The sequence below is a fragment of the Microcystis sp. 0824 genome (assembly GCF_003112475.1).
GTDB lineage: Bacteria > Cyanobacteriota > Cyanobacteriia > Cyanobacteriales > Microcystaceae > Microcystis > Microcystis aeruginosa_C.
Window position 1 is genome coordinate 56,426 of record NZ_BDSM01000027.1, and the last position, 91,233, is coordinate 147,658.

A 91,233-nucleotide genomic window follows, 5' to 3' on the forward strand; every position below is an offset into this window, starting at 1 on the left:
CCGTCAAAATAGCGCTGAAAGTCTTGCCCGATCAGCATTTCACGATTCCATAGGCAAAAATTATCAGACAAAATCGAGAAGAGCCGGAGATTTTTCCGGGATCAGTAAACAGTAATCAGTGAAAATAGTCCCCACTTAATACCGCTTACTGCTTACCGTTAACTTAATTATTGGCTATCACCCAATTAACTAGAGTGCGGACGGGAAAACCGGTGGCCCCAGAATTATTAACCCCATTTTCCTTATCGGACCAGACGGGTCCTGCGATATCTAGGTGGAGCCAGGGAGTATTATTAATGAATTGCTTCAAAAATAAAGCGGCTGTAATGGAACCGCCGGGGCGCGGGCCAGTGTTTTTCATATCGGCAATTTGAGACTTCAGCCCCTCGAAATATTTTTCTTCTAGAGGCATTGGCCAGAATTTTTCGCCGGCCAATTTAGCGGACTCTTGGAGTTGAGCAGCGAGACTCTCATCGCTACTCCATAAACCGGCGATATCTTCCCCTAAAGCAACGACACAGGCCCCAGTTAACGTGGCTAGATCCACGATCGCATCTACCTCTAATTTTTCCGCAAAAACCAAGCCATCGGCCAGGGTTAATCGTCCCTCGGCATCGGTGTTATTGACTTCAATGGTTTTGCCATTAGAAGCGGTTAAGATGTCCCCGGGGTGCATAGCGCGACCACTAATCATATTTTCCGTAGCCGGACAGATAAAGTGTACTTCCACTTCTGGCCGTAATTGAGCGATCGCCTTAGCCGCGCCTAGGGTGGCGGCACCACCCCCCATATCCATTTTCATGGTTTCGATGCCACTGCCGGCCCCTTTAATATTCAAACCGCCGGAATCAAAGGTCAAACTTTTACCGACGATTGCTAGTTTACGTTTCGGGGTTCCTTGGGGTTTATAGATTAAATGAATGAATTTCGGGGGAATATCCGATGCTTTTGCCACTCCTAAGAATGCTCCCATACCCAAGCTTTCGCATTCTTCCTGTTCCAGAATATTAAGACTTAATCCGTATTCGGTGGCAATTTGCTCGGCGGTTTCTGCCATGGTTAGGGGGGTGACGGTGTTCGCGGGAGCATTGACTAATTCTCTGGCCAGAATCACCCCGGAACAGATCTGCTCGGCTTTGGCGATCGCCGATGCTTGCTCTCCTAAACCCAATAACTCGACGGTTGCTAATTTGGCCCCTTTTTCCTCTTTAGTGGACTTGAAGCGGGTATCCTGATGATTGGCCAGTAGTAGTCCTTCCGTGATTGCTCCGGCGGTGGCGCACTGATCACCAACTACCGGTAAACTGATGGCCAGAGCTTGGCTTTTTTGTTGTTTGGCCAGACGAGCGATGGCAGCGGCCGCTAGACGCAGGGTTTGCAGGTCGAAATCGGCAGCTTTTCCTAATCCCACCAGGATTAATTTGCGAATCGGACCACCACCACCTAGACGAGTCGCCGCACTGCTGCCTAATTTTCCCTCGAATTCCGTCTCGGAGATGAGATCCTCTAGGGTTCCCCCCAGTTTATTGTTTAATTCTGCCAATTCTCCTGCAATCTCTACGGCTCCTTCTGGTAAACCTAGGGCTAAAGTATCTCCTGTCCAAGTAAGGAGCGAGGTGTCAGTCGATCGAATATCCATTCTTTATCTCGATAATTCTTTGCAAATTGCTTCTATTAATCACTATACTGTAAGCTCTATCAGTTATCATCGATCGCCTATTCAGGTTTATTAAACCCCTTGCATAATTAATTTTTGATGGTTCAAAAACGGCAAAAATAAGGCTTAAACTGCCTAAAATCTGTAAATAGACCCTATTTTTTCGATAATATCTTTAGTCCTTTTTGATTTCAAAAAGTGCCGGTCTTTGCAATGAGCAGCGGGAAGTTTCAAGTGATTTTTCTCTGAAAATTAGGTAATTGACCACGGATCGACTGAGCTTCGCCGAACGTCCTCAAAATTGGCAAAACCCAACACCTCACACCCCACACCCCACACCCCACACCCTGCCCCCACGAAAAACTTTTTCAGCAGCCCCTATCTAAAACCTCAGATAAATTTGACCCATCTTCCGCACTTCTTAACATTCAATTGATAATTTTTACTAATACATTGCTTACAACCCTTTGCCAGTAAGGATTATAGCTACAATGATGGATTTTTATCAAGGTGAAGAATTGTAATTGGTTTTCTCAGAAAAAATCAATTATTGAAAATAGTTCTCAATAGTATTCTCTACAATGACAGTTTTTCGTAAAAACATCTTGGGGAATGTAAAAACATATAAAAATATATGAAGATGTGCGGAATGTCGGATTTGAGATAATCTTGGGTTTTATGGATGGGATGGTTGTCTATTGTCTTTTTTCTCCTCCCCTAGACCGTCTCCCGTCTCCTAATCTAAGGGAAGATTTTTGATTTTTGCAGGAGATATAAGTAGGTAGGCGTTAAAAATTATCAGATGCCCCCCTTATTAAGGGGGATCCCCCGCCTATCGGCACCCCCCTTATCAAGGGGGGCAGGGGGGATCGAACCTAAAATCCATTTTTAATTTAATTATAACCAGCTACTTAATAAATCTATCGATTTTGACCCCTAAAAGCTGACAGCGGACGGCGGAAATCAATTGCGGCAAAAAGCGCAAAAATGATTACAATCGATACAAAATATCAACGACTAGGATTAAATGGCTACTCATATTGTTACTGGTGTCGCGGGTTTTATCGGTTCTAACTTGGCACAAAAGCTTTTAGAACAAGGAGATCAGGTGATCGGGATCGATCAATTTAATGATTATTACGACCCCAGTTTAAAGCGCAAAAATGCCCATATTCTAGCAAAATATCCCGAATTTAAGTTAATTGAAGCGGATATACAAGCCCTCGACTGGAGACAACTGTTGCAAGGAGTAGAAGTATTATTCCATCAGGCAGCCCAAGCAGGAGTCAGAGCAAGCTGGGGTGATGGATTTCGTCAATATACCGAAAGGAATATAAATGCTACTCAAATTATTCTTGAGGCCGCCAGGGAAACCCCTTCTTTACAACGGATGGTTTTTGCTTCCACTTCCTCGGTGTATGGCAATGCGGAAACGATGCCGACTCCGGAAACCCTTTGTCCCCAACCAGTTTCACCCTACGGCATCACCAAATTAGCGGCAGAAAGACTCTGTTGGCTATATCACCAGAATTTTAACGTTCCCGTCACTGCCTTGCGTTATTTCACCGTTTATGGACCGCGGCAACGTCCCGATATGGCTTTCCATAAGTTTTTTCAAGCAGCGATCGCGGGTAAACCGATCGGCATCTACGGAGATGGAAAACAAACCCGCGATTTTACCTTCATTAGCGATGCTGTAGCCGCTAATTTAGCCGCTGCCGTCGTGCCGGAAGCGGTGGGTGAGGTGTTTAATATTGGTGGTGGCAGTCGCGTGGTTTTACTGGATGTCTTGGATACCATGGAAAAAGTCATCGGTAAACCTATTGAGCGATCGCATCAAGGATTGGCCCGGGGAGATGCCCGTCACACCGCCGCCGATGTCACCAAAGCGCGTACTATTCTAGGTTATAACCCCCAAGTCTCTTTAGCCGAAGGATTAACCCAAGAATGGCAGTGGATTCAGGGATTATATTGTTAAGTTAATTAGGGTCTGTTGAAAAAGTTTGTTGGTGGGGGCAGGGTGTGGGGTGTAGGGTGTAGGGTTTTACCCATTTTCAGGCGGTCAATTACCTAATTTTCAGGGAAAAAGTGCCTAAATTTCCCCCCGATCACTCCCATATCCGGTACTTTTTGATTGACAAAAGATCTAAAAGTCTTATCCAACAAGGTTTTTAGCTTTATTCAGCAAGCCCTACATAAGTAGGTAGGCGTTAAAAGTTGTCAGATGCCCCCCTTATCAAGGGTAAATCCCCCCGCCTACCGGCACCCCCCTTATCAAGGGTAAATCCCCCCGCCTACCGGCACCCCCCTTATCAAGGGTAAATCCCCCCGCCTACCGGCACCCCCCTTATCAAGGGGGGCAGGGGGGATCGAACCCAAAATCTATCTTCAATTTAACTATAACCAGCTACTTATGTAATTAATTGTGTCCAGCTACTTAGAAACCATTTTTTTCAATTCTTGGCTCTCTTCCTTGTGGTGAGCAGTAGAGAAAGACTTTTTTTCGATTACCTCGTTTCCAGAGGTTCTAGCTCTTGTGTAACCTATCAGGTAAGGGAGGGAGACGCTGACTTGTCTCATTAAGATCGGCGATCATCTCTAACTTGAATTTTTACCCGTTTTAAAGTGGCGTTGATTTCGTCAAGCATTAGCGGCTCTCGCTTTCAGTCGGAAGATAGTTTGGTTGGCTCTCTGGCTGTTTTGTGCAGTTCTGCATAATTGCGCTTGCTATAACAAAGAGAACAAATCCATAAATACAAAAACTTATTAAATCGAACTTAGGCGGTATTTTTAACCCGCCCGTATCGGTTTCTAGCAATACCCGTTCTTTTCTTTGTTCCCAGAAATATCGCTCAATTTCTAACTTAAATAATTTGTGCAGTGCCAGATAAAGGTGCATACCACCCCAAAGCTCTTTTAAGCTTTTGTTTTCGGGGTCAAAATTTAAAACTTCCCCAACTCTATCAGTTTTAACTATTTTCCCTCGCTCAAGAGTGTTAAAGTCGAGTCCAAAATCAACATAATCCTGTTCTGACTTGCAATGTTCTATTCTCCAAGTCCAGACAAAAAGCTCAAATTGTAGGTTTTTATCCTTGCAAGTGATGGTTTTCTCGCTGCCATCTTCAAAATAAACCGTACATTTAACGTTTTGTCCGTTTCCCTGCGTTAATCCCCCAATGACACCGCCTATTGGCCCAGCTAACAGGGATCCCATTGTATATCCTACCGTTGTCCAACCAATGTTTTTTCTAAATTCCGCCCCTGCTATTTCTATTTTAACAGGAATTCTCGTATCTCGTCTATTTTGTAGGCTAAACATAGTCTAAAACTTAATTGTTAGCTTTATCATCGCTATTTTCGTTTTTTCCGTCTACGATCAAGATCACTGTTTCCGCTTAACTAATTTCTAAGCGCAAGTAGAGAGTTGATAGACTGTATTTGGATTATACAGCGAAAGTCAATATGTTTAGATTACCTCGTTGCAAGGCTCTCCCTTGTAACGCATTTCCAGAGGTTCTAGCTCTTGTGTAACCCCCAAAATCTCCTTCCTTTGCAAGGGAAGATAGGAAGATGGAAAATTAGTTAACCTTTTGACGATTGCTAGATGACTAAAAATAAAAGAGTGCTGATTTTAGGGGGAACGGGGGAAGCGGCGGCATTAGCGGCTAAAATTGCGACAATTCCGGGTATAGATGCCATCGCTTCCTTTGCCGGTCGCACGAGAGAACCGATTACTCTCACAACTCCTTCTCGCCGGGGGGGGTTTGGTGGTGCCACCGGGTTAGCCAATTATCTGCGCCAAGAAAGCATTGATTGTTTAATTGATGCCACCCATCCCTTTGCCGCGCAAATTTCCTTTAATGCCGCTCAAGCCGCCTTGGATTGTGGTATTCCTCGATTAATCTTAAGTCGTCCAGCTTGGGAAAAAGTATCTGGAGATAATTGGATTGAAGTAGAAAACAATCAAGCGGCGGCGAATATTTTACCCGGGTTAGCGCCGCGGATATTCCTCACTATTGGTCGGCAAGAACTGGCAAGTTATGCACATCTAAAAAATATCTGGTTTTTGATGCGGATGATTGACCCTCCAGAAGCAGATGCCATCGTACCGATTGGAAAATTATTGTTGGAACGGGGGCCTTTTTCCTTACAGTCAGAGCGCTCTCTTTTACAAGAATATAAGATTGGGGCGATCGTGAGTAAAAACAGCGGCGGTGATGCCACTTACGCCAAAATTATCGCCGCTAGGGAGTTGGGAATAACCGTGGTCATGGTACAACGTCCACCCGTACCCGAAGGAGAAAAAGTGGCAGATGTTGAAAGTGTCCTGGCATGGTTAGAAAAAATATGGCTCTCTTGATTTTTCTGGGAAAATCATCAGTAAGGTTGGCTGAATAAATGTGAAATATAGACGAGGTAAGGGGTTTAGTGTCTCGTTTGGCGAAGCAGCTGCAAGATTTTCAAGTCCTGTAAGGGCAAAGCATTCGGGCAATAACCTATCGCTGAAACCGTAGATTTTCTATCCGAATGCTTCGCCCCTACTTTTTGCCGCAAACCCTAAGTAGATGTTATTTTTCAGTTCACTGATTACTGAAAAAACTCCCCACCTCCCAATTCATAATTCATAATTTAGAATTTATAATTCCCACTTCCCACCTACTCTGGAGAAATTACACTTTCACCACGTTGCTAAAAGAGATTTTCAGGTAATCATCTTCCATCTTTGCTCCGGAAGGTTTCAGGGCTGCCAAAGCTTGGGGTAAGACTAAATTACGACGGTGATTCCCAATGCGAATATTTAACTCGTCTCCAGTTTTATTTAGCTGTATTTGTTCCTTGGGTATGCCGGGTAAATATAACTCCAAACTGTAATTATTTTCCTGTTGAACTACCCGAATGGTGTTTTCTTGGTAATAAACCTTCGTCGGATCTTCCCCAGCAAAAAGAGTTTCTTTCAGTCTTTCCAAAGCGGGTAAACCACACATTTCTTCCGAGTAGAGAGGAACTTCCTTAACCGGTAAGGGATGAAAATTATCGTAAATTTCCTGTTTATAACCCTGTTGATTTTCTTTCCAACGAGCAAAGAAAGGATCGGTTACTTTGTCGGGAATAATCCGATTGGCAATAATTAAATCGGTGGAAACATTATAGAGACTTAGATAGGCATGGGCGCGTAAAGACTCCTTAATCACCATTTTTTCGGGGTTTGTCACCAAACGTACCGAGGTTTGAGTATTATCGGTCAAAACCTTTTCTAAAGCCTCGATCTGCTCATAAAACTCGTAGGGAGCATCCATAACTTCCTTGTCCGGTAGGGAAAAACCGGCGATCGGTCGAAATAAAGGTTCCACCAGTGGTCGCAATGCCACCGACATTCCCTGTAAAGGTTTGTAAAATCTTCTCATGTACCAACCGCCCACCTCTGGCAAACTCAGCAATCGTAAAGCTGTCCCCGTGGGTGCGGAATCGATAATCAACACATCATAAGTACCCTCATCGTAGTGGCGCTTCATGCGAACTAAGCCGAAAATCTCATCCATTCCGGGTAAAATCGCTAATTCTTCCGCTTGCACTCCATCCAAACCCCTAGCTTGCAATACCTGGGTGATATAACGTTTTACCGCGCCCCAGTTGCCTTCTAATTCCATTAGTGCGTCTAATTCTGCCCCCCAAAGATGGGGACGTACCAAACGAGGATCGTGACCTAATTCGAGATCAAAACTGTCAGCGAGAGAGTGAGCGGGATCGGTGCTGAGAACTAGGGTTTTATAGCCAAGTTCGGCGCATCGGAGTCCTGTAGCGGCGGCGACGGAGGTTTTACCCACGCCTCCTTTACCAGTCATGAGAATTACACGCATGGGGGCTGATTCTAAGAAAATTTACATTACTTATTCTTATTATGACGGGAAAGTTAACAAATTTGGGACAAGAATCAGCATTCTTGGCTATGGAATTCCACTCCCTGACCATCACCCCGGGGAATTAGACTCTGTTCAAAAAATTGCTGACAGCGATTTTCGGCATCAGCGACGAGAACTTTGGCAAAATGACCGTTTTCGAGAACTTCTTGCCTCGGACGTTGTTCGTAGGCATAGATAATCAAAATATCTCCGGGTTGACAGAGCAGAGCCGCCCCACCGTTGGGGCAAATTTCCCCGGTTTGGCCCGGAAAAACGTAGGTGGAAAAGCGCTTACCATTGCTAAGATTGACCACATCCACTTCTTCAAGGGGCAAAATACCGACCCGCTCGATCAATTCTCGATCGATAGTGATACTGCCGACATAATCGACGTTAGCCTCGCTGACGCGCACTCGATGGAGTTTGGCGTGCATTAATCGAATTGTTCCCATGTATTTTTTCCTATTTCCCCCAATTACCTCAATTATTATGCTCTCCCAGTGGGAATGTTTACTAAAAAATCTCGGTCAATGGCAAGGTTCTTTTACCCGTCTGTCTCCCCAAGGCGACTTGATCGAAGATACCCCGACTTTGGTATCTTTGCAAGGCATTAATAATAATCGATCGATTCGTCAATTGGTTCGCCGTCTCTACAGCGATCGAGCGCCGGAAGATTTGATTTTAGAGTATAGTTCTCTCCATCAGGGTATTCTATTTAGCCAGACGGGAGCTTTTTGCCAAGGTTCTTTATATTTTAGTAGTTTTTCCTCACAATTCGGGGCAGAATTTGGGTTAATCTCTGGAGAAAGACGATTAAGAATCGTACAGTTATTTAATGAGCGCTGTGAGTTCGATCGCTTGACTTTAATTCGGGAAAAGTTAGTGGATTCTCAGTCACCAGAAAGAGCGATGTTAACGGTGGAGCAATTACTGGGTCAATGGCGTGGACAAGCGGTGACAACGGGACGGGATTTTTATAATTCTGCTGCCTATTCTACCCATATCTCGATCGAGCGTCAGGGGGATAATTATCTCTCGCAAACTTTGACTTTTGGTGATAATCAAATTACTTCTAGCGCTCGTATTGAGGGACAAAGATTGTTGTTTGAAAATAGTCCGCTGCCGATGCAAATTCTGCTACTGCCCGATGGAGCTTCCTGTAATACACCTCTGAAAATCACTGCCGGTCATCCTTTTGTTTTAGAGCTGGGTTGGTTACTTTCTCCTACTCAAAGACAGCGCTTAATTCGTTCTTATGATCAGAAGGGAGAATGGACAGGTATTACTCTGGTGACGGAGGAAAAAGAAAGCTATTAGCCGTCAGCCATCAGCTAGATTGATAATAAAAAGGAAATTGACAATTACACTCAAAAATATAGCGTTTCTCCTAAAGATGAATTATAACTGGATTTGGTATCTTCTCCTTGCTCGGAGACTTCCCAAAACAACAACTTTGTACTTCACCAATAAGATAACTGCTCTCAGAAGCTGAATGCCAAGGACTAATTTATATAACAAAAACTTATCAAAATCTGAATATACTTGAGAAGATTTAAATTTACATTCCTTCATCTTTACTTTTCTTAAAAAATAATTGAGAAAAATTCCTATTTGTCAACGAGATTGCAATAGTTACAGCCTGCTGCTAGGATTTAAGAATCGGGTTACTCTGTGCATTTTTAGGCCTTGTACCTTAAAACCCTTACCATGTCTAGGATTACTAATTCGTCTCCAGGAAAAACTTGCCAATTGCTCCTTTGACGAAAAAGATCTTTTGCCAAAAATATGTGTACTTATGTTAAAACGAAAAAGTTTTTTTGACAAAATAGACCAGATGTGCTGCGACAAAAGATCCAGATTAGCTACTGGGGATGGGAAACTGTTAACTATCTAGGGTTTGCGGCAAAAAGTTGGTTGGTGGGGGCGGGGGTGTGGTGCGAACCACAGAGACAGGAAGGACACAAAGATTGATCGCTTCTATATAAGTAGCTGGTTTTAATTAAATTGAAGATAGATTTTGGGTTCGATCCCCCCTGCCCCCCTTGATAAGGGGGGATCGGCACCCCCTTAATCCCTCCTGAATAAGAGGGCATCTGACAATTTTTAACACCTACCTACTTAAGTTAAACTGATCACACCAAGAATAAGAGAGCCAATTTACCCCCGATCGATCCAATCCCTGGCACTTTTTGGAAACCAAAAAGCCTAAAAATCTGATCCAACAAGGTTTTTAGATTTACGCAGCTGGACTTACCTTTTATTTGTCAGATTGATTGGAGCTGCCTAGGTTTTGAGCGGTCGATCGAAGGACGAATATCTTTAACCAAAAAGTAAATCATGGAGGATTTCTAAACGCTGGTCATCTTCACGAACAATAGCACCATAATAATTTTTTTTATTCTCTAGCCAGAGTAATTCAAACTCGATCGCCTTTTGGAAAGCTAAACTAAAATTATCCAAAGCTTGGGGACAATCAAAGATAACTTTGCGCGTCTCGAAGCGGTCAAAATGTCCTTGGCAGAACATTTTGAAAAACGGTAAAGAATCTAGTGACACCCCACCCCCAATAGCCACAGTCAAACCGGCAGCCTTAGCCTTTTTTGCCAAAGGTAAAGCCAGATCTAAAACTTGCTCGCTATTGACATCCCGGCGAGTTAATCCCAAAGAACAGGCTAAATCCATCCGTCCGATGACGATACCATCGAGAGATTTTATCTCTGGAATCGCCAACATTTCCTGAAAATTCTCACAGGCAGTAATCGTTTCAATATTAACCAATAACTCCACATCTTCCATCCCTTGGTCAGCTAAAACCCTCCTAGCTGCCCGCAGATATTTTTGTAAAGCGTAGGCTGTTTCTACCATGGGAGCAATTAAGCGATCGACTCCTAAATTAACCGCATCAAAGATATCTCTGATCGCTTCGCAACCAGCAATTTTCAGATTAAAATCTACCCCCGCTTTCAGACTAATTTCTTTCAACCGCATCGCTTCCGTCAGTCGGGTTCCTTCCGTCTCGAATTCTGCTTTTACCCCTGAAACATGGTGATCTTCCCTGAGTTCTCTTAACAGTTCCACCATTTTTTTTTCTAAGGAATTCATGATTTTAATCGTTTAAAATTGGTAACTGCTAGATGAGCCTTGTTGATTAGATCTCTTGCATAATTAATTTTTGAGGGTTCAAAAACGGCAAAAATAAGGATTAAATTGCCTAAAATCTGTAAATATACCATTTAGTTAATTATTATTCATTCTTAATTCTCCTGACTCCTGACTCCTGACTCCTAACCCTAACAACAATTTTTAGTTTTCACAAGAGGTCTATTATAGCCGATCTGCCAAAAGCTGATGGCTGAGGACTAAGAGACCATAAAAATACTCTAAACAAGGGGACAAGAGCGACAAAATACCGGCATAATGAACAAGGCCGTCTGATTTTTTTCTGGCCACATCCTTTCTATACTACATTCGTAATATAAGTAATTCTCTAGTTAGACTATGCGAACTCACTACTGTGGCGACCTTAGCGCGATCGAAATTGAAAAAAGTGTCACCCTCTTCGGTTGGGTCGATCGTCGTCGCGATCACGGTGGCGTTATTTTTATTGATCTGCGGGATCGCAGTGGTATTGTCCAGATCGTCAGCGATCCCCAACGAACCCCCGCTTCCTATCCCATTGCTGAAACCGTCAGAAACGAGTATGTCCTCAAGGTGACGGGAACAGTCAGTCAAAGGCCTACCGAATCCCTTAACCCGCGCATTGCCACCGGAGAAATCGAAATTTACGCCACTAGCATCGAGATTCTCAACGGGGTTACTAAACAACTGCCTTTTGTCGTCTCTAGTTCCGAAAGTGAATCGGTCCGGGAAGATGTGCGCTTGCGATACCGCTATCTAGACCTACGCCGGGAGCGTATGAGTCAGAATTTACAACTACGTCACCAAGTTGTCAAAGAAATGCGCCGTTTTCTCGAAGATGAACAGCATTTTATCGAAGTGGAAACGCCGATTTTAACTCGATCGACTCCCGAAGGAGCGCGGGATTATCTGGTTCCTTCCAGGGTCAGCCCGGGCCAATGGTACGCTTTACCCCAATCACCGCAATTATTTAAGCAATTATTAATGGTGTCGGGAATGGATCGCTACTATCAAATCGCCCGCTGTTTCCGCGATGAAGATCTGCGCGCTGATCGTCAACCAGAATTTACTCAGTTGGATATGGAGATGAGTTTTCTCTCCTTAAGCGAGATTTTAGCCCTGAATGAGGCTTTGATCGCTCATATCTTCAAAAAAGTCAAAAATATCGATATAAGCCTGCCCCTGCCCCGTTTAACCTATGCTGAGGCTATGGATCGCTATGGGGTCGATCGCCCTGATACCCGTTTTGGCTTGGAATTGGTCAATGTGGCGGAGATTTTTGCCGATTCGGGATTTAAGGTGTTTTCAGGTGCGATCGCTAGTGGTGGGACGGTGAAAGTTTTACCGATTCCCAACGGTAACGAGGCGATTTCCAACGTCAGAATCAAACCGGGTGGGGATTTATTCAAAGAAGCCACCGATGCGGGGGCGAAGGGAATTGCCTACATCCGCGTGCGCGAAGACTACGATTTTGATACCATTGGTGCGATTAAAGATAACCTGACAGAGGCACAAAAACAGGCTTTAATCGAGAAGACTGGCGCAAAACCGGGGCATCTGCTCTTATTTGGGGCAGGAGATACCGATACAGTCAATAAATCCCTATCCCGCCTACGCTTAGTTTTAGGGGAACAATTGGGATTAATTGATCCCGAGAAAATTAACCTCCTCTGGGTGACGGATTTCCCGATGTTTGAATACAACGCCGAGGAAAAACGCCTAGAAGCATTGCATCACCCCTTTACTGCCCCTAATCCCGAAGATTTAGACGATCTAGCCCATGCTCGCGCCCTCGCCTACGATATGATTTTTAATGGTATTGAAATCGGTGGCGGCAGTTTGCGGATCTATCAACGGGAAGTACAGGAAAAAGTCTTCGCCACCATCGGTCTATCCCCAGAGGAAGCCTATAATAAATTCGGCTTTTTGTTAGAAGCTTTTGAATACGGAACCCCTCCCCACGGTGGCATCGCCTACGGTTTAGATCGCTTGGTGATGTTGTTAGCAGGGGAAGAATCAATTCGCGATGTGATTGCTTTCCCGAAAACCCAGCAAGCTAGTTGTTTACTCACTTCTGCACCTTCAACAGTGGCAGCGAAGCAATTAAAGGAATTATCCGTTGCTTCTACCTACAAACCGCCATCCTAAGATTAGGGTGGGCATTGCCCACCTAATTTTTGCAAGTCTGTTGACACCATGCTCTTAAATTCTTTTCTGCCCTGACTTCATCCTCTTTAGCAGTGGCTAAAAATTCCTAGAGTTTAGTTTTGGGAACTAGGGGAAAAGTGCAGGGTAAGCGCATCTTAACAATCCTTGACAATTGTTAAGCAAAAATCGACCAAATGGGTCGAGTTCGCCCCTACAAAATCGACCCGCCTAAGGGCGGGAAAGAAAAGAAAAAAGAAAAAATAGGGAATGAGGGTAAAAGGGGAAAAAGGCAAAAGGGTTAGAGAGTTCTCCCGAAAACGCAGGCTACCCGAAAACCGTAATTGTTGATGCGGTTGACGCGGCGGAAGTAGTAGTCGTAGCGAATCGCGGAACGGCAGTAAGTAGGATTGTAGCCCCAGGAACCGCCCCGCAGAGGAGAACGATTATTATTACCATTTTCTATCCAGACACTGCCATCCGTCGGCGCACCGTCATAGTTATCGTGCCAAGTATCGGCGCACCACTCCCGGACATTGCCGTGCATATCGTACAGTCCAAAGGCGTTTGGGGGAAATTGTCCCACGGGAGTTGTTTCGTTTCGATATTCTCCGTTCGGTTCATCGGCGTAGGTATTACTGGCATTGTAGTTAGCCAATTCCCCCGTAATGGTTTCCCCAAAGTAAAACGGGGTGGTGGTTCCAGCACGACAAGCGTATTCCCATTCCGCTTCACTCGGTAGTCGGTATTCCCGAACCGTTAGTTTTGATAATCTCGCACAGAACTCGATCGCATCGTACCAGTTGACTTGTTCCACGGGACGGCGATCGCTATCGGGACGGTCTTTAAAATAGGCTGGGTTGAAATCAAGGTCTTGTTTAACTTTTAAATCCGTGCGAGAGGCGATCGCTTTCCACTGGGCCTGGGTGATGGGGTATTTACCCATAAAGAAGGGTGGGACAGTTACTTCATGTTGTGGTCTTTCCCTTCTAAATCCTTCCCAATTAAATTTTTTAACCAGTCTTTCGATTTCCTCATCTTCTGTTCCCATCAGGAAAGTTCCCCCCGGAATGGCGACCATTTCTAAGGTGATGCCTTTGCCCAGATCTTCCCTGAAATATTGGGACTGTTTCGACTCTTTTCTAATTTGCTCACCCTTCGCATTTACTCCCACCACCTCAAAGTTAAATACTGATAACAGTTGTTTTGGCTCTTCCGGTTCAGGATTGAACTGATGGGTAATTGCTCTTTCTAGTTGCTCAAATCCGTCTTCTTCCCAATAATCAAGCCGGTGAATATCTCGCAGATTCAAGCTAACTTCTGCAAGTCGCAGATCAGGAATTTCGCATTCTTCTAACCTCATGGGAATAAAAAAAATTGTCCCCGGTAGCATCTCTCCCAAGGTATCAAGTGCAATCCTCAACTCCCGTTGGATGTATCCCTGTTTATTAGCCGATTTCGCTGACAGACAGGCGAGAAAAATCTGACTAGCTTTAATCGCTTTCGGAATTTCATCTCGCCAAATTTGCCCCGGAATCAGGTCTTTTTTATCCAACCAAGGTTTATATCCCGCTTGCTTAAGGCGCTCATGCAGTGCCAAAACTGCTGGTTTGTCCTCACTGGCATGGGCCAAGAAAATTTGGATCTCTGACTTTTTCATAACTTTTTCTTATGACCACAAGTAGGGGAGAGCCAGATTAACTGGCAGAAAATCTCTAAATAAACCATTTAATTAATTATTACTCATTCTTAATTCTCCTGTCTCCTGACTCCTGACGACCGGCTCCTAACCCCACCAACAAACTTTTTCAGCAAACCCTAGTTAATTATTTTTAGCTAGTTGACTGACAACCCATGCTCTTAAATTCTTTTCTGCTTTAACTTCATCCTCTTTAGCAGTGGCTAAAAATTCATAGAGTTTAGTTTTCGGAACTAGGGGAAAAGTGGGACTAAATTCTTCTTCCTGATAAACCCCCTTTTCTAACCGATAAATGCGCCAGATTTGTCCATTAAAACGCCATAATTCCGGCACTCCTAAACGGGCATAAAGTGCTAATTTATTAATATCCGTGTGGGTTATATCCACTTCCACCACTAAATCTGGGGGCGGATCTTCAGTTAAATTAATTTTTTTTCCTAGCACTTTAGCTTGATTTTGAATATAGTAAGCATTATCCGGTTCTGCTCCTCGTTCTAAATCTTCCCTAGCTAGAGTTGTGGAACCCATACTTTTAATTTTTAAACCCAATTCTACCACCAAAATCCGAATAAATAATCCGATTAATTCTCGATAAAACTCGTGTTCTTCTAGGGGCATAGTAATCTCTAAAGTACCACGATCATAAAATAAATGGGCGCGATTATTTTCCCCTAGGGCCTGTAAAATTTGCCGATAGGATAACCAACTGAGATGATTAAAAACTACCCGTTTTTCGCCCCTAATTTGCTCAGTATTTAACTCCAGAGGAATCGTCACCATAATTACCTCAACTTTCAGCTAGTTGACTAACAACCCATGCTCTTAAATTCTTTTCTGCCCTGACTTCATCCTCTTTAGCAGTGGCTAAAAATTCATAGAGTTTAGTTTTGGGAACTAGGGGAAAAGTGGGACTAAATTCTTCTTCCTGATAAACCCCCTTTTCTAACCGATAAATGCGCCAGATTTGTCCATTAAAACGCCATAATTCCGGCACTCCCAAACGGGCATAAAGTGCTAATTTATTAATATCCGTGTGGGTAATATCCACTTCCACCACTAAATCTGGCGGCGGATCTTCAGTTAAATTAATTCTTTTTCCTAGCACTTTAGCTTGATTTTGAATATAGTAAGCATTATCGGGTTCTGCCCCTCGTTCTAAATCTTCCCTAGCTAGAGTTGTGGAACCCATACTTTTAATTTTTAAACCCAATTCGGACACCAAAAAATAGATAAAACGTCCAATTAATTCTCGATAAAACTCGTGTTCTTCTAGGGGCATAGTAATTTCTAAAGTGCCACGATCATAAAATAAATGGGCGCGATTATTTTCCCCTAGGGCCTGTAAAATTTGCCGATAGGATAACCAACTGAGATGATAAAAAGTAACCCGTTTTTCGCCCCTAATTTGCTCAGTATTTAACTCCAGAGGAACTGTCACCATAACTGCCCCGAAAAGCGAAATTTATGCCCAAAAAAGGGGGTTGATTCACCCCCTGACCATCTTAATTAAACCAGTGCTGGAACCTGGGGCCAACGCCCAATCGTCTTACCAATGACCGCTAACTCCCGCGTTAACTGGTCGAACCTGTCGGGGGTCAAGGATTGCGGCCCATCGGATAGGGCCTTGGCTGGGTTAGGATGTACCTCGATCATCAAGGAATCGGCCCCAGCTGCCAGGGAAGCCATGGCCATGGTCGGTACATATTCCCATTTACCTGTACCGTGGCTAGGATCGATCATGATCGGCAGGTGGGTTAAAGTTCTTAAAACGGGAATACAGGATAAATCTAGGGTATTGCGAGTATATTTACTGTCAAAGGTGCGGATACCGCGTTCGCAGAGAATGACATTGCTATTTCCTGCCGCGAGGATATATTCTGCCGCCATCAACCAATCTTCAATAGTGGCCGCCATGCCGCGCTTGAGTAGGACTGGTTTCGGTTGCGCCCCAACTTTTTTCAGGAGGGAAAAATTCTGCATATTGCGGGCCCCCACTTGTACCACGTCGGCTATTTCGACAATCTTATCGAGATCCGCCGCGTCCATTACTTCCGTGATAATACCCAGACCACTGGCATCTCTAGCCGCCGCTAGTAATTCCAAAGCGCTTTCCCCGTGACCTTGGAAAGCATAGGGAGAAGTGCGGGGTTTGTAGGCACCACCGCGGAGGAATTGCGCTCCGGCTGCCGCCACTCGTTTGGCAGTTTCCACGATCATCGCCTCATTTTCCACCGAACAGGGGCCGGCGACAATGCTAACGGTATGATTTCTGCCGATGGGGATAACACCGTTAGGAGTGGGGACTAAAACCTCGCTGTATTCGCCGTGACGGTATTCTAAAGAGGCGCGTTTGAAGGGTTGTTCGACTCGCAGGACGGTTTCGATCCAAGGGCTTAATTCTTGGATTTGTAGGGGGTCTAATTCCCTCGTTTCTCCGACTAAACCGATGACGACTTTATGCTTACCGACGATTTTCTCGGGACTTAATCCCCATGCCTCGAATTCGGCACCGACGCGCTCGATTTCAATTTCCGGGGAACCAACTTTCATGACAACAATCATGGCATTAACCTTTTATTGTTTCCTTTAATCTCTATTGTTGACGATTTCTAGAGGTTATCTATTTTTCTTCCATTTCTTTTTTGCCGGACCGCCACGCGGCGATCGTTCTGCCAAAATTAGCTTGAAATTCTTGCCATCCTAGCCAATCCCCCACCCGATCCTCATCCCAAGAAGCGGAGAAGATGCCATAACTCAGACCGATGAAACCTAGACCAAATAGGCTTAAACTGACGAGCATGGCGACGTAGGAAGGGATTTCGAGAAGATCGTGGCTAATAATCCAGTAGAAGCCAAAAAAGGAAGTTATCCCCAATGCTGTCGGAATGCCACAAAATACTGCCATGCGTTTGGCCATCCGTTGACTGACCACTTGGGGAATTGCCTTTAAGCTGGTTTCCTCGGAGCGATTTTTTATCGGCGGTGGCACGGGACTAGGGGCAATTTTCGGGGTTTTTCGCTTATTTTGGCGCGGCTCAAAGGGGAGACGCTGTTTTTTCTCCGTCGATTTCGATTCAGAGGCCATGGTAGGGATGCAAAGGGGGTAAGCTTAACGGCGAATTCCGAGACGACCAATCAGGGTTTGATAACGTTGTTGATCTTTCTTCTGAATATAGGTTAACAGTCCCCGACGACGACCGATCATCTGGAGTAATCCCCGGCGGGAAGCGTGGTCTTTTGGGTTAGCTTTCAGGTGTTCGGTCAGTTGGTTGATTCTCTCGGTTAAGAAAGCTACCTGTAACTCCGATGATCCTGTATCGGTTTCGTGGGACTGATATTGGCTGATTAGTTCTTGTTTCTTGGTCTGGGTTAAGGCCATAGGACTCGTGATCTCTGCTTAAACACTGCAATCTATCATAGTATCACGTTTCCGGTCGATCCGTAAACATTGTTCGGGAGACAGGAGATAGGGTGATAGGGTGATAGGGTGATAAGACAGCTTCCCCACTTCCCCACTTCCCTATCTACCCCACTTCATAATTCATAATTCATAATTCCCATTTCCCCATTGCCGCAAATCATGGCAAAATCTTAGACATAGCGTCTAACTTACCCTGAAGATTCCATGCTGTTAAAATCCACGACCCGTCATATTCGCATTTATACGGCTGAAGTAAAAAATAATCAATTGATCGAGAGTAACAATGTTTTGACTCTTGATGTGGATCCCGATAATGAATTTAATTGGGAAGAAGTGGCTCTCAATAAGGTTTATAGTAAGTTTGATGAATTGGTAGAGTCCTACAATGGGGAAGAACTGAGCGAATATAATCTCCGTCGCATCGGTTCAGATCTGGAACATTTTATCCGTTCTCTCCTGCAAAAAGGCGAAATTAGCTATAATCTCAATGCCAGAGTGCAGAACTATAGTATGGGTTTACCGAAATTAGGGTGAACGATCCCGCGTCAGTCCCCACCCGGACACCTAGGGGGTGGGGAATTTGCATCGCGGCAATGAGGAATTTCACGAATTGGGGCGAGGGAACAATTGCCTGTCACTCTTGTGGTTTTAAGCTGTACTGAATTTAAACTGCTTAAAAAAGTCACAACCATTAGGATAATCAGGAATTTAAACCCTTTCAAGTCAGCAATATCTTTAACTAGGATTGCATAACTATCTTCGACTTTTTCCATTCGTTTATCGAGACCTGCGACTTTTTCAGTCAGAGTTTTAATCTCTCCCTTTATTTCTGTGGTTTCCACTTTTAAATCATTAACATCTTGTTGGAGAGTGCAAGTTTTTGATTAACATCTCTTTGGAAAGTGTCGATTTTACTCTCGATGCTTGTCAGGACGGATTCAAGGGAGTAGGTAAAGGTTTCACCAGTTTGAGTCATCGGTTAAAATCCTGAGCTACAAAGTGAAATCGCCTAAAACTGACTGAAAGTGTTGGCTAATTTATCAGCAATTCCCTCGATCCAAATTTCATCTTGTTTAGTATAACTGCGCGGTGCATTTGCCGCCAAAATTAACACCCCTTCCTTACCGATGGGTTGACAGATTAAGCCTTGGGTGTTTTCTGGCAAATAGTCAAACTCGATTTTAGCGGGATATAAATTTAAATTAACTAAATAAACTGCTTTACCAGTTTCTAAAACTCTTTTGATAATATTACTAACTTTAACTTCAGAATTCTGGCTTAAGATACCGCGACGTAATAAAACTTCTCCCCGATAATAAACGATCAGAGATTTTGTCACGGTGTTAGTTAAAAGTAAATGGGAAGCCCAAGCAAGCTCAATTTTAACCGGTTCTGGCAAATCTGGGGCAAATTCCAGGCCTTCGCGCCCGATTAATTCCACAGCATCTGGTAAGCGGGGTTGAACTCTTTGCCAGATTAAACCCACCAAAATTAAAACCCCACTCAAAATCACTCCCATCACATCGGAACGCGCTTGCGATGGGGTTAAATCGGCAGTGGCAAAACGATTAAACATTAACACCGTACCCCCGACGATGCCGGCGAACAGGGGTAACAGTCTTAAAATACGATTGGGATCAGCTGGTGCCATAGCTGAGAACTATTCCTCGTCTGGTTCTAGAATCCGTTGAAAAAGATAGCCTGTACCTCTAGCGGTGAGAATTAACTCAGGATTGCTGGGATCATCCTCTAATTTGGCTCGTAAACGGGAAATATGCACATCTACCACCCGCGTATCCACATGACGTTCGGGGGTATAACCCCAAACTTCCTGAAGGATTTCCGAGCGGGAAAAAGCTTCTCCCGAGCGACTGACCAATAATTCCAGTAAACTAAATTCCATACCAGTCAGACGGATGCGTTCATCCCCCTTATAAACTTGGCGTTTATTGGTATCGATTTTAATGGAACCGATATGAATCACACCAGAACTGGGAATCCCCGGAGCGCCATTTTTCTCCACCCGACGCAACACCGAACGAATCCGCGCCTCGAGTTCTTTGGGAGAAAAGGGTTTAACCACATAGTCATCGGCACCCAATTCTAGTCCAGTAATTCGATCGGCCACATCCCCCAAAGCCGTTAACATAATGATAGGAATATCCGATTCTTTGCGGAGTTCCTGACAGACACCGTAACCGTCTAATTTCGGCATCATCACATCCAAAACCACTAAATCGGGTTCGGCGGTGCGGAAGGTTTCTAAAGCTTCCTCGCCGTCGGCGGCGGTGACGACTTCATAACCAATCATCGACAAACGAGTCTCTAAGATACGACGGATGCTGGCTTCATCATCAACAACGAGAATTTTTTCCTTCTGGTTCTCCAACTGAATTAACACTCCTTAGTTAAATAGTGTGATGAATTTTAAAGTTAAATAACGAGCGTTCCTGTTTATAGAATATCCTTTTGCCGTTATCATTAAGCCTAAATTTCCTATTTTATTTCTTTTATGGCAATTATCAATAACTTTAGGGTCTTGCTTCCCCTATATCATACTTAATTAAATTTGACAAGAGAATTGATCCCCAAACCGCTTTTCTTCAACTTTTCTTAAAAAACATGGCGAAATCGCGAACAATATATATCTGTAGCGCTTGTGGGGCGGAATCTCCCCAATGGTTGGGAAAATGCCCCAGTTGTGACACCTACGGGACGCTAGAAGAACAAGTGATGGCTGGTGGCAATAATCCGGCGGTAAATCGCCCAGGATGGCAAAATAGTCGCCCAAATAACGGCAAAGGGCAACGCAACCCCCAACCGCGCATCTCGGTTCGCTTCTCGGAAATTACCCAGTATGAACAGGAACGTTTTCCCTCCGGTTACGGGGAATTCGATCGCGTTCTCGGTGGTGGCATTGTTCCCGGTTCTCTTGTACTAATTGGCGGCGATCCGGGTATCGGCAAATCGACGCTTTTACTGCAAGTTACCAACCAACTCGCCCAAAGATTACCGCGCATCCTCTACGTTTCCGCCGAAGAATCGGGACAACAGATTAAACTGCGGGCTGCCCGTTTGGGGGTGGGAGTGGTTCCCGTGGAGTCGGAAAATAACGGCAATGGCAAGGAGAAAAAAGCCTCTGAATCAACCGCAGAACTCGATAATCATCTCTACGTTTTGCCAGAAACCGATTTAGAGGAAATTTTGCGGGAATTAGAATCTTTACGCCCACAGGTGGCGGTAATTGACAGTATTCAAACTCTTTATTTTGGGGCGTTAACTTCCGCACCGGGATCCGTCGCCCAAGTTCGCGAATGTACCTCCGCCTTGATGCAGGTGGCAAAACGGGAGAATATTACTTTATTAATTGTCGGTCATGTGACTAAAGAAGGGGCGATCGCTGGTCCGCGAGTTTTGGAACATTTGGTCGATACGGTGTTATATTTTGAAGGCGATCGCTATGCCTCCCATCGTCTCTTAAGATCCGTGAAAAACCGTTTTGGGGCCACCCATGAGATCGGTATTTTCGAGATGGTGGATCACGGTTTGGTGGAAGTGGAAAACCCCTCGGAATTGTTTTTAGGTAATCGCGATGAATTTTCCCCCGGTACGGCGACGGTGGTAGCCTGTGAAGGTACACGCCCGATTGTGGTGGAGTTACAGGCATTGGTTAGCCCTACCAGCTATGCTTCCCCCCGAAGATCGACCACGGGCATAGAATACAACCGATTACAGCAAATTCTCGCCGTTTTAGAAAAGCGCGTCGGCATTCCTTTATCGAAATTAGATGCCTATGTTGCCTCCGCAGGAGGGTTGGGAGTGGAAGAACCGGCGGCGGATCTGGGAGTTGCGATCGCTATTGTCGCCAGTTTTCGCGATCGAGTCGTGGATCCGCGCACAGTCTTAATCGGGGAAGTGGGATTAGGCGGACAAGTGCGCTTAGTGTCGCAAATGGAACTAAGATTAAAAGAAGCGGCGAAATTGGGCTTTAAACGGGCAATTGTCCCCAGAGGTCAAGTTTATCCCGAAGATGTGGGCTTAGAAATTGTTCCAGTCGGCAAGGTAATCGAGGCAATTGTCGCCGCAATTCCCCCCCAGCAGCGTTTTGGGGAAGATATGGAAGACGAGGAAGGGGAAGGGCAAGAATAACGGTACAATGCTAAAAAAGATTAAATTACTTGGGAGATTTTCACCATGTCTGTGTTAGCTGTTGCTGCTTTAGCGGGTTATCTGATCGTTTTTACCGGAATTGCCCTCGGTCTCTTTTTCGGTCTGCGCTCCGCTAAAATTATCTAGTATATAAACAGTAAAAAAGCTCTAGTGATCGATTTAACCGGTCACTATTGCCTATTGTAGGGGAGATAAAAAATGACTGTTATTCCCGACTTAAAAACTCTCTACGAAATTGATGATTCTCTCTGGTTAGAAGAAACTATCGAACTGCTCAAGGCTAAAAATTTTGAAGCGCTAGACTTAGAAAACTTGATCGAGGAGTTAGAAGACTTGGGGAACGAAAAAAGGTTTCGTGTTGCTAGTTTTTTACAGCAAATTATTAGACATTGTTTATTATTACAATTTTGGACAAGGGAAAGAGAATATAACCAAGCTCATTGGCAAGCAGAACTGGTAAATTTTCAAGATCAATTAAATACCTACCTAACGGCAAGTTTACGGAAATATTTAGAACAAGAATTTGATAATATTTATCAGAAGGCAATCCGTTATGTGAGAAAAAAGACCAACAATCAAGTTAACTTTCCCGATACTTGTCCCTACAGTTTAGAAGAACTTCTCGATCCTAATTGGCTACCACCTTACGAATAAAGAAGATAAAAAATGACTGTTATTCCCGACTTAAAAACTCTCTACGAAATTGATGATTCTCTCTGGTTATCAGAAACTATAGAACTGCTCAAGGCTAAAAATTTTGACGCTTTAGATTTAGACAATTTAATCGAGGAGTTAGAAGACTTGGGAAACGAAAAAAAGTTTCGTGTTGCTAGTTTATTAGAGCAAATTATTAGACATTTCTTACTCCTACAGTTCTGGACAGAAGAAAGAGCATATAATCAGGATCACTGGGAGTTAGAAATAGTCAACTTTCAAATTCAGCTAAAAAGACGTTTAACCACTAATCTCTGTAATTATTTACAAAATGAATTAACTAACATTTATGAAGATGCAGTTTTCTTTGTGCGGAAAAAGACAAAAAATAAAGTTACTTTCCCCGATAGTTGTCCCTACAGTTTAGAAGAACTTCTCGATCCTAATTGCCTGCCATCTTATCATCAAAGAGATAAAAAATGACTGTTATTCTCAACTTAAAAACTCTCTACGAAATTGATGATTACCTCTGGTTAGAAGAAACTATAGAACTTTTGAAGAATAAAAGATATGAAGCTTTAGATTTAGAAAACTTAATCGAGGAGTTAGAAGATTTAGGAAGCGAGAAAAAGTTTCGTGTTGCCAGTTTATTAGAGCAAATTATCAGACATTGTTTAGTCCTACAATTTTGGGAAGATGAAAGAACATATAATCGTAGTCATTGGCGCTCAGAAATTGTCAATTTCAAAAACCAGATCGACACTTATTTAACTACTAATCTCCGCAATTATCTCACTCAAGAATTACCTCGTATTTACCAGAAAGCCTTAAATTATGTTAGAGAAAAAACCGATGATCAAGTTAGTTTTCCTTGGAAATGTCCCTACAGTTTAGAAAATCTCCTTGATCTCGATTGGTTTCCTCCAGAAAATGAATAAAGGAAAAAACGAAATGCTGAACAAGTTTCTACGTTGGCTGATTATTGGGGGAACCTTATTTTTTGTTCTCAGTAACCTTAAAAATAACTGGGATAACGTCACCTCAGTTAGAATTGAAAATCATGGCTGGTTATTTCTTTTCTTGGCACTTGTAACCACCGTTATCGCTCAAATTTGGGCAGGATGGGTGTGGACATGGATACTCAAAAGCTATCAACAACCGATTAAAACCTCCACAGGAATTGGCATCTATATGATTACCAATTTAGGAAAATATCTACCCGGTAATATCGGTCACTTTTATGCTCGCATCGTGGCAATTAATAAAGCAGGAAGTGATTGGGGAACCGCTAGTTTAAGCGTTTTATTAGAACTTTTATTACTGGTGTGTGCAGCCTTAGCTATAGCAGTAATTGCTAGTGGTTTAGGTTGGATGAAATCTAGCTCAAGTCTAGGGATACAGATATTAGTTTTAGGATTAATTTTAATCGGCATTCATCCCAAATTTTTAAATTATCCTCTGAAAATCCTCAGCCAAAAGAAAAAGATTGCTCAAGAACCTGTTTATCTAACTAAATATCCTCTCGTCCCTCTCTTGGGTGAAACTGGATTTTTATTGTGGCGCGGTGCGGGTTTTATTTTAGCTTGGATGGTGTTAAAAATGATTACCCCCGCTCAGATTTTACCCTTCTTAGGGACTTTTAGTTTTGCTTGGTTATTGGGTTTAGTTGTCCCGGGAGCGCCGGGGGGATTAGGAGTTTTTGAAGCCACAGCAATCGCACTTTTAGACACAGAGAAATTTCCCGCCGCTAACGTACTTGTCACCGTTGCTATCTATCGTTTAATTAGCATTCTCTCCGAAGTCATCGCCGCTGGAATCGGGACAAAATTAGTTAAAGATAAAGCCAAGTTTTTTGGTTAGCTTAAGGATATTATAGCGTTTCCTGTTCGCAAGAGGTACATTATCGATGTTGAAAAGCTTAATCAGCAAGGGTTAAACTGTGCCACACAGGTGTGAGAACAGCTATATACTAAATCTGGTTATTAAAAACTGATTATCTATTGCTCCTTTTGCCTATTGTCAAGAGTGCCTATTGCCTCTCCTGATATGTAGCCTATACTCAACGGATTTAGTATTAGTCGGGTGTATTAGCCCAATGTAACGCACCCAGAAGAAAAGTTTTGATCATTGTTAAGCCAAGATAATTTTTTCAACTCCTAAAATCTATCTCCTCACTCCTAAATTCTGATGTAACATAGGATCAATAATCAGCAAAAATATAGATACTCCCACCTAGAGAGGCCGAAAAAATGACGATTGCCAAAAGCGACGAAACTGCCACCTCTCCGGCACCGATAGAAGAAGATTTCGAGGACTTCTGGGAACCCACCCCACCCCCCACAGACTTAATTTTTGATGATGGTGAACCCTTGGAAAGCAACCGACACCGCATTGCCATGAATGTCTTGATTCGCTCCCTACAGCAGGGTTACGGCGAACGAGACGACTTCTACACCGGTGGCAATATGTTTATTTATTTCAGCCGCGAACAGGCGAAAAATCGCGATTTTCGCGGGCCCGATTTCTTCGCCGTCCTCAATGTTGATGGCAAGAGAGAGCGACAGGGTTGGGTAATTTGGGAAGAAGAGGGACGTTATCCCGACGTTATCGTGGAATTAACCTCTCCTAGTACCGCCAAGACCGATAAAGTGCGAAAAAAAGCCATTTATGAGGGAACCTTCCGCACGCCAGATTATTTCATCTACGATCCTTTCGATGGCAATTCTTTACAAGGATGGCATTTAGGGGCCGACCAACGCTACCATTCTTTAGAACGAAACGAGCGCGGCTGGTTATGGTGCGAAACTTTAGGCTATTGGTTGGGAACTTGGGAGGGTACTATTGACCGAGAAATGGCAATTTGGGCCAGATTTTATGACCCGGAAGGCAATTTAATCCCCTTACCAGAAGAAGCAGCACAGGAGCAAGCGGCTGCGGCACAGGAGCAATTAAATGCTACTCAGCAAGCTCTGGAAGCGGAAAGACAGCGTTCTCAACAGTTGGCGGCTCGTTTGCGAGAAATGGGGATAGAGCTATAGTATAGCTGTATTTGTTTAGGTGAGGAGGTAAACTACTGGTGTTCCTGCTCGCTCAAAGTCGGTTAATTTCTCCTTTCACGGTTGAGGGAGCCTGCAATCCCAGTCTATTTGAAATCTAGCTCGACACCTGTTTGCTGCTGTGATTACCTTTTGGCCGGTGGGTAATTATTGATTAGAGTTTTCTTTTATTCTTCCTTAAACAGTAAACAGTAAACAGTGAACTGAAAACTCAAATCTGATAACTGATACCTGTCTCGGAGTCTCAACTAGGAAATTTATTTGGCACGACTACTTATACTTATATTACTTATATGTCTAATCTATCTTTGGGCGCACAACCTCCTCTAGAATTTATACACCCTGACCTTAATCCCTTGCTTTTAAAGGGATGTCAAATCTTTTTACCTCTCTGGTTACAAACTCAAACCAACTTAAGAGAAATTTCCGCCGCCAATCTAGAAACTTTAATCAAATTTTATCAAAAAAGTCAAGAGAAAAAAGTCCGTTTACTGCTTGCTTTTCGTCATCCCAGTATTAACGATCCCTACTGTATGGCCTATCTTTTGTGGAAATTAGTACCCAAAAAAGCCCAAGAGTTAGGAATAAAATTAAACAAGCCAATTCACGCTCATTTTATGTATGATCGAGGGATTCCTTTATGGGCGGGAGAAAGGGTAGGATGGTTATATTCTAAGTTAGGTGGCACACCAATTCAACGGGGAAAAGCCGATTTAATCGGATTGCGTTCGGCTCGTCGTTTATTATTAGAAGGAGATTATCCTTTGGCCGCCGCTCCGGAAGGGGCAACTAACGGACATAATGAGCTTGTCAGTGCGATTGAACCGGGTATTTCTCAATTGGCTTTTTGGGGTGTAGATGATGTCAAAAAAGCTAAACAACAGCAAGAAGTAATTATTTTACCCATTGGTATTCAGTATTTTTATATGACTCCAGTGTGGCAAGAAATCGAGCAAATTTTAACTAATTTAGAAACCGATAGCGGTTTAGAATCAATCCCGAATTCATCCCTAGAAGAAAAGGTTTTATACGAGCGTCTTTTTCGTTTAGGAGAAAGATTATTATCCTTAATGGAGGATTTTTATCGAGATTTCTACTATCAATCTTTGCCGGTAGTGCCTGCCAATGGTGATGATCCAAATGAAACCCTAGCCAAACGTTTAGCCAATTTATTAGATGTGGCCCTACAAACCGCAGAAAAGTATTTTAATATTTCTCCTAATGGTAATGTGATCGATCGCTGTCGTCGTTTGGAACAAGCAGGATGGGAACGCATTTATCGGGAAGAATTAAAACCCACTCATTCTATTTCTCCCCTTGAATTAGGATTAGCTTATCGCCTGGCCGATGAAGCTAATTTAAAAATGTGGCACATGAGAATTGTCGAAAGTTTCGTGTCAGTAACTGGTTATTATGTCAAGGAAAAACCCACCGTAGAAAGATTCGCCGAGACAATTTTATTACTCTGGGATTTAGTGATAAGAATTAAGGGAGGTAATCCCTTTTTTCGTCCCCAAATTGGTCAACAAAAAGCGATAATAACTATCGGTCAACCTATTTCCGTATCCGAGCGCTATGCTGATTATAAAAGCGATCGACGCTCGGCCGTAGCACAATTAACCCAAGATTTACAAACCAGTTTAGAAAGTTTAATTATTCATCAGTAGATAATTAGGTTTTGCTGAAAAAGTCTCTTGGTGGAGTCAGTTATCAGTTATCAGTTATCAGTTCACTGAGAAAACTCCCCACTTCCCCCCGCAACGGCTCGACTGAGCTTCACCGAACGTCCGAATGTCCGAACATCGCGCACGAAGTGGTCTCCCCATTTCCCACTCCCCAATTCATAATTTATAATTCCCAATTCATAATTTATAATTCATAATTCATAATTTATAATTTATAATTCCCACACCCCACTTCCCGACGCAAAACTTTTTCACCTAGCTCTAGTATAGGAGATAGTACGGGAATCTGGAAAAACTCAGTACCGAAAACCCTACCCCGGTCAGAGAATCTTTTATCTATCCTAAAAGTGTAGAGATAAACCAACATCTCTAGCGTTAAGAAAACTTCGGAGGTGACTTATATGGCACTTATACGTTGGGAACCTTTCAGAGAAGTAGAAGGCCTACAAAAAGAAATGAATCGCTTGTTTGACCGTCTTGTGCCGACTCATTTGGGTGATGGTGAAAAAATGGGGTTATCCTTCATCCCAGCGGCGGAAATGACCGAAACGCCAGAGGCAGTTCAGCTTAAACTGGAAATACCTGGTATGGAAGCCAAAGACCTCAACGTGGAAGTAACAGCCGATAGTCTGACCATTAATGGTGAAAGAAAATCGGAAATTAAAACCGAAGAAGAAGGATTTACCCGCACTGAGTTCCGTTATGGTAAATTCCATCGAGTTATTCCTCTACCGGTTCAGGTTGATAATACTAACGTGACCGCTGAATACAAAGATGGTATTCTCAATCTCACCCTCCCGAAAGCGGAAGAAGAGAAAAATAAAGTGGTGAAAGTGTCCATCAGTCCTGCCATTGCTCAATGATGTAGCACTCATTGTCTGGTCTTGAGCGAAAGAGTTGACCTAGTCTGATTAAACCAAAGCGGGAGTATTAAATCATACTTCCGCTTTTAGCTTCCTAACCTTTTAATTTAAAACTTCTAACACTGCTTGGGGTGATAATTTATCTTTAAACCAGATAACCTGAGCGGGTAGATTTTGGAATTTAACTCCAGCTTTTTCGAGATTTAACCGTTCCGATACGGCTAAAATTAGATTATTTGCTTGGGCCGATTTAACCTGTAAAAATTTCTTTTGTAGGTATTCTGGTCGCCAATAACCAACAATTTCTAGGAGAAAAACGCGACCATCGGGATGCACTAAACGGAAATCGGGAATCATCACTCCTCCGGGTAAAGGCACTAAATCCACTTCCCTTTCTAACTGCCATTCAGTTTTTAACTGTAACCAACGTTTAGCGAAAGATTCCTCTAACATACTATCGTAGGGTTTACCCGGGGAATAGTGGGACACCAGACCACAGTTATCCTCTAAATTGAACTGTTGTTTTTTAATAGTTCCTGTGTAGGAATCTTTGTACTGTAATTGTGCCTTCAGATTCCAGTGAGTGACATGGAGTAAGGCAGGAATTAATTTAGCGATTTCAATGCCATAACGACTATTAGCTTTAAATAAACTGGTGGGACCATCGATAGTAATAGTAAATCCCGTGTCGGCATCCCCTTCGATATAAGTCATTAAACGAAATAGTTTTAGATAGCGAAAGAGATATTTATATTCCCCCGGATCGTTGCGGTGGACGTTGATAATTAAATAACTGGCCCGATAAAAAATACCTTGAATTTGCGAGAGGTTAAAACGATGAATTAAGTTTTCGGGGGTGGGAGAATCAAATTGAGTGAGAATTTTATTCTCTGCTAAATCAGCATAGAGTCCTTTTTCTAGAGCTACTGGAAAAATTTCTTGATTTAATTCTTGGCTGAGTTGCTGGGCAATTTTCTCCAGAATTAGCGATCGATTTTGGGGAATAGGAACAAAGTTAGCCGCTTGTTCAAAAACTCTTTTTCTTAATTCCTGCGGTTCTAAGGGACTAATAATCTCAAAGGTGGCAAAATGATTGGTTAATAGGTGAGCAAATCCCCGTTTAATTTTATAATCGGGACTGTCTCCCTCCAAGATTAGGAGTTTTTGGCTTAATTCCCCCTTAGTTGCACCGATACTTTCCTGAAAACAGCTGATTTGTTCTTGAGCGATCGCCAGATAATCGCCAGCGAGGGGTAAGCGTTTGGGAATAATTGTCTCGCCATTTTGACGGGAAATCAATAAATCGGTCGGTAACATGGCAAGCTAGAGAAGAATAGTCAGATGGGGAGAGGTGGGACGACAGGGAAAGGTCGAAACCCCAAAAATCCCCCACTTCTAACTATTTTGGTCGAGATAACGCTCTAAATCCTCGATCACACGGGTTAATTCTGCTTCTGTGGTTAAGCGTAGGCGATCATCACGAACCGTTAACAAAACTTTAGCCGAAAAAGGATTCGGATAAATATTGGGATTACAAAACACTTCCAGAAACACATCACCAGTGTGTTGATATTCCATCGGTTTTTGGGGTTGGGGTTTACCCCCACTAGAGGCATTACTGGCGATCGCTTTTAGGCGATCGAGTAAAATGTTAATTTCCCTTTGCAAATCCAGAGCAGCACTGGGACTGAAACGAAAAGTAACGGAACCTTGCAAGAGATTAAGAGTTAAAGGAATCATCGAAAAAATCAGGTTAAGAGAAAGCCTGAAGTTAATTATATTAATTTGGGGAAATTTGGGGAAATTGGGTTTTGGGGGATTGTTCAGTCATCAGTAATCAGTAAACAGTAAACAGTCATCGGTGAGGTTCTTCGTTACTAGGTTCGGTTTGAGCGGGTGATCGCTAAATGTCTCTCCCTATAATGGTTTCATCCCTTATCACCCCTTCCATTGCAGAACAGGAACCGAAGGGCCATCAGTGAACTGAAAACTCACCACTGCTCACTGCTCACTGCTCACTGAAGTTACCGACGCGGAACCAGATTAATCCGGCCTTCGTCCATTTCATCCATGAGTAACTCGAGGGCCTCATAATCCACATCGGAAACGTAGCCAAGACGAGCGAGGAGTTCATTAATTCCGTTTTCGATTTCTGGTGTGATTTGACGATAATATAGGGCTTGTTCCACTAATTGGCGGATAGTCGGCTGGGTATCCACAATTTTCTTACTCTAGTTCGATAAATCTAGTTTCCGTATCCTGCTTTACTTTATTTCAGCAAAAATCCCGGTAGAATGCTGGGTCATCATCAGTGATTCGGGATTAGAGCTTAAACCTAGCGACTTTCCCCTGATGTTCCCCCTAGTAAGCCTTGATAACTGTTCCTCTCTAGCGCCTGGATTATAAGGTTAACCTAAAAGTGGTTCCTTCCCACAGGGTAAAGATTAAAAAAAGATTAATCTTTTCAGGAGAGAGAAAATCTATCAAGAGCGGGGTTGCAAAATCAGAAAGTTAGGACATAATAGCGTTATCTGATTTCCAGTTAAAAGGTTCATTTATGAATTTCAAAGCCAAGCCATGAAAAGTCCTGTAAAAGTCCCAGAAATAGCTCTATTTGAGCCAAGTGGCTATATTACCGCCGCTAACGTCCTAGAATTTCAAGAGCAGCTCACCAATCTGGTTAACCAGAGTAGCTCTGTCACTTTTCTCGTGGATATGAGTAGGGTGGAATTCCTTGACAGTGCTGGATTAATGGCTTTAGTTACCGCCTTTCGTCTGGCTCAAAGTCAAGAAAAATCCCTCAATATCTGTTCTATTCCACCTTCAGTCAAGATTATCTTTGAATTAACCCAACTGGACCGGGTTCTCTCGATTTTCCCTAGCCGTGCGGACTTTGATGCTGTCATCACCCTCCCCCAAGCGGCGTAAGCAGACAAAATAGCGTTTCTCGCCGCAATTTCTCGGCTACAATCTCAATTCTACCAGTAAATCACCTCTTGACTGGGCAGATTCCCATTTGTACAACCGACTCCTCAGGACAACAATTTTTCTCAAGGAGAGCCATTATACTGTTGAGATGGCTCTCCTCCTTTTGGGATATTATTTCTGGGGGCAAACTACCCTACACTTGTTCGGAGCAGCTCACAAAAAACTGTCTATTAAGAAATTCCATGACTTTAGTGATGACAGAGGGGAAGGGGGCCAAGATGGTAGATAGGTAATAAGTAGTAATTTCCTAGAATCCATGACAGTCAACAATCTCCAGTATGCTTATTTTCCCGGTTGTGTCGCCCAAGGTGCCTGTCGGGAACTATATTTATCCACGGCAGCCCTGACGGAAGCTTTGGGGATTAATTTAGTCGAACTCAAAAAAGCTGCCTGTTGTGGTTCGGGAACTTATAAGGAAGATTCGCAACTGTTGGAAGATGCCGTCAATGCGCGCAATATTGCCCTAGCGGAAGCCCTCAATTTACCCCTGTTGACTCACTGTAGCACCTGTCAAGGGGTGATCGGTCATGTGGATGAGCGCTTGAAGGAAGCAAAGCATAATAATCCCAATTATGTTGAGGAAGTTAATAATTATTTACAGAAAGAACATTGTTCCCCCTACCAAGGTACGACGACGGTTAAGCACCTACTCTGGGCAATTGTGGGCGATTATGGCTTAGATAATCTGGCGGCCAAGGTGGTTCGTCCCTTATCAGGCTTAAATTGTGCCGGTTTTTATGGTTGTTATCTCCTGCGGGCCCAGGATACTCTCCCCTACGATAATCCTTTTCAGCCGGAATCTCTAGAAAATGTCTTTCGGACCGTGGGGGCGAATCCGGTTTATTATCAAGGACGCACTCAATGCTGTGGTTGGCCCCTGTCCAGTTATGCCACCACCCAATCGTTCCAAATGGCAGGAAAACACATTTTAGAGGCGATGGCAGTGGGGGCCGATTGTTTAGTCACCCCTTGTCCTTTATGCCATCTTAATCTTGATTCCCGACAACCGGAAGTGGCAAAAGTGATTGGTCGAAGTTTAGGTTTACCCGTGTTACATTTTTCCCAATTGGTCGCTTTAGCGGTGGGAGTGAGTCCCGATCGTTTAGGATTAGATCGACACATCGTTTCGACCAAATCCCTCTTAAAGAAATTGGGGTTTTAGAACTCAATCAGGAGTGTTAGCAATGGATTGGTTAAAAAGAATTTTTGGCTTAGATAAACCGGCCAATGCCGCTAGTGCGATCGCAGGTAAAGCCGCTGCTGCCGGTATTCCCCCCGAAAGAGTCGGATTAGACGGAAAATACGACGAAAGCGGCCTAGCTAAACGAGTAGTTTTAGCTTTTGACGAGACACCAGATTTAGCTGATGAAGACAAATTATGGGTCGCTCAAACTGGTGGTAAAGTTGTACTAAAAGGCAAGGTTTCCAATCAGGCGAATTTAAATAAAATGGTAGCCATTGCCAGTAAAGTCCATGGGGCAACCAGCGTCGATACCAGTCAAGTAACTATTGGGTGAAGTCGAACGGCTGTTAACCTCTTGTAAAAATCAAAAATTGTTGTTAGGGTTAGGAGTCAGTAGCCAGTAGTCAGTAGTCAGGAGAATTAAGAATGAATAATAATCAGTTAAATGGTCTATTTACAGATTTTATGCGATTTAATCCTTATTTTTGACGTTTTTGAACCCTCAAAAGTTAATTATGCAAGAGGTTTAATATTCCCCTGGAAAATTAACCACTAAAACCCAGAGGGTTTTTGGCAGGGTGGATAACTCCAAGACTGGCAATCACCCCCAGCCGGCTGCGGTAAAATGGGAGGGATAGATAAAACTCAGGAGAAAAGACCCCAGTGCCGTACAACCCCGCAGAAATCGAACAGAAATGGCAGAAGATTTGGCAGCAAATGGGATTGGACAAAACCCCAGACAACGCCGATAAACCGAAATTTTACGCCCTCTCCATGTTCCCCTATCCATCGGGCAACCTGCACATGGGTCACGTTCGCAACTATACTATCACCGATGTGATTGCCCGTCTGAAAAGAATGCAGGGTTATCGCGTGCTGCATCCCATGGGGTGGGATGCTTTCGGATTACCGGCAGAAAATGCCGCCATTGAAAGGGGAGTTCCTCCGGCAAAATGGACAGACCAAAATATTGCCCAGATGAAACGGCAATTACAACAGTTAGGATTATCTATCGATTGGGAAAGAGAAGTTGCCACCTGTTCCCCGGAATATTATCGTTGGACCCAATGGCTATTTTTACAGTTTTTTGAATCAGGATTAGCCTACCAAAAAGAAGCGGCAGTGAATTGGGATCCTATCGATCAAACTGTGTTGGCAAATGAACAGGTAGATAGTGAAGGAAAATCTTGGCGATCGGGTGCTAAAGTAGAAAGAAAATTACTCCGTCAATGGTTCCTAAAAATCACCGATTATGCCGAACAATTACTGACTGATTTAGATAAACTTACCGGTTGGCCAGAACGGGTTAAAACCATGCAGGCCAACTGGATTGGTAAATCGGTAGGTGCTTATTTAGAATTTCCTCTTGTTAACTCCACAGAAAAAATTGCCGTTTTTACCACTCGTCCCGATACGGTTTATGGAGTCACTTATGTGGTACTTGCTCCCGAACATCCCTTAACTTTACAAGTTACCACTCCCGAACAAAAATCGGCCGTAGAAACTTTTATTCAAGAGATAGCCAGCGAAAGCGAATTAGAAAGAACCGCCGAAGATAAACCCAAACGCGGTATTAAAACCGGAGGACTGGCAATTAATCCTTTTACCGGTGAAGAAATTCCGATTTTAATTGCTGATTATGTCCTCTACGAATACGGGACAGGGGCAGTGATGGGAGTCCCGGCTCACGATAGTCGCGATTTTAAATTTGCTCGGGAAAATAACCTGCCAATTAAGATAGTTATTACTCCAGAAAGTGGCGAAATTGAGTTAAAAGAGGCCTATACAGAAGCGGGAATTATGATTAATTCCGCTCAATTTAATGGTCTGCATTCTACAGCAGGAAAAACCGCTATTATTGATTATGCCACTGCCCAAGGTTACGGCAAAGCTAGAATACAATATCGTCTCCGGGATTGGTTAATTTCCCGTCAAAGATATTGGGGTTGTCCAATTCCAGTTATCCACTGTCCTAACTGTGGAACCGTGCCAGTACCTATCGATAATTTACCGGTTACTTTACCGGAAAATGTCGAATTTAGCGGTCGAGGTGCTTCTCCTTTAGCCAAATTAGAAGACTGGGTAAATGTGGATTGTCCTCGCTGTGGCACTCCCGCAAAACGGGAAACCGACACCATGGATACTTTCATCGATTCTAGTTGGTATTTCCTCCGTTATACCGATGCTAAAAATGAAGATATACCCTTTCAATTTGAGAAGGTTAATGATTGGATGCCCGTGGATCAATACGTCGGAGGAATCGAACACGCTATCCTACATTTACTCTATTCTCGTTTCTTTACCAAAGTTTTAAGAGACCGAGGTTTAGTTAATGTCGATGAACCTTTTAACCGTCTATTAACCCAGGGAATGGTACAGGGATTAACCTACAAAAATCCCGAAACTGGCAAATATGTCCCCGCAGAAAATGTTATCTACAAAGAGGATAAATATTACGATAAAGACACGGGAGAAGTTCTTTCTTTCTTCTTTGAAAAAATGTCTAAGTCGAAATATAACGGCGTTGATCCTCTGAAAGTCTTGGAAAAATATGGGGCCGATACTGCCCGAATGTTTATACTTTTTACCGCACCCCCAGAAAAAGATTTACAGTGGGAAGATGCGGGGGTAGAAGGACAATTTCGCTTTCTTAATCGGGTGTGGCGTTTAGTCAGCGAATATATTGAAAATAAACCCAAGCAAGTCAAAAAAATAGAAACTTTCTCGAAAACTGACAAGGATTTAAGACGGGCAATTCACACCGCTATTAAAGAAATCTCCGAGGATTTAGAAGGAGATTATCAATTTAATACCGCCATTTCCGAATTGATGAAACTCAGTAACGCTTTAGGGGATAATAAGTGTTTTGCATCCCCCATTTATCGGGAAGGAATCGAAACCCTATTAATCTTACTTTCCCTCTTTGCTCCCCATCTTAGCGAAGAATTATGGCAAGCTTTAGGCCATAGCCAATCAATTCACCTGCAACCCTGGCCAAAAGTTGATCCTACTGCCCTCATTGTGGACGAGATTACCCTTGTCATCCAAATTTTGGGAAAAACCAGAGGCACGATACAAGTTCCCGCTAGTGCCGATAAAAACACCCTAGAAACCCTCGCCCTGGAATCAGAAATCGCCCAACGTTATTTAGAGGGCAAAGAAATCAAAAAAGTGATTGTTGTCCCAGGCAAATTAGTTAATTTTGTCGTGGTTTAAATGACAGTAATTATCACAATGGTAGGGAATTAAGAACCTTTTCAGTTATCACAGAAAACGGGTTTTTCGGAGAAACCCGTTTTCTGCTCATGCACTCATGCAAAAAGGGGAATAAATAATCAGTCTTTAATAACCAGATTTAGTAGAGAGCATCTCACTTGTGCAATGATTATTAATGCTTATAGCCGTCAAAAACTAGAAAATCTTCAACTTGATCACAAAGAGAAATGAGATTATAATAGTTATGACTTACGATTCAGAATATATCTCGATATTGAAGGTTTAATATGAAAGAATTAAAATCTTTAAATAACAACAGATTAAGCTGGTTTGAATCAGGTAAATCAATAGAATATATTACCAAATACTTAGAAGGCGCTAATCAAAAAATTCGCATTGCCACAGGCTTTTTTACGATTAAAGGTTGGAATTTAGTTCGGGGTTATACTACAGGAAAACAAACCTATATTTTGGTAGGTTTAGATGATCCAGGAGAGCAAAGGGCAAGGATGGCATTAATTCAAGAAATAATGAGAGATGTGCGTATAGGATTAGACAGAGATAGAAGAAAATCAGTTCTTGATATTATAGAAAAAATACAATCAAATCAGTTTGGAATTGTAGATGCCAGAGCCAAAGATCATCATAATAAACTTTACATCTGTGATGAAAAAGCGGCAATTCAAACTTCGTCAAATTTAACTGGTAAAGGATTAAGAGAACAAGTTGAAGGTGGTAATATTATCACTGATAAAACAGAGGTTCTTGCATTAGTTAAAGAATTTGATGATTATTTTGCTGAGGCTAAAGATTTAACTCAAGAACTATTAGAAATTTTACTAAAATGGTTACAGTTTGCTGCACCTTGGGACATTTATCTCAAAACTATGTTGGTTTTAGAAAATATCCAGCCTCCCAAAACTAGATATTCTAAAAAGCCACTTTCCTACCAAATTGACATGATTGCCCAAACTTTACGACAGATCAAAAACTTTGATGGCTCAATGCTGGTTGCTTCAACTGGACTAGGCAAAACTGTTGTAGCGGTTCATGTAGCTCTTCATTTACGAGATGAAGATTTAATTGATAATATCATGGTTATTGGACCTAAAGCCGCCCGCAGCAATTGGCAAAAAGAAATGCGGGAAGCGGGATTACCCTGTGATTATTTTGTGCGACAAACTTTTGATAAAAAAGATGCTAAACAAGATCATGCTTTGGAATTATTTGAAGAGATTTTAGAAGATATTAAAAATCAGCGTTGGTTATTAATTATTGATGAAAGTCAAGAATTTAGAAATCGATTTAAACAAGATTTATTTAATATTACTAAAAAACCAAAAGAAAGATTAGCTTTTATCAAACTTAGAGAATTAGTAAAAAAGGGTAATCTTAAAGTTTTACTTTTAACTGGTTCACCTTATGCTAAAGATATTGAAAATATCAATAATCAACTTTATCTACTTCCTCACACTTGCGAAAGTAAACCTCAAGAATTTGACTATTTCTTGGAAAATTTCCCAGAACATAATCATTTATTTACAGAAGAAAAAAAAGATATTAATGCTTGGTGTATCAACGATATAGATGAATTTATTAATCTTTCTGTGGCTAGTCAATTAACAACTCCTCACGTTGCTAAATATTATGGTCAAAAGCAAGAATCGGAAACCTATATTAATTTTGGTGAAGAAAGACGTTATGTGCCAAATATAATTCTTCATAGCATTAATTTTTCTCTGATTCTTCAAGATGAATTGACTGAAGCAATAGTCAAAGGTTACTTTAACCTTAAATCTAAAAATATCATGTTTAAAGATTTATATAATCGTTCAGTTAAAATTGCATGGGCAAGTTCGCCCCTCTCACTTCAAGGAGTTTTAGAAAGGATTGCTGATACTCCAGGTGGGGAGAATAGCTATCAGTTTGAGAAACTTGAATTTATGGTTTCTCGTGAAGATAGAGAAAATTTTTTAAGACCTATTATTACTGAACTTAAACGAATCAATCAGAACCTTAATCAGAATCTTGATCTAAAAGTTAAAATTTTGTCTGCTCTTATCAAAGAACAGGTATTAGAAAACCAGCAAAAAGTAATTATTTTTTGTGAAAGAAGAGCTACAGTTGTTTATCTTTCTCAGCACTTTAAAAAGAATTTTCCCTCTTTAAAAATTGCATATACTATCGAGCAAAGCGAAGATGAAAAAAAATATCAGATGAAAGATAGTAGAGAGATTGAACAATTAATTAAACAATTCGCTCCTTATTCTAATAAAATAACTGAGAAATTTACCGAAAATTATGACATTTTTATTTCAACTGATGCCCATGGTGTTGGTGTCAATATGCAAGATGCTTCAGTAGTCATTAATTATGATATTGATTGGACTCCGATCGCACCAGTTCAAAGAGCGGGAAGAATTTTACGTTTCTGGCATTTACCTCGCATCGTTCACATTTATACTTTTGTGCCAACACTAAGCGCAAAGAATAGTAACACTGCACTAAATTATGATTTAGTGGAAATTCAAAAACGATGGAAAAATTTAATGTCTCGTCATCAAGAATCAAAAAAAGTAATTGATTTACCTGTTTTAACTATTGCGGAAACTCAAGAAATTAATATTTCTGAAATGGCATCTCAAGTGACGATTGAATCTGGGGAAATCAATCTTAATGCTTTAGCAGATTTAGACATTTCTCCTTATTATCAACATACAGCAAAACTTCAACTTAATCGTGATTATGCAAAAACTTTATCTGATGATTTAATTAGTGCTAAAATATATTCAGAAAAACATCCCTTACTTTATCTATTAGTTTTACATAAGCAAAATTATCACGGCATTTTTTATAATCCTATTACTAAACAATTAGCTGAACCTGATATTGTTAAAATTTTAGATAAAATTGCCTGTGAAGAAAGTACGCCAGCCGCTAATGTTGACCATGATTTTATTGAAAATTTAAGTGATATTTGTCTTCAGTATTGGTGTCAAAAAAATAAAGTTTTAGCCGATGATGTTGAGCGAATTTGTGCATTATATTTAAAGCCTGAAAACGAAGATGATGATCTAAAATTACTTTTAAATTCAATCAATACTCAATAAGAATAAAATGCTCATCCCCGACTACATCGACAATAAAACCCAAAACCCAAAACCCAATTTGTCGATTTTGAATGAACGGCATATCCCTCTTCTGATTGCTTGAGATTGACTTGATATTGCATATTTTTAAGATCATCCCGTCCTTAATAAAAATTTGGGCAAGACTATTATTAGTATAACATCACCTAAGCATTGCGCTACTGCTACCATTACCTGTACCAACCCCTCATCCAGCAATTCCTGATTTTTCTGCACAATGCGGGGTTCATCGCCATCATTGCAGGATAATAGCTGATTAATCAGGTTTAGGTATGTTTGGGTGCGTTGTTCATTCATGGTGTGGTAGATGGGGAATTGATGGGTAGGGGCGAAGCATTCGGATAAGAAATTTATGGTTTCAGCGATATGTTATTGTCCGAATGCTTCTCCCGTACAGGGATTTTCTGCAATTTGAGGAATCACTGTTGCACAAGGCGGTTCAAAATTCATTATCTTAATTATGATTGAGGAAAAGGGAGAATAATATAGCGAATCACTGTTCCTATTAAAGCTGTTCCCAAGATGCCGATTAACGTCCAAATCTGGGCTTTCTGAGAGCCTTTTAATTCTTTTGTATCTTCTTTTACCCCTTCAATATCTTTTTCTAAACTATCGACTTTTTCCTCTAATCTTGCCTGTACTATTTTAATATCCATAACATCTTTTTGTAGATTATCCAACTTCTGATTAATTGAACCTAAAATTTCTTTGAGATCCTGTTCTATAGTAACTGACATCTGATGATTCTCCTAATAATGATATTGATCAGTATTGTTATCTATCTTGTCTTAATTGCTTGCCCAACCGAAGCGCCTCATTTTCCCTTGCTGCCTTCCCTCATTGTTGCCCTCCCCCTCCCATTATCTCCACTAATTTATGAGCCGATAATTCCTGATTAAGCCAATCCTTTCTCAGCCAACCATTGAGGATTATATAAACGAGATTGATAACGGGCCCCACCATCACAAAGAACAGTAACTATGGTGTGGCCTGGCCCCATTTGTTTAGCTAAAGCCACGGCAGCAGCGACATTAATACCCACAGAACCCCCCATAAATAAACCATCTTTTTGTAATAGTTGATAAACAACTTTAATGGCAGTGGGATCATCAATTTGAATGGCATCATCTATGGGTGCGCCTTCCATATTAGCGGTAATACGACTATTACCAATCCCTTCAGTAATTGAACTACCTTCCAGGGTAATTGTCCCGGTTTTCACATAACTATATAAACCGCTACCCATCGGATCCGCCACCACACAACGCACCTGCGGATTTTGGTCTTTTAAAAACATCGCCACCCCCGCGTAGGTTCCCCCGGTTCCCGTGGCAGCCACCCAAGCATCAATTTTACCGTCGGTTTGTTCCCAGATTTCCCGGCCGGTGGTTTCGTAGTGAGCGCGACGATTAGCCAGATTATCGAATTGATTGGCCCAGATAGCATTTTCCATCTCACTGGCCAATCTCCCCGATAATTTAACGTAATTATTGGCATCTCGGTAGGGAACCGCGGGAACAGTACGCACTTGGGCGCCAAGGGTTCTTAAGAGGTCGATTTTCTCTTGGGATTGGGTATCGGGAATGATAATCAGGCATTTATAACCCTTAGCATTGCAGATATGGGCCAAACCGATGCCAGTATTGCCGGCGGTTCCTTCGACAACGGTTCCCCCCGGTTGCAGAGTACCGGCTTTTTCCGCTTCTTGAATAATATATAAAGCGGCCCGATCCTTGACCGAACCACCGGGGTTAAGAAATTCGGCCTTACCGAGAATCTCGCAGCCGGTTTCCTCGCTAAAACTATTGAGACGAATTAGGGGAGTATTACCCACCGCATCGACGAAACCATTTTTAATATCCATAATCTGTTATTTTTCGTGCTGTTCGTAAGCTGAGACGATTTTTTGTACTAAGGGATGACGCACCACATCGGCCCGGGATAGGTAACAAAAAGCGATCCCTTCTACTGATTTTAGGATTTTTTGAGCGGCAATTAACCCCGATTCCTGTTGTTGCGGTAAATCGGTTTGAGTGACATCTCCAGTTACTACCATGCGCGAACCGAATCCCAAGCGCGTTAAGACCATTTTTAACTGTGCTGGGGTGGTATTTTGGGCCTCATCAACAATAACAAAAGCATTAGCTAGGGTTCGTCCCCGCATATAAGCTAAGGGAGCGATTTCGATTTTACCCCGTTCCATCAGGTCGGGAATTTTGGCCGCTTCGATAAATTCGTATAAAGCATCGTAGAGGGGACGCAAAAAAGGATCGACTTTTTGCTGTAAATCCCCCGGGAGAAAGCCTAATTTTTCCCCCGCTTCCACGGCCGGCCGGGTGAGGATAATCCGTTCTACTTTATCTTCTAATAGAGCTTGTACGGCCAAAACGGCGGCTAAAAAGGTTTTCCCCGTGCCGGCAGGTCCAATACAAAAGGTGATATCGTGACTTTGAATCGCTTGAATATATTGACGCTGACGGAAGGTTTTTGCCCGAATTAGCTCCCCGCGACGGGTACGAGCGAGAATATCCTGCTGTAGTTCTTTATACTCGCTAGAACGCCCCGTATCGAGGGCATGGATAGCGGTCATAATATCGGCTTCGGCGATCAACTTGGCCTCTTGCCATAAAATACTTAAGGAGCGCACAATCGCTGTGGCACGCTCCACCGGGGTTGGTTGTCCCGCAATCCGCAATTCCATGCCTCTGAGGACTAAATTCGCCCCAGTTTGCCTGGCTATCAATTTGAGGTTAGCTTCTTGATGACCCGCTAAAGCGATCGCACTTTCTGAACTGGGGAATTGAATCGTTTGCCAAGTTTCCGTCATGCTTGGGGCTAAATTATCCTTTGGCTGTTTCTACCACTTTAGCAAAAGCGACGGGATCGAGGATGGCTAATTGGGCCAACATTTTCCGATTCAGGAGGATATTAGCTTTCTTTAATTGTCCGGTCAGTTGGCTGTAACTGATGCCCTGTTGACGGGCAGCGGCGTTAATGCGGGTAATCCAAAGACGACGAAAATCGCGTTTACGTTTGCGACGGTCTCTATAGGCATTCCGCAAGGCCTTCATTACCTGTTGGTTAGCTGTACGGAATAAGCGCGAGTGAGAACCGCGAAAACCTTTGGCTAATTTGAGAATTTTTTTACGTCGCTTGCGGGCGACATTCCCCCGTTTTACTCTAGACATGATAATCCTTTAGACGATTTTTCTGGAAAATTTACAAATAGGGCAACATTAAGCGCACTTCCTTCTCGTCGCGCTCGTGTACCAGGGTAATCTGGGACAAACGACGGCGCTTGCGTTCGGCACTTTTATGATCGAGTAGGTGATTTTTGAAGGCTTTGCGACGTTTGATTTTTTTGCCGCTTCCCGTGGCCTCGAATCGTTTGGCCGCCGCCTTTCGCGTTTTTAGCTTGGGCATAAACTCCGTTTTATTAAATCGACACAATCACTAATACTATCACAAATAGAGGACTTTGGGCAAGAAGTGGCCCAAAGATTCCAGGCTTATCCCGACTTTGGCCAGGTCTGTGCTTGGGAATTAAATCAATCGGGAATTTTTCCCTTCCTCTTGATCGAATCGCTAAGATCTAGATAAAGTCTCGCGTTAACACGCATCTGGAGAAGTTATGGCTAAAACCCTACTAGAACAATTACGGAAATTTACAGTGGTTGTTGCCGATACCGGCGATATCCAAGCGATCGAAGCTTTTACCCCTCAAGATACCACCACTAACCCCTCCCTGATCACGGCTGCGGCCCAAATGCCCCAATATCAGCCGATTGTCGATCAAACCCTGCAAGCGGCCAGAAAAGAATTGGGAAAGCAGGCCAACCCAGAAGATGTGGCCACATTAGCTTTTGATCGCCTGGCCATCGGTTTTGGCCTACAAATCCTGCAAATCGTCCCTGGCCGCGTCTCCACCGAAGTAGATGCTCGTCTTTCCTACGATACCCAAGCTACCATCGACAAGGCCCGTTATCTCATTTCCCAGTATGAACAAGCAGGTATCTCTAGAGAAAGAGTCTTAATTAAAATTGCCTCGACTTGGGAAGGGATTAAAGCCGCAGAAGTCCTCGAAAAAGAGGGAATTCACTGTAATTTAACCCTATTATTCGGTTTTCATCAGGCGATCGCCTGTGCGGAAGCGGGAGTAACCTTAATTTCTCCCTTTGTCGGTCGGATTCTCGATTGGTATAAAAAAGAAACCGGTAAAGACTACGTTGGCGCTGAAGATCCCGGAGTCCAATCCGTTACCCAGATCTATAACTACTATAAAAAGTTTGGTTATAAAACCGAAGTTATGGGGGCAAGTTTCCGCAATATCGGTGAAATTTGCGAGTTAGCCGGTTGTGATCTTTTAACCATTTCCCCGAAACTTCTGGAACAGTTGCAAGGGACAGAAGCCGATTTACCCCGTAAGCTCGATCCAGACCAGGCCGCAACCCTTGATATTGTCAAAATTGCCATGGATCAAGCCACTTTTGAGAAAATGCACGCCGAAGATGCCATGGCTTCCGAAAAACTAACCGAAGGTATTCAAGGTTTTACCAAAGCTTTAGAATTATTAGAACAATTGCTGATTCAACGTTTAACCCAGTTGGAAGGTCAGTCAACCCTAGAACACGCCGCCGAAGATATTTTCCGAGTCTATGATCATGATGGGGATGGTTTCATCACCCGGGAAGAATGGGCGGGAACCGATGCGGTATTCGATGCGATCGATATTAACCATGATGGGAAAATTTCTCCCGATGAGATCGCTGTCGGTTTAGGTGCAGCTTTTCGTTTAGTGGAAGCATAGAATTAGTCGTGAGTTGAACTAACCGGCATCAGTCCCCACCCGCACTCACCCACCGGTGGGGAAAATGCAGGGAGTGGGGAGTTTTTTGTTGTGAACAGTCAACAGTAACCAGCAATCAGTAAACAGTAATCAGTGGGGTGTGGGGAAGTGGAGCATTTGGCTGAAATTTCCCTAAACCCCTAAACCCCTATCACCCTATCACCCTATCTCCTGTCTCCTGTCTCCTGCCTCCTGATTAAGCTGTCTCTTGGGCAGCGGCTAATTCCGCCAGTTTTCCCTGTTGGTCCTTGGCGATACAGGATTGGATCACCTCTTCGATGTCGCCGTCTAAAATGCGATCTAGGGAAAAATTCTGATTTAAGCGATGATCGGTGAGACGATTATCCTTATAGTTATAGGTGCGAATTTTTTCCGAACGGGAACCGGTTCCCACCTGAGAGCGCCGCATGGAACTAACCGCTTCCTGTTGTTCCTGTAACTTCATATCGTACAATTTCGCCCGGAGAATCTGCATAGCTCGTTCCCGGTTTTGCAATTGCGAGCGCTCCTCGGTGCAAAAAACCCGGATTCCCGTGGGTTTATGGATTAAATCGACCGCAGTTTCCACTTTATTGACATTTTGACCGCCTGCTCCCCCAGATCTAGCCGTGGTTAACTCAATATCCTTGGGATCGATATGCACTTCCACATCGTCCACTTCTGGCATAATTGCCACGGTAGCGGTGGAAGTGTGGACGCGACCACTGGCTTCCGTCAGAGGAACCCGCTGCACCCGATGGACTCCCGCCTCAAATTTCAGCTTACTATAGACGTTATCGCCTTTAATCTCTAAGATTGCCTCTTTAAATCCTCCCATATCCGCCGGAGATTCACTCAAAAGGCTAACTTTCCATTTTTGAGTTTCGGCATATTTTGAGTACAAACGCACTAAATCTCCCGCCCAAATACTGGCCTCATCTCCCCCGGTCCCAGCGCGAATTTCCAGCATGATATTCTTTTCATCAAGGGGATCCCGGGGCAGCAGCAGAATGGTTAATTGGTCTTCCAAAGAGGCGATTTTTGCCTCTAATTCTGCCACTTCTAGGGCGGCCATGTCGCGTAATTCGGGATCGCTGGCGGATTCTTTGAAGATTTGTTTCGCCCCGATTAAATCCTCTTGACTTTTTTGCCAAATTTCGTAGGTGTTGACCGTTTCCTCTAGGGAAGCGCGGGATTTGGCCAGACGATGCAATTCACCCGGATTACTGGTGACATCGGGATCCGCTAGACGACGGGTTAATTCTTTGTAGGTCTGTTCTACAGATTGCAGTTTGTTTAGTAAATAACTTTCAGCCATAATCGATAGCCATAAATAGGGTTAAACGGGGTTAATTGGAAGATAACCCGCAAATTCACTGGATTAGAAGCGTCTGACAGATAATAGAGACGCAATCCTTTTAATTGTCTTAATTTTCTTTGTCTGGGGTTCTTCAAGCTAGGAAAAATCCCGCTCAACTGCTGACAGTCAGTCAGTTTTGCTAATACTTAGAAATATTTTTAGGCCAGCAAGCGGCAAGGGAAGACATTTTTTTTCTTAACCAGATTATTCCTATATCTGAAACTATCATTTTTTTGCCGTTTTGAGCAAGTAATCTTAAATCCTGTTTAAAAGCAAGGAGTGGGGTGTAGGAATTATAAATTATGAATTATGAAGTGAGAAGTGGGAAGAATAAATAAAAATAATCTCCTGACCCCTGACTACTGACCCCTGACTACTGACTCCGAACCTTCTTAAAACTGATCACTGAATACTAAACCTGCTGGAAAGGGGTACAAAAAATGCTAGGATGGCGACAGCACAGAGAAAAGTGAAAGAAAGGAATATAGCTTTACATGGAAGAGTTTGACAAGTCAATATCCTTTGATGGCAGGGATATTCGACTAAAAATAGGGCTTTTAGCCCCCCAAGCTGGCGGGAGTGTTCTGATCCAATCGGGAGAAACGGCGGTTTTAGTGACAGCAACCACAGCCAAAGCCAGAGAAGGAGTAGATTTCCTGCCCTTAACCGTTGACTATGAAGAAAGATTATATGCCGCCGGGCGCATACCGGGAGGATTTTTGCGTCGTGAAGGTCGTCCCCCGGAAAAAGCAATTCTGACTGGTCGTTTGATCGATCGCCCCCTGCGCCCCCTATTCCCCAATTGGATGCGGGATGATATTCAGGTGGTCGCTACGACCCTCTCAATGGATGAGGAAGTCCCCCCGGATGTTTTGGCCGTTACCGGAGCCTCCGTGGCGGTTCTGTTGGCGGGGATTCCCTTCCAAGGACCGATGGCAGCGGTGCGCGTCGGTTTACTGGGGGATGAATTTATCATCAATCCCACCTACAAGGAAATCCATAACGGAGAATTGGATCTAGTGGTGGCCGGTAGTCCGGAAGGGGTGGTGATGATCGAAGCGGGAGCCAATCAGTTACCGGAACGGGATATTATTGAGGCGATCGATTTTGGTTATGAAGCAGTGCGCGACCTGATCACCGCTCAACGGGAATTGATCGATCAGTTGGGTATTCCCCTCGTCACCCGAGAAGCACCAGCAGTAAACGAAACCGTGCATAATTTCCTGAGAGAACAAGCTAAAGAGGAAATTAAACAGATTCTCTGTCAGTTTACCCTCAGCAAAACCGAACGGGATGAGAAATTAGAGGCGATCGAAAATCGGATCAAGGAAACTATAACCGCTCTCCCCGACGAAGATCCCTTAAAAGCTCCAACGCTGGAAGAGCCGAAGTTAATCGGTAATCTCTTTAAGGATCTGACCAAAAAACTGATGCGCGCCCAAATTATTGAGGATGGGGTGCGGGTTGATGGTCGCAAACTGGACGAAGTACGCCCGATTTCTTGCCGGGTGGGAGTTTTACCCCGTCGGGTTCACGGTAGCGGTTTGTTTAATCGCGGTTTAACCCAAGTGCTTTCGATCGCCACCCTTGGCACCCCCGGTGATGCTCAGGATTTGGGCGACGATCTCCATCCCGAAGACGAAAAACGCTATCTTCATCACTACAATTTCCCACCCTTTTCCGTCGGTGAAACCCGTCCGATGCGTTCTCCCGGCCGTCGAGAAATCGGTCACGGTGCTTTAGCGGAAAGGGCGATCGTGCCTGTCCTCCCCCCCCAGGAGGAATTTCCCTATGTGCTGCGGGTGGTGTCGGAAGTCCTCTCTTCTAATGGTTCCACCTCCATGGGTTCCGTGTGTGGTTCTACCCTGGCGCTGATGGATGCCGGTGTTCCCCTGAAAAAACCCGTTAGCGGTGCGGCCATGGGTTTAATTAAAGAAGGGGAAGAAGTGCGGATTTTGACCGATATCCAAGGTATCGAGGATTTTCTGGGAGATATGGACTTTAAGGTGGCTGGCACTGATTCCGGCATCACCGCTCTCCAGATGGATATGAAAATCCCCGGTTTAACCATGGAAGTGGTGGCCAAGGCGATCGAACAAGCTTTACCGGCCCGCAAACATATCCTCGAGAAGATGTTAGCGACCCTAGAAAAACCCCGCGCGGAATTATCTCCCCACGCACCCCGGTTATTGACGATCAAGATCGATCCAGATCTAATCGGGTTAGTAATCGGGCCGGGTGGTAAGACGGTGAAAGGGATTACTGAACAGACCGGCACGAAAATCGATATCGATGACGATGGTACTGTGACTATTTCCTCCACCGATGGGGAACAGGCCGAAAAAGCTAAACGACTGATCTACAATATGACCCGCAAACTCAATGAGGGTGAGGTTTATCTCGGTCGCGTGACTCGCATTATCCAAATCGGCGCTTTTGTGGAAGTTTTGCCGGGGAAAGAGGGAATGATCCATATTTCCCAATTGGCCGAGGGACGCGTCGGTAAGGTGGAGGATGAAGTGGCCGTGGGGGATGAGGTGTTAGTCAAGGTGCGCGAGATCGATAGTAAAGGTCGTCTCAATCTCACCCGTCTCGGTATTCATCCCGATGAGGCCGCTGCTGCCCGTAAGGCTGCTACTGTAGTCTAGGTAAATTTTCTGTTCATGGTTAACTCTCGATCGCTCGATCGAGGGTTTTTATTTTATCGCTAAAATTGCTTAAAAACAGCAATAGAGACGCAAAAACCACGCCTCTATCCCGGTATTTTCCCTAGATATTGTTTCTGACTACCAGCTAGACTTGACCACACCGGGTAAAAGACCTTGGTGGGCCCATTCCCGTAAAACGTTGCGGGATAAACCAAAATCGCGATAGTATCCTCTCGGTCTGCCGGTCGTTAAACAACGGTTGCGGTGACGACTGGGGGCGCTATTGCGGGGTAATTCCTGTAATTTTTGGTGAATCGCCAGTTTTTCTTCAAAATCCTCGGCGGTACGGAATTGTTCTTTTAGTTCCGCTCTTTTAGCTTCGTATTTTTGTCTGAGACGAGCGCGTTTTTTCTCGCGTTCTACCATCGATTTTTTTGCCATGGGGTTTCTCGAAAAAGATTTAACCTGTAAAGACAGCATTTTCCATTATAACCTGAAACACCGGTGACAAAGGTGACATTTCTTGATATTAATTCTTAAAGTCCTAGTTGCAAATTTTCTATGTCTGAACCGCCTCAATTGCTCCAACAACGTCTTTTTTATCAGGGTCGCGTCTTTCAATTTGAAGTCTCGAAACTGCGTTTACCTAACGGTGTCGAGGGAGAATGGGAATGTGTGCGTCATCCGGGGGGTGCTTTAGCAGTTCCAATCACCAAGGAAGGTCAATTAGTTTTAGTACGTCAGTATCGATTTAGTTTGCAAGCTCGCATTCTGGAATTTCCCGCCGGGACGATTGATGAAGGAGAAGACCCCGCTACGACGGTAAAACGAGAATTAGAGGAAGAAGCGGGCTATCGGGCCCACAGTTGGCAATCTTTGGGTAAATTTGCCCTGGCACCGGGTTATTCCGATGAATACATCTATGCTTTTCTGGCCCGGGATCTGGAAAAATTAAGCTTGCCCCCCGCTCAAGATGCCGATGAAGATATCGAAGTGGTTTTTATGAGTTTTGAGGAAATGGAATCAGCGATCGCACGGGGAGAATCGATCGATGCTAAAACTATTACTAGCTTCTATCTGGCCCGTTTAGCTCTTAATTAATCTTTTCAATCACCGTTTGTCCCAGTTGAATCAACTCAAAACCGATAAAAAGGCTTAAAATCACAGTGACAGCCTGATTAAGTAGGGGTATATTGCCTTTGCCTAGAAAAGAGGCGACGAATTTGACCACAACCAAAACGAGAGCGCTAACAACGGCGATTTTGACGGCTATCATAGACTAATTTTTCCTCACGGTTAACCAGATTATACTATTTCTAGACTTTTTCTGGCTAGTTTCATCTTCGGCTTGATACAAAATTTAGCATTTTGGTGGAGAGCGCTCCTGTCATTGCCAAAAATGCCCTGGTTTTTGTTAAGAATTGTAAAATGTAGTTAGATTTATTTGCTCAGAAGAGGATTCATGTCTAACCAAGAATCGATTTTTCCATTCCCTCAAAAACCAGTGTATTCCTCCGTATTCAAGTCGATTTTAGCGATAATATCAGTTATTTTAATTATGTTAGCAGTGATCGGCGGGGTAATGATGGTCAGTTTATCATTATCTTGGCCGGAAGACAATATTTATCGATTACTCCTTGGCTTAGTAGAAGATTTTTTTAACCCCCTTGCTTGGATTAAAGTTCCCACGGTTGCTCATAGCTATCAATTATTATTACCCACGGTTATCCTGCTAATTTTTACGCAGTTAATCATGTTCTTGTCTCCGCATCCGCAAGTTTGGTCAAGATTAGTCATTATTTCTATCACTCTCGCTATCACTCTGCGATATCTACTCTGGAGGATTCTGGAAACTTTAAATCTTTCTACTCCTCTCAATGGCTTTTTTAGTTTACTGCTTTTAGGCGTTGAGATGATGGTTTTAAGTGGTAGCATAATTCAGTTAGTTTTAGTCTTAACCACGAAAGATAGACGCAAAGAAGCTGATTTTTATAGCCAAGCAGTAATCGATAAACAATATTTACCGACGGTAGATATCCTCATTCCCACCTATAATGAGCCAGCCTTCATCTTAAAAAGAACTGTTATCGGTTGTCAAGCCCTTAATTATCCCCATAAAAATATTTATATCCTCGATGATACCCAGAGGTCAGAAATTTATGAATTAGCAGAAAAATTAAATTGTTATTATCTGACTCGTGAGGATAGAAAAAATGCTAAAGCAGGTAATTTAAACCATGCTCTCAAACAAACCCAAGGGGAATTAGTGGTGGTTTTTGATGCAGATTTTATCCCTTGTCAGAACTTTCTAGAAAGAACTATTGGCTGGTTTCAAAACCCAAAAATTGCCCTAGTGCAAACACCGCAAAGCTTTTATAATGCCGATCCTATTGCCCATAACTTAGGTTTAGAAAATATCGTTACTCCCGATGAAGAATTATTTTATCGTCATATCCAACCAGCTAAAGATGGGGTGGGTAGTCCTGTCTGTGCTGGCACTTCTTTTATTGTCAGAAGAAAAGCCTTAGAGAAAGTGGGATATTTTAATATAGAATCTATTAGTGAAGACTATTTTACTGGGATTGCTATCTCTGCCAAAGGTTATGAAGTTATTTACTTAAATGAAAAACTCAGTGCTGGTTTATCTGCTGAAAGTTTATCAGCTTATTTACGGCAAAGATTACGCTGGGCAAGGGGAACTTTACAGGCCTTTTTTATCAAAGCTAATCCCCTAAAAATTGCGGGACTAACTCTACCCCAAAGATTGGCACACTTAGAAGGACTTTTATCTTGGTTTTCTCCCTTAGCTCGTTTATTTTCTCTGCTGATTCCTCTCCTTTATACCTTTGGTTACATCGTACCTTTGAACATTACCATTGATGAGACAATCTATATCTTTTTACCCTACATGATGCTGCAGTTAGCCACTTATCACTGGTTAAATTCTCGCTCGCGCTCAATTGTTTTTTCTGAGGTACTATCGATGATTATTTGTGTACCTACATCCCTAACAGTTCTCCATGTTCTTTGGAAACCCTTTGACAAAGGATTTCAGGTGACACCGAAGGGAATTGCTCGCCAAAATTATCAATATAATTGGCACTTATCCTACCCATTACTGTTTTTTCTCACCATTACTTTAATTAGTATTTTCTTTAATTTACACCATCACAATTATCAAGAAAGTCCCATAAATTTTGGCTTGATTTTGGCTATATATAATGTGGTTATTATCATGACTGCTCTGGTGGCTTTATTGGAAGCTCCCCTCACCCTAGAAACTCAATATCAAATGCTGGAATCTCCTGTTAACTTGATCACAGAATCGGATATAATTATACAGGGCAATCTAAAAAAACTTTCGGAAATAGGAGCAAAAATTCACCTAGGGGAACCCATCTACTCAGAAAAATTACTCCTAGATATTTTAGGCGAAGATTTGCGCCTATCGGCTCATCTAGTCAATCTAGAAAAACGAGGAAAAATCTGGCAAGCGACTCTTAAATTCCAGCCACTTACCCTATCAGAGCAAAGAAAATTAATTACTTTTCTATTCTGTCGTCCCCTGCGCTGGCAACCAAAAAATACGGCGGGAGAATTACAATCACTTTGGTTGTTAATTATCAGCTTTTTTCGGGGGATAGGCTTGATTTGGCGGGCAGTTATGAATCGAAAAACAGCCCTTTAGTTTATTCAAAAGTCGAAAATACTTATCGAAAAATTACTGGCTGACTATTCTATTAACTGGCTTTTGTTTGTGATTTTACTTACAGTGCTATTCTTGTATTCTCACATTTGTCACTTGACCAAAACTTGACAGTATTATAATAAAAGTAACCATTCTTAGATGGACTGGCCCATGAACAATCGTTTATACCTTCACCTGATGGCTAATAGGGAAAAAGGGTTTGCCTTGGCTCTTGCCCTGTTAATTGGAGTTATCATAATGGGAACAGGAATAACTATGATGATGCGCGTCCAAGGGGATCAATCGAAAGTAATTGCCCAAAAATCCCGGGCTGATAGTTTAAGAAGTTCCGAAGCTGGAGTGGCTCGCGTGCGGGATTTACTCAATAGCATTCGAGTTATGGCAACGGTTCCCAGTAATTGTACTTCCGGCGATTGTTGGCAGAGAGCCGAAATACCCACTGGTAATCCTAGTACCAATTTCCAAAGAGATTTAAAAAAATTAGCCATTGCCACCGCCTGTGGTAATACCAATCGTAATAACGAAATTGCCTACAAAATCCTCGCACCCACAGGACAACGAGCAGTAAATCCAGGATTAAGAGATTTGGCTAGTGGTGAATGGTTTGATCTAGGTAATAATCGTTATTATCGCGTGGTTGGATACAATTTTACCCCAATATCTGACCCCAATATTTTGGGTTGGGGAGTTCTCACCCTCGAAGGACTTTCCCGCAAAAGTGCCGCAACAGACCTAACTAACATTGATATCAATAGAGATAGTGGCGATAATGCCGCCTCGCGTAACCGCGTGGTGGTAACTATCCCTATCAAGCCTTCCCTTCCCCTCGCATTCACTCGTACCACGGTTCCCGCTTTGTGGATAAGGGAGGGAGCCCCGGAAGATGAAGGTCAAACTGGCCAGATTACGGTCAGCAATCCAAATTATTCTGGCGGTGCTAAATTTCAGGGGGATGTGGTTATGAGCGACACCACGGAGGCGACAGGATTTGTCGAGGAGACAGGAACTTTGCGACCGAACCTAGAATGTCATATTAACCAAAATAATATTGAACAGCCCACACCCGCACCCAATACCCCCTACAAAGCGCAATTTGTCGGTGTGCCGGAGGAGAGGCTTGATTTCCCCAATTTACCGGAGCCTCCCAACGGTATTACAAACCTAGGAGACCTTACCAGTCCTCTTTTGCCTGCTAAAGAAACTTTTCCCAGACAGGGAGACACACCCACTACTCGCACGATTAACGGTCAAAGCGTACAGGTGTACGAGTATATCGTTAATAATATCAACTTGAGTGGTAACGATAAGATCACCATTACTCCGGGGCAACGGGTAGTTTTTTATGTTAAAGGTAATATTGATGGTGAGATCGAACACAATTGTGGTAAAGTGACTGGCTGTAAACCGGGCAATCTACAAATTTATGCCGATAATGGATTAGGTGCCGCCGCGCCGCAAATTTGTCTGAGAGTGGGTCAAAAGCAAAGACTAGAAGCGTTTATCTTTGCTCCTGCCTATTCCCTCGGTAAAACCGGTAACGGTGATTTCGTCGGTGCCGCCTGGGGTAAAAATTGGGGCAAAATTTCAACCTGTGCCCCAAATAGCGGCGAAGTTGCTGTGATACAAGGAGTAGAATGGACTGACTTAATCGAAAACCTGAAACCCAATCCCTTAAACACTTTGCCCCAACTTGGTAAGATTGCCAATTGGTTTGAGGAACCCATACCCTCTCCCTCTCCCTCTCCTTCACCCTCTCCCAGTCCCTAAAAAAGTTTAGCTTATCGGGTTGATGAGGGGGGTTGAGGATTTCGGTTCAGGACAGGTTTTATTGGTGAAATCACAGCGATAAATTGCCGGTTTTTGCCAACTGAGGGGAATTTCCAGCAAATCCCTGGAACCGGTCATCGCTTGTCCCAGAAAGAGAGCCAGAGCGATACAATTGAGGATTGTATGGGCAATGCGCCAACGATGGGAACGGTCTTTATAGATATCTTCGACAATGGCCAGAGAAAAAATCATCAGTAATGATGCGGCCATACCGATATAGTAGTGGGACCAGTACCATTGGGGCGAGAGTCGCCAGACCCCATCCTGAGAACCGATAATAATTAAACCCATGCCAGTCAAGGTGGCAAAAATTCCGCGCCAGAGGCCTTGTCTAGCGCGGTAGAGACAGACCAAAGAGGCAATGGTGACAAAAAACATCAAAATCACAAAAACAACCTGAAAGGAGTCTAATTTTCCCTCTTTTTGTTTATCGACAAAACCATTAAAACCGTAAACGACCGAGTAAGCTAGTGCTAACAGGTTAACCCCTACCACTGTACCCGTTAACCAGCGGCCTAAGCGTAGATGTTCTGGCCCGACCACTGGGGGAATTTTACTTTTATTTCCCGCGTTGGTTTCTAGGCGACGTTGACGGTTTTGCCAAGCAAAGTTAACTACGAGGCCGATAATGGGGAAAACGACCACTATCGCTAGGACAGGATGAATGAGAGCCAGAAAATCGACGAATTGCATATAAATATCCCGAAAATAGTCAGTAGTTGACAAGCTATAGCCTTGTTTTTTTTAGCTTATCGCAGATATCAGGAGGCAAAAGGCAAAAGGCAGGAGATAGGGTGATAGGGTGTTTTGGGGTGATAGGGTGATGAGACAGCTTCCCCACTTCCCCACTTCCCCACTTCCCCACTTCCCCACTTCCCCACTTCCCCACACCCCACACCCCACACCCCACACCCCACACCCCACACCCCACTTCCCATTTCGGCCTAGGAACCTCTTTGATTATCGGCTAATCTAAAAGCAGCAATCCCTAGATTCAATCCTGACTATGAAACTACAAGAACTTTTAACAACTATCCCTCTGGTTTCCCCGATTTCTTCTCCTATCGCTTCTATTACCGAGATTACAGGAATTTCCACCAATTCCCATGCTTGTCAACCGGGAGATTTATTTATCGGTTTACCCGGTACTCGCGTCGATGGCGGCGAATTTTGGCGTTCTGCTTTGGAAACTGGGGCCGTAGCGGCGCTTATCTCCCCGGCAGCCGCAGCTAAATTTCCCCCCCCGGAGGATGCTTGCGTAATCGTTGTGGCAGATTTAGTTACTGCCACTGCTGCGATCGCTGCTAAATTTTATCATTATCCGGCCCTTACCCTAAAATTAATCGGTGTGACGGGAACCAACGGCAAAACCACCACCACCCATTTAATTGAATATTTTCTCAGCCAAGCAAAGATTCCCACCGCTTTATTCGGGACTCTTTACACCCGTTGGCAAGGATTCCAAGAAACCGCCAATCATACCACTCCTTTCGCTAACGAGTTACAAGCTAGTTTGGCCAAAGCGGTGAGCGCCGGCAATGAAATCGCCGTCATGGAAGTTAGTTCCCATGCACTGGCCCAGGGACGGGTACAGGGTTGTACTTTTCCCGTGACGGTGTTTACTAATCTCACCCGGGACCATCTCGATTATCACCTCGATATGGAGGATTATTTTGCCGCTAAAGCTAAATTATTTAGTCCCGATTATCTGCAAGGTAAGGCGATTATTAACCTTGATGATGAATATGGTCAACGTTTAGCGGCCTCCCTGTCTCCCCAACAGGTTTTAACCTATAGTGTGTCCGATCCTAGTGCCGATTTTTATACTAAGGATTTACACTATCAACCCACGGGAGTGGAAGGGGTGATGGTGACTCCCCAAGGGGAAATAGCCTTTGCTTCCCCTCTGGTGGGTCAATATAATCTGGCTAACCTCTTGGCGGCGGTGGCGGCAGTGTTAGAATGTGGTGTAGATTTAGAGACAGTAATCGCCCAAATTCCCCAGTTTTCAGGAGTACCGGGGCGGATGGAACGGGTTAGCATCGCTCCCGACCAAGATATCAGCGTCATTGTCGATTATGCCCATACTCCCGACAGTTTAGAGAATGTTTTAAAAGCAACACGTCCCTTTATTTCTGGTCGGATGATTTGTGTTTTTGGTTGTGGCGGCGATCGAGATCGGACAAAACGGCCGTTAATGGGGAAAATAGCGGCCGAATTAGCAGATTTAGCCCTAGTTACCTCCGATAATCCCCGCACAGAGTCTCCCGAACGAATCCTTGAGGATATTATCGCTGGCATTCCCCCAGAAATTACCGTGCAGGTAATTAGCGATCGCGCTTTGGCCATTGACACGGCGATTCAAGCAGCACAACCGGGAGACGGAGTAATTATTGCGGGTAAAGGTCACGAAGATTATCAAATTTTGGGGACGGAAAAAATCCATTTCGATGACCGCGAACAGGCCCGGGCCGCTTTGATGAAAGTAAAAAAGTGATTAGGGGATAGGGATGAGGGGATGATAAACATGGTTACATTAGGGATAAGGGTTTTCGGCGATTGTAAGTATCTAAGCACAATTAATTACACATCTAAGCCACTACTTCGTCAGACTTCTGATGCGAGGAAACAGTGAACTGAAAACTCAAATCCGATCCCTAATAGCTGTACCCCGTCTCCCGTCTCCTGTCTCCTGTCTCGACTAGGAAATTAATTTTGCACGACTACTTAGTAGATATGTATGAGGGTAAGTTCAGGTATTTAAACTGCGTATTAGATACTTTAGTACAAATGCTCAAACTTTCTCTCCCTGCTCTCTTCTCCCTTCTCTCCCGCAATTTTAACGAGTAATTTAGATAGCCAATGTTAAAGTCTGTGATAGACTGGGGTAGTTTAGGTGAAAATTCCAGTTAGCAAGCAACCTCTGTCTTGATAAGTTGCCCCTACGTTAACTAAGCAATGACAGTAAAAGGCGTTGTTTTAGTCGATAACCAAGACTACGGGAGCGCTTTGATTGTCTATAGCGGTAAGCGCTTGAGTGAGATACAGACCAAGCTTTGCCTAGCATGGTTTATAGCTCGTGATACTGTACCTCATACGACTGCACACCGCTATAAAGCTTCTTTATGGTTTTAGACTCTGGTAAGTCCCCTCTCTTGAGGAGAATCTCGAAAGAGTGCATTGTTAAACTGTGTTAGCAAAAAAGTATTGGTCAACTGGTGACTCTATATGACCTACTGCCTTAATCCCGACTGTCCTCAACCGAAAAACGCCCCAAAAGCGTTAATCTGCGAGAGTTGCGGTTCAAAACTTCTTCTGCACGACCGCTATCAGATCCTAGGCATTTTAGGGAAAGGAGGGTTTGGGGCAACCTTTGTCTCATCGGATTTGTCCCTACCAGGTAACCCCCTATGTGTGGTTAAACAACTGCGACCTTCCACTGACGATCCTAATGTTTTTCAGATGGCCAGGGAACTTTTTGAGCGAGAAGCGGAAACCCTGGGAAAACTGGGCGTTCATCCGCAGGTTCCCCGATTATTGGACTATTTTGAAGATAATCAACAGTTTTATCTAGTTCAAGAATACGTTAAAGGTAATAATCTGCACCAAGAGGTAAAAAAACGCGGACCGTTTAGCGAAGCGGGAGTCAAACAGTTTTTAAGTGAACTGTTGCCGATTTTGAAATATATCCACAAACAAAAGGTAATTCATCGGGATATCAAACCCGCTAACCTAATTCTTCGGCAAACGGATCGAAAATTGGTTCTGATTGACTTTGGGGCTGTCAAAAATCAAGTTAACACTATTATCGTCAATGTCAATTCTCAAACTGCCTTCACTAATTTTGCCGTGGGTACCCAAGGTTTTGCCCCTCCCGAACAGATGGCCATGCGTCCGGTCTATGCTAGTGATATCTATGCCGTGGGAGTTACCTGTATCTATCTACTCACGGGCAGATCTCCTAAAGCTATCGAAGTTGATGTCAATACAGGTGAATTACTCTGGGAAAAATTAGTCAAGGTGAGTCCCCAGTTTGCTAAAGTCCTGAAAACAATGCTGGAAGTCTCCGTCCGTCATCGCTACAAATCCGCCCAAGAGGTAATGGATGCTTTAGACATGACCGCTTATGCCGATAGTCTAGCCCAAAGTTTAATCGCGGCTCCAATGATTACTTCCCCGAAACCACCACAAGATTCAGTCCCAATAGCCACTTCCTCCGTTTCTGGCCCTCTCAACTCTAAATTTCGCCCCAAAAATAAAAAACTAGAGGCCTCTCCAGATAATCTGCCGGGGGGACAGATGACCTTTTTAACAACCAATACAAAAATATCATACAGAAACAAAGACCAGAGCAGCGTAGATATAACCTTATCCAAGAGAAAACGCCGCTTAGATGAAAACGCGATTCTCGATGCTTACAATAACGGCCGGCGCAATTTTGCCCAGGAGGAATTATCGCATCTCAATCTGTCTAAAGCAAAACTTTTGGGGGTAAATTTCTTTCAATGCAAATTAACAGGCACTAATTTACAAGGGGCGGATCTGTCCAATGCGGATCTGGGCCGGACTAATCTCAGTCAAGCTATTCTCAAAAATACCAATTTAAATAATGCCTATCTCGGTTATGCAGACCTGGAAGAGTCCGATTTACGCGGGGCGAATCTCACCGGAGCCAATCTTCGCTATGCTCATCTCAAAAACGCTAATCTTTGCGGGGCTAATCTCTCTGATGCCCAAGTAACTCGAGAACAAATCGCCCTAGCAAAAACCAATTGGTTAACAGTTATGCCCAATGGTAAACGCGGTTCTTGGTAATCTTTCCTTATGAATTATGAATTATGAATTATGAATTATGAATTATGAATTATGAATTATGAATTATGAATTATGAATTGGGGAGCAGGGAGCTTTTTTCAGTGTTGCCAAAGGCACGGCGTAGCCGTCCAGTAAACAGTGGCCAGTAAACAATAATCAGTAATCAGTGAAAAGACAGTAGGAAAATTCGATTTAATACTGTCACTTAAAACTCAAATCTGATAACTGATAACTGATAACTGATAACTGATAACTGATAACTGATAACTGATAACTGATAACTGATAACTGATAACTGATTTAACCGCGACTTTCCTTAAAGGTTTTGTAAGCGGTTTCGGAGTCGAAAATATGGCAATAATCAACAATTCGCTTCATTAATGCCCAAGAAAACTTAGTTTCTTTCAGGTGACTCCCCCAATTTTCTTTGAGACTAGCGTGAACTTTGCGGAGGTTATAGGAAGGAATCGCCGTCGAGATATGATGGGGGATATGGACATTAATATCGTGACAGAGAATTTCTACCCAACGGGGATAGCTACAGTGAACCGTTCCCTCTAGTTGTGCTAAAGCTTGATTCCAGTCTTCGGGATAGGAAAATTGAATATCGGGGTCTGTGTGATGAACAAGGGTAAAGGTACTCATCCAAAAATGATAGACAAACCAAGGCACCACCCAAAATTTAACGAACCCCCAGACACCAGTGTAGAAAATTAGGGTTGGGAACAAAATAGCGGCAAAAACTAGGACGACAATCATCGAAAAGCGGGCTTTGTCCCGTTCGTTCTCTTTGAATTGTTCGATGTTGAAGTGTAGAATAGCCCAGTGGGCGATCGAACCGAGCCACCAGAAACGACCGCGAATGCCGCGATAAAAGAGACGCACTAGGGGATTGGCCGAGTTAAAAGCTTCTAATTCCCAAGGATCCCAAGCATTATCTATCGTTACCATGTTAGTTTTAGCATGGTGGCGATCATGGAGGAAACGCCAGCAGTGGAAGGGATAGATAAGCGGTAAGAGGAAAATATGACCGACAAGATCATTAACCCAGGGTCGATTGGAAAAAGACCGATGACCGCAATCATGGGCGATCACAAAGAATCCCGTTAAAGCTGTACCAGTGAAAATCCAAGCTAAAGGCAGTAAATACCAGGGAGAATAAACTAGCATTGCATAACCGGCAATGACCGCCAAAATATTCGTAATCACACCAAACCAAGCTTTAACTGGGTCTTTCTGGAAATATTCTTTGGGAATGCTTTTAATAATATCTTTCAGTTTAAAGTCTGGCTCGATCGAGGTGATCAACTCCCCATGCAATTTATCCGTCGTTGCCGTCATGAAATCTCCAATTACACTTAGGTGAACCCTTGACAATAAATCAGCTAGGAGGTTTAGCCAAATTCTGCTCTATACCACAAGCCAATTTTTTTGTCAATATATTTTTAACTTTAATTAATAAACTTCCGCGAAGCTTAATAATCCTTTACTTTATATAACATAAGAGGGGATTTTCTGTTTTGGCAAAATTTGCCCCTTGCCTCTTGCCTCTTGGCTCTTGCCTTCAGAAGCTGATAACTGAAAAAAAACCTAAATATTGACTATTTCTAGGCATTTTTTAACGATTAGCGGTGCTTTCTAGGGATTTAATCTCCTCCTGTACCTTACGGTGTTCGCGATTTAACTGTTTTTTAACTGATTCGGGGAGTTGTTCCTGTTTTTTCAGGGCATTATTAAAGTAATCTAGTGCCAGTTTCAAAGAGCCAGTATTTTTATCCGTATTGCCTTGAATTCTCAGGATTTGACCCTTCAGATACATTAATTCCGGATTATCGGGGGTCGCTTTCAGAGCGTTATCGATAAACCGCAAAGCCTGATCATACTGCTTTAAATCCCGGTAAGCTAGAGCTATACCTCGATCGACCAAGTAATCAGGACTTCCATAGGTTTCTAACCTTTCAATTGCCTCTTGGGGACTAGAAAAGGGTAGATTAACCGCTAAAATCAAATCCATATAACCCTTTAACAGGTTCAATTCCGGATCCGTAGGATTAGCCTTTTCTGCGGTTTCCAAATACTGAAACACCTGTTGTAATCTGGGGATGGCCGATACTGCTCCTTCGGTTTGAAAAACGTAGGTTCCCTCCAAAAAACTCCCCACCGCGAGATACAAATTTCCCCTTAAAGGGTCACTGTCCTGCATTTGTTTGGCCGCTGCCTTAGTTTTCTCGGAGTAGGTTTTTAGGGTGTTCCAATCCTGGTCAGTAAAAGCAAGAGAGGCACGCATAGCATGGGCCAAAGGTTCTTGAGGTTCCTTTTCCGTGGCCTCAACAATTAATTTTTTTGCCTCTAGATAATTACCTTGTTTAAAAATAGCGTTAAAAGCGGCCTCGGTCTTATCCCCAATCGGTCGGGGATTGGTTTTCCGGAAAGGATCTCCAGCTAACCCAGGACCAATCCAGTTAACCATTACCATAACAGCCAGGGAAGCACCGATCGCCATTTTTTGGGTTAAACCTAACCTAAGCACCATGGTCAAAAGTCTCCTTGAGCGAATCAAAAAATCTGTCACAATAGAAACGGGTTTCTAGACTTAATTTCCAGTTATTTTCCAGTCAATGCTTTATCTCAAAGATGTGGTTTATCATCCTCCCGCTGCCCTCAATCCCATTTTACAGGGGATTAATCTCGAATTAGCACCCCAAGAATTAGGTCTGATTGTTGGCCCCAGTGGTTCCGGAAAAACGACTCTTTTGGAAATTTTAGCAGGCTTTGCCGATAAAACAGGAGGGACGATTCACTGGCGCGACCAAGAATTAACGGTGCTGCACCTGCAACAATTAGGAGGAATCGTTTTTCAGTTTCCCGAACGTCATTTTTGCGGTAAAACTATCCTTGAGGAGTTGCGTCTCGGTCATCCGGAGATTAAAAGCGATCGCCTAACAGAGGCCCTAAAGGAGGTAGGATTAGAAAATATTCCTCTGGATACTTCTCCCCACAATCTTAGTGGGGGTCAACAGCGTCGTTTATCTCTCGCTGTCCAGTTAATCCGGCAGCCTAATCTGTTACTTCTCGATGAACCTACGGCCGGTTTAGATTGGTCTATGCGTCGTCAATTGGCCAAACTTCTCGCTAGTCTCAAACAACACTGGACTTTATTAGTAGTTAGTCACGATGCCGGGGAATTACTCCCCATTGCTGACCGTCACTGGAAAATTGAACAAGGACATTTGAGGGAAGTAAAAAGTGAAAAAACAGATAGTTGAGATTTTAGGGTTTTGGGGTGTTGGGGTTTTAGGGTGTTGGGGTTTTTAGTTGAAATTACCCACTTCCCCATTCCCCCATTTCCCCACTTCCCCACTTCCCTATCTCCCCCACTTCATAATTCATAATTCATAATTCATAATTCCCACACCCCACCAACAAACTTTTTTAGCAAACCCGAATTAATGATCCTTCCTGAATTATTTGACCTTTGGCAAGAAACCCTAGAATGGCAACCCGATGGGGCCCAACAAGCGCGATTTCAACAACTTTATGAGTTGATTTTAGAGGGTAATCAACGTTTTAATCTCACCCGAATTACCCAACCGGAGGAGTTTTGGGAAAAACATCTTTGGGATTCTTTATCGGGTTTAGCTTGGTTGCAAAAATCCCAGCCAGATCTATTGACAAAATCCCTATCAGTCATTGATTTGGGGACCGGGGCCGGATTTCCGGGGGTGCCAATTGCGATCGCATATCCCCATTGGTCGGTGACTCTCTTGGATTCCACCCAAAAAAAGATTAATTTTCTTGAAGAAGTTATTGACAAATTAGAGTTAAATAACACGAAAACTCGTTTAGGTCGGGCGGAAATCGTCGGGAAAAACCTTAAACATAACTGTGCTTACGATATCGTCTGTTTGCGAGCGGTAGGTAATGTGGATATCTGTGTTAACTATGCTTTGCCTTTCCTGAAAAAGACCGGAATCGCTATCCTCTATCGTGGTCAGTGGTCCGCGCAGGATAGTTTAAGTTTAGAGGAGAATCTAGGGAAAGCTCGCGGTAAAATCCTCGAAATTGCCAGTTTTACCACTCCCTTAAGCCAAAGCATCCGTCATTGTCTATATATCGGCAAGGGATAACGTTAAGCGGTGAGAGGATGGAAAAAGAAAGCCAAGGCCAGGATAGCATAGGTAGCTAAGAGTAACATTCCCTCTAACCAATTTGATCGCCCATCACTACTAATCGAATTAGCCAACCACACCGCTACAGCCACTGCTACCAACTCAAAGGGATTAAAATTTAAATCCATGGGCTGACCGATAATATAACCCATGATAACCAAAACCGGAGCCACAAACAGGGCGATCTGCATACTGGAACCGACGGCCACAGATACCGATAGATCCATTTTATTCTTAAGAGCGACGGTGACAGCCGTAGCGTGTTCGGCCGCATTACCGATAATAGGCAAAAGAATCACCCCGGTAAACAGCGCCGTTAAACCTAGCTGTTCCGTAGCCTCCTCTAGGGATGCCACCAATAACTCCGATTCTACGGCCACGGCGATGGTAACGATCAATAAAATCAAAGACCAAAACCAGATTTTCGGCTTTGCGGTGCTTTCTCTGGCGCTTTCCTCCTCGATACCGGCAATCCCGACATCGTAGAGATAGGTGTGGGTTTTCATGGAAAATAAGAGACTTAAACCATAGACGAAAATTAACACCGCTGCCACGGCCACGGATAGACGTTGCAGGACTGCTTCCCCGACTCCCGTGGAGGTAAATTGCACGGCAGTGGGTAAAAGGAGCGCCACCACCGCCAAATTCATGGCCGAGGCATTTAAACGAGCGGTTATCGGTTGAAATTCCTGTTCTTTGAAGCGTAAACCGCCTAAAAACATCGATAATCCCATAACTAAGAGTAAATTACCGATAATTGAGCCAGTAATCGTCGCTTTTACCACATCGATAAAACCTTCCCGCAAAGCGACATAGGCAAGAATTAATTCTGTGGCATTGCCAAAGGTGGCATTCATCAAACCGCCAATATTTGGCCCAACCACCACCGCAATCGCTTCCGTGGCTTCCCCCATGTAGGCCGCTAGGGGGATAATGGCTAGACAAGCGGTGATAAAAACTACCGTTCCGCCCCAGTGTAACAGGGAACCGGCGATCGATAGCGGCACAAAAATCAATAGGATGGCGAAAATGATATTTTTGCTGAACATAAAGTGGGTATTTTGTCAAGATAATTTTATTTCGATCGGAGATGGGGACTAGAATCGGATTCTAGCCAAAATTCCCCAGTAGAACCGGTTATTATCCATAATATTGCCCTAAAACCGTCTCTGAGGGACTTTTCTAGGGGTTCGGGGGGTGATTGGGAGGGAACAGTCACCGGTTTAATCATAATTCCGCGACTACCAAAAACAATTTCTCCCACTAATCGCGCCCTTCTCATGTGATTATCGGAAGTGACTAGATAGACACTATCAACACCTTGGGCTTTCAGTTGATCGGCTAGGCTAGTAAAGTTAGTGACAGTATCTCGCGCATTGTAATCGAGATGGAGACGTTCTGGAGAAATTCCCGCTTTTTTAAAAATCTTTCTCACATATCGTCGCGGACTACCGGAAGACACCCAAATCGGTAGATCGGGATATTCCTTAGCCAATTTTGCCGCAAAACGTTCTCGATCGGCATGACCTCCCAAAACAAAAATCGCTTCCGGTTTTAGCCACTGCTGACGCAAATCGTAGTATAACCAGCCTAAACTCGCCAAAATTAGCGGAATAGCCAGCAATTTTAACCTAGATTTGCCTAACTTCCCTTTCAGAGAAACTCGCTTTTTTCTGCGAGAATTAGCCTTGAGAACCATATATCAGTGATCGGTGAGCGGTTGTCAGCCTTCAGCTTTGTGGATTAAAGTGATCGAGGGTGAGGATCATCGAACTCACATTGACGTGGGAGATAGGGATTTTATTCCCTAACTGACCGATAATTTTCCCGGAACTCGGGTTGATTGATGCGGTCGCTTACATCCCCCACCAACGGGCCACCGCTTCGGGAAGGGGGAGCAAAATACTTAATAATAAAGCCAGGGAAAATAGGCCTAATAAATCTCGTTTATTATCCAATTCCGTCACGTCATTTAAAGCAGGTTGATCGCTGACTGGCATTAATAATAGAATAATCGCCCAGAGTAAAAAATCTGGCTGTACTAGGGCTAAAATAAACAGGAATAATCGAGTTAATTGACCGATAATTACGGCGGTTTTCTGCCCATACATGGCGTGAACAATATGACCACCATCCAATTGACCCACGGGCATTAAATTTAGGGCTGTAACGATAATTCCCACATAACCTGCCACCGCTAAAGGATGTAAATGGATGGCTTTTCCCGCGATTAAATTACTGCCGAGAGCTAGTTTAGCTACGATAGACAAGAAAAAAGAAAACTGCGGATTTAAGGCCTGAAAATTTAATAAACTGCTTTGATTGGTTAGGGGAACTATTTCCGAGAGGGACAATCCCCAAAATAGTAGAGGAATAGCGATAATTATACCCCCCAAAGGACCGGCCACCGCCACATCAAATAAAGCTTTGCGCGTGGGTACAGGCGATCGCATTTGAATAAAGGCCCCGAAGGTGCCGAGGAAGAAAGGAATGGGAATAAAATAGGGCAAAGTAGTTTTAATTTTATATTTAACGGCGGTAAAATAATGACTGAATTCGTGCAGTCCTAAAATAGCAATTAAGCCCAAACTGTAGGGTAAACCTTGCAGTAATAAACTAGAATTATTTTCTAATTGTTGGGCGGTAATGCCACTTAATCCCGCACCGATGACCGTGGTAGTTAAGAGAGTTAATAACAATAAACCGAGGAAAATAAGGGGGCGAGTAACTTTTTCAGTTTCTATAGTTTCTGTTTTTTGCTGCCAGGGATTAGCCACAAGAGCGAAAAAAGGTTGTCCCTGAAAACTTTCTTGGAAAAGCAATAAAAAGCGATCCCCAAAAACCTTTTCCACATTGTTTTTAATCACTTGATAAGCTTCTTCGGGAACCGCTCTCAATTTCCCCCGACAGAGAATTGCTTGGGGACGATAATCGATATTTTGCAGATAATAAATACCCCAAGGAAAACAATCTCTTAGGGATTTTTCCTCTTCGGCAGTGATCGGTTTTAAATTATTTTTAGGTGCAGGATTATCAATATTTTCTAGGACTAAATTCGCTGTTTCCAGTGGTGATGGGGGGCTTTCTTGGGGAGTAACTCGACCCTTTTGTACTAGCCACCAATACAAAAAAGGGCAGATCACAAAAGGACCGATGAGCAGAAATGCCGGCATGGGGGTATCCTCTCCATAGATTAACGTCCAGCCAGTCCAAATAAGAGCCGGAGTCATCAGGACTAACCAAATTAACCATATTGGTGTTGTCGTGATTTTGGCCACGCTACGCTTGACGATAAAATAAGTGAAACCGCCAAGAATCCCTAATAACAACCATATTTCCATATCGGCTCTTTTCTCTTGAATAAAAAGCGGCTAATTTCAGCCCGCCCGGTCATCGATCGTGCTAGATTGTAAACCGCATTGATTGTGATTTGGATAGGCAAACCATGCGATCGGAAACCGAATCGTCTCCTTTAGAGGTTAGCAAAACCACAAAACCCCCTCGATTAATTCTAGAAGGTTTATACGCTTTCTCGCCTAATCGGGAAACCCTAGGGGGAACCTCTTATCTTATTGTAGAAAATACCGGCAATATTCTGGTGGATTGTCCTAGCTGTGAGGAGAGCGAGCGGGATTTTCTCCGAGAAAAGGGTGTCCGTTACCTATTTTTTACCCATCGCGGGGGTCAGGGTAAACAGAGCGATTCTCTGCAAAGTTTACTTAATTGTGAGATTATTCTACAGGAACAGGAAGCCTATCTGCTTCCTCACCGTCAAATTACCGTTTTTCAGCAGCAAATCCAGTTATCTCCCACTTGTAGCGGTTTTTGGACTCCTGGCCATTCTCCCGGTTCCTCCTGTCTCTACTGGCACCATCACGGGGGGGTTTTATTTACCGGTCGTCATCTTCTCCCCGACACTAAGGGTCAACCGCAACCCCTACAGACCGCGAAAACTTTCCACTGGCCGCGGCAATTGCGATCACAACAGGCTATTTTAGACCGTTTTAGCCCGGAAACCCTCTCCTATCTTTGTCCGGGGGCTAATACCGGCTTTTTGCGTGGTCGGGGAATTATCGATCGCGCCTACGAAAAAATCAGTGCCAATCTTCTTAACTAAAGACTTTTTAGAAGCTGCATCGTTCAATTCTCAAACATCATGAATTTAACCGTTAAAGATTTGGGTGAACAGGGATTGCTACCGATTCTGCAAAAATATTGTCCTGCGGAGATTATCGGTGATGATGGGGCGATTTTATCCCTGAAAGAGGGTTACTCTCTGGTTGTCACCACTGATGTTTTAGTTAATAACGTCCACTTTAGCGATCTTACCACCTCTCCGGAAGATGTGGGCTGGCGAGCGGCGGCGGCTAATTTATCCGATTTAGCGGCTATGGGGGCAGAACCCCTGGGAATTACGGTAGGATTGGCTTTAACTCCCGATCTAGCCATCGATTGGCTAGAAGGACTCTATCGGGGTCTTAGCTCTTGTCTGCAAGTATATCAGACGGCGATCGTTGGTGGCGATGTCTGTCGGGCCACGGAGATTAACATCAGCATCACCGCCCTAGGACAAGTGGCAAAAAATGAAGAAATTAGACGTTTTAACGCAAAAGTTGGCGATAGTATCGTTATTACTGGTTATCACGGTTTATCGCGGGCTGGATTAGAGTTACTCTTTCACCCTGAAACCGGGAGGAATTTAAATTCCGGCCAAAAAAAGCGATTAATCCAAGCTCATCAACGGCCGCGACCGAGACTCGATTGCATACCACATTTACAAAAAATTGTCAAGCAATTTCCCATCGCTGGCATGGATAGCAGTGACGGGTTAGCAGATGCCATCATGCAAATTTGTCGCTGTAGTGGGGTTGGTGCTGAAATCGAGAGGATTCCCCTGCATCCAACCCTGAAAGAATATGTAGGAGCCGAAAAAGCTCTAGAATGGGCTTTATACGGCGGTGAAGACTTTGAGTTAGTTTTGTGTTTGCCCCCGGACAGTGCCAGAGAATTGCTCGAGAAAGTGGGGGAAGAGGGGGCGATAATCGGTCAAATTGTCCCCGGGAGAGAGATAAAATTAGCCGACGGTAGAAACCTAAGTTTAAGCTCCGGATTTCAACATTTTTAGCCTCTATAAATCGCCAAAACCTTTCTTTTTCTTGATTTTCTTCGGTTTTTTCGGGCTGCCACCTTGACCTCGGAACCCCGGTTGATTGCCACCCCCAAACATTCCGCCACCCATCCCGGGCATCCCAGGCATAGCGGGCATTTGTCCCCGTCCCATCTGTTGCATCATCGATCGCATTCTGGTGAAATTAGTAATTAGTTTGTTAACTTCTGTTTCCGGATGTCCCGAACCTTTGGCAATGCGACGACGACGATTAGGAGACTTAGCCAATAAATCGGGGTTAGCGCGTTCCTCCGTGGTCATGGAATTAATCATCGCTTCCGTGCGTTTTAACTCTTTTTCGCCCTTTTCGATGTCTGTACCGCTCAGTTTGCCTAGACCGGGGATTAACTTCAAGACTCCCCCCAGGGAACCCATATTTTTTAACAGCCGCATCTGTTTGAGGAAGTCATTAAAATCAAACTTAGCCTCTAAAATCTTGGCCTGCATTTTGGCCGCGTCTTCTAGGTCTAACTGTTCCTGGGCTTTTTCCACTAGGGTCAGGACATCACCCATATTGAGGATGCGACTGGCAAGGCGATCGGGATAAAATGGCTCTAAAGCTTCTACTTTTTCGCCAACCCCAACAAATTTAATCGGTTGTCCCGATATTTGCCGCACTGATAAGGCCGCACCGCCGCGAGTATCGCCATCAAGTTTAGTGAGAATTGCCCCCGTGATGCCGATTTGTTGGTGAAAAGTGTTGGTAAGACTGGCCGCTTCCTGACCGGTCATCGCATCCACCACTAATAAAGTGTCGTCGGGGTTGACAATTTTCTTGATTTGTGCTAGTTCGCCCATCATCTGGGTATCTATCTGCAAACGACCGGCGGTGTCGATGATAACGGTATCTACGCCCAATTCTTTGGCTTTTTCCACACCTTGACGGGCGATATCGACGGGATTGGCCTGAGAACCCATCTCGAAGACGGGAACATTTATCTGTTTACCGAGGGTGATTAATTGGTCAATGGCCGCGGGACGGTAAACATCGGTGGCCACCATCAGGCAGCTTTTGGACTGTTTGCGGAGATATAGGGCTAATTTGGCGGTGGCGGTGGTTTTTCCTGTCCCTTGCAACCCAGCCATTAAAATTACGGTGGGGGGTTTATCGGCCTGAGCTAGGGGAACGTTACTTTCCCCCATAATTTTAACCAATTCATCATAGACAATTTTGATAAATTGCTGACCGGGATTGACTCCGGAAATAACTTCAGCGCCGAGGGCTTGTTTCTCGACCTCAGCAATAAATCCCTTGACTACCTGTAGGTTAACATCTGCTTCTAATAAAGCCCGCCGGACTTCTTTGAGGGTTTCTTGTATATTGGCCGAGGAGATTTTATCTTGACCTCGTAATTTTTTCCATGCGTCTTCTAAGCGGTCGGCCAGTGCGTCGAACATAGTTTCGGAATTAAATTTTTAACTAGATCGATTTTATCTCAAATGTCGGGGGAAGACCCCCGTTCTTACCCTGTCATTGGTCGGGGATCGGCGGCAAAGTTCGATCGAATGTTAAACTGAGTCTGTCTTAGCTTCGGAAGTATTCGATCGCTGCAGGAATCGATTAAAGAGAAAACCGAGGAGCAGGGCCTGAAATTCAAGGTCGTCAGTGAACTTTTTATAAAAGCTGAAGTTGGTTTCCACCATGTCCTGCATTATGTCGGATGCCAGGTTATCAAAGGCAAGTTTAACATTTTCGGGAGTATTGATCTTAAGGCTCGCTTTCAGGGGTACGCTGTCATCCAGTTTGGTGTCAAGGTGTTCGATAACATCCTCACTGAAATCAGTACCAAATCGTCGATTAATTTCTTCAATGATTTTCGAGAGGGGTTCTAAGTAAGTAGGCGAAAAAACTTATAAAATAGCAGAGAACCCTTTGTGGAGGATGAATCAAACCTTGCCAGCCCCTCTAAAAATTGATTTAATTGAAGAAGAAGACAAAAACCTGCTAGAACTGCAAAAACTGGCAGGAATTCCTTATAGGGTCAAGGAGAGAGCCGAAATCATTCGACTTAGGCATTATGGATGGTCAGTGGAGAAGATAGCCGAATATAAGGGAAAATCCCCCCACATCGTTATTGCCGTCTCTAAATCTCCAAAGTTAGTCAGAATATACCAAGGTTCTTTTGTTTTAAAAACCCCATAGGTTTTTTACACTTACCAGCTAAGTTAAACTCTCCAAATCCCTGTTCTTTTGTAATAAGCTAAGACGCATTTAAACCGCTTATTTTTAGATTAGCCGAACCTCCCCCAATCCCTTTACTGTTGCCTTTTACCTCTTGCATGAGTGCCTCGTCTCAACAAGCAATTTAAATTATGAACAGCTTAGCACGGTCAATATTTTCCCCAATACTCGCTGCTGTTCTTCGAGATTACTACTTCGGGTTTGCGGCAAAAAGCTTTTCCTGGGGGCAGGGTGTGGGGTGTGGGGTGTGGGGTTTTACCAGTTTTGAGGTGGCCAATTACCTAATTTTCAGGGAAAAAGTCCAGGAATTTTCCCCCTGATCACTCCCATGCCTGGTACTTTTTGATTGACAAAAAGTCTAAAAGTCTTACCCAACAAGGTTTTTAGATGTATTCAGCCAACCCTACATAAGCTTTTCAGCTTGCTTGTCCCCCTGTCAGGAAATTATCTCAACGGTACTGTTGGGCAAACAGAAACCGACCCAAACGCCTTGGGAGAGTCTGGCCTCTGGGTTTTCGGTGGAGACATGGAGAATCTAAGCTGTCTCGTTGAACAAGGAATTTCCGATAGTGATAGGTCAAGAATCCCCCGTCACAGCGCAGCTTGACGGTGGGAGTATGTCAATTAAATAATTTGTACTATAGAGTTCTGGCATAATTAATTTTTGAGAGTTCAAAAATGAGTCAAAATCCCAATTCTTCCTCGCGACCACTGCAGCCGCTGCCAGTTCCCTCCATCCCGATACCTCCCTCGGAGTTAATCAAGGGAACCAAACCAGAGATAAATCAAGAAATGAGCCAAAAGGTGGCGACGCAGACCCCAAAAGTGCCAAATATGCTGCAAAATGGGCAAATATCGCCCCCACGTCCTCCCCAAAGTCGCGCCACCAATCAACCCACCTTAGAACATTTGGTTCGGATTGCCTTTGATCAGGGTTATTCGGACGTTCACCTAGGGGTTGGAGAACAACCCCGGATGCGGGATCGTGGCGAAATGATTATTCTCGACTATCCTGAAATTGACATCAACACTTTTTATAGTTGGTTACGCGAAATCCTCGGTGAAGAAGAAATCCTTCGCTTTAAAAAAGACCTAGAATTTGACGGTGCGACTCAGTACGAATTCGCTAGGGTGCGGATTAATATCTTTGAAAGTCTGCGCGGTCCGGGGATGGTTTTGCGTCTGATTCCCATGAAAATCCCCACTATGGAACAATTGCGCTTACCGAGGGTTTTCCGGGATGTGTGCGATGTGCAGAAGGGATTGATTTTAATCACCGGTCCGACGGGTTCAGGGAAATCCACCACCCTAGCAGCAATGATCGATTACATCAATAAAGAACACCCCAAACATATTATCACCATCGAAGACCCGATCGAATTTGTCCATCAAAGTCGTCGCAGTTTGATCAAACAACGGGAAGTGGGAATGCACACCCACGAGTTCGATAATGCCCTAAAAGCCTGTTTGCGGGAAGACCCAGATATTATTCTGGTGGGGGAGATGCGGGACAAAGCCACCGTTAATACTGCCCTGAAAGCTGCCCAAACTGGTCACTTAGTCCTAGGAACCCTGCACACCAACAGCGCCGTTAAAACCCTTGACCGGATTTTAACTCTTTATAGCGCCGAGGAACGGGAATCGCCGCGGCTGGCGATCGCAGAATCCTTGGTTTGTATTATCTCCCAGGGTTTATGTCGCACCACCGACAGTAAACGGGCTGCTTTTTACGATATTCTCCTCAATACAGAGGCCGTCAAAGATTACATTCGCAACGGCAAAAATGACGAAATTGTTGAATTAATGAAAGACGGCGAATACCACGGCATGATTACCACTAATCAATCCCTGTTTAACCTCTATCAAAAGGGACGGATTACCGAGGAGGTAGCCTTGACCATGTCCCCGGTCCCCAATGAACTGGCGATGATGCTGCGGGGTAGAATCTAGAAAAACCCTGAAGGAAATCCTTCAGGGGTCAAGAGTTTAGTAGTCTAGAAAAATAGAAGCTCCTATTTATTCTTCACGGGAACCCCTCAAGTGGCTACTTCTGCGATTGTGTTGCCCGATATTTTTAAAGGCATCGCCCTGTTTACCCCCGGGGGCGACCTGATTTACTGTATCGATCCTGATAAACAAACTCATTGGCATCTGAATCTCTGTGCTGCTCTCCAGTCCGCTTTAGGGTTGCCAGAACCCCCCCATTTTTTAGTTCCTAGTTTTACCGCTACCATCGACCGGTGGCGAGATCCCTACAGTCACCGTATTCATACTAGAGCCGAAGTCTATCCCCTTGTCCGTCGCTATCAGCCTTTATTAAATGCTATTTTCGCCACGGACGATCGAGCTTGGTTTACTGTACCTTGGCAGGAACAATCCTCTAATCCCACTATCTTAGAAACCTATCGTCAGCAGTTTCCCCAACTTTGGCAATCCCACGATCTGATTCTCCGTTATCAGGAGCGCCCCGCAACCACTTCGGGGATTAGTGCTGACTCCGACTACACTAACCCCAGTCCCAAGGGTTATGTTTTGCGGTTATTTGTCTCCGGTAATAATGCCAATACTAAACACACCCTAGAATCGATCCATCAGCTTCTAGAACGAGAATTACACCATCCCTACACCCTGAAAGTGATCGATATCTCTAAGCATCCAGAACAAGCGGAATCTAATCATGTCTCTGCTATTCCCACTTTAGTCCGGGTTTGGCCACAACCGGTAAAACGCATAGTCGGCGAATTTGAGGATTTACCGCGAGTATTACAGATTATCGCCACCGCTTAGGGTTTAAAGACTTCTGACTCGATACCTCGCCACCATTCGCCCAATTTCATTAAGTCTTGTTGAATATCATCCAATTCTTGGATATATTCCTGTTGGGAAAGACTAGCGCGACGTTCTTGCAGTTTTTTGAGACGCAATTGCACCAACAGCCAAGGCTTGGAAATACCGTTAGTTTCTTCAATATAGCGAGCGATATCTTGACTATCCATAGTTTTCTACTTTTATTATCCCATATTTTGTCAAATTAACCCAAGAATCCTTTTTTTAGTTGCAGAAGATTATGTTTGATTTTAGCCACTATTACCCCTACGCCGAATTAGTTTCTTTCCTGAAAAACCTAGCTTCATCCTATCCTAATTTAATTAGCCTCACTTCGATCGGTAAAAGCTACGAAAATCGAGATATCTGGTTAACTACCCTCACAAATCAAGCCACAGGCCCCTATTTAGAAAAACCTGCCTATTGGATCGATGCTAACACCCACGCGGGGGAAGTAACAGGCTCTGCCGTCGCTCTCTACACCATCTCTCATCTTTTGCGCGAATACGGTCATAATCCCCAAATTACCAGACTTCTTGACCATTACACTGTCTATATTTTGCCGCGATTAGCCGTGGATGGAGCAGAAAAATATCTCACTACTCCCTATCTGTTACGATCGAGTATTCGCCCCTATCCCCACACGGATGAGAAACCGGGGCTATATCCTGAAGATATTAACGGCGATGGTTTAATCTTACAAATGCGCCAAAAAGATACCTGTGGCGCTTGGAAAATTTCCGAACAAGATCCTCGCATTATGGTGCGTCGCGAACCAGAGGAATTTGAGGGAACTTTTTACACTTTGCTCACCGAAGGTTTAATCCGCGATTACGATGGCTATAATTTTACCACTGCCCCCACCCTAGAAGGTTTAGATTTTAACCGCAATTATCCTGTTTATTGGGTTCCTGAAGGGGAACAACAGGGGGCCGGAGATTTTCCTTTTTCGGAGCCAGAAACCCGTGCAGAAGCCGAATTTTGGGCGAATAACACCAATATTAATGGCTTCGTTACCTATCATACCTATTCAGCAGTCATGTTGCGTCCCTATAGCACCCATCCCGATGAATATTTCCCCGTGGAAGACTTAGAAATGTATAAATATATTGCCGATAAGGGAAAGGCAATGACTGGCTATGAATGCGTTTCTGTCTATCACGATTTTCGTTATCATCCTAAAGAAGTGACTAACGGTGCCATGGATGATTACGGTTATGATCATTTTGGTTGGTATGGTTTTACGGTGGAGTTATGGGATGCACCCACCCAAGCGGGAGTGAAAAAAGATGATTATATTCAATGGTTTCGCTGGCATCCTTTGGAAGATGAATTGAAGTTACAGCGTTGGAATGATGAGAATTTAGCGGGAAAGGGTTTTATTAATTGGCAAAGTTTTGATCATCCCCAATTGGGAGAGGTGGAAATTGGCGGTTGGGACTTTAAAAATGTCTGGCAAAATGCCCCAGAAAAGTATTTACCAGATTTATGTGAAAAACAATGTGAGTTTACTATTGCCCATGCTTTAATGTCACCTCTTTTAGCTATCTCTCGTCTCGATCTTAAGTCGGAGGGAAATGGTATTTATCATCTGGTTTTACAGTTAGAAAATCAGGGATTTTTACCCACTTATACCAGTAAAAAAGCACTGGAAAGAAAGATAGTTCGTCCCATTCAAGTCAAGTTAAATTTAGCCGATGAGGTGAGTTTAATAGTGGGAAAATTAGAGCAGGAAATCGGTCACTTAGAAGGGCGATCAAATAAAGTATATAGTAGTCTTGCTCACGGTTTAGATTATCGCTGTACGGTGGAATGGGTAATTAAGGGAGTTTCTGGTCAAGAAATCGAGATTATCGCTATAGCTGAAAGAGCCGGAACAGTCAGACAAAAAGTGATTTTATAGAGCTATTTTGTTTGATCAAATTGTTAAATAAGTCTCGTGGGATTCCGTGGGTAAAACTCGCAATTTTTGGCTGCGAAAATCTGGTTCTAATCCCAAAGCTTCTAAGGGAATTACTCCTAATAAGTTGTTTTGACCTCTGGGTAATTCCAAACATTCAAAAGTCCCTTCCCGTCCCGCGATAATCAAGGTGGCATCGCGAAAAATTCTCGCTTTTCCTATGCCTTTAGCCGTAGCCACATCTACTTCTTTTAAAAGCTGTAAACCCAAGCGGGAGATTACTTCTGGCACCAGATAAAGAGTAGTTGCTCCCGTATCTACCAAGACATTTTCTAGGGTAAGAGAGCGAATTTGATCCGGAGAAATCACAGCCGCTGCTGCTAAAATTTGATCGGCGCGATTGATAACTGTAATGGTGGTGTAGATTTTGCCCAGCTCTTCTGCAATAATTGCTGGCTAAACCATAATACTACCCTCAATTCTACCCCTAATTATACCAGAATAATTGCCAACAAAATTGTCCAGTAAGTACCTAGGCAAAATTAATTACACATATCTAACCCCGCTCTTGCCTCTTGCCTCTTGCCTCTTGCCTATCTTCACTAGGAAATTAATTTTGCACGACTACTTAACTTTAATTATTAATCCGGCCATCGGGCATAATTGCACCGAGGAAGTTAACTCCCATGAGATTAGCACTCATTAACTCAGCACGAGTTAGATTCGCATTACTTAAATCAGCACCGGTGAGATTTGCTCTAGCAAAAAAAGCATCGATTAAATCCGCTTCCCTAAGATTAACTCCTGAAAGATTAGCCCTTCTTAAGTCAGCATGATTCATTCTTGCCGATTGAAAATTAGCTTGACTAAGATTAGCTCGATCTAATTTTATTTCAGTCATAATTGCACTATGGAAATTTGCGCCCATTGCTTCCGTATCGCTCATTTTTGACCGTACTAAATTGGCTCCCGCTAGATTTGCTCCCACTAAACACACCCCGACTAAATTGGCATCAGTGAGTAAAGCACCTTGGAGATTAGCATTAGTTAAGTCTGCATTTCTTATGTCAACATTGCACAAATTAGCCTCCTTTAAATTAGCTCCTACTAGATTAGCTCGTACCAGATTAACCCCTTTCATATTAGCCCCTTGCAGGTCGGCGCGATAGAGATTAGCCGCTTGTAAATTAGTGTGAGAATTTTTATTTTCCTGACGCATATTTGTTCCCCGCAAACAAGCACCAGTGAGGTTAGCACTACTTAAATCAGCCCCGCGTAAATCCGCCCCGATTAAGTTAGCATCAAGTAGAATAGCTAGGGTTATATCGGTATCACGAAGATTAGCCCCTTGTAGGAGCGCTCCGTGTAAATTGGCACTGCGTAAATCTGCCCCATTTAAGTCAGCTTGGTTGAGACTAGCACCGCTTAAATTAGCCGCCACGAGATTAGCTTGAGCGAGATTAGCCCGGTTAAGATAGGTAAAGAGAAGATTGGCTCCGTGCAGATCTGCCCCATTTAAAACAATGCCAATCAAGTCAGCACCAACTAAATTAACTCCTGGCAATTTTAAGCCACTAAATTGAGTTTCTCCCTCGGCATAACGTGCAATTAGTTCGGTGGGTTTCATAGGTAGAATATCCAGAGAAATTGGGGTAAAAATTAAATAATTTTTTGTAAAGCTTGCACCAGAATGCCGGCGGTTTGAACGTTAGCATCCCTATCCATTTGGGTTTGAGCAATATGGTATAGTTGAATTTCGATATCCTTGAGAGATTTACCACTTTCGATGAGTTGTTGTAGTAAATCCTCTAGGGTATAACTTCGCAGGGTTAACCAATCTTGACTGTTCTGATCCCAAGGATAAAATAGGAGCGAGAAAATCAATATTTTAGCTCGTAAAGGATTAGCATAATACAAAATTTCTAAACGAATTTCAAAGGGGTCGTAGGCAGCAATTTGTGGGGAATTACTGGGGTTATTTTTTAAGGAAGCTGACTCGGAAAAGTGCAATCCCATTACCACTTGCGGTTCATTTAGAGCGATAATCGAAGAGGGAAACTCCACAGGTTTACTTCTGGTTCTAGAGGAGGAGAAAGATGCAGTTTTAGCCGAAGAATCACAATCATCATTTAGATGAACCATTTGATCGTTAAAGATTTGACTGTTTGACTCATCTTCTTCGTAATCTCTATCACTATCGTAGAGAGGCTCTAGCTGGGTAAGAATAATCTCAGCTAGGGAAATGTATAGAGCTTTTTTATTAATATTTTCGGCAACTTGGTTGAGAGTTTCTCGCAAGCTGAAGAAATTAGGATTGTTTTGCCGAAGTTCTAAAATAATATTTTTTAAGCCATAATTATTAATCACTGATCGATCATTTTCCCAACGATTTTTACAGGCGGCAAACATTAATTTTTGAATTCTCTCCGTCTCTAGATGATTTTCTAGGCTACTAACCACCTGTCTTAAGGAATTATCTTCCTCGTTGTTGACAGCATTGTTAACAGCAGTAAACCTAGGGTTAACTGCTGGTTCTAATGGTGATAATTGGGTTTCATAGGCGGCAGCAATACCACTATATAATTTACTGACTTGCTCAATAATAACTGTGGCTACGCCCAGATAAGCTTTAGGATGATTTAGGTTTTTAACTAATTTATAAACCGACAAAGTTAATTGTTCTTTACTGGTTTTGAGTTGCACTAACTCCTTCACCAAGTCTTCCATCGCCACACCGTCTAAAATATTAGGAGCATTTTCCCAATATTTTTTACAGATACAAAAGATTAATTTTTTGATCCGTAATTTTTCTTCGTGGCTGTCGAGATAGCGAACTACGTTATTAAAAACGTCCATGGATAATTGCATAGTAACCTCTGATCCGAGAAAGTCGCCCACCCTCGCACGCCTCTACTATGAGGTTATGCTATTGGTATCTCGCAAGTTAGCTTGCGGGAATATATAAGTTATTCCGGCTCTTCTGGAGCTCGAAGATATTCTAACCTAAAAGCGTGGAGCTATTGAGTTCGGTTTGCTACATCTTGTCCCTAAAATTAGCAAAAGATTATTTTTTCGCCTTTCTCCTTTGCAGTACAAATGTTCGAGCAAAATCGGAGTAAAGTCTTTAAGTTTAGACGACCGATGCCCGATCGGGTTAGAGTAATCAGGGAGAAACTGATTTATCGAGGGGCTATATCATCCTATGCTAGAACTCTACCAATTTGAATTATCTGCCTATTGTGAGAAAGTCCGTCTCATCCTCGACTATAAAGGACTTGCCTATAAAAAAAGGGACGTGGTGCCGGGGGTGGGACAATTGGACTTATTCCGTCTTTCCGGACAGCGACAGGTCCCGGTCCTCAAGGATGGTGATACCTATATCGCTGACTCGACGGAGATTGCTTTTTATCTCGATCGCAAGTATCCTGAAAAACCAATTATACCCACAGATCCCCTCCAACGGGGTCAATGTTTATTAATCGAAGAATGGGCCGATGAATCCCTGGGATTAAAAGGAAGAACCGCTTTTCTCGGTGCTTTTGCCCAAAATCAAAACTTTCGTACCGCTTTTTTACCCCTGGAAACTCCCGATTTTATGCGCTTGTTGCTGGGTTCCTTGCCGGGGGAATTAATTGATATTTTGGGGACGGGTGTAGGTCTGGGAAAAGATGCTATCAATACGGCGAAAAAGGGGCTACAACAGGACTTAGAGGCTTTGAACCTCATTTTAACCAATCGTCCCTATTTAGTCGGGGATCAGCCCACTTTAGCCGATTTAGCCGTGGCGGGATTAAGTGTACTGCTTCAGTTTCCCCAGGGTTCCTATCTCAACTTACCCGCGCAATTGCAAGGCAAGGGGATTCCGGGGTTAGCCGATAATAGCGCCTACGAGGGCTTTTTTACTTGGCGCGACCGTCTTTATAGTCAATACCGTCAAACTATCACCCCGGGGAGTTCCACCCCTCCTATAGATTCCCCCACCTCCATCCAGATCGAATAGCAGAGCTTGACTAGGGTGTGGGGTGCAGGAATTATGAATTATGAATTATGAATTATGAAGTGGGGAAGTGGGGAAGTGGGGAAGTGGGGAAGTGGAGCATTTGGATGAAATTTCCCTAAACCCGTAAACCCCTAAATCCCTATCACCCGTTCGGCTGAGCTCACGGCCGAAGCCCAAAACCCTATCTCCTGACTCCTGACGACCGGCTCCTGACGACCGGCTCCTAACTCCTGTTAAGATTCGCGTAAAACGTAGCCGACACCGCGCACGGTATGAATGAGGCGTTTTTGACCACCAGCCTCCATCTTCAGGCGTAAATAGCGAATATACACCTCAATAACGTTTGACTCTCCTTGAAATTCGTCCCCCCAGACATTTTCGAGAATTTGCTCCCTTGATAATACTTCTTTCGGGTGAATCATCAGGTAGCGCAGCAGTTCAAATTCCTTCATCGTCAACTCAATATTTTTGTTTTTATAGGAGAGACGACGAGTGACTAAATCTAATACTAAGTCACCGAAGCGCAATTGTTCGGGGATAGTTTCCAGAGGTTGCAGGTAAAAACGGATTAATTTGAGAAAAGATTGCGAATTATAGGGTTTGAGAAAATAATCGTCGGCTCCCGCTTCCAAACAGGCGAGACGTTCTTCTAGGGTTTCTTGAGATACTAACAAAATAATATAAACGCGACTTCCCTGGGAACGTAAACGACGACAAAAACTCACACCCGCTTCCCCCACCAGGAAGCGATCGAGTATAATCATCGCTGGCTGCCAACTTTGCACTTCTGGGAAAGCGCTATCAATGCTAGGCACAATCAGGGGACGATAACCTGCTTCTTTCAAGTCCGCACTAGCTAGTTTAGCGATATTCTCCTCAATTCCCACCAAGAGAATCGAAGAACTCAGAACTGATGTACTCATGAGTCAGCAGCGGTAAAGAAATAGGAAAGATAGGGAGGCGACTAGCCAATTATACTTAATTGATTTTTGCCTAACCGATTTGAGATAAAAAAGTTAACGCTGTGGTGCGTTGGACGAAATTACCATTGACAGACCAACCAGTTACTCGATTGGGGGACGACCAGAGGCTAAGATGGTCTACAGGGGGATCCGCATAAAAATTTTCTTGACCGCTACCCAATAAACAGGAACTCCAATGGGTAAAATAATCGTGACTAAGGCGATAAATGGGAAAATTACCGATTAATGGCACTCCCCACCCGTCCAGAGCGATTAAAGCTCGAATTTTCGCCCCTTGAGCTTGCCAATAATGAGCTAAAGCGATCGCATTTACCACCCCCGCACTAAACCCAATTAAGGTTAGGTCTTCTCTGGGTGAAAAAGCTTCATTTAAGCAAGAAAAAGGAGAAATAATAATATAGGGACGTAATTGGACCGATTTGCTCCCCAGATGTCCTAAAAAATCCTCGGTCAATCTAGAATCATGAAAACCCGTACAAATCACTAAGGTCATAAAATTAAGTAAAAAGCGATGAGGAGACAGTAATCAGTTATCAGTAATCAGTAATCAGTAATCAGTTTTTTCTCCCTGCTCCCCTACTCCGTCTCCCCACTTCATAATTCATAATTCATAATTCATAATTCCCTCTCCCTGCTCCCCACTTCATAATTCATAATTCATAATTCCCACTTCCCCTAATCTTGCCACCTATGACCGTAGAATCCAGCTTACAACAGTTAAAAAGAGCTTCATCGGGACGATTACCCAGCAGTTACGGGGTCTATTTTAAGAATACCCTTGTGGCCCTCTGTCATGCTCTTGAAGATCATATCTTGCAAACTAGCAGCCCAGATAGTACAAATAAACCACTGGTCTTAGTCACCTTTCAACAGGGAAAATGGTATTTACAGGAAGCTGAGCGCTATTTAGATATGGCTCGCTCTTCTCGTCATATTGCGATCGCTGCCGTAGCCGATAGTGGTTTTTCTGAGCATAAAACCAGCAGTTTAGAGAATGTTTCCCTAGTGAACTTAGATAATAGCGATAGTTTGGTTAATGAGTGGAATTTAATCATTCTTTCCCCCGATTACGCCTCCATGGTACTCTGTCATGAGTTATCCCCGGAAGAATACCGGTCCGATAGTCAACCCCAAATAGACACGGAGCGAAAATTCTACGGTTTATGGACATTTGATCGCGATTTAGTCGAAAAAGCCGCTAGGATCTTAATTGAGCGTCTGCATCCCTATAATCCCAGTCTAGCGGCCGATTTAAGCAGACAACAGCAGGAAATTAGTCAAAATATTAATCCCATTCCCACGGATTTAACCGGAGTAGTCTCTCGCATTGTCACCTATCTGCAAACCAGTCAACAGCAGTTAGTCACCGTCAGCAGACAAACACGAGAATTAAGCGACTTAGAAGGACAAGCATCCCGTTTAAATAAAAATTTAGCCGCTAATAAACTACAAGCTTTTCTCAGAATGGCTCAAAAAGTCGATGAAAGAGATATTGATAATCCCCTTGCTTCCCTACAGGTGGCCGCTTTAGCGGAAATGTTGGGACAATTGCTCGATTTACCCACCCTGAGATTACGACGCTTACGATTAGCTGGTTTATTATACCGCATCGGTCTAGCGGAGGCTCCGATCGAAGTTTTTAGACAGCGTGCCAGTCAGTTAGAGGGAGCAAATGCGTTATTTTGGCGGGATAGATCGGTGTTAGGCGCACAATTACTCGCCACTATGCCCGAATTAGCCCCAATTCAACAGATTATTTACCATGAGTTTGAATACTGGGATGGTAGCGGGGTTCCCAACGGCTTAAAAGGGGAAGAAATCAGCTTAGAGTCGCGAATTTTAGGATTATCAGCCTATTTTCAGGAATTAACTCAACCGCGAGGCGACCGACTAGCTCTAGATTTAGGAGAGGCCCTAGAGCGCTGTCAAAATTATAGCGGGATTCGTTTCGATCCCGCTTTGGTAGAAAAATTAAGTTCGGTAATTCGTCTGTGCGAAATGGGATGGATGCAATTACCCGATCGCCCTAGTCAAGTCCCCGCCGTCTGGTTAGAATCAGTTTAGGATTAGACTCCGATGAGACTCTGCATCGCACGTCCCATATTAGCCGGTTTAAAAGCTGCCATGGCCGCGGTCGGTTCATAGCCGCAATGTACCATACAATCGGCACATTGAGGATTGCCACTGGCCCGACCGTAGTTATCCCAATTGGTTTCTTCTAAAAGTTCCCGAAAGCTTTTGTAATGACCTTCGTTGAGCAGATAACAGGGTTTTTGCCATCCTAAAAGACTATAGCTAGGACTACCCCAAGGGGTGCATTCATAGTCCTGTTCACCGATGAGAAAATCGAGAAAGAGAGGATTATGGTTAAAATTCCACTTTTTCTGACCTGATTTCCAGGGTGAGAGAATTTCTCGGAATAAAGCTCTGGTTTGCTCCCGTTTCAAGAAACTATCTTGATCTGGGGCCCACTCATAACTGTAACCCGGGGAAATCATCATGCCATCGATACCCAAGGTAGCGAGAAAATCAAAAAATTCCTGCATTTCTCGCGCATCTGTGCCTTCAAAAACCGTGGTATTAGTAGTAACCCGAAAACCTCTCGCTTTCGCTGCTTTAATCCCTTGTACTGCCTTATCGAATACTCCCTCTCGATCCACACAGCGATCGTGATGTTCTTTGAGACCATCCAGATGAACACTAAAGGTAAGATAGGGTGAAGGAGTAAATTTATCTAGGCTTTTCTCCAATAACAGGGCATTGGTACAGAGATAGACGAATTTTTTTCTGTCCACTAACCCCTTGACAATTTCATCGATTTGTGGATGTAAAAGCGGCTCGCCCCCGGGGATGGAAACCACGGGAACCCCGCATTCTTCCACCGCTGCGAAACATTCTGCTGGGGTAAGATGATTGCGGAGGATTTCCGGGGGATGTTGAATCTTGCCGCAGCCAGTACAGGCTAAATTACAGCGAAATAGGGGTTCTAGCATTAAAACTAAGGGAAAACGCTTTTTTCCTGCTAGACGCTGTTTCAAGATATAGGAAGCAACCACTAAAGCTTGTTGTAGTTGGACAGCCATTTGCTCACACCAATAGGATTTTAAGTCATTATAGACTGTTAACAGGGCATCAAGGCATAGGAGCCTAGAAAATGGCAAAATAAATAAAAGCTGAGGGTTTTTTTGGCTGTTTACTTGATTATCGGATAGATTAAACCCCTTGCCTGATTAATTTTTGCCAGTTCAAAAACGTCCTATCAGTGATCAGTCTTTTTAGCTATCAGCTTTTATTTATGGCAACTTTTCTATTAGCTTGGAATCCTAAACGGTGGCCTTGGAATGACATTGAGGAAATGTCGCAATCAGTTCAGGCTGGGCAATTAGTTACTGCTCGTTGGAGCTGTGGTAATTCTAAACGTCTTCAACGTGGCGATCGTGTATTTTTTATGAGGTTGGGTCAAGAGCCTAAAGGAATTTTTGCATCAGGATTTGCTATTCAAGGTTCCTATGAAGATAGGCATTGGGATAGCGATAAGGCATCCTCTGGAGAAACTGCAATGTTTGTCAGAGTTCGGTTCGATTCATTACTAAGTCCAGCAAAAAGTGATGTTTTACCGCGCCAGTTGCTAGATACAGAACCTTTCAAGGAAATGCACTGGGATACTCAAATGTCAGGAGTGCAAGTGCCTGATAGCGTTGCATTAGAGCTAGAAAAAGTATGGCAAGAATTCTCTAATTCTTCAAGTTTTCTATCGCCTGAAGAGATTTCAGATAATAATGCACATTATGAAGGTGGAGTGCAGCAAGTAACAGTTAATGCCTATGAGCGTAATACTAAAGCTCGAAAAAGTTGTGTTGAATACTATGGTGTAAGTTGCTTTGTTTGTGGTTTTGACTTTAGCAAAGTCTATGGTGAGTTAGGTGATGGTTTTATTCACGTTCACCATCTGCGTCCACTATCGGAGATTAAGCAGCAATATCGGGTTGATCCGATCAATGATCTGCGTCCTGTTTGCCCCAATTGCCATGCTATGATTCACCGCCGTACCCCACCCTTAAGTATTAAGGAGCTTCAGGAGGTGTTAAATAATGCTAGATTGCAGTCAACCACCTAACACTTCACGGCAGCGGACGGACGAAAGCCGCTGGTACTGAGTTCAAGGTTATCTGCCGCCGCTGCGTTTTGTCGATCCAGCTGATGGCTTCAAGACTACTGACTCCTAACCTTAACGACAATTTTTGATTTTTACCGGAGGTCTATTATGGGTTCTTTAGGCGATCGCTTCAAGAAATTTGCGGGTAGAACTCGCTATGTGGTCTGTCGCTTATTTTTGCATCTCTACGGCCAAGAAGTCGCACCCCTGATCGGTATTCTTAATCGTGCCGGCCGGGAGGCGATCGATTCCGAAGGCGATTTAGAGGTCATGGGAGAGGGTTTAGTAGAAATTTGTCAAAATCTGCTGCAGATGAACCTCTATTGGTTTTCTGTGGCTAATGAGGGCGATGTTTTTTGGAATGAGGGGGAAGCGGGAGACTACGTTAACGAACTGTTTACCGATTCTGCGGGGAGATACCTAAGTGAATCGGTGTCTGGGGAAGTGGGGGAAAAGGAACCCTTAACTTTACCCGTCACTGATAACTTAGTTGTTATGATCACAATAGCATTCGAGGGTGAGAGTGCTGGTTTAGAAACTAGCCTAGCCGATCGAGAGGCCCTGGAAGATGGTTTAAAATCAATAATTAACCTCCACTACCAAGGTCGGCTGCGCGCGATTCAGGTACATTTTTCTCCTGCTCAATTGGGAGATGAATTGACCAATGAGCAGCTATTACTCAATTTCCCCGAATTGCTGCCTTTATAGTCTTAATTTTGCCATTATGCTGCGCCAAGTAACGACAATCCTTTTAATTCTTACCCTTTGTTACACAACGGTGGCCTGTGGTTCGTCGTCAAATCAAACTCAGTCACCGTCAGCTAGTAACAGTAGTGTAAGACGAGAATCCAATCAGGTTAGTAGCGGTCGCTACGAGGTGCAACAAGCTACCTACGATGATGGAGATGGCACTTATACCTTAATGCTGTTAAACACCCCTGGGGGGAATTCTCCCCTCTTTCGCACCACTAACCTGCAAATGGCTAGATTAAGCGATGAAGCTATCGCTAAAGGGGAAAAAACCGCGGTGGAAATCAACGGCGATCAGGCTACCCTGTACATGACCGAAGATTTTAAAATCGAGTATGTCCATAATGTCACGGAAGTGCGGAACAATCCCCAAACCGGACAACAGGAAACCGTGGTGATTCGGCAAGAATCGAGTTTTTGGAGTCCTTTTTTCGGTGCTGTTGCTGGTCAAGCTTTGGGTAGTTTGCTCTTTCGTCCTCAATACTACGTTCCTCCCCTCTATACTCCGGGGGGTGTAATGACCGGTTTTGGTGGTTACGGTTCCACCTATAATCAGGCAGTGGATCAATACCGGACTAAACATAATAGTCCACCTCCGGCGGTCAAAAACCGGCAAACTCTCCGTTCTACTGGCAATTTACGTCGTTATCCTAGCAATACTCCCTCTAGTCCCAATCGCAGCACCACCACCACCACAAAACCCAGTGGTTCCGGTTATGGTTCCAGTACCCTGAAGAATTCGGGTAAATCTGATACTGTCAAACGTTCTCCCAGTTTCGGTTCCTCTGGTTCCCGTCGTACCCCTAGTCGCAGTGGTTTTGGCAGCAGCAGACGCGGCCGACGTTAGGAGGATTTGACTGGAGTGGTGGAAGATTAACCCTGTCTTCCCCACCTCAGAGATTAGGGATAGCAACTACTTAGAAGCAACCATTTTGCGAATTTCTGAATAGAAAACCGTCTGGCGATCGCCATTGGCCAACTGGATAATACTGGTACGCAATCTCAGATTAGGACTAGCAAACCAGATTCTTTCCTCGATACGATGGTGATTGTCCTCGATGGTTAAAGTTAAAGCTTGATCGCTTCTGAGATGATATTCTCCCAGCGCTGCCGATTTACCGTCCGATGTGATCAATTTTCCTTGCCAAGGATTCCCTGAGGGCAGCCAAACTAAATAGCTAGAACCGATTTTTTTCGGTTGTCCATAGTCCACGGAATTATCCCAAGTCGTTTTCCATCCCCCTAGACTGGTCTGGGACTGACAGTTATTTTCTAAACATAATTGCACCACATCGGCAGCATCGGCGGCCAGCAAATCGATGGTGATTTCTGCTTTATTATTGGCAACTTTTTGGGCAGCTAATTGATAACTGGTGCGCTGAGAAAACCATTTACCCGCACAGAGATTAATAAATTCTTGAATGTCCATGAATGGCTGTAGGCAAAGATCGATCGCTCTGGAAGAATAGATTATTTATTCTATCCTATCCCTAGACGTTGGCCAATTTTTGCAAAGATAAACGGGCCGCTTCGCGCACTTGTGGATGTTCGTCCTTGACCAAAAATTTTAGGGCTGCGATCGTTTTTTCCGCTGGAAGCTGGCCTAAAGCTTCCGCTAATCGCTGCCGGATTAACCAGTCATCGGAGTTAACAAAGGTTAAAAGCTTCTCGACGGTTTCCACTGCTTTGATTTCCCCAAGAGCGGCAATAGCGGCCTGTTGAATAACCGCTTCGTTACTATCGAGGGCCGATAATAACACCTGTTTAGCCCGAATATCGCGCAAATTGCCCAAAGCAACGGCGGCACTAAAGCGGACTAACCATTGCGTGTCTTCGTAAAAAGCCCGTTGTAGGGGTTCAAAAGCGCGAATATCTTCTAAATAACCTAAGGCCCCCGCAGCATCGGCGCGAATGCCATAATCGGCATCATTGGCTAACAAATCCACTAGGATAGGAAAGCATTCCTCGGTTTGTTTGACTCCCAAGGCAAAGACAGCCATCGATCGCACTGGCAGCATTTGATCATAAAGGACTTTTTTGATCAAGGGTACAGCTTCCTCTGGGGTCACTTCTCGCAGGGATGCCAAGGCCAGCAGACGATCTTTGGAGTTGCTGCTTTCTAACTGGAGGGCAATGGTTTCTATATCAGGCTTACTCATTTTTGTCAACCACTTGTAATATTTCTTTAATTCTAACGCAATTGTTTCTAAGTCAGCAGCCTTAGGGGACTGAAACGGCTAATTTTTGTGTGTTACAGTGTTTCTCATAAAGATGAAGTGTAACCTAATTTGGTATGGAAGATCGACTCCCGAAAACGAAAACTTTCTACCCAATCATTAAGATAACTGCTATCAACAGGTTCGGGATATTGCTTGAGAAAAATTAATTTTTGGTGTCGGAATGTTCAATTTGCTATAACTTCGGTTGACGGAATTGATAAACATCAGCGATCGCCTGTACCCAACCATTAGCAACGGATTCTAATAATCGATCGCCTTTTTCTTTACTTGCATTAGTAGCATCTCCCATCACTCCACTTTTAGTTAATTCCTTAGTTAACCAAGCAAAGGGTAATTTTCCTTCCATAGTTAACAAACTATTTTCTGGCAAACCTTGGGGATATTCTCGCACAGCCCGCTCAATTTTGACCTGTTCTGGCAGTAATGATAACATCATGCTAGTTTCCACATCTCCTGCATGAATACCGTATTCTAATTCATATTCCGAGAATAATTCAGCCGCATTGTGGGGAACTCGCCAAGTGAAAAAAGGAAATACTAAAAAATCGGGATATTGTTGATGAATATCCCTAGCGGCAATTTCCATAACTTGCGGTTGTCCACCGTGGGAGTTCATTAATACTAACTTGCGAAAACCCGAACGATAGAGACTTTCAGCTATCTCTTGAATGAGGGTTAATAAGGTGGCTGCCGAGAGGGTAATAGTGCCGGGGAAAGACCAATGTTCGTTAGATTTTCCGTAGTAGAGACAGGGTAAAGCAAAGGCGGGAACATTTGTATTTAATTTCTCGAAAGCTTTGCCTAAAACCCCTAAACTAATGGCAGCATCGACGGCAATAGGTAGATGGGGTCCGTGTTGTTCGATCGCACCAATGGGTTGAATAATTACCACATTTTCCTTATCTGGCATTGAATCTATATCGGTCCAAGTAAGATAGGGAAAATAACGATGAGGGGGAATAAAACCGTGCATCATAATTTTATTGGGGGTGAGGGATTAGGGTTGGGGTAAAAATTACTGTTTATTTGCTAATTAAAAGCTAAACTGAAACCGAGTTGAATACAGACTGCTTTCTCTATTTCTTCCCAATAAACGTCTTCTAAAACACCCTGTTGATTCTTAATTCTCTGAGAATCTACAGCCCTCATTTGACTTAAGTTGATGTGTCGATCTCCGTCTAGTCCATTCTGCACTGTCGGGGTAATATTGACAACAAAAGGATAAGTCCTTTTCCCAGGCAACAATGGAGCAACTATTGTCGTTGTTCCATTTTGATTGCCAATATCGTTTTGTAAAATCAGACAAGGACGTTCTTTATCGGTTTCATAACCAACAACGGGTTTCAGATCTACCCACCATATCTCTCCTCGCTTATAGGTTAGTCTTCCATTAGGCATTTAGACCATCACCCACTGCAATATCCCAGACAGAAATTTCTGCTTGCATCTCTGGATCATTGGCCTGATCTTTATAAGCATCTTCTAGCTCTTTCATAAAAACCCTTTTCTTCTCTTGCCAGAGAACATCATTGATAAAGCGGCTACGATTGCTTGCTAGTCGATCTACAAAGTCCAAAACTTCGTCGTCTAAGGTGATGCTGACTTTCTTACTCATTGCCATAAACTGCCCACGACAGCCCAGTAGGATTAGATCATCATACTAACTAATCCTACGTCAATTGTCAACGCCTGCCTCTGGGCTGTAAGTAGATTGAATGCCTAACGACTCACTTACCCGCAGCAACACCCCCTAACTTTGTATTAATGCAAGAAATGACGAATGCCTGTTAGGACCATAATTAAACCTAACTCATTAGCGGCATTAATCGAATCCTGATCTTTTAAAGAACCTCCTGGTTGAACAATTGCCTCGATACCAAACTGGGCCGCCGTGCGAATAGAATCATCAAAAGGGAAAAAGCCATCACTAGCCAAATAGCCACCTTTGGCCGCTTCCCCTGCTTGTTCAAGGGCAATTTTCGTCGAACCAACGCGATTCATTTGCCCCGCACCAACGCCTAAAGTAGTTTGATTTTTTGTCACCACAATAGCATTAGATTTAACGTGCTTAGATACTTTCCAAGCAAACAGTAATTCCGCTAATTGTGCGGCAGTGGGTTGTTTTTCTGTCACCACGCGCCACTCGTCTGGGGTTTCCACCACGTCATCGGCCGCTTGTACTAGAAAACCGCCGGCGATAACTTTCACTGTTTGTTTTTCTCCCGTGGTTAAATCCGGCAGCAATAAAATCCGCACTTTTGACTTTTTAGCGAGTATATCCCGGGCTTCGGGGCTACAATCGGGGGCAACCACGCATTCTAGGAAAGTTTTCGTTAATTCTTTAGCGGTTGCTTCATCTATGGCTTGATTTAGGGCAACAATACCCCCAAAAGCGGAGATAGCATCGGCATGAAAAGCTTTAGTATAAGCTTCCACTAAACTACCACCGATCGCCACCCCACAGGGATTATTGTGTTTCAAGATAGCGGCGGCCGGTTCTTCCCTGCCGAATTCGGCGATTAAACGGCGGGCTGCTTCCAAATCGACTAAATTGTTATAACTTAGTTCTTTTCCCTGTAATAAGGTCGCTTTTCCCCAACCGTGAGCCATTGTCCCGCTGCCGTACCAAGTGGCACTTTGGTGGGGATTTTCGCCGTAACGCAGGGTTTGCAGGGCATTTCCCGCCAAATGAAAGCGAGTCGTTTCCCCGTTTAAGCTGGCGAAATAGGCAGCGATCGCACCATCGTAGGCATTGGTTAAAGCGAAGGTTTCCCCCGCCATTTTTTGACGGAATTCCAGGGAGATTTCGCCGTTATTTTGCCGTAATTGGCTTAAATACTGCTCGTAATACTTCGGGTTACTGATGACAGTCAAATGGGCGAAATTTTTAGCCGAGGCGCGTAACATCGCCGGACCACCGATATCGATTTGTTCGATCGCCTGAGCGGTGGTAACATCAGGATTAGCGATCGTCTGTTCAAAGGGATAGAGATTAACCACCACCAAATCAAAAGGACGAATTTGATTAGCCTCCATTTCCGCTAAATCTGACTGCCAATCCCGTCTAGCCAAAATACCGCCATGGATGCGAGGATGGAGAGTTTTTACCCTTCCGCCCAAGATTTCAGGAGATCCTGTGTATTCTCCCACTTTAATCACGGGAATTCCCGCCGATTGCAGTGTTTTGGCGGTTCCTCCACTGCTAATAATTTCAAAATCAAACTCTTCTGTTAGCTGACGGGTAAAGTCAACTATTCCGGTTTTGTCAGTCACGCTGATCAGCGCTAAACGTCCCATAGTAGTGATCTATAAGCAACAGTTTCAGTATATCTCAGTCCTAACCCGTTAAAAATTTTAAAAAAGTAGGTTAGTAAATAATCAGATGCTTCTATATTTTCGTCTCTCAAATATCAACTTATGCTAAGAAAAAAATCGCAACTCTTATTACCTATAGATTTTCTACTTAGTTTTAGATTCTGATACCTGGACTTCCCCGTTGACAAAAAGCCATAACCTCTGCTGTAGGAGGGATTAAGAGAATTTCCAGCGCCCCGTTACTGGGTACAAATCAGGGAAACTCCCAATAAATCTAACGCTTTTTGTTGCAGTTGAGTCGGTCGAGTTATCTTAGAAAAACGATAACTTCCCTCCCTAATCGTACATTCCACTGTATTCAAGCAAATTGTTCCCAGGTCTTCCAACAAAGTCCGAAAGCTATGCACAGGGAGGTTCTCTTGATTCCGTTTTTTTCTCTCTTTAGATTGAGCGGATTCACTCCGATTGGCTTTAATCACATTCAGAGAACTATCATCAATTTCTTCATCCTCAAATAATAAAGGAGCCAAGGACTGTTTTAAATGCCATTCCACATAATAAGCCAACATACATAAAAAGATATGAGCCTTGACTCTATCACCCTTATAATGATAGATAGGACGTACCTTTAAATCAATTGACTTATAACAGCGAAATGCCTCCTCCACTTGAGATAAACTTTTATAAGCTTTAACCGTCGTCGCTGCATCCATCAAGGTGGACTCCAGAGAAGTTCTTAACACATACACACCATCCAAGGCCGTTTCTTGAGCGATTAATTCCAGCTTCCGTTGATAGGAAAAACCTTCTTCTGTTATCTCTAAGTTATAGTATTTATTGACTTGAAACTGATTAAGAACCTTGCCCACTCTCAAAGCTATCTTATCTTGACCCTTTAAAGCTCTTTTCTCCCTTTGAGTCGCCTGAACAATCAAATCTAGTTCCTTCTCTGTTGCCTCTAATAATGCCTCTCTTTGTTGTTGATTTTTCTGGGCAATGAAGGGATTCCGACAAGCAATTAATCTTTCGTCGGGATAATCTTCGCTCTCAAATTCCACCAAGTTTACCTGATCAAATAATCCTAATTGAATCACTTCTACCTCAGCCATTTTCCGAATTTGAGGCTTAGTTAAACCAGTAATATAGTCTAATCCTTCTATCGGTTTTACTAATTCCTTGATTTTCGAGTTAGTTAAAATTCCTCTATCAGTGCGAAACGTTTAGGCATGAAATAGGGCTGAAATGCCTGAAATAACCGCCTAGTAAGGTCTTCAGTCCCCCGACTGAATCTAAGAGGTCAACCCAGACCAACCTTATAACTGTTTATATGTCCCGACGTTTAGTATCACCCGATACCAAACTAGGCAAGGGGACTCAAGGTCAATACACTTTGTAACAATTATTTACAATTGATACAAAGGTGAGAGTAACGGCGAT

85 protein-coding genes and 4 pseudogenes are annotated in these 91,233 nt (G+C 43.5%); 40 read left to right on the forward strand and 49 right to left on the reverse strand.

The window, feature by feature from the left end; genetic code table 11:
* Nucleotides 1-163: 163 nt before the first annotated feature.
* Nucleotides 164-1,639 (reverse strand): leucyl aminopeptidase, encoded by a 1,476-nt coding sequence (locus tag N0824_RS11895; RefSeq protein ID WP_108936902.1) that lies wholly within the window; start codon nt 1,637-1,639, stop codon nt 164-166.
* 1,045 nt (nt 1,640-2,684) lie between these two features.
* Between N0824_RS11895 and N0824_RS11900 the strand changes: the two genes are divergently transcribed.
* A complete protein-coding gene (locus tag N0824_RS11900; protein ID WP_108936903.1) occupies nt 2,685-3,635 on the forward strand; it encodes an NAD-dependent epimerase/dehydratase family protein in 951 nt (316 codons plus the stop codon).
* A 669-nt stretch (nt 3,636-4,304) separates the two neighbouring features.
* On the opposite strand, the gene N0824_RS11905 is transcribed toward N0824_RS11900, so the two are convergent.
* Nucleotides 4,305-4,976 carry a hypothetical protein gene (locus N0824_RS11905; RefSeq protein ID WP_108936904.1) on the reverse strand — a complete coding sequence of 224 codons (672 nt, stop codon included), beginning with the start codon at nt 4,974-4,976 and terminating at the stop codon, nt 4,305-4,307.
* Between the two features lie 285 nt (nt 4,977-5,261).
* Here N0824_RS11905 and N0824_RS11910 point away from each other — a divergent pair, with 285 nt between their 5' ends.
* Nucleotides 5,262-6,017 carry a cobalt-precorrin-6A reductase gene (locus tag N0824_RS11910; protein ID WP_108936905.1) on the forward strand — a complete coding sequence of 252 codons (756 nt, stop codon included), beginning with the start codon at nt 5,262-5,264 and terminating at the stop codon, nt 6,015-6,017.
* Nucleotides 6,018-6,327: 310 nt separating this feature from the next.
* Here N0824_RS11910 and N0824_RS11920 read toward each other — a convergent pair whose 3' ends face one another.
* Together N0824_RS11920 and panD are read right to left on the reverse strand one after the other, a co-directional pair.
* Nucleotides 6,328-7,515, reverse strand: a complete 1,188-nt coding sequence (locus tag N0824_RS11920) for a TRC40/GET3/ArsA family transport-energizing ATPase (protein ID WP_046663184.1) — start codon at nt 7,513-7,515, stop codon at nt 6,328-6,330.
* A gap of 74 nt (nt 7,516-7,589) precedes the next feature.
* On the reverse strand, nt 7,590-8,009 hold the full coding sequence (panD, locus tag N0824_RS11925) for an aspartate 1-decarboxylase (RefSeq protein ID WP_108936906.1): 420 nt from the start codon (nt 8,007-8,009) through the stop codon (nt 7,590-7,592).
* 37 nt (nt 8,010-8,046) lie between these two features.
* Between panD and N0824_RS11930 the strand changes: the two genes are divergently transcribed.
* Nucleotides 8,047-8,874, forward strand: coding sequence for a DUF3598 family protein (locus N0824_RS11930; protein ID WP_108936973.1), 828 nt, complete (start codon nt 8,047-8,049; stop codon nt 8,872-8,874).
* Nucleotides 8,875-9,876: 1,002 nt separating this feature from the next.
* Here the strand turns inward: N0824_RS11930 and N0824_RS11940 are convergent.
* The gene (locus N0824_RS11940; protein WP_108936908.1) at nt 9,877-10,659 is read right to left on the reverse strand and encodes an aldolase/citrate lyase family protein; all 783 of its coding nucleotides are present in this window, start codon (nt 10,657-10,659) and stop codon (nt 9,877-9,879) included.
* Nucleotides 10,660-11,055: 396 nt separating this feature from the next.
* On the opposite strand from N0824_RS11940, the gene aspS reads away from it, so the two are divergent.
* Nucleotides 11,056-12,843, forward strand: coding sequence for an aspartate--tRNA ligase (aspS, locus tag N0824_RS11945; RefSeq protein WP_108936909.1), 1,788 nt, complete (start codon nt 11,056-11,058; stop codon nt 12,841-12,843).
* 22 nt (nt 12,844-12,865) lie between these two features.
* Here aspS and N0824_RS21735 read toward each other — a convergent pair.
* The 7 genes and pseudogenes from N0824_RS21735 to rpsO form a co-directional block, all read right to left on the reverse strand.
* Nucleotides 12,866-12,982: pseudogene (locus N0824_RS21735) on the reverse strand (Uma2 family endonuclease); the annotation flags it as partial.
* A 159-nt stretch (nt 12,983-13,141) separates the two neighbouring features.
* Nucleotides 13,142-14,500: an SUMF1/EgtB/PvdO family nonheme iron enzyme gene (locus N0824_RS11955; RefSeq protein WP_108936910.1), complete on the reverse strand. Its 1,359-nt coding sequence runs from the start codon at nt 14,498-14,500 to the stop codon at nt 13,142-13,144.
* 162 nt (nt 14,501-14,662) lie between these two features.
* The gene (locus N0824_RS11960; protein ID WP_108936911.1) at nt 14,663-15,319 is read right to left on the reverse strand and encodes a Uma2 family endonuclease; all 657 of its coding nucleotides are present in this window, start codon (nt 15,317-15,319) and stop codon (nt 14,663-14,665) included.
* A 7-nt stretch (nt 15,320-15,326) separates the two neighbouring features.
* Nucleotides 15,327-15,980: a Uma2 family endonuclease gene (locus tag N0824_RS11965; protein ID WP_108936912.1), complete on the reverse strand. Its 654-nt coding sequence runs from the start codon at nt 15,978-15,980 to the stop codon at nt 15,327-15,329.
* A gap of 65 nt (nt 15,981-16,045) precedes the next feature.
* Nucleotides 16,046-17,101 carry a 3-deoxy-7-phosphoheptulonate synthase gene (aroF, locus tag N0824_RS11970; RefSeq protein WP_108936913.1) on the reverse strand — a complete coding sequence of 352 codons (1,056 nt, stop codon included), beginning with the start codon at nt 17,099-17,101 and terminating at the stop codon, nt 16,046-16,048.
* 58 nt (nt 17,102-17,159) lie between these two features.
* Nucleotides 17,160-17,624 carry a PAM68 family protein gene (locus tag N0824_RS11975; protein WP_108936914.1) on the reverse strand — a complete coding sequence of 155 codons (465 nt, stop codon included), beginning with the start codon at nt 17,622-17,624 and terminating at the stop codon, nt 17,160-17,162.
* Between the two features lie 24 nt (nt 17,625-17,648).
* The gene (rpsO, locus tag N0824_RS11980; RefSeq protein ID WP_002741886.1) at nt 17,649-17,918 is read right to left on the reverse strand and encodes a 30S ribosomal protein S15; all 270 of its coding nucleotides are present in this window, start codon (nt 17,916-17,918) and stop codon (nt 17,649-17,651) included.
* A gap of 246 nt (nt 17,919-18,164) precedes the next feature.
* On the opposite strand from rpsO, the gene N0824_RS11985 reads away from it, so the two are divergent.
* Nucleotides 18,165-18,494, forward strand: a complete 330-nt coding sequence (locus N0824_RS11985; protein ID WP_002738864.1) for an NAD(P)H-quinone oxidoreductase subunit M — start codon at nt 18,165-18,167, stop codon at nt 18,492-18,494.
* Nucleotides 18,495-18,607: 113 nt separating this feature from the next.
* On the opposite strand, the pseudogene N0824_RS11990 reads toward N0824_RS11985, so the two are convergent.
* The 3 genes and pseudogenes from N0824_RS11990 to rpaB form a co-directional block, all read right to left on the reverse strand.
* Nucleotides 18,608-18,936 (reverse strand): annotated as a pseudogene (locus N0824_RS11990) (shikimate 5-dehydrogenase); the annotation flags it as partial.
* A gap of 33 nt (nt 18,937-18,969) precedes the next feature.
* Nucleotides 18,970-19,611 carry a cofactor assembly of complex C subunit B gene (locus N0824_RS11995; RefSeq protein ID WP_108936915.1) on the reverse strand — a complete coding sequence of 214 codons (642 nt, stop codon included), beginning with the start codon at nt 19,609-19,611 and terminating at the stop codon, nt 18,970-18,972.
* 9 nt (nt 19,612-19,620) lie between these two features.
* Complete coding sequence (gene rpaB, locus N0824_RS12000; protein ID WP_002781934.1) at nt 19,621-20,349, reverse strand: response regulator transcription factor RpaB; 729 nt, start codon at nt 20,347-20,349, stop codon at nt 19,621-19,623.
* A 233-nt stretch (nt 20,350-20,582) separates the two neighbouring features.
* Here rpaB and radA point away from each other — a divergent pair, with 233 nt between their 5' ends.
* From radA to N0824_RS12045, 9 genes are all read left to right on the forward strand, one after another.
* Nucleotides 20,583-22,109: a DNA repair protein RadA gene (gene radA / locus N0824_RS12005; RefSeq protein WP_002804099.1), complete on the forward strand. Its 1,527-nt coding sequence runs from the start codon at nt 20,583-20,585 to the stop codon at nt 22,107-22,109.
* A gap of 45 nt (nt 22,110-22,154) precedes the next feature.
* Entirely contained in the window at nt 22,155-22,256 is a 102-nt protein-coding gene (gene petL, locus N0824_RS12010; RefSeq protein WP_002752397.1) for a cytochrome b6-f complex subunit PetL, read from the forward strand.
* Between the two features lie 72 nt (nt 22,257-22,328).
* Nucleotides 22,329-22,784 carry a DUF29 domain-containing protein gene (locus N0824_RS12015; RefSeq protein WP_108936916.1) on the forward strand — a complete coding sequence of 152 codons (456 nt, stop codon included), beginning with the start codon at nt 22,329-22,331 and terminating at the stop codon, nt 22,782-22,784.
* 12 nt (nt 22,785-22,796) lie between these two features.
* A complete protein-coding gene (locus tag N0824_RS12020; protein ID WP_108936917.1) occupies nt 22,797-23,267 on the forward strand; it encodes a DUF29 domain-containing protein in 471 nt (156 codons plus the stop codon).
* Nucleotides 23,264-23,722, forward strand: a complete 459-nt coding sequence (locus N0824_RS12025) for a DUF29 domain-containing protein (RefSeq protein WP_108936918.1) — start codon at nt 23,264-23,266, stop codon at nt 23,720-23,722. The genes N0824_RS12020 and N0824_RS12025 overlap by 4 nt, the downstream gene beginning before the upstream one ends.
* Nucleotides 23,715-24,644, forward strand: a complete 930-nt coding sequence (locus tag N0824_RS12030; protein WP_108936919.1) for a YbhN family protein — start codon at nt 23,715-23,717, stop codon at nt 24,642-24,644. Before N0824_RS12025 ends, N0824_RS12030 begins: the two co-directional genes overlap by 8 nt.
* Nucleotides 24,645-25,033: 389 nt before the next feature.
* The gene (locus N0824_RS12035) at nt 25,034-25,822 is read left to right on the forward strand and encodes a Uma2 family endonuclease (RefSeq protein WP_108936920.1); all 789 of its coding nucleotides are present in this window, start codon (nt 25,034-25,036) and stop codon (nt 25,820-25,822) included.
* Between the two features lie 311 nt (nt 25,823-26,133).
* Complete coding sequence (locus tag N0824_RS12040) at nt 26,134-27,507, forward strand: 1-acyl-sn-glycerol-3-phosphate acyltransferase (RefSeq protein ID WP_108936921.1); 1,374 nt, start codon at nt 26,134-26,136, stop codon at nt 27,505-27,507.
* 419 nt (nt 27,508-27,926) lie between these two features.
* Nucleotides 27,927-28,388 (forward strand): Hsp20/alpha crystallin family protein, encoded by a 462-nt coding sequence (locus N0824_RS12045; protein ID WP_046660869.1) that lies wholly within the window; start codon nt 27,927-27,929, stop codon nt 28,386-28,388.
* Between the two features lie 102 nt (nt 28,389-28,490).
* Here the strand turns inward: N0824_RS12045 and N0824_RS12050 are convergent, their stop codons facing one another.
* The 3 genes from N0824_RS12050 to N0824_RS12060 all read right to left on the reverse strand — a co-directional run bounded on the left by N0824_RS12050 (nt 28,491) and on the right by N0824_RS12060 (nt 30,607).
* Complete coding sequence (locus tag N0824_RS12050) at nt 28,491-29,705, reverse strand: DUF790 family protein (RefSeq protein WP_108936922.1); 1,215 nt, start codon at nt 29,703-29,705, stop codon at nt 28,491-28,493.
* A gap of 78 nt (nt 29,706-29,783) precedes the next feature.
* A complete protein-coding gene (locus tag N0824_RS12055; RefSeq protein WP_108936923.1) occupies nt 29,784-30,128 on the reverse strand; it encodes a hypothetical protein in 345 nt (114 codons plus the stop codon).
* A gap of 284 nt (nt 30,129-30,412) precedes the next feature.
* Nucleotides 30,413-30,607: a hypothetical protein gene (locus N0824_RS12060; RefSeq protein ID WP_002761266.1), complete on the reverse strand. Its 195-nt coding sequence runs from the start codon at nt 30,605-30,607 to the stop codon at nt 30,413-30,415.
* A 358-nt stretch (nt 30,608-30,965) separates the two neighbouring features.
* Between N0824_RS12060 and N0824_RS12065 the strand changes: the two genes are divergently transcribed.
* From N0824_RS12065 to N0824_RS12085, 5 genes are all read left to right on the forward strand, one after another.
* The gene (locus N0824_RS12065) at nt 30,966-31,316 is read left to right on the forward strand and encodes an STAS domain-containing protein (protein WP_108936924.1); all 351 of its coding nucleotides are present in this window, start codon (nt 30,966-30,968) and stop codon (nt 31,314-31,316) included.
* A gap of 316 nt (nt 31,317-31,632) precedes the next feature.
* Nucleotides 31,633-32,538 (forward strand): CoB--CoM heterodisulfide reductase iron-sulfur subunit B family protein, encoded by a 906-nt coding sequence (locus tag N0824_RS12070; protein WP_108936925.1) that lies wholly within the window; start codon nt 31,633-31,635, stop codon nt 32,536-32,538.
* Between the two features lie 22 nt (nt 32,539-32,560).
* On the forward strand, nt 32,561-32,893 hold the full coding sequence (locus tag N0824_RS12075; protein ID WP_108936926.1) for a BON domain-containing protein: 333 nt from the start codon (nt 32,561-32,563) through the stop codon (nt 32,891-32,893).
* 329 nt (nt 32,894-33,222) lie between these two features.
* Nucleotides 33,223-35,775 (forward strand): leucine--tRNA ligase, encoded by a 2,553-nt coding sequence (gene leuS, locus N0824_RS12080; RefSeq protein ID WP_108936927.1) that lies wholly within the window; start codon nt 33,223-33,225, stop codon nt 35,773-35,775.
* A 287-nt stretch (nt 35,776-36,062) separates the two neighbouring features.
* Nucleotides 36,063-38,885, forward strand: coding sequence for a helicase-related protein (locus N0824_RS12085; RefSeq protein WP_108936928.1), 2,823 nt, complete (start codon nt 36,063-36,065; stop codon nt 38,883-38,885).
* Between the two features lie 132 nt (nt 38,886-39,017).
* On the opposite strand, the gene N0824_RS12090 is transcribed toward N0824_RS12085, so the two are convergent.
* From N0824_RS12090 to rpmI, 6 genes are all read right to left on the reverse strand, one after another.
* Entirely contained in the window at nt 39,018-39,221 is a 204-nt protein-coding gene (locus tag N0824_RS12090) for a hypothetical protein (RefSeq protein ID WP_004162652.1), read from the reverse strand.
* 161 nt (nt 39,222-39,382) lie between these two features.
* Nucleotides 39,383-39,661, reverse strand: coding sequence for a hemolysin XhlA family protein (locus N0824_RS12095; RefSeq protein WP_004162819.1), 279 nt, complete (start codon nt 39,659-39,661; stop codon nt 39,383-39,385).
* Between the two features lie 158 nt (nt 39,662-39,819).
* The gene (locus tag N0824_RS12100; RefSeq protein WP_108936929.1) at nt 39,820-40,788 is read right to left on the reverse strand and encodes a cysteine synthase A; all 969 of its coding nucleotides are present in this window, start codon (nt 40,786-40,788) and stop codon (nt 39,820-39,822) included.
* 6 nt (nt 40,789-40,794) lie between these two features.
* Nucleotides 40,795-41,751, reverse strand: a complete 957-nt coding sequence (locus N0824_RS12105) for a PhoH family protein (RefSeq protein WP_002772048.1) — start codon at nt 41,749-41,751, stop codon at nt 40,795-40,797.
* Nucleotides 41,752-41,764: 13 nt separating this feature from the next.
* Nucleotides 41,765-42,112 carry a 50S ribosomal protein L20 gene (gene rplT, locus N0824_RS12110; RefSeq protein WP_108936930.1) on the reverse strand — a complete coding sequence of 116 codons (348 nt, stop codon included), beginning with the start codon at nt 42,110-42,112 and terminating at the stop codon, nt 41,765-41,767.
* Between the two features lie 31 nt (nt 42,113-42,143).
* Nucleotides 42,144-42,347 carry a 50S ribosomal protein L35 gene (rpmI, locus tag N0824_RS12115; RefSeq protein WP_002781071.1) on the reverse strand — a complete coding sequence of 68 codons (204 nt, stop codon included), beginning with the start codon at nt 42,345-42,347 and terminating at the stop codon, nt 42,144-42,146.
* 208 nt (nt 42,348-42,555) lie between these two features.
* Here rpmI and N0824_RS12120 point away from each other — a divergent pair, with 208 nt between their 5' ends.
* Complete coding sequence (locus tag N0824_RS12120) at nt 42,556-43,731, forward strand: transaldolase (protein WP_108936931.1); 1,176 nt, start codon at nt 42,556-42,558, stop codon at nt 43,729-43,731.
* A 235-nt stretch (nt 43,732-43,966) separates the two neighbouring features.
* On the opposite strand, the gene prfA is transcribed toward N0824_RS12120, so the two are convergent.
* Together prfA and N0824_RS21740 are read right to left on the reverse strand one after the other, a co-directional pair.
* Nucleotides 43,967-45,067, reverse strand: a complete 1,101-nt coding sequence (gene prfA, locus N0824_RS12125; protein ID WP_108936932.1) for a peptide chain release factor 1 — start codon at nt 45,065-45,067, stop codon at nt 43,967-43,969.
* Nucleotides 45,046-45,225, reverse strand: a complete 180-nt coding sequence (locus tag N0824_RS21740; RefSeq protein ID WP_108936933.1) for a hypothetical protein — start codon at nt 45,223-45,225, stop codon at nt 45,046-45,048. The genes prfA and N0824_RS21740 overlap by 22 nt, the downstream gene beginning before the upstream one ends.
* Nucleotides 45,226-45,603: 378 nt before the next feature.
* Between N0824_RS21740 and N0824_RS12135 the strand changes: the two genes are divergently transcribed.
* Nucleotides 45,604-47,757, forward strand: a complete 2,154-nt coding sequence (locus N0824_RS12135) for a polyribonucleotide nucleotidyltransferase (protein WP_108936934.1) — start codon at nt 45,604-45,606, stop codon at nt 47,755-47,757.
* 138 nt (nt 47,758-47,895) lie between these two features.
* Here N0824_RS12135 and rpsN read toward each other — a convergent pair whose 3' ends face one another.
* Nucleotides 47,896-48,198, reverse strand: coding sequence for a 30S ribosomal protein S14 (rpsN, locus tag N0824_RS12140; protein WP_002740009.1), 303 nt, complete (start codon nt 48,196-48,198; stop codon nt 47,896-47,898).
* Nucleotides 48,199-48,318: 120 nt separating this feature from the next.
* Here rpsN and N0824_RS12145 point away from each other — a divergent pair, with 120 nt between their 5' ends.
* Nucleotides 48,319-48,858 (forward strand): NUDIX hydrolase, encoded by a 540-nt coding sequence (locus N0824_RS12145; protein ID WP_108936935.1) that lies wholly within the window; start codon nt 48,319-48,321, stop codon nt 48,856-48,858.
* Here the strand turns inward: N0824_RS12145 and N0824_RS12150 are convergent.
* Nucleotides 48,851-49,033: a hypothetical protein gene (locus N0824_RS12150; protein ID WP_108936936.1), complete on the reverse strand. Its 183-nt coding sequence runs from the start codon at nt 49,031-49,033 to the stop codon at nt 48,851-48,853. The genes N0824_RS12145 and N0824_RS12150 overlap by 8 nt on opposite strands.
* A 186-nt stretch (nt 49,034-49,219) precedes the next feature.
* Here N0824_RS12150 and N0824_RS12155 point away from each other — a divergent pair, with 186 nt between their 5' ends.
* Nucleotides 49,220-51,445, forward strand: a complete 2,226-nt coding sequence (locus tag N0824_RS12155) for a glycosyltransferase family 2 protein (RefSeq protein ID WP_108936937.1) — start codon at nt 49,220-49,222, stop codon at nt 51,443-51,445.
* Between the two features lie 171 nt (nt 51,446-51,616).
* Nucleotides 51,617-53,233 carry a hypothetical protein gene (locus N0824_RS12160; RefSeq protein ID WP_108936938.1) on the forward strand — a complete coding sequence of 539 codons (1,617 nt, stop codon included), beginning with the start codon at nt 51,617-51,619 and terminating at the stop codon, nt 53,231-53,233.
* Nucleotides 53,234-53,239: 6 nt separating this feature from the next.
* On the opposite strand, the gene N0824_RS12165 is transcribed toward N0824_RS12160, so the two are convergent.
* The gene (locus N0824_RS12165; RefSeq protein ID WP_108936939.1) at nt 53,240-53,986 is read right to left on the reverse strand and encodes a DUF4079 domain-containing protein; all 747 of its coding nucleotides are present in this window, start codon (nt 53,984-53,986) and stop codon (nt 53,240-53,242) included.
* A 313-nt stretch (nt 53,987-54,299) separates the two neighbouring features.
* Between N0824_RS12165 and N0824_RS12170 the strand changes: the two genes are divergently transcribed.
* Nucleotides 54,300-55,790, forward strand: coding sequence for a UDP-N-acetylmuramoyl-L-alanyl-D-glutamate--2,6-diaminopimelate ligase (locus tag N0824_RS12170; RefSeq protein ID WP_108936940.1), 1,491 nt, complete (start codon nt 54,300-54,302; stop codon nt 55,788-55,790).
* Between the two features lie 731 nt (nt 55,791-56,521).
* A complete protein-coding gene (locus tag N0824_RS12175; RefSeq protein WP_108936941.1) occupies nt 56,522-58,108 on the forward strand; it encodes a serine/threonine-protein kinase in 1,587 nt (528 codons plus the stop codon).
* Between the two features lie 300 nt (nt 58,109-58,408).
* Here the strand turns inward: N0824_RS12175 and N0824_RS12180 are convergent, their stop codons facing one another.
* Nucleotides 58,409-59,449 (reverse strand): fatty acid desaturase, encoded by a 1,041-nt coding sequence (locus N0824_RS12180; protein ID WP_108936942.1) that lies wholly within the window; start codon nt 59,447-59,449, stop codon nt 58,409-58,411.
* Nucleotides 59,450-59,726: 277 nt separating this feature from the next.
* Entirely contained in the window at nt 59,727-60,641 is a 915-nt protein-coding gene (locus tag N0824_RS12185) for a Sll0314/Alr1548 family TPR repeat-containing protein (protein ID WP_108936943.1), read from the reverse strand.
* Nucleotides 60,642-60,726: 85 nt separating this feature from the next.
* Here N0824_RS12185 and N0824_RS12190 point away from each other — a divergent pair, with 85 nt between their 5' ends.
* A complete protein-coding gene (locus N0824_RS12190; protein ID WP_108936944.1) occupies nt 60,727-61,374 on the forward strand; it encodes an ABC transporter ATP-binding protein in 648 nt (215 codons plus the stop codon).
* 183 nt (nt 61,375-61,557) lie between these two features.
* The gene (rsmG, locus tag N0824_RS12200) at nt 61,558-62,235 is read left to right on the forward strand and encodes a 16S rRNA (guanine(527)-N(7))-methyltransferase RsmG (protein ID WP_108936945.1); all 678 of its coding nucleotides are present in this window, start codon (nt 61,558-61,560) and stop codon (nt 62,233-62,235) included.
* Nucleotides 62,236-62,237: 2 nt separating this feature from the next.
* Here the strand turns inward: rsmG and cax are convergent, their stop codons facing one another.
* The 3 genes from cax to N0824_RS12215 form a co-directional block, all read right to left on the reverse strand.
* Entirely contained in the window at nt 62,238-63,326 is a 1,089-nt protein-coding gene (cax, locus tag N0824_RS12205; RefSeq protein WP_108936946.1) for a calcium/proton exchanger, read from the reverse strand.
* A 26-nt stretch (nt 63,327-63,352) separates the two neighbouring features.
* Nucleotides 63,353-63,976 (reverse strand): YdcF family protein, encoded by a 624-nt coding sequence (locus N0824_RS12210; RefSeq protein ID WP_108936947.1) that lies wholly within the window; start codon nt 63,974-63,976, stop codon nt 63,353-63,355.
* Between the two features lie 157 nt (nt 63,977-64,133).
* Complete coding sequence (locus N0824_RS12215) at nt 64,134-65,618, reverse strand: site-2 protease family protein (RefSeq protein WP_108936948.1); 1,485 nt, start codon at nt 65,616-65,618, stop codon at nt 64,134-64,136.
* Nucleotides 65,619-65,722: 104 nt separating this feature from the next.
* Here N0824_RS12215 and N0824_RS12220 point away from each other — a divergent pair, with 104 nt between their 5' ends.
* Together N0824_RS12220 and thiL are read left to right on the forward strand one after the other, a co-directional pair.
* Nucleotides 65,723-66,394 carry an MBL fold metallo-hydrolase gene (locus tag N0824_RS12220; protein ID WP_108936949.1) on the forward strand — a complete coding sequence of 224 codons (672 nt, stop codon included), beginning with the start codon at nt 65,723-65,725 and terminating at the stop codon, nt 66,392-66,394.
* Nucleotides 66,395-66,433: 39 nt separating this feature from the next.
* Nucleotides 66,434-67,402 (forward strand): thiamine-phosphate kinase, encoded by a 969-nt coding sequence (gene thiL / locus N0824_RS12225; RefSeq protein WP_108936950.1) that lies wholly within the window; start codon nt 66,434-66,436, stop codon nt 67,400-67,402.
* Between the two features lie 3 nt (nt 67,403-67,405).
* Here the strand turns inward: thiL and ffh are convergent, their stop codons facing one another.
* Complete coding sequence (gene ffh, locus N0824_RS12230; RefSeq protein WP_045358811.1) at nt 67,406-68,842, reverse strand: signal recognition particle protein; 1,437 nt, start codon at nt 68,840-68,842, stop codon at nt 67,406-67,408.
* A gap of 496 nt (nt 68,843-69,338) precedes the next feature.
* Here ffh and N0824_RS12240 point away from each other — a divergent pair, with 496 nt between their 5' ends.
* The 4 genes and pseudogenes from N0824_RS12240 to N0824_RS12255 all read left to right on the forward strand — a co-directional run bounded on the left by N0824_RS12240 (nt 69,339) and on the right by N0824_RS12255 (nt 72,413).
* The gene (locus N0824_RS12240; protein ID WP_233256421.1) at nt 69,339-69,587 is read left to right on the forward strand and encodes a helix-turn-helix domain-containing protein; all 249 of its coding nucleotides are present in this window, start codon (nt 69,339-69,341) and stop codon (nt 69,585-69,587) included.
* A 478-nt stretch (nt 69,588-70,065) separates the two neighbouring features.
* Nucleotides 70,066-70,233 (forward strand): annotated as a pseudogene (locus N0824_RS21365) (RNA-guided endonuclease TnpB family protein); the annotation flags it as partial.
* Nucleotides 70,234-70,304: 71 nt separating this feature from the next.
* Nucleotides 70,305-71,576 (forward strand): type IV pilus twitching motility protein PilT, encoded by a 1,272-nt coding sequence (locus N0824_RS12250; RefSeq protein ID WP_108936952.1) that lies wholly within the window; start codon nt 70,305-70,307, stop codon nt 71,574-71,576.
* Between the two features lie 90 nt (nt 71,577-71,666).
* The gene (locus N0824_RS12255) at nt 71,667-72,413 is read left to right on the forward strand and encodes a circadian clock KaiB family protein (RefSeq protein WP_108936953.1); all 747 of its coding nucleotides are present in this window, start codon (nt 71,667-71,669) and stop codon (nt 72,411-72,413) included.
* Here N0824_RS12255 and N0824_RS12260 read toward each other — a convergent pair.
* A complete protein-coding gene (locus N0824_RS12260; RefSeq protein ID WP_002751038.1) occupies nt 72,410-72,622 on the reverse strand; it encodes a hypothetical protein in 213 nt (70 codons plus the stop codon). The two genes, N0824_RS12255 and N0824_RS12260, sit on opposite strands and share 4 nt — an antisense overlap.
* A gap of 71 nt (nt 72,623-72,693) precedes the next feature.
* Here N0824_RS12260 and N0824_RS12265 point away from each other — a divergent pair, with 71 nt between their 5' ends.
* Nucleotides 72,694-74,355 (forward strand): M14 family metallopeptidase, encoded by a 1,662-nt coding sequence (locus tag N0824_RS12265; RefSeq protein WP_108936954.1) that lies wholly within the window; start codon nt 72,694-72,696, stop codon nt 74,353-74,355.
* 15 nt (nt 74,356-74,370) lie between these two features.
* Here N0824_RS12265 and N0824_RS12270 read toward each other — a convergent pair whose 3' ends face one another.
* The 3 genes from N0824_RS12270 to N0824_RS12285 form a co-directional block, all read right to left on the reverse strand.
* The gene (locus N0824_RS12270) at nt 74,371-74,787 is read right to left on the reverse strand and encodes a retroviral-like aspartic protease family protein (protein WP_108936955.1); all 417 of its coding nucleotides are present in this window, start codon (nt 74,785-74,787) and stop codon (nt 74,371-74,373) included.
* Between the two features lie 199 nt (nt 74,788-74,986).
* Nucleotides 74,987-75,979, reverse strand: a complete 993-nt coding sequence (locus N0824_RS12280; RefSeq protein ID WP_108936957.1) for a pentapeptide repeat-containing protein — start codon at nt 75,977-75,979, stop codon at nt 74,987-74,989.
* 32 nt (nt 75,980-76,011) lie between these two features.
* On the reverse strand, nt 76,012-77,220 hold the full coding sequence (locus tag N0824_RS12285; protein WP_108936958.1) for a hypothetical protein: 1,209 nt from the start codon (nt 77,218-77,220) through the stop codon (nt 76,012-76,014).
* 334 nt (nt 77,221-77,554) lie between these two features.
* Between N0824_RS12285 and N0824_RS12290 the strand changes: the two genes are divergently transcribed.
* Nucleotides 77,555-78,352 (forward strand): glutathione S-transferase family protein, encoded by a 798-nt coding sequence (locus N0824_RS12290; RefSeq protein ID WP_108936959.1) that lies wholly within the window; start codon nt 77,555-77,557, stop codon nt 78,350-78,352.
* 233 nt (nt 78,353-78,585) lie between these two features.
* Here the strand turns inward: N0824_RS12290 and nblR are convergent, their stop codons facing one another.
* Both nblR and N0824_RS12300 read right to left on the reverse strand, forming a co-directional pair.
* On the reverse strand, nt 78,586-79,275 hold the full coding sequence (gene nblR / locus N0824_RS12295; protein WP_108936960.1) for a response regulator transcription factor NblR: 690 nt from the start codon (nt 79,273-79,275) through the stop codon (nt 78,586-78,588).
* A 70-nt stretch (nt 79,276-79,345) separates the two neighbouring features.
* Complete coding sequence (locus N0824_RS12300) at nt 79,346-79,828, reverse strand: hypothetical protein (protein WP_108936961.1); 483 nt, start codon at nt 79,826-79,828, stop codon at nt 79,346-79,348.
* A gap of 197 nt (nt 79,829-80,025) precedes the next feature.
* Here N0824_RS12300 and N0824_RS12305 point away from each other — a divergent pair, with 197 nt between their 5' ends.
* Nucleotides 80,026-81,399, forward strand: a complete 1,374-nt coding sequence (locus N0824_RS12305; protein WP_108936962.1) for a DICT sensory domain-containing protein — start codon at nt 80,026-80,028, stop codon at nt 81,397-81,399.
* 2 nt (nt 81,400-81,401) lie between these two features.
* Here N0824_RS12305 and hpnH read toward each other — a convergent pair whose 3' ends face one another.
* Nucleotides 81,402-82,418: an adenosyl-hopene transferase HpnH gene (gene hpnH, locus N0824_RS12310; RefSeq protein ID WP_008205928.1), complete on the reverse strand. Its 1,017-nt coding sequence runs from the start codon at nt 82,416-82,418 to the stop codon at nt 81,402-81,404.
* 179 nt (nt 82,419-82,597) lie between these two features.
* Here hpnH and N0824_RS12315 point away from each other — a divergent pair, with 179 nt between their 5' ends.
* The 3 genes from N0824_RS12315 to N0824_RS12325 all read left to right on the forward strand — a co-directional run bounded on the left by N0824_RS12315 (nt 82,598) and on the right by N0824_RS12325 (nt 85,088).
* On the forward strand, nt 82,598-83,452 hold the full coding sequence (locus N0824_RS12315) for an HNH endonuclease (protein WP_052578116.1): 855 nt from the start codon (nt 82,598-82,600) through the stop codon (nt 83,450-83,452).
* 147 nt (nt 83,453-83,599) lie between these two features.
* Nucleotides 83,600-84,199 (forward strand): DUF1517 domain-containing protein, encoded by a 600-nt coding sequence (locus N0824_RS12320; protein WP_108936963.1) that lies wholly within the window; start codon nt 83,600-83,602, stop codon nt 84,197-84,199.
* Nucleotides 84,156-85,088 carry a hypothetical protein gene (locus N0824_RS12325; RefSeq protein ID WP_108936964.1) on the forward strand — a complete coding sequence of 311 codons (933 nt, stop codon included), beginning with the start codon at nt 84,156-84,158 and terminating at the stop codon, nt 85,086-85,088. Before N0824_RS12320 ends, N0824_RS12325 begins: the two co-directional genes overlap by 44 nt.
* 66 nt (nt 85,089-85,154) lie before the next feature.
* Here N0824_RS12325 and N0824_RS12330 read toward each other — a convergent pair whose 3' ends face one another.
* The 7 genes and pseudogenes from N0824_RS12330 to N0824_RS12360 all read right to left on the reverse strand — a co-directional run.
* Nucleotides 85,155-85,670, reverse strand: a complete 516-nt coding sequence (locus N0824_RS12330; protein WP_108936965.1) for a phycobiliprotein lyase — start codon at nt 85,668-85,670, stop codon at nt 85,155-85,157.
* 61 nt (nt 85,671-85,731) lie between these two features.
* Nucleotides 85,732-86,400, reverse strand: coding sequence for a HEAT repeat domain-containing protein (locus N0824_RS12335; protein WP_108936966.1), 669 nt, complete (start codon nt 86,398-86,400; stop codon nt 85,732-85,734).
* Between the two features lie 253 nt (nt 86,401-86,653).
* Nucleotides 86,654-87,457, reverse strand: coding sequence for a creatininase family protein (locus N0824_RS12340; RefSeq protein WP_108936967.1), 804 nt, complete (start codon nt 87,455-87,457; stop codon nt 86,654-86,656).
* Between the two features lie 53 nt (nt 87,458-87,510).
* On the reverse strand, nt 87,511-87,879 hold the full coding sequence (locus N0824_RS12345; RefSeq protein WP_046662108.1) for a type II toxin-antitoxin system PemK/MazF family toxin: 369 nt from the start codon (nt 87,877-87,879) through the stop codon (nt 87,511-87,513).
* The gene (locus N0824_RS12350) at nt 87,872-88,096 is read right to left on the reverse strand and encodes a hypothetical protein (protein WP_004158853.1); all 225 of its coding nucleotides are present in this window, start codon (nt 88,094-88,096) and stop codon (nt 87,872-87,874) included. Before N0824_RS12350 ends, N0824_RS12345 begins: the two co-directional genes overlap by 8 nt.
* A 146-nt stretch (nt 88,097-88,242) precedes the next feature.
* Nucleotides 88,243-89,778, reverse strand: a complete 1,536-nt coding sequence (gene purH, locus N0824_RS12355) for a bifunctional phosphoribosylaminoimidazolecarboxamide formyltransferase/IMP cyclohydrolase (protein WP_108936968.1) — start codon at nt 89,776-89,778, stop codon at nt 88,243-88,245.
* 257 nt (nt 89,779-90,035) lie between these two features.
* A pseudogene (locus N0824_RS12360) lies at nt 90,036-91,007 on the reverse strand (transposase); the annotation flags it as partial.
* Nucleotides 91,008-91,233 lie beyond the last annotated feature (226 nt).

Coding starts and splice junctions, on each gene's coding strand:
- N0824_RS11895 (WP_108936902.1), bottom strand. CDS start 1,639: ATGGATATTCGATCGACTGACACCTCGCTCCTTACTTGGACAGGAGAT.
- N0824_RS11900 (WP_108936903.1), top strand. CDS start 2,685: ATGGCTACTCATATTGTTACTGGTGTCGCGGGTTTTATCGGTTCTAAC.
- N0824_RS11905 (WP_108936904.1), bottom strand. CDS start 4,976: ATGTTTAGCCTACAAAATAGACGAGATACGAGAATTCCTGTTAAAATA.
- N0824_RS11910 (WP_108936905.1), top strand. CDS start 5,262: ATGACTAAAAATAAAAGAGTGCTGATTTTAGGGGGAACGGGGGAAGCG.
- N0824_RS11920 (WP_046663184.1), bottom strand. CDS start 7,515: ATGCGTGTAATTCTCATGACTGGTAAAGGAGGCGTGGGTAAAACCTCC.
- panD (WP_108936906.1), bottom strand. CDS start 8,009: ATGGGAACAATTCGATTAATGCACGCCAAACTCCATCGAGTGCGCGTC.
- N0824_RS11930 (WP_108936973.1), top strand. CDS start 8,047: ATGCTCTCCCAGTGGGAATGTTTACTAAAAAATCTCGGTCAATGGCAA.
- N0824_RS11940 (WP_108936908.1), bottom strand. CDS start 10,659: ATGAATTCCTTAGAAAAAAAAATGGTGGAACTGTTAAGAGAACTCAGG.
- aspS (WP_108936909.1), top strand. CDS start 11,056: ATGCGAACTCACTACTGTGGCGACCTTAGCGCGATCGAAATTGAAAAA.
- N0824_RS11955 (WP_108936910.1), bottom strand. CDS start 14,500: ATGAAAAAGTCAGAGATCCAAATTTTCTTGGCCCATGCCAGTGAGGAC.
- N0824_RS11960 (WP_108936911.1), bottom strand. CDS start 15,319: ATGGTGACGATTCCTCTGGAGTTAAATACTGAGCAAATTAGGGGCGAA.
- N0824_RS11965 (WP_108936912.1), bottom strand. CDS start 15,980: ATGGTGACAGTTCCTCTGGAGTTAAATACTGAGCAAATTAGGGGCGAA.
- aroF (WP_108936913.1), bottom strand. CDS start 17,101: ATGATTGTTGTCATGAAAGTTGGTTCCCCGGAAATTGAAATCGAGCGC.
- N0824_RS11975 (WP_108936914.1), bottom strand. CDS start 17,624: ATGGCCTCTGAATCGAAATCGACGGAGAAAAAACAGCGTCTCCCCTTT.
- rpsO (WP_002741886.1), bottom strand. CDS start 17,918: ATGGCCTTAACCCAGACCAAGAAACAAGAACTAATCAGCCAATATCAG.
- N0824_RS11985 (WP_002738864.1), top strand. CDS start 18,165: ATGCTGTTAAAATCCACGACCCGTCATATTCGCATTTATACGGCTGAA.
- N0824_RS11995 (WP_108936915.1), bottom strand. CDS start 19,611: ATGGCACCAGCTGATCCCAATCGTATTTTAAGACTGTTACCCCTGTTC.
- radA (WP_002804099.1), top strand. CDS start 20,583: ATGGCGAAATCGCGAACAATATATATCTGTAGCGCTTGTGGGGCGGAA.
- petL (WP_002752397.1), top strand. CDS start 22,155: ATGTCTGTGTTAGCTGTTGCTGCTTTAGCGGGTTATCTGATCGTTTTT.
- N0824_RS12015 (WP_108936916.1), top strand. CDS start 22,329: ATGACTGTTATTCCCGACTTAAAAACTCTCTACGAAATTGATGATTCT.
- N0824_RS12020 (WP_108936917.1), top strand. CDS start 22,797: ATGACTGTTATTCCCGACTTAAAAACTCTCTACGAAATTGATGATTCT.
- N0824_RS12025 (WP_108936918.1), top strand. CDS start 23,264: ATGACTGTTATTCTCAACTTAAAAACTCTCTACGAAATTGATGATTAC.
- N0824_RS12030 (WP_108936919.1), top strand. CDS start 23,715: ATGAATAAAGGAAAAAACGAAATGCTGAACAAGTTTCTACGTTGGCTG.
- N0824_RS12035 (WP_108936920.1), top strand. CDS start 25,034: ATGACGATTGCCAAAAGCGACGAAACTGCCACCTCTCCGGCACCGATA.
- N0824_RS12040 (WP_108936921.1), top strand. CDS start 26,134: ATGTCTAATCTATCTTTGGGCGCACAACCTCCTCTAGAATTTATACAC.
- N0824_RS12045 (WP_046660869.1), top strand. CDS start 27,927: ATGGCACTTATACGTTGGGAACCTTTCAGAGAAGTAGAAGGCCTACAA.
- N0824_RS12050 (WP_108936922.1), bottom strand. CDS start 29,705: ATGTTACCGACCGATTTATTGATTTCCCGTCAAAATGGCGAGACAATT.
- N0824_RS12055 (WP_108936923.1), bottom strand. CDS start 30,128: ATGATTCCTTTAACTCTTAATCTCTTGCAAGGTTCCGTTACTTTTCGT.
- N0824_RS12065 (WP_108936924.1), top strand. CDS start 30,966: ATGAAAAGTCCTGTAAAAGTCCCAGAAATAGCTCTATTTGAGCCAAGT.
- N0824_RS12070 (WP_108936925.1), top strand. CDS start 31,633: ATGACAGTCAACAATCTCCAGTATGCTTATTTTCCCGGTTGTGTCGCC.
- N0824_RS12075 (WP_108936926.1), top strand. CDS start 32,561: ATGGATTGGTTAAAAAGAATTTTTGGCTTAGATAAACCGGCCAATGCC.
- N0824_RS12085 (WP_108936928.1), top strand. CDS start 36,063: ATGAAAGAATTAAAATCTTTAAATAACAACAGATTAAGCTGGTTTGAA.
- N0824_RS12090 (WP_004162652.1), bottom strand. CDS start 39,221: ATGAATGAACAACGCACCCAAACATACCTAAACCTGATTAATCAGCTA.
- N0824_RS12095 (WP_004162819.1), bottom strand. CDS start 39,661: ATGTCAGTTACTATAGAACAGGATCTCAAAGAAATTTTAGGTTCAATT.
- N0824_RS12100 (WP_108936929.1), bottom strand. CDS start 40,788: ATGGATATTAAAAATGGTTTCGTCGATGCGGTGGGTAATACTCCCCTA.
- N0824_RS12105 (WP_002772048.1), bottom strand. CDS start 41,751: ATGACGGAAACTTGGCAAACGATTCAATTCCCCAGTTCAGAAAGTGCG.
- rplT (WP_108936930.1), bottom strand. CDS start 42,112: ATGTCTAGAGTAAAACGGGGGAATGTCGCCCGCAAGCGACGTAAAAAA.
- rpmI (WP_002781071.1), bottom strand. CDS start 42,347: ATGCCCAAGCTAAAAACGCGAAAGGCGGCGGCCAAACGATTCGAGGCC.
- N0824_RS12120 (WP_108936931.1), top strand. CDS start 42,556: ATGGCTAAAACCCTACTAGAACAATTACGGAAATTTACAGTGGTTGTT.
- prfA (WP_108936932.1), bottom strand. CDS start 45,067: ATGGCTGAAAGTTATTTACTAAACAAACTGCAATCTGTAGAACAGACC.
- N0824_RS12135 (WP_108936934.1), top strand. CDS start 45,604: ATGGAAGAGTTTGACAAGTCAATATCCTTTGATGGCAGGGATATTCGA.
- rpsN (WP_002740009.1), bottom strand. CDS start 48,198: ATGGCAAAAAAATCGATGGTAGAACGCGAGAAAAAACGCGCTCGTCTC.
- N0824_RS12145 (WP_108936935.1), top strand. CDS start 48,319: ATGTCTGAACCGCCTCAATTGCTCCAACAACGTCTTTTTTATCAGGGT.
- N0824_RS12150 (WP_108936936.1), bottom strand. CDS start 49,033: ATGATAGCCGTCAAAATCGCCGTTGTTAGCGCTCTCGTTTTGGTTGTG.
- N0824_RS12155 (WP_108936937.1), top strand. CDS start 49,220: ATGTCTAACCAAGAATCGATTTTTCCATTCCCTCAAAAACCAGTGTAT.
- N0824_RS12160 (WP_108936938.1), top strand. CDS start 51,617: ATGAACAATCGTTTATACCTTCACCTGATGGCTAATAGGGAAAAAGGG.
- N0824_RS12165 (WP_108936939.1), bottom strand. CDS start 53,986: ATGCAATTCGTCGATTTTCTGGCTCTCATTCATCCTGTCCTAGCGATA.
- N0824_RS12170 (WP_108936940.1), top strand. CDS start 54,300: ATGAAACTACAAGAACTTTTAACAACTATCCCTCTGGTTTCCCCGATT.
- N0824_RS12175 (WP_108936941.1), top strand. CDS start 56,522: ATGACCTACTGCCTTAATCCCGACTGTCCTCAACCGAAAAACGCCCCA.
- N0824_RS12180 (WP_108936942.1), bottom strand. CDS start 59,449: ATGACGGCAACGACGGATAAATTGCATGGGGAGTTGATCACCTCGATC.
- N0824_RS12185 (WP_108936943.1), bottom strand. CDS start 60,641: ATGGTGCTTAGGTTAGGTTTAACCCAAAAAATGGCGATCGGTGCTTCC.
- N0824_RS12190 (WP_108936944.1), top strand. CDS start 60,727: ATGCTTTATCTCAAAGATGTGGTTTATCATCCTCCCGCTGCCCTCAAT.
- rsmG (WP_108936945.1), top strand. CDS start 61,558: ATGATCCTTCCTGAATTATTTGACCTTTGGCAAGAAACCCTAGAATGG.
- cax (WP_108936946.1), bottom strand. CDS start 63,326: ATGTTCAGCAAAAATATCATTTTCGCCATCCTATTGATTTTTGTGCCG.
- N0824_RS12210 (WP_108936947.1), bottom strand. CDS start 63,976: ATGGTTCTCAAGGCTAATTCTCGCAGAAAAAAGCGAGTTTCTCTGAAA.
- N0824_RS12215 (WP_108936948.1), bottom strand. CDS start 65,618: ATGGAAATATGGTTGTTATTAGGGATTCTTGGCGGTTTCACTTATTTT.
- N0824_RS12220 (WP_108936949.1), top strand. CDS start 65,723: ATGCGATCGGAAACCGAATCGTCTCCTTTAGAGGTTAGCAAAACCACA.
- thiL (WP_108936950.1), top strand. CDS start 66,434: ATGAATTTAACCGTTAAAGATTTGGGTGAACAGGGATTGCTACCGATT.
- ffh (WP_045358811.1), bottom strand. CDS start 68,842: ATGTTCGACGCACTGGCCGACCGCTTAGAAGACGCATGGAAAAAATTA.
- N0824_RS12250 (WP_108936952.1), top strand. CDS start 70,305: ATGAGTCAAAATCCCAATTCTTCCTCGCGACCACTGCAGCCGCTGCCA.
- N0824_RS12260 (WP_002751038.1), bottom strand. CDS start 72,622: ATGGATAGTCAAGATATCGCTCGCTATATTGAAGAAACTAACGGTATT.
- N0824_RS12265 (WP_108936954.1), top strand. CDS start 72,694: ATGTTTGATTTTAGCCACTATTACCCCTACGCCGAATTAGTTTCTTTC.
- N0824_RS12280 (WP_108936957.1), bottom strand. CDS start 75,979: ATGAAACCCACCGAACTAATTGCACGTTATGCCGAGGGAGAAACTCAA.
- N0824_RS12285 (WP_108936958.1), bottom strand. CDS start 77,220: ATGCAATTATCCATGGACGTTTTTAATAACGTAGTTCGCTATCTCGAC.
- N0824_RS12290 (WP_108936959.1), top strand. CDS start 77,555: ATGCTAGAACTCTACCAATTTGAATTATCTGCCTATTGTGAGAAAGTC.
- nblR (WP_108936960.1), bottom strand. CDS start 79,275: ATGAGTACATCAGTTCTGAGTTCTTCGATTCTCTTGGTGGGAATTGAG.
- N0824_RS12300 (WP_108936961.1), bottom strand. CDS start 79,828: ATGACCTTAGTGATTTGTACGGGTTTTCATGATTCTAGATTGACCGAG.
- N0824_RS12305 (WP_108936962.1), top strand. CDS start 80,026: ATGACCGTAGAATCCAGCTTACAACAGTTAAAAAGAGCTTCATCGGGA.
- hpnH (WP_008205928.1), bottom strand. CDS start 82,418: ATGGCTGTCCAACTACAACAAGCTTTAGTGGTTGCTTCCTATATCTTG.
- N0824_RS12320 (WP_108936963.1), top strand. CDS start 83,600: ATGGGTTCTTTAGGCGATCGCTTCAAGAAATTTGCGGGTAGAACTCGC.
- N0824_RS12325 (WP_108936964.1), top strand. CDS start 84,156: ATGAGCAGCTATTACTCAATTTCCCCGAATTGCTGCCTTTATAGTCTT.
- N0824_RS12330 (WP_108936965.1), bottom strand. CDS start 85,670: ATGGACATTCAAGAATTTATTAATCTCTGTGCGGGTAAATGGTTTTCT.
- N0824_RS12335 (WP_108936966.1), bottom strand. CDS start 86,400: ATGAGTAAGCCTGATATAGAAACCATTGCCCTCCAGTTAGAAAGCAGC.
- N0824_RS12340 (WP_108936967.1), bottom strand. CDS start 87,457: ATGATGCACGGTTTTATTCCCCCTCATCGTTATTTTCCCTATCTTACT.
- N0824_RS12345 (WP_046662108.1), bottom strand. CDS start 87,879: ATGCCTAATGGAAGACTAACCTATAAGCGAGGAGAGATATGGTGGGTA.
- N0824_RS12350 (WP_004158853.1), bottom strand. CDS start 88,096: ATGAGTAAGAAAGTCAGCATCACCTTAGACGACGAAGTTTTGGACTTT.
- purH (WP_108936968.1), bottom strand. CDS start 89,778: ATGGGACGTTTAGCGCTGATCAGCGTGACTGACAAAACCGGAATAGTT.